Source organism: Mesorhizobium sp. M8A.F.Ca.ET.165.01.1.1 (genome assembly GCF_004792065.1).
In the GTDB taxonomy this organism is placed as follows: domain Bacteria; phylum Pseudomonadota; class Alphaproteobacteria; order Rhizobiales; family Rhizobiaceae; genus Mesorhizobium.
The window spans coordinates 114,487-225,996 of sequence record NZ_SRTH01000002.1; the positions used below are offsets into that span (position 1 = coordinate 114,487).

General features: G+C 63.1%; 116 protein-coding genes and 1 tRNA gene (2 of these 117 cut by a window edge). 61 read left to right on the plus strand and 56 right to left on the minus strand.

Annotation, left to right across the window (positions count from 1 at the left end):
* The 3 genes from EN808_RS05060 to EN808_RS05065 all read right to left on the minus strand — a co-directional run.
* Positions 1–5, minus strand: partial view of a hypothetical protein gene (locus tag EN808_RS05060; RefSeq protein ID WP_127871363.1) — the start only. 190 nt of this gene lie to the left of the window's left edge; only the first 5 of its 195 coding nucleotides appear in the window; its start codon is at positions 3–5; the stop codon falls past the left edge of the window.
* Between the two features lie 39 nt (positions 6–44).
* The gene (locus tag EN808_RS36205; RefSeq protein ID WP_167531191.1) at positions 45–200 is read right to left on the minus strand and encodes a hypothetical protein; all 156 of its coding nucleotides are present in this window, start codon (positions 198–200) and stop codon (positions 45–47) included.
* A gap of 211 nt (positions 201–411) precedes the next feature.
* Entirely contained in the window at positions 412–753 is a 342-nt protein-coding gene (locus EN808_RS05065; protein WP_135915306.1) for a DUF2147 domain-containing protein, read from the minus strand.
* Between the two features lie 438 nt (positions 754–1,191).
* Between EN808_RS05065 and EN808_RS05070 the strand changes: the two genes are divergently transcribed.
* Both EN808_RS05070 and EN808_RS05075 read left to right on the plus strand, forming a co-directional pair.
* Positions 1,192–1,458, plus strand: a complete 267-nt coding sequence (locus EN808_RS05070; protein WP_010915070.1) for a sel1 repeat family protein — start codon at positions 1,192–1,194, stop codon at positions 1,456–1,458.
* Between the two features lie 432 nt (positions 1,459–1,890).
* The gene (locus EN808_RS05075; RefSeq protein WP_127281159.1) at positions 1,891–3,012 is read left to right on the plus strand and encodes a branched-chain amino acid ABC transporter substrate-binding protein; all 1,122 of its coding nucleotides are present in this window, start codon (positions 1,891–1,893) and stop codon (positions 3,010–3,012) included.
* A 183-nt stretch (positions 3,013–3,195) separates the two neighbouring features.
* Here the strand turns inward: EN808_RS05075 and EN808_RS05080 are convergent, their stop codons facing one another.
* From EN808_RS05080 to EN808_RS05110, 7 genes are all read right to left on the minus strand, one after another.
* Positions 3,196–5,178, minus strand: coding sequence for an acetyl/propionyl/methylcrotonyl-CoA carboxylase subunit alpha (locus EN808_RS05080; protein WP_135915307.1), 1,983 nt, complete (start codon positions 5,176–5,178; stop codon positions 3,196–3,198).
* A gap of 174 nt (positions 5,179–5,352) precedes the next feature.
* Positions 5,353–5,817, minus strand: a complete 465-nt coding sequence (locus EN808_RS05085) for a hypothetical protein (protein ID WP_135883370.1) — start codon at positions 5,815–5,817, stop codon at positions 5,353–5,355.
* 120 nt (positions 5,818–5,937) lie between these two features.
* Positions 5,938–6,468, minus strand: a complete 531-nt coding sequence (locus EN808_RS05090; protein WP_135915308.1) for an O-acetyl-ADP-ribose deacetylase — start codon at positions 6,466–6,468, stop codon at positions 5,938–5,940.
* 2 nt (positions 6,469–6,470) lie between these two features.
* Positions 6,471–8,078 carry a carboxyl transferase domain-containing protein gene (locus tag EN808_RS05095; RefSeq protein WP_135915309.1) on the minus strand — a complete coding sequence of 536 codons (1,608 nt, stop codon included), beginning with the start codon at positions 8,076–8,078 and terminating at the stop codon, positions 6,471–6,473.
* Position 8,079: 1 nt separating this feature from the next.
* Positions 8,080–9,243: an isovaleryl-CoA dehydrogenase gene (locus EN808_RS05100; protein WP_135883368.1), complete on the minus strand. Its 1,164-nt coding sequence runs from the start codon at positions 9,241–9,243 to the stop codon at positions 8,080–8,082.
* A complete protein-coding gene (locus EN808_RS05105) occupies positions 9,212–9,865 on the minus strand; it encodes a TetR/AcrR family transcriptional regulator (RefSeq protein ID WP_135915310.1) in 654 nt (217 codons plus the stop codon). Before EN808_RS05105 ends, EN808_RS05100 begins: the two co-directional genes overlap by 32 nt.
* A 66-nt stretch (positions 9,866–9,931) precedes the next feature.
* Positions 9,932–10,216, minus strand: a complete 285-nt coding sequence (locus EN808_RS05110) for an acylphosphatase (RefSeq protein ID WP_127278538.1) — start codon at positions 10,214–10,216, stop codon at positions 9,932–9,934.
* Between the two features lie 182 nt (positions 10,217–10,398).
* On the opposite strand from EN808_RS05110, the gene EN808_RS05115 reads away from it, so the two are divergent.
* A complete protein-coding gene (locus tag EN808_RS05115) occupies positions 10,399–10,926 on the plus strand; it encodes a MarR family winged helix-turn-helix transcriptional regulator (RefSeq protein WP_135915311.1) in 528 nt (175 codons plus the stop codon).
* Here EN808_RS05115 and EN808_RS05120 read toward each other — a convergent pair.
* A complete protein-coding gene (locus EN808_RS05120) occupies positions 10,923–12,035 on the minus strand; it encodes a pyridoxal phosphate-dependent aminotransferase (RefSeq protein ID WP_135915312.1) in 1,113 nt (370 codons plus the stop codon). The two genes, EN808_RS05115 and EN808_RS05120, sit on opposite strands and share 4 nt — an antisense overlap.
* Before the next feature lie 331 nt (positions 12,036–12,366).
* Here EN808_RS05120 and EN808_RS05125 point away from each other — a divergent pair.
* Positions 12,367–12,457, plus strand: a tRNA-Ser gene (locus tag EN808_RS05125).
* Positions 12,458–12,487: 30 nt separating this feature from the next.
* Here EN808_RS05125 and EN808_RS05130 read toward each other — a convergent pair.
* Together EN808_RS05130 and EN808_RS05135 are read right to left on the minus strand one after the other, a co-directional pair.
* Positions 12,488–13,387 carry an alpha/beta hydrolase gene (locus tag EN808_RS05130; protein WP_135915313.1) on the minus strand — a complete coding sequence of 300 codons (900 nt, stop codon included), beginning with the start codon at positions 13,385–13,387 and terminating at the stop codon, positions 12,488–12,490.
* A gap of 108 nt (positions 13,388–13,495) precedes the next feature.
* Positions 13,496–15,526: a lytic transglycosylase domain-containing protein gene (locus tag EN808_RS05135; protein ID WP_135915314.1), complete on the minus strand. Its 2,031-nt coding sequence runs from the start codon at positions 15,524–15,526 to the stop codon at positions 13,496–13,498.
* Between the two features lie 293 nt (positions 15,527–15,819).
* Between EN808_RS05135 and dapA the strand changes: the two genes are divergently transcribed.
* From dapA to EN808_RS05150, 3 genes are all read left to right on the plus strand, one after another.
* Entirely contained in the window at positions 15,820–16,701 is an 882-nt protein-coding gene (dapA, locus tag EN808_RS05140) for a 4-hydroxy-tetrahydrodipicolinate synthase (protein WP_127871507.1), read from the plus strand.
* 25 nt (positions 16,702–16,726) lie between these two features.
* Positions 16,727–17,206 (plus strand): SsrA-binding protein SmpB, encoded by a 480-nt coding sequence (gene smpB / locus EN808_RS05145; protein WP_027144197.1) that lies wholly within the window; start codon positions 16,727–16,729, stop codon positions 17,204–17,206.
* 76 nt (positions 17,207–17,282) lie between these two features.
* Positions 17,283–17,993 carry a GH25 family lysozyme gene (locus EN808_RS05150; protein ID WP_135863724.1) on the plus strand — a complete coding sequence of 237 codons (711 nt, stop codon included), beginning with the start codon at positions 17,283–17,285 and terminating at the stop codon, positions 17,991–17,993.
* A 15-nt stretch (positions 17,994–18,008) separates the two neighbouring features.
* Here EN808_RS05150 and EN808_RS05155 read toward each other — a convergent pair whose 3' ends face one another.
* Positions 18,009–18,932 (minus strand): DMT family transporter, encoded by a 924-nt coding sequence (locus EN808_RS05155; RefSeq protein ID WP_135863726.1) that lies wholly within the window; start codon positions 18,930–18,932, stop codon positions 18,009–18,011.
* Between the two features lie 142 nt (positions 18,933–19,074).
* On the opposite strand from EN808_RS05155, the gene EN808_RS05160 reads away from it, so the two are divergent.
* On the plus strand, positions 19,075–19,548 hold the full coding sequence (locus EN808_RS05160) for an Lrp/AsnC ligand binding domain-containing protein (protein ID WP_127871508.1): 474 nt from the start codon (positions 19,075–19,077) through the stop codon (positions 19,546–19,548).
* Between the two features lie 33 nt (positions 19,549–19,581).
* Here the strand turns inward: EN808_RS05160 and EN808_RS05165 are convergent, their stop codons facing one another.
* Positions 19,582–20,238: a uracil-DNA glycosylase gene (locus tag EN808_RS05165; RefSeq protein ID WP_135863728.1), complete on the minus strand. Its 657-nt coding sequence runs from the start codon at positions 20,236–20,238 to the stop codon at positions 19,582–19,584.
* A gap of 11 nt (positions 20,239–20,249) precedes the next feature.
* A complete protein-coding gene (locus EN808_RS05170; protein ID WP_127276201.1) occupies positions 20,250–20,831 on the minus strand; it encodes an NYN domain-containing protein in 582 nt (193 codons plus the stop codon).
* A 319-nt stretch (positions 20,832–21,150) separates the two neighbouring features.
* On the opposite strand from EN808_RS05170, the gene rpoZ reads away from it, so the two are divergent.
* The 19 genes from rpoZ (at position 21,151) to EN808_RS05265 (ending at position 40,133) form a co-directional block, all read left to right on the plus strand.
* Positions 21,151–21,552 carry a DNA-directed RNA polymerase subunit omega gene (rpoZ, locus tag EN808_RS05175; protein ID WP_127276203.1) on the plus strand — a complete coding sequence of 134 codons (402 nt, stop codon included), beginning with the start codon at positions 21,151–21,153 and terminating at the stop codon, positions 21,550–21,552.
* Between the two features lie 212 nt (positions 21,553–21,764).
* Positions 21,765–23,993 (plus strand): bifunctional (p)ppGpp synthetase/guanosine-3',5'-bis(diphosphate) 3'-pyrophosphohydrolase, encoded by a 2,229-nt coding sequence (locus EN808_RS05180; RefSeq protein WP_127276205.1) that lies wholly within the window; start codon positions 21,765–21,767, stop codon positions 23,991–23,993.
* A gap of 25 nt (positions 23,994–24,018) precedes the next feature.
* A complete protein-coding gene (gene pyrE / locus EN808_RS05185; RefSeq protein WP_127276208.1) occupies positions 24,019–24,597 on the plus strand; it encodes an orotate phosphoribosyltransferase in 579 nt (192 codons plus the stop codon).
* A 13-nt stretch (positions 24,598–24,610) separates the two neighbouring features.
* Complete coding sequence (locus EN808_RS05190; RefSeq protein ID WP_167531192.1) at positions 24,611–24,991, plus strand: VOC family protein; 381 nt, start codon at positions 24,611–24,613, stop codon at positions 24,989–24,991.
* Positions 24,992–25,254: 263 nt separating this feature from the next.
* Entirely contained in the window at positions 25,255–25,854 is a 600-nt protein-coding gene (locus EN808_RS05195) for a DUF2062 domain-containing protein (protein ID WP_127276212.1), read from the plus strand.
* The gene (gene acpS, locus EN808_RS05200) at positions 25,851–26,264 is read left to right on the plus strand and encodes a holo-ACP synthase (RefSeq protein WP_135915315.1); all 414 of its coding nucleotides are present in this window, start codon (positions 25,851–25,853) and stop codon (positions 26,262–26,264) included. Before EN808_RS05195 ends, acpS begins: the two co-directional genes overlap by 4 nt.
* Before the next feature lie 78 nt (positions 26,265–26,342).
* Positions 26,343–27,092: a signal peptidase I gene (gene lepB / locus EN808_RS05205; RefSeq protein ID WP_027144187.1), complete on the plus strand. Its 750-nt coding sequence runs from the start codon at positions 26,343–26,345 to the stop codon at positions 27,090–27,092.
* Positions 27,093–27,096: 4 nt separating this feature from the next.
* A complete protein-coding gene (rnc, locus tag EN808_RS05210) occupies positions 27,097–27,822 on the plus strand; it encodes a ribonuclease III (protein WP_127276216.1) in 726 nt (241 codons plus the stop codon).
* A complete protein-coding gene (gene era, locus EN808_RS05215; RefSeq protein ID WP_127276219.1) occupies positions 27,819–28,739 on the plus strand; it encodes a GTPase Era in 921 nt (306 codons plus the stop codon). The genes rnc and era overlap by 4 nt, the downstream gene beginning before the upstream one ends.
* A 41-nt stretch (positions 28,740–28,780) precedes the next feature.
* Positions 28,781–29,671: an aminoglycoside phosphotransferase family protein gene (locus EN808_RS05220; RefSeq protein WP_189524061.1), complete on the plus strand. Its 891-nt coding sequence runs from the start codon at positions 28,781–28,783 to the stop codon at positions 29,669–29,671.
* A 519-nt stretch (positions 29,672–30,190) separates the two neighbouring features.
* A complete protein-coding gene (locus tag EN808_RS05225) occupies positions 30,191–31,354 on the plus strand; it encodes a porin (protein WP_135915317.1) in 1,164 nt (387 codons plus the stop codon).
* 134 nt (positions 31,355–31,488) lie between these two features.
* A complete protein-coding gene (gene recO, locus EN808_RS05230; RefSeq protein WP_127871383.1) occupies positions 31,489–32,265 on the plus strand; it encodes a DNA repair protein RecO in 777 nt (258 codons plus the stop codon).
* Positions 32,262–32,780 carry a PaaI family thioesterase gene (locus tag EN808_RS05235; RefSeq protein ID WP_127871384.1) on the plus strand — a complete coding sequence of 173 codons (519 nt, stop codon included), beginning with the start codon at positions 32,262–32,264 and terminating at the stop codon, positions 32,778–32,780. Before recO ends, EN808_RS05235 begins: the two co-directional genes overlap by 4 nt.
* An 82-nt stretch (positions 32,781–32,862) precedes the next feature.
* Positions 32,863–35,610: a DUF2339 domain-containing protein gene (locus tag EN808_RS05240; RefSeq protein ID WP_135915318.1), complete on the plus strand. Its 2,748-nt coding sequence runs from the start codon at positions 32,863–32,865 to the stop codon at positions 35,608–35,610.
* Positions 35,611–35,783: 173 nt separating this feature from the next.
* On the plus strand, positions 35,784–36,302 hold the full coding sequence (locus EN808_RS05245; RefSeq protein ID WP_127276227.1) for an RNA polymerase sigma factor: 519 nt from the start codon (positions 35,784–35,786) through the stop codon (positions 36,300–36,302).
* Positions 36,299–37,090, plus strand: coding sequence for an anti-sigma factor (locus EN808_RS05250; RefSeq protein ID WP_135915319.1), 792 nt, complete (start codon positions 36,299–36,301; stop codon positions 37,088–37,090). The genes EN808_RS05245 and EN808_RS05250 overlap by 4 nt, the downstream gene beginning before the upstream one ends.
* 193 nt (positions 37,091–37,283) lie before the next feature.
* The gene (locus tag EN808_RS05255) at positions 37,284–38,381 is read left to right on the plus strand and encodes a peptidase C39 family protein (protein ID WP_127871387.1); all 1,098 of its coding nucleotides are present in this window, start codon (positions 37,284–37,286) and stop codon (positions 38,379–38,381) included.
* Complete coding sequence (locus tag EN808_RS05260) at positions 38,381–39,844, plus strand: RimK family protein (RefSeq protein WP_127280355.1); 1,464 nt, start codon at positions 38,381–38,383, stop codon at positions 39,842–39,844. Before EN808_RS05255 ends, EN808_RS05260 begins: the two co-directional genes overlap by 1 nt.
* Positions 39,845–39,860: 16 nt before the next feature.
* Complete coding sequence (locus tag EN808_RS05265) at positions 39,861–40,133, plus strand: DUF3303 family protein (protein ID WP_127871388.1); 273 nt, start codon at positions 39,861–39,863, stop codon at positions 40,131–40,133.
* 16 nt (positions 40,134–40,149) lie between these two features.
* Here the strand turns inward: EN808_RS05265 and EN808_RS05270 are convergent, their stop codons facing one another.
* A complete protein-coding gene (locus EN808_RS05270; RefSeq protein ID WP_135863744.1) occupies positions 40,150–41,067 on the minus strand; it encodes a LysR substrate-binding domain-containing protein in 918 nt (305 codons plus the stop codon).
* 112 nt (positions 41,068–41,179) lie between these two features.
* On the opposite strand from EN808_RS05270, the gene EN808_RS05275 reads away from it, so the two are divergent.
* On the plus strand, positions 41,180–42,070 hold the full coding sequence (locus EN808_RS05275; protein ID WP_135915320.1) for a fatty acid desaturase family protein: 891 nt from the start codon (positions 41,180–41,182) through the stop codon (positions 42,068–42,070).
* 15 nt (positions 42,071–42,085) lie between these two features.
* Here the strand turns inward: EN808_RS05275 and EN808_RS05280 are convergent, their stop codons facing one another.
* The 3 genes from EN808_RS05280 to EN808_RS05290 form a co-directional block, all read right to left on the minus strand.
* Positions 42,086–44,227 carry an EAL domain-containing protein gene (locus tag EN808_RS05280; RefSeq protein ID WP_135915321.1) on the minus strand — a complete coding sequence of 714 codons (2,142 nt, stop codon included), beginning with the start codon at positions 44,225–44,227 and terminating at the stop codon, positions 42,086–42,088.
* Positions 44,228–44,292: 65 nt separating this feature from the next.
* Positions 44,293–44,928 carry an HD family hydrolase gene (locus tag EN808_RS05285; RefSeq protein ID WP_127871392.1) on the minus strand — a complete coding sequence of 212 codons (636 nt, stop codon included), beginning with the start codon at positions 44,926–44,928 and terminating at the stop codon, positions 44,293–44,295.
* The gene (locus tag EN808_RS05290) at positions 44,928–45,788 is read right to left on the minus strand and encodes a folate-binding protein YgfZ (protein WP_127278320.1); all 861 of its coding nucleotides are present in this window, start codon (positions 45,786–45,788) and stop codon (positions 44,928–44,930) included. The genes EN808_RS05285 and EN808_RS05290 overlap by 1 nt, the downstream gene beginning before the upstream one ends.
* 75 nt (positions 45,789–45,863) lie before the next feature.
* Here EN808_RS05290 and EN808_RS05295 point away from each other — a divergent pair, with 75 nt between their 5' ends.
* The 3 genes from EN808_RS05295 (at position 45,864) to EN808_RS05305 (ending at position 48,294) form a co-directional block, all read left to right on the plus strand.
* Positions 45,864–47,195: a dihydroorotase gene (locus EN808_RS05295; RefSeq protein WP_189524076.1), complete on the plus strand. Its 1,332-nt coding sequence runs from the start codon at positions 45,864–45,866 to the stop codon at positions 47,193–47,195.
* Positions 47,196–47,279: 84 nt separating this feature from the next.
* A complete protein-coding gene (locus EN808_RS05300; protein ID WP_245511629.1) occupies positions 47,280–47,486 on the plus strand; it encodes a hypothetical protein in 207 nt (68 codons plus the stop codon).
* A gap of 70 nt (positions 47,487–47,556) precedes the next feature.
* A complete protein-coding gene (locus EN808_RS05305; protein ID WP_127278317.1) occupies positions 47,557–48,294 on the plus strand; it encodes a nucleotidyl transferase AbiEii/AbiGii toxin family protein in 738 nt (245 codons plus the stop codon).
* 51 nt (positions 48,295–48,345) lie between these two features.
* Here the strand turns inward: EN808_RS05305 and EN808_RS05310 are convergent, their stop codons facing one another.
* From EN808_RS05310 to EN808_RS05325, 4 genes are all read right to left on the minus strand, one after another.
* Positions 48,346–49,134, minus strand: a complete 789-nt coding sequence (locus EN808_RS05310) for a hypothetical protein (RefSeq protein ID WP_189524062.1) — start codon at positions 49,132–49,134, stop codon at positions 48,346–48,348.
* 69 nt (positions 49,135–49,203) lie between these two features.
* Positions 49,204–49,461: a hypothetical protein gene (locus EN808_RS05315; protein ID WP_015318556.1), complete on the minus strand. Its 258-nt coding sequence runs from the start codon at positions 49,459–49,461 to the stop codon at positions 49,204–49,206.
* 352 nt (positions 49,462–49,813) lie between these two features.
* Positions 49,814–50,191 (minus strand): TIGR02301 family protein, encoded by a 378-nt coding sequence (locus tag EN808_RS05320; protein WP_127278315.1) that lies wholly within the window; start codon positions 50,189–50,191, stop codon positions 49,814–49,816.
* Positions 50,192–50,320: 129 nt separating this feature from the next.
* Positions 50,321–50,743 (minus strand): NUDIX hydrolase, encoded by a 423-nt coding sequence (locus tag EN808_RS05325; protein WP_127278314.1) that lies wholly within the window; start codon positions 50,741–50,743, stop codon positions 50,321–50,323.
* A gap of 119 nt (positions 50,744–50,862) precedes the next feature.
* On the opposite strand from EN808_RS05325, the gene EN808_RS05330 reads away from it, so the two are divergent.
* Complete coding sequence (locus EN808_RS05330; RefSeq protein ID WP_127278313.1) at positions 50,863–51,624, plus strand: SOS response-associated peptidase; 762 nt, start codon at positions 50,863–50,865, stop codon at positions 51,622–51,624.
* Between the two features lie 68 nt (positions 51,625–51,692).
* On the opposite strand, the gene EN808_RS05335 is transcribed toward EN808_RS05330, so the two are convergent.
* Positions 51,693–51,848 carry a hypothetical protein gene (locus EN808_RS05335; protein WP_127278312.1) on the minus strand — a complete coding sequence of 52 codons (156 nt, stop codon included), beginning with the start codon at positions 51,846–51,848 and terminating at the stop codon, positions 51,693–51,695.
* Between the two features lie 418 nt (positions 51,849–52,266).
* Between EN808_RS05335 and cysS the strand changes: the two genes are divergently transcribed.
* From cysS to rarD, 8 genes are all read left to right on the plus strand, one after another.
* A complete protein-coding gene (cysS, locus tag EN808_RS05340) occupies positions 52,267–53,718 on the plus strand; it encodes a cysteine--tRNA ligase (protein ID WP_135915323.1) in 1,452 nt (483 codons plus the stop codon).
* A 32-nt stretch (positions 53,719–53,750) separates the two neighbouring features.
* Positions 53,751–53,939 (plus strand): hypothetical protein, encoded by a 189-nt coding sequence (locus tag EN808_RS05345; RefSeq protein ID WP_127280637.1) that lies wholly within the window; start codon positions 53,751–53,753, stop codon positions 53,937–53,939.
* Positions 53,936–54,340 (plus strand): VOC family protein, encoded by a 405-nt coding sequence (locus EN808_RS05350; RefSeq protein ID WP_127280638.1) that lies wholly within the window; start codon positions 53,936–53,938, stop codon positions 54,338–54,340. Before EN808_RS05345 ends, EN808_RS05350 begins: the two co-directional genes overlap by 4 nt.
* Positions 54,341–54,346: 6 nt before the next feature.
* Positions 54,347–54,838, plus strand: a complete 492-nt coding sequence (locus EN808_RS05355; RefSeq protein ID WP_127280639.1) for a GFA family protein — start codon at positions 54,347–54,349, stop codon at positions 54,836–54,838.
* Positions 54,835–55,311 (plus strand): GFA family protein, encoded by a 477-nt coding sequence (locus EN808_RS05360; RefSeq protein WP_127280640.1) that lies wholly within the window; start codon positions 54,835–54,837, stop codon positions 55,309–55,311. The genes EN808_RS05355 and EN808_RS05360 overlap by 4 nt, the downstream gene beginning before the upstream one ends.
* Positions 55,308–56,258: a prolyl aminopeptidase gene (gene pip / locus EN808_RS05365; protein ID WP_127280641.1), complete on the plus strand. Its 951-nt coding sequence runs from the start codon at positions 55,308–55,310 to the stop codon at positions 56,256–56,258. Before EN808_RS05360 ends, pip begins: the two co-directional genes overlap by 4 nt.
* 37 nt (positions 56,259–56,295) lie before the next feature.
* Positions 56,296–57,918, plus strand: coding sequence for a citramalate synthase (cimA, locus tag EN808_RS05370; RefSeq protein WP_189524063.1), 1,623 nt, complete (start codon positions 56,296–56,298; stop codon positions 57,916–57,918).
* A gap of 82 nt (positions 57,919–58,000) precedes the next feature.
* Positions 58,001–58,927, plus strand: coding sequence for an EamA family transporter RarD (gene rarD / locus EN808_RS05375; protein ID WP_127871405.1), 927 nt, complete (start codon positions 58,001–58,003; stop codon positions 58,925–58,927).
* Here the strand turns inward: rarD and EN808_RS05380 are convergent.
* The 3 genes from EN808_RS05380 to EN808_RS05390 all read right to left on the minus strand — a co-directional run bounded on the left by EN808_RS05380 (position 58,905) and on the right by EN808_RS05390 (position 61,245).
* Positions 58,905–59,903: a transporter gene (locus EN808_RS05380; RefSeq protein ID WP_127281220.1), complete on the minus strand. Its 999-nt coding sequence runs from the start codon at positions 59,901–59,903 to the stop codon at positions 58,905–58,907. The genes rarD and EN808_RS05380 overlap by 23 nt on opposite strands.
* Positions 59,904–60,012: 109 nt before the next feature.
* The gene (locus EN808_RS05385) at positions 60,013–60,795 is read right to left on the minus strand and encodes a glucose 1-dehydrogenase (protein ID WP_127871406.1); all 783 of its coding nucleotides are present in this window, start codon (positions 60,793–60,795) and stop codon (positions 60,013–60,015) included.
* Positions 60,796–60,954: 159 nt separating this feature from the next.
* Positions 60,955–61,245, minus strand: a complete 291-nt coding sequence (locus tag EN808_RS05390) for a muconolactone Delta-isomerase family protein (protein WP_127281229.1) — start codon at positions 61,243–61,245, stop codon at positions 60,955–60,957.
* Between the two features lie 118 nt (positions 61,246–61,363).
* On the opposite strand from EN808_RS05390, the gene EN808_RS05395 reads away from it, so the two are divergent.
* The gene (locus EN808_RS05395; RefSeq protein WP_135863768.1) at positions 61,364–62,263 is read left to right on the plus strand and encodes a LysR substrate-binding domain-containing protein; all 900 of its coding nucleotides are present in this window, start codon (positions 61,364–61,366) and stop codon (positions 62,261–62,263) included.
* A gap of 46 nt (positions 62,264–62,309) precedes the next feature.
* Here the strand turns inward: EN808_RS05395 and EN808_RS05400 are convergent, their stop codons facing one another.
* Entirely contained in the window at positions 62,310–62,921 is a 612-nt protein-coding gene (locus EN808_RS05400) for a TIGR00730 family Rossman fold protein (RefSeq protein WP_127281002.1), read from the minus strand.
* A gap of 125 nt (positions 62,922–63,046) precedes the next feature.
* On the opposite strand from EN808_RS05400, the gene EN808_RS05405 reads away from it, so the two are divergent.
* From EN808_RS05405 to EN808_RS05420, 4 genes are all read left to right on the plus strand, one after another.
* The gene (locus EN808_RS05405; RefSeq protein ID WP_135863770.1) at positions 63,047–64,555 is read left to right on the plus strand and encodes a LysM peptidoglycan-binding domain-containing protein; all 1,509 of its coding nucleotides are present in this window, start codon (positions 63,047–63,049) and stop codon (positions 64,553–64,555) included.
* Between the two features lie 133 nt (positions 64,556–64,688).
* The gene (locus tag EN808_RS05410) at positions 64,689–64,982 is read left to right on the plus strand and encodes a metalloregulator ArsR/SmtB family transcription factor (RefSeq protein ID WP_135883434.1); all 294 of its coding nucleotides are present in this window, start codon (positions 64,689–64,691) and stop codon (positions 64,980–64,982) included.
* Between the two features lie 25 nt (positions 64,983–65,007).
* Positions 65,008–66,891, plus strand: a complete 1,884-nt coding sequence (locus EN808_RS05415; RefSeq protein ID WP_135915325.1) for an ABC transporter ATP-binding protein/permease — start codon at positions 65,008–65,010, stop codon at positions 66,889–66,891.
* A gap of 218 nt (positions 66,892–67,109) precedes the next feature.
* Complete coding sequence (locus EN808_RS05420) at positions 67,110–67,457, plus strand: antibiotic biosynthesis monooxygenase (RefSeq protein WP_135915326.1); 348 nt, start codon at positions 67,110–67,112, stop codon at positions 67,455–67,457.
* Here EN808_RS05420 and EN808_RS05425 read toward each other — a convergent pair.
* Positions 67,454–68,326, minus strand: coding sequence for an SMP-30/gluconolactonase/LRE family protein (locus EN808_RS05425; RefSeq protein ID WP_135915327.1), 873 nt, complete (start codon positions 68,324–68,326; stop codon positions 67,454–67,456). The two genes, EN808_RS05420 and EN808_RS05425, sit on opposite strands and share 4 nt — an antisense overlap.
* Before the next feature lie 337 nt (positions 68,327–68,663).
* Between EN808_RS05425 and EN808_RS05430 the strand changes: the two genes are divergently transcribed.
* The 3 genes from EN808_RS05430 (at position 68,664) to pssA (ending at position 71,590) form a co-directional block, all read left to right on the plus strand.
* Positions 68,664–69,830, plus strand: coding sequence for a DUF4375 domain-containing protein (locus EN808_RS05430; protein ID WP_245520722.1), 1,167 nt, complete (start codon positions 68,664–68,666; stop codon positions 69,828–69,830).
* Positions 69,831–70,069: 239 nt separating this feature from the next.
* Positions 70,070–70,768, plus strand: a complete 699-nt coding sequence (locus EN808_RS05435) for a phosphatidylserine decarboxylase (RefSeq protein WP_127278715.1) — start codon at positions 70,070–70,072, stop codon at positions 70,766–70,768.
* A 75-nt stretch (positions 70,769–70,843) separates the two neighbouring features.
* A complete protein-coding gene (gene pssA / locus EN808_RS05440) occupies positions 70,844–71,590 on the plus strand; it encodes a CDP-diacylglycerol--serine O-phosphatidyltransferase (RefSeq protein ID WP_245464392.1) in 747 nt (248 codons plus the stop codon).
* On the opposite strand, the gene EN808_RS05445 is transcribed toward pssA, so the two are convergent.
* From EN808_RS05445 to EN808_RS05460, 4 genes are all read right to left on the minus strand, one after another.
* On the minus strand, positions 71,587–72,180 hold the full coding sequence (locus EN808_RS05445; RefSeq protein WP_127278713.1) for a TetR/AcrR family transcriptional regulator: 594 nt from the start codon (positions 72,178–72,180) through the stop codon (positions 71,587–71,589). The genes pssA and EN808_RS05445 overlap by 4 nt on opposite strands.
* Before the next feature lie 79 nt (positions 72,181–72,259).
* The gene (locus EN808_RS05450; RefSeq protein ID WP_127278712.1) at positions 72,260–73,072 is read right to left on the minus strand and encodes an NAD(P)H-binding protein; all 813 of its coding nucleotides are present in this window, start codon (positions 73,070–73,072) and stop codon (positions 72,260–72,262) included.
* Between the two features lie 185 nt (positions 73,073–73,257).
* Entirely contained in the window at positions 73,258–75,480 is a 2,223-nt protein-coding gene (locus EN808_RS05455) for an AMP-binding protein (RefSeq protein WP_135915329.1), read from the minus strand.
* 103 nt (positions 75,481–75,583) lie between these two features.
* A complete protein-coding gene (locus EN808_RS05460; protein WP_127278710.1) occupies positions 75,584–75,991 on the minus strand; it encodes a 4-oxalocrotonate tautomerase family protein in 408 nt (135 codons plus the stop codon).
* A 113-nt stretch (positions 75,992–76,104) separates the two neighbouring features.
* Here EN808_RS05460 and EN808_RS05465 point away from each other — a divergent pair, with 113 nt between their 5' ends.
* Positions 76,105–76,959, plus strand: a complete 855-nt coding sequence (locus EN808_RS05465) for a LysR substrate-binding domain-containing protein (protein ID WP_135915330.1) — start codon at positions 76,105–76,107, stop codon at positions 76,957–76,959.
* 167 nt (positions 76,960–77,126) lie between these two features.
* Here the strand turns inward: EN808_RS05465 and EN808_RS05470 are convergent, their stop codons facing one another.
* Both EN808_RS05470 and EN808_RS05475 read right to left on the minus strand, forming a co-directional pair.
* Positions 77,127–78,035 (minus strand): DMT family transporter, encoded by a 909-nt coding sequence (locus EN808_RS05470; RefSeq protein WP_127871416.1) that lies wholly within the window; start codon positions 78,033–78,035, stop codon positions 77,127–77,129.
* Positions 78,036–78,089: 54 nt separating this feature from the next.
* On the minus strand, positions 78,090–78,977 hold the full coding sequence (locus tag EN808_RS05475) for a DMT family transporter (protein ID WP_135915331.1): 888 nt from the start codon (positions 78,975–78,977) through the stop codon (positions 78,090–78,092).
* Between the two features lie 334 nt (positions 78,978–79,311).
* On the opposite strand from EN808_RS05475, the gene EN808_RS05480 reads away from it, so the two are divergent.
* From EN808_RS05480 to EN808_RS05490, 3 genes are all read left to right on the plus strand, one after another.
* Positions 79,312–79,893 carry a VOC family protein gene (locus EN808_RS05480; RefSeq protein WP_127280777.1) on the plus strand — a complete coding sequence of 194 codons (582 nt, stop codon included), beginning with the start codon at positions 79,312–79,314 and terminating at the stop codon, positions 79,891–79,893.
* 38 nt (positions 79,894–79,931) lie between these two features.
* The gene (locus EN808_RS05485; RefSeq protein ID WP_245525034.1) at positions 79,932–80,768 is read left to right on the plus strand and encodes a glutathione S-transferase family protein; all 837 of its coding nucleotides are present in this window, start codon (positions 79,932–79,934) and stop codon (positions 80,766–80,768) included.
* A 165-nt stretch (positions 80,769–80,933) separates the two neighbouring features.
* The gene (locus EN808_RS05490; protein ID WP_245525035.1) at positions 80,934–81,641 is read left to right on the plus strand and encodes a LuxR C-terminal-related transcriptional regulator; all 708 of its coding nucleotides are present in this window, start codon (positions 80,934–80,936) and stop codon (positions 81,639–81,641) included.
* A 19-nt stretch (positions 81,642–81,660) separates the two neighbouring features.
* On the opposite strand, the gene EN808_RS05495 is transcribed toward EN808_RS05490, so the two are convergent.
* The 3 genes from EN808_RS05495 to EN808_RS05505 all read right to left on the minus strand — a co-directional run bounded on the left by EN808_RS05495 (position 81,661) and on the right by EN808_RS05505 (position 85,643).
* The gene (locus EN808_RS05495; RefSeq protein WP_135915334.1) at positions 81,661–82,764 is read right to left on the minus strand and encodes a polyamine ABC transporter substrate-binding protein; all 1,104 of its coding nucleotides are present in this window, start codon (positions 82,762–82,764) and stop codon (positions 81,661–81,663) included.
* A gap of 71 nt (positions 82,765–82,835) precedes the next feature.
* Positions 82,836–83,942, minus strand: coding sequence for an agmatine deiminase (gene aguA / locus EN808_RS05500; RefSeq protein WP_135915335.1), 1,107 nt, complete (start codon positions 83,940–83,942; stop codon positions 82,836–82,838).
* A 183-nt stretch (positions 83,943–84,125) separates the two neighbouring features.
* Positions 84,126–85,643 (minus strand): peptidase S10, encoded by a 1,518-nt coding sequence (locus EN808_RS05505; RefSeq protein WP_135915336.1) that lies wholly within the window; start codon positions 85,641–85,643, stop codon positions 84,126–84,128.
* A 189-nt stretch (positions 85,644–85,832) separates the two neighbouring features.
* On the opposite strand from EN808_RS05505, the gene EN808_RS05510 reads away from it, so the two are divergent.
* Positions 85,833–86,339: an OsmC family protein gene (locus EN808_RS05510; RefSeq protein ID WP_127278755.1), complete on the plus strand. Its 507-nt coding sequence runs from the start codon at positions 85,833–85,835 to the stop codon at positions 86,337–86,339.
* A 167-nt stretch (positions 86,340–86,506) separates the two neighbouring features.
* On the opposite strand, the gene EN808_RS05515 is transcribed toward EN808_RS05510, so the two are convergent.
* The 13 genes from EN808_RS05515 to rpsF form a co-directional block, all read right to left on the minus strand.
* On the minus strand, positions 86,507–86,725 hold the full coding sequence (locus EN808_RS05515) for a hypothetical protein (RefSeq protein WP_127278756.1): 219 nt from the start codon (positions 86,723–86,725) through the stop codon (positions 86,507–86,509).
* A 169-nt stretch (positions 86,726–86,894) separates the two neighbouring features.
* Positions 86,895–87,533: a hypothetical protein gene (locus EN808_RS05520; protein WP_135863792.1), complete on the minus strand. Its 639-nt coding sequence runs from the start codon at positions 87,531–87,533 to the stop codon at positions 86,895–86,897.
* Positions 87,534–87,611: 78 nt separating this feature from the next.
* Positions 87,612–88,352 carry an SDR family NAD(P)-dependent oxidoreductase gene (locus tag EN808_RS05525; protein WP_127278758.1) on the minus strand — a complete coding sequence of 247 codons (741 nt, stop codon included), beginning with the start codon at positions 88,350–88,352 and terminating at the stop codon, positions 87,612–87,614.
* Between the two features lie 148 nt (positions 88,353–88,500).
* Entirely contained in the window at positions 88,501–89,970 is a 1,470-nt protein-coding gene (purF, locus tag EN808_RS05530; RefSeq protein ID WP_127278759.1) for an amidophosphoribosyltransferase, read from the minus strand.
* 104 nt (positions 89,971–90,074) lie between these two features.
* Positions 90,075–90,734, minus strand: a complete 660-nt coding sequence (locus EN808_RS05535; RefSeq protein ID WP_127278760.1) for a CvpA family protein — start codon at positions 90,732–90,734, stop codon at positions 90,075–90,077.
* Positions 90,735–90,778: 44 nt separating this feature from the next.
* The gene (gene radA, locus EN808_RS05540) at positions 90,779–92,182 is read right to left on the minus strand and encodes a DNA repair protein RadA (protein WP_135915337.1); all 1,404 of its coding nucleotides are present in this window, start codon (positions 92,180–92,182) and stop codon (positions 90,779–90,781) included.
* 125 nt (positions 92,183–92,307) lie between these two features.
* The gene (locus EN808_RS05545) at positions 92,308–93,798 is read right to left on the minus strand and encodes a replicative DNA helicase (RefSeq protein WP_127871426.1); all 1,491 of its coding nucleotides are present in this window, start codon (positions 93,796–93,798) and stop codon (positions 92,308–92,310) included.
* A gap of 238 nt (positions 93,799–94,036) precedes the next feature.
* Entirely contained in the window at positions 94,037–95,008 is a 972-nt protein-coding gene (locus EN808_RS05550) for a small ribosomal subunit Rsm22 family protein (RefSeq protein WP_135863796.1), read from the minus strand.
* 1 nt (position 95,009) lies between these two features.
* Complete coding sequence (locus tag EN808_RS05555; RefSeq protein WP_127280224.1) at positions 95,010–95,333, minus strand: YnfA family protein; 324 nt, start codon at positions 95,331–95,333, stop codon at positions 95,010–95,012.
* Between the two features lie 89 nt (positions 95,334–95,422).
* Complete coding sequence (locus EN808_RS05560; protein WP_135883323.1) at positions 95,423–96,715, minus strand: cyclopropane-fatty-acyl-phospholipid synthase family protein; 1,293 nt, start codon at positions 96,713–96,715, stop codon at positions 95,423–95,425.
* A 152-nt stretch (positions 96,716–96,867) separates the two neighbouring features.
* The gene (gene rplI / locus EN808_RS05565) at positions 96,868–97,452 is read right to left on the minus strand and encodes a 50S ribosomal protein L9 (RefSeq protein WP_127871428.1); all 585 of its coding nucleotides are present in this window, start codon (positions 97,450–97,452) and stop codon (positions 96,868–96,870) included.
* 215 nt (positions 97,453–97,667) lie between these two features.
* Positions 97,668–97,916, minus strand: coding sequence for a 30S ribosomal protein S18 (gene rpsR / locus EN808_RS05570; RefSeq protein ID WP_006203718.1), 249 nt, complete (start codon positions 97,914–97,916; stop codon positions 97,668–97,670).
* On the minus strand, positions 97,916–98,404 hold the full coding sequence (rpsF, locus tag EN808_RS05575) for a 30S ribosomal protein S6 (protein ID WP_027144123.1): 489 nt from the start codon (positions 98,402–98,404) through the stop codon (positions 97,916–97,918). Before rpsF ends, rpsR begins: the two co-directional genes overlap by 1 nt.
* A gap of 464 nt (positions 98,405–98,868) precedes the next feature.
* On the opposite strand from rpsF, the gene EN808_RS05580 reads away from it, so the two are divergent.
* Positions 98,869–100,509, plus strand: a complete 1,641-nt coding sequence (locus EN808_RS05580) for a pilus assembly protein (RefSeq protein WP_127280759.1) — start codon at positions 98,869–98,871, stop codon at positions 100,507–100,509.
* Positions 100,510–100,555: 46 nt separating this feature from the next.
* Here EN808_RS05580 and EN808_RS05585 read toward each other — a convergent pair whose 3' ends face one another.
* The gene (locus EN808_RS05585) at positions 100,556–102,517 is read right to left on the minus strand and encodes an LTA synthase family protein (protein WP_127871431.1); all 1,962 of its coding nucleotides are present in this window, start codon (positions 102,515–102,517) and stop codon (positions 100,556–100,558) included.
* Between the two features lie 244 nt (positions 102,518–102,761).
* Here EN808_RS05585 and fabD point away from each other — a divergent pair, with 244 nt between their 5' ends.
* From fabD to gmk, 7 genes are all read left to right on the plus strand, one after another.
* Entirely contained in the window at positions 102,762–103,703 is a 942-nt protein-coding gene (fabD, locus tag EN808_RS05590) for an ACP S-malonyltransferase (RefSeq protein ID WP_135915338.1), read from the plus strand.
* A 57-nt stretch (positions 103,704–103,760) separates the two neighbouring features.
* Entirely contained in the window at positions 103,761–104,498 is a 738-nt protein-coding gene (gene fabG / locus EN808_RS05595; protein ID WP_135915339.1) for a 3-oxoacyl-[acyl-carrier-protein] reductase, read from the plus strand.
* Between the two features lie 212 nt (positions 104,499–104,710).
* Entirely contained in the window at positions 104,711–104,947 is a 237-nt protein-coding gene (locus EN808_RS05600; protein WP_006203723.1) for an acyl carrier protein, read from the plus strand.
* A 34-nt stretch (positions 104,948–104,981) separates the two neighbouring features.
* Positions 104,982–106,244, plus strand: coding sequence for a beta-ketoacyl-ACP synthase II (gene fabF, locus EN808_RS05605; protein WP_127871434.1), 1,263 nt, complete (start codon positions 104,982–104,984; stop codon positions 106,242–106,244).
* A gap of 99 nt (positions 106,245–106,343) precedes the next feature.
* Complete coding sequence (gene mltG, locus EN808_RS05610) at positions 106,344–107,612, plus strand: endolytic transglycosylase MltG (protein WP_127871435.1); 1,269 nt, start codon at positions 106,344–106,346, stop codon at positions 107,610–107,612.
* Positions 107,613–107,767: 155 nt separating this feature from the next.
* On the plus strand, positions 107,768–108,658 hold the full coding sequence (locus tag EN808_RS05615) for a YicC/YloC family endoribonuclease (RefSeq protein WP_127276073.1): 891 nt from the start codon (positions 107,768–107,770) through the stop codon (positions 108,656–108,658).
* Between the two features lie 21 nt (positions 108,659–108,679).
* A complete protein-coding gene (gene gmk / locus EN808_RS05620) occupies positions 108,680–109,336 on the plus strand; it encodes a guanylate kinase (protein WP_027053294.1) in 657 nt (218 codons plus the stop codon).
* A gap of 136 nt (positions 109,337–109,472) precedes the next feature.
* Here gmk and rsmA read toward each other — a convergent pair whose 3' ends face one another.
* The 3 genes in view from rsmA to EN808_RS05635 are tightly spaced (at most 25 nt apart) and all read right to left on the minus strand, a layout consistent with a single transcriptional unit that may run on beyond the window.
* Positions 109,473–110,306: a 16S rRNA (adenine(1518)-N(6)/adenine(1519)-N(6))-dimethyltransferase RsmA gene (gene rsmA, locus EN808_RS05625; protein WP_127276074.1), complete on the minus strand. Its 834-nt coding sequence runs from the start codon at positions 110,304–110,306 to the stop codon at positions 109,473–109,475.
* A gap of 25 nt (positions 110,307–110,331) precedes the next feature.
* A complete protein-coding gene (gene pdxA / locus EN808_RS05630) occupies positions 110,332–111,348 on the minus strand; it encodes a 4-hydroxythreonine-4-phosphate dehydrogenase PdxA (protein WP_189524064.1) in 1,017 nt (338 codons plus the stop codon).
* Between the two features lie 13 nt (positions 111,349–111,361).
* Positions 111,362–111,510 carry the final stretch of a peptidylprolyl isomerase gene (locus EN808_RS05635; RefSeq protein WP_189524065.1) on the minus strand. It continues 784 nt past the right edge of the window, so the window shows 149 of its 933 coding nt (coding positions 785–933); its start codon lies beyond the right edge, outside the window — the gene reads right to left on this strand; its stop codon occupies positions 111,362–111,364.

A 111,510-nucleotide genomic window follows, 5' to 3' on the forward strand; every position in this document is an offset into this window, starting at 1 on the left:
TTCATGATGTCTGTGCTTTTCTTTTTGAGGTCTGGTTCTCTGTTTCAGTGGCGAAGGTTGGTCGGGCAGGCGAGGTGGCACATTCTGGCGGCTTCCTCCCAGGAGCGGGGGGACCGGGCCGCTTCGGCGACGAGGATGGCGAAGAACATCCCAAACAGGCTCATCAGCAGGCAGACGATGGTGAAGCGGCGAGCAAGCATTGGTCCGTGTCTCCTTCAACACGCAGGAGAATGCCCTGACGCCTCTGAACCGGCTCTGAGGCCGGCGTTCATCTGCGGTTCAAATTGATTGACGGGACATTGGCTGGGTCGCCGCCGGCCCGAACGGCCATCGAAGGTCACGGTCAGCGCGTCGACAAAACGAAAACGGGGCCCGCCGGGCCCCGTTTTGAGATCGCAAGGAGATGGACGATCAGAGCTTGTGCCAAGTCTGGCTCTTGCAGATCAGTCCGCCTAGCACGCAACCGCTCATCTTGAGCGAGGTGCCAGCCAATGTCGCCTTGCCGGAATAGGTCTTGTCGTTTGCCGGATCGGTGATGTTGCCGGCATATTTGTTGTCGCCGGCCGCCTTGAGCGATCCGATGGTCTTGCCGGCATATTTACCGGACTTGAGCGTAATGGAAAATGAATCGCCGCCTGAAATGGCCGCGGTGTCGCCTGCCTGCGTTTTCCAGTTGCCCTCGATCGGATCGGCCCATGCCGCGCCGCTCAGCATCAAAGTGGCCGCCAGGGCCAGGCTCACTTTTCGAAACATGTCTTCCTCCGTTTGGATAGCCGGCCGGATGCTCCGCCTCGCCGGTCTGCCGCTTACGCAAACGTAAGCTAGTCCAGCTTCCGTCAAAACAAAAGCGGTGCCGCAACGGAAGACTTTGGCGTTTTGAAAGCGGCTGAATTCGCTCTGTCGGGACGGAAACGGAAACGATCGCCGCGTCGTGTTTGTTTCCCGTGGTTAGCGGAGTGTTGATCGGGGTCCCGAAAATTTTCGTCAAATTTGGCGAAAACCAGCCGAATTGCTGGTTTCGTATCCTTAACGAATTTCCGTGTTTACCTCTTGTTTTAGCTTTGTTTTCCTCAAATTAAGCACGCCATTTAACGACGGATTCAAGCCTGCGCGGCATTCTCGAAAGCATCGAAAGAGCGCCCCGGACAAGACAAACGGAGGCAGCTCTCGGGAGCCAGACAGGGGACTAAAATGGCACGTTTTGAAATGCTTGAAGCAGGCTTCGGCGCCATGGGGGCAACTGCCCAGGCCGACATTCTTTTCGAACTGGGCATGATGTATGCGACCGGTCGCGATTGCGAGACCGATGTCGTTGCCGCCCACAAATGGTTCAACATCGCCGCCATCAAGGGTTCGGCCCGCGCCGCGGAACTGCGCTCGGAACTCTCGGCGGCCATGTCGAAGGTCGAGATCGCCAAGGCGCTGCGCGAAGCCCGCGAATGGATGACGATGCACTGAGTCCCGCCAGACGGGGACGCTCCGGCCAAGACCGCTAAAAGACGGTCGGGCCAACAGGGACAAGGCTGCGCAGACAGCCAGGCCACGGACCAACAACAAAAAGAATGCGGCAGGCCGACAGGTCCAAGCCGCGCGACGGACCATGATCCCGAAAGTGGAATCGGGGCTTCGGCAAGATCATGGCCAACAGGAAGACAGGGAAGGTGGGTTGGGTTCACAGCGCGGGGGGCGCCGGGGAAACAGCCTGACAGGCAAAAAGCCACGACCAGCCGGAACAAGGCTGGCGTGGCTTTTTGCGTGGATGAGACCGCGCAGGCCCAATCGAGCGGCGCCAATGCGCCTAGACAGGCCCGGTGAAGGATGAAATTGTCCCGCCTCTCTGGAAGAAGCGCGGCCGGGGCGGCCGCGCGTGAGTGGAGGAGTTCTATTGTCATGAAAAAAATGAGTATTTTGAGCGCGGCCATTTTCGGCCTGATGATGAGCGCGCCTGTCGCATTCGCCGACGACATCACCGTATCGGTGGTCGGCCCGATGACCGGACAACTCGCGACCATCGGCGATCAGTTCAAGCAGGGCGCACAGGCCGCGGCCGATGCCATCAACGCCGCGGGCGGCGTCAACGGCTCGATGATCAAGCTCGACATCGAGGACGACCAGTGCGACCCCAAGCAGGCCGTTTCGGTCGCCAACCGCATCATCGCCAACGGCGTCAAGTTCATCGACGGTCATGCCTGCTCGGGTTCGAGCATTCCGGCCTCGGCCGTCTATGCCGAAGCCGGTGCGCTGATGATGAGCCCGGCCTCTTCGAACCCGGTGCTGACCGACGCCGCGGCCAAGTCCGGCTGGCCGACGATCATGCGTCTTTATACGCGTGACGACGCACAGGGCGCCTTCATCGGCCCGTGGATCGCCAAGAAGTATGCCGGCAAGAATGTGGTCATCCTGCACGACAAGAGCGCCTACGGTCAGGGCGTGGCTGACGCCGTCAGGGCAACCATGAATACCGGTGGCCTCAAGGAAGTCTACTATGACGCCATCAACCCCGGCGAGAAGGACTATTCGGCGCTTGTCACCAAGCTGAAGGATCTCAAGGCCGATGTCGTCTATTTCGGTGGCTACCATCCTGAGGCTGGCCTGATCCTGCGTCAGTCGGCCGAACAGAACCTGAAGTTCCAGCTGATCATGCCGGACTCGATCGCCTCGCCGGAGTTCTGGCAGGTTGCCGGCCCGGCCGGCGAGGGCACCATGTTCGTGTTCCCGTCGGATCCGCAGGCAAAGCCGGAAGCCAAGGCGGCCGTCGAGAAGATCAAGGCCGGCGGCTTCGTGCCGGAAGGCTTCACGCTGTTCTCCTACGCCGTGGTCCAGGCTTTCGCCGAAGGCATCAAGCGTGCCGGCAGCGACGATCCGGCCAAGGTTGCCGAAGCGTTGAAGAACGGCACGCCGATCAGCACCGTTGTCGGCGACGTCACCTTCGACGAGAAGGGCGACCTCAAAAATGCCAGCTATGACATCAACCAGTGGCATGACGGCAAGTACGCGCCGATCGCGCAGTAATCGCTCCGACGATCGGCTAGAGCAATTCTAGGAAAAGTGTGTAGCGGTTTTCCGTCCAGAATTGCGTAAAAACAAGAAGTTAGAGCGGGTCAGAGATTCTATCAAACTCTGAACCGCTCTAGTCCAAGGAAATGGCCGGGTTCTTCCCGGCCATTTCTGTTTGCGGTCCGCGATGCGCTCCGGCTATCGGCCGGTGGCGGCGGTCGACGCGTTCCGGTCCTCGATGAACCCCACCAGCACCGCCCCGTCGGTGACCTGTGACCCTTCCCCGGCGATCTCGGCGATCACCCCGTCATGCGGGGCGGCGATGGTGTGCTCCATCTTCATCGCTTCGAGGATCAGCAGAATTTGTCCCTTGATCACGGCGTCGCCTTTCGCCACGCGCACAAGCTTGACGAGACCCGGCATCGGCGCGCGCAGGCTGCCGGAGGCGGCAGCGGCTTCATCGCTCCTGGCCAGGGGATCCGGCACGGTGAAAGTATAGGCGACAGCGCCTTCGAACACGGTGATGTGGCCAGGCCAGCGGGCGAGGCGGGGAACGGCCCGAAGGTCATGCGAATTGGTGCTGTCATACGGCGCATCGAGCGCCACCTGAAAGCGCCCGTCCGGCCGCATTGAAACCTTGGCCAGGATGGCCTCGTCGCCGAACTTCAGCCGCGTGCGCCGCGCAACGCCGTGGAAATGCGCATAGCCGGCAAGCGACGACCAGGGGTCGTCCGACGGCAATGCTCCGGCACCCGAGGCCGCCAGCGCGGCAGCCGAGATGATTTCGCCGGTCGGCGGCGCGACCGCCGTCAGCATCTCCTGGTGTCTGCCGATCAGGCCGGTATCGACGTCGCCCGCCGCAAAATCCGGATCGGCGGCAAGAGCGGCAAGAAAAGCGGCGTTGACGGTGGAGCCGGCAATCTCGATTTGCGCGAGCGCGGTGCGGAGCGCCTCCAGCGCCGCCTGCCTGTCCCCGGAATGGACGACCAGCTTCGCGATCATGGGGTCGTAATAGGGCGAGATGGCATCGCCAGCCCGCACGCCGGTCTCGATGCGCATCGCGGCACCCTCGGGGGCAACGCCCGGAAATTTCAGGTGGTGCAGCGTGCCCGTCGCCGGCAGAAACCCCTTGGCCGCGTCCTCTGCATAGATGCGCGCCTCGAAGGCATGGCCGCAAAGCGCGATCTCGCTTTGTGTCTTCGGCAGTTTTTCGCCGCTGGCGACGCGCAACTGCCACTCGACGAGATCGGTGCCGGTGACCATCTCGGTGACCGGATGCTCGACCTGCAGGCGGGTGTTCATTTCCATGAACCAGAAGCGGTCGGCCTTAAGGCCTTGCGAGGCGTCGACGATGAACTCGATGGTGCCGGCGCCGGAATAGTTGATCGCCTTGGCGGCCTTCACCGCCGCCTCCGTCATCGCCTTGCGCAAGGCCGGCGTCATGCCGGGGGCGGGGGTCTCCTCGATCACCTTCTGGTGGCGGCGTTGCGCCGAGCAGTCGCGTTCGTAGAGATGCACGGCATTGCCGAAATTGTCGCCGAACACCTGCACTTCGATATGCCGTGGCTTGTCGACGTATTTTTCGACCAGCACGCGGTCGTCGCCGAAGGCGGCCTTGGCTTCGCGCCGGGCGCTGGACAGCGCCTCGGAAAAATCATCGGGATGCTCGACGCGCCGCATGCCCTTGCCGCCGCCGCCGGCACGCGCCTTGATCAGCACGGGATAGCCGATCTCGCGGGCTTTCGAGGCAAGCAGCACGATCTCCTGCGCCTCGCCATGATAGCCCGGCACGACCGGAACGCCGGCTTTCTCCATCAGCCGCTTGGCGGCGTCCTTGAGCCCCATGGCGCGGATCGAAGCGGCCGATGGGCCAATGAAGGTGAGCCCTGCGGCTGTGACCTGATCGACGAAGTCAGGGTTTTCCGAGAGGAAGCCATAGCCCGGATGGATCGCTTCGGCACCCGTCGCAAGTGCTGCCGCGACGATCCTGTCGCCGCGCAGATAGCTCTCGCCTACGGGCGAGGGGCCGATATAGACCGCCTCGTCGGCCAATTCGACATGCAGGGATCTCGCGTCGGCATCCGAATAGACGGCGACGGTGTGCACGCCGAGCTTGCGGGCGGTGCGGATGACGCGGCAAGCGATCTCGCCCCGATTGGCGATCAGGATCTTGCTAAACATGGAGCCTCCAGCGGCGAATTTGCTTTGAGCGACGCCGGCCTTGCTTCGCGCTCGCCTCAGTCCTGCCGGACATATCCCCCACGAGAGGCACGCTGTCCCGCCGACCTATGCTGGCAGACGTTCCCTCGACCTCTCCCTTACCAAGGGAGTGCTCCAGCTGGCGTTCGGCCCTGCCTACTTCGACGCCGAGATGGCGCAGCCGCCGCTCGCGGTCTTGAGCTTCCACCGTGTCAAGCCGGCCTGGCAGTTGCGCAGCGCCATTTCTTCCGCGGCCTTCTGGGACGGCGCGTTGAGCTTCGTCCCGCAGATGATGTAGAGGTCGACAACGCGCGAATAAAAGGTCGTGGCGTAGGCCGAATGACCGCCCGCCGCGATATAGGCTTTGTACGCCACGTTGCATTCGCTCTTCGGATCCGAGCCCATGGTCGGTGGAAAATGCACGTCTCCCTTGCTTCCCGCCAGTGAACCCGCCGTCGCGGCGGCGACTGTCGTTACGACAAGCAGTCCGGTCAGCACCGGGAAACGAACGTGGTCTTTCCTGCCTGCAAGCGATTTGGCCATGCTCATGCCGGTCGCCGAGAACATTAGTAACCCTGCAAGTATCGACGCTGCCGACTTGCGACAATATTTCCGAACCATTTTCACCCCAGCCCAATAGCCCAACCCAGTGTGAGCAATAGCGAACATTCGGTGCCGCCGCCAGTTCGCCGGTAGAAATTTTCACTTGGCTATGATGATGAATCGATTGGTCCATACAGTTCAACTTTCCCCCAGAGCAGCAATGGCTCTTCGGTATAGTTCTGAAGTCGGCTCATCGAAGCAGCAGAAAGTAACGGTTTCCGGCGATGTGTTCCGTGCAAGGAAGCTGCCGACCGTTCGGACCGCGATCGCAGTCGCTTCAGCCTTCGGATACCGGTAGACACCAGTCGAGATTGCTGGAAAGGCAATTGTCCGGCAGTCATTGGCAAAAGCGATTTCGAGCGAGCGCTGGTAGCAGGAGGCGAGCAGTTCTGCCTCACCCTTGCCGCCACCCTGCCAAACCGGCCCGACCGTATGGATGATATGGCGGGCCGGCAGCCGATAACCCTTGGTCAGCTTTGCATCGCCGGTCTTGCAGCCATTGAGCATGCGACATTCGAATTCGAGTTCCGGCCCGGCGGCGCGGTGAATGGCTCCGTCGACCCCGCCGCCACCGAGCAGCGAGGAGTTGGCGGCGTTGACGATGGCATCGACCGCCAGCTTGGTGATGTCGCCGGTGTGAACGCTGATCCGGTCGCCCGTGGCGCTCATCATCACATCCTGAACACACCGAAGCGTGTCTCCTCGATCTCGGCGTTGAGCGCGGCCGACAGGCTGAGCGCCAGCACCTCGCGCGTCCGGGCCGGATCGATGATGCCGTCATCCCAGAGCCTTGCCGAGGAATAGAGCGGGTGGCCTTCATGCTCGTACTTCATCAGGATCGGCTTCTTGAATTTCGCCTCCTCCTCGGCGGTCCATTCCCCGCCCTTGCGCTCGATGCCTTCGCGCTTGACCATGGCTAGCACCGTCGCCGCCTGCTCGCCGCCCATCACCGAGATGCGGGCGTTGGGCCACATCCACAGGAAGCGAGGTGAGTAGGCGCGGCCGCACATGCCGTAATTGCCGGCCCCGAACGAACCGCCGACGATGACGGTCACCTTGGGCACCCTGGCGGTCGCAACCGCCATCACCAGCTTGGCGCCGTCCTTGGCGATGCCGCCCGCCTCGTATTTCCTGCCGACCATGAAGCCGGTGATGTTCTGCAGGAAAACCAGTGGGATCTTGCGCTGGCAGCACAATTCGATGAAGTGCGCGCCCTTCAGCGCGCTCTCGGAAAACAGCACGCCATTGTTGGCGATGATGCCGACCGGCATGCCGTGGAGATGGGCAAAGCCGGTGATCAGCGTCGTGCCGTAGTTCTGCTTGAACTCATCGAATTCGGAGCCGTCGACGACGCGCGCGATCACCTCGCGCACGTCATAGGGCTGGCGCAGATCGGTCGGGACGATGCCGTAAAGCTCATCCGCCGGATGAAGCGGCGGAATCGCTTTGTGTAACTTCAGGCTTACAGCTTTGTTCCGATTCAGGTTCTTGATGATGCGCCGGCAAATGGCGAGCGCGTGGTCGTCGTCCAGTGCATAGTGATCGGCGACACCGGAAAGCCGGGTGTGCACATCAGCGCCGCCCAGATCCTCGGCGCTGACATCCTCGCCGGTGGCCGCCTTCACCAGCGGCGGTCCGCCGAGGAAGATGGTCGCCTGGTTGCGCACCATGATCGTCTCGTCCGACATCGCCGGCACGTAGGCGCCGCCAGCCGTGCAGGAACCCATGACGCAGGCGATCTGCGGGATGCCGGCCGCCGACATGTTGGCCTGGTTGTAGAAGATGCGGCCGAAATGCTCGCGGTCGGGAAACACCTCGTCCTGGTTGGGCAGATTGGCGCCGCCGCTGTCGACCAGATAGATGCAAGGCAGGTTGTTTTGCAGCGCGATCTCCTGCGCCCGCAGATGCTTCTTCACCGTCAGCGGATAATAGGTGCCGCCCTTCACGGTGGCGTCGTTGACGACGACCATCACCTCGGTGCCCTCGACACGGCCGATGCCGGCGATCAGGCCGGCCGACGAAATCTCCTCGCCATACATCGACCAGGCCGCGAACTGGCCGATCTCGAGGAAAGGCGAACCGGTGTCCAGCAATTGCGCCAGGCGTTCGCGCGGCAACAGCTTGCCACGGCCGACATGGCGCTCGCGTGCCTCGTCCGAGCCGCCCCGCTCGACGGCCGTGGCCTTTTCGGCGATGTCGGCAACCAGAGCCCTCATGCGCTCGGCATTGGCACGGAAGGTCTCGGAGGAAGGAGAAATCTGGGTTTGCAGCGTGGCCATGCTACGCTCCCTCCGCCATGATTTCGCGGCCGATCAGCCAGCGGCGGATTTCGCTGGTGCCGGCCCCGATCTCGTAGAGCTTGGCGTCGCGCAGCAGCCGGCCGGTCGGATAGTCGTTGATATAGCCGTTGCCGCCAAGCAGCTGGATGGCGTCGAGCGCCATCTGCGTCGCTTTCTCGGCGGCAAACAGCACGCAGCCGGCGGCATCCTTACGGCTGGTCTGGCCGCGGTCGCAGGCGGCGGCGACGGCGTAGACGTAGGCGCGCGCTGCGTTCATCGCCGTATACATGTCGGCAAGCTTGCCTTGCACGAGCTGGAATTCCCCGATCGGCTGGCCGAACTGCTTGCGCTCGTGAACATAGGGGATCGCCACGTCGAGGCACGCCGCCATCAGGCCGATCGGCCCGCCGGCAAGCACGGTGCGCTCATAGTCGAGGCCAGACATCAGCACCTCGACGCCGCGTCCTTCCTCGTGCAGCACATTGTCGAACGGTACCTCGACATCCGAAAAGACCAGTTCGCCGGTGTTGGAGCCTCGCATGCCGAGCTTGTCGAGCTTCTGCGCCACCGAAAACCCCGGCATCGCCTTTTCGACGATGAAGGCAGTGATGCCGCGCGATTGCCGTTCCGGGTCGGTCTTGGCGTAGACGACCAGCGTTTCGGCGTCCGGACCGTTGGTGATCCACATCTTGGTGCCGTTGAGCACATAACGGTCATTGCGCTTATCGGCGCGCAGCTTGAGCGACACCACGTCGGAGCCGGCGCCGGGCTCCGACATGGCGAGCGCCCCGACATGCTCGCCCGAACACAGCGGCGGCAGGTATTTTTCCTTCTGTGCCGGTGTTGCCCAACGGTTGATCTGGTTGACGCAGAGATTGGAGTGGGCGCCATAGGAGAGGCCGACCGATGCCGAGGCGCGCGAAATCTCCTCGACCGCGATCACGTGGGCGAGATAGCCCATGCCGCTGCCGCCGAAATCGGGATCGGCGGTTATGCCGAGCAGGCCGAGCGCGCCGAGTTCGTGCCACAGATGCGCGGGGAATTCGTTCTCCCGGTCGATGTCGGCTGCGAGCGGAGCGATCCTGTCCTGCGCGAAGCGCCGGACCAGGTCGCGCAGCGCCTCGATGTCCTCGTCATGCCCGAAGCTGAGCGTGTTCGTGTACATGCCGTTCCTCCTGCCGCATGACCCCATCGATCTTCGCGCCGACCAGGCGCATTGTCATCGAAAGATATGTTGCCGTGACTTCAGCGATCGACAATCGCTCGCCCGGCCGGAACCAGACAATGACGCCGGTCATCATCTGGATCAGCGCCATGGCCGTCAGGCCGGTGTCCTCGACGCTGAAAATACCCGCCTCGGCGCCATCGCGCAGGATCGAACGCAGTTCCTTTTCGTAGGCCGTGCGCATGCGCAGGGTTTGCGTCAGCCTGTCGGGCGACAGGCTCCGCAATTCCATGTTCGACACATGCGTGGCGTGGCGGCGTTCGATATGAAAGGCGATGTGGTTGCGCACATAGGCGGCAAGCTGCCGCGCCGGATCCGCGCCGGCCGGCCTGGAGTGCTCCCAGGCTTCGCGAAGTCCTTGCATATGCTCGCGCATCAGTGTGAACAGCAGCTCTTCCTTGGTCGGGAAATAGCGATAGAGCGCGGCTGCCTGGACGCCGACCTCGGCGGCCAACTGGCGCATCGACATCGCTTGATAGCCGTAGCGCGCTATCAGATTGACCGCCGCTTCGCGGATTGCCGCCTCGGTTCGCCCGCCGTCTGATCCTGTGGTGCGTGCCATCATCGCCTCGCTGACGGCGGTAGTAATAAAACGAACGTTCAATTAATTCAAGAGAGCGAAATGCTCCTACGCAATGATCCTGAAATCTCCAGGCGTGGTCCAACTCTCCAGCTCTTCCACATCGATCCGCGAGACCGCCGCTCCCAGCGGGCCCTGCCGTAGCCGCTCGATCATGTCCGCAACCGCCGCGTCGGCGCCGGTAAGCCATGCCGTCACCGAGCCGTCTCTCTCGTTGCGCACCCAGCCCAGCAGCCCGAACCTTGTCGCTTCGCCTCGCGCCCAGATCCTGTAGCCGACACCTTGAACCTTGCCGTATATGCGCGCCTGAACCGCCCTTTTCCGGTCTTTCATGGCTCACTCCCTTGCATAGAGTCTGGCGCGGCACCGAACGAAGGCAACTGGCTTGAGGTACTATCCAATCGAAGAGTTCGGAATTTTACGGAAAATGGGTGACTTGATCCAGTAAATGGTTGACTGGGTCAATTTTCTGGCGATCATCCCTATAGTCTGGAAATTTCCCGGAGGCTTCTGGCATGAGCGATCGCAATGCCTTGGTCGGCGATATCCGCCGCTTCAACCGGTTCTATACCGGGCTGATAGGGTTGCTCGACGAGACGTTGATGCACAGTGCCTATACGCTGACCGAGGCGCGGGTGCTGTTCGAGCTCGGTCATCACCCCCGCGATTGCCCCACCAATCCTGGCGGCAAGACAGGCTTTCTGGCCCGAGCGCTTCGGCTCGATCTCGGACCGTTGGCCTCCGCAATCGCTCGGGGCCTTCAGGTGGATCCTGCCTATGTCACTAGAATCCTTCGCAAATTCTCTGCCGCCGGCCTGACTGAAATGTGCACCGGTCCCGCGCCGCTACGATCGCGCGTTCTTTCGCTTTCCGCGCGCGGCCAGGCCGCGCTTGCCGCACTTCATGCGGCTACGGATCGTGATCTCGCCCGCCTGACCGCGAGCCTGAATGACAAGGAAGCCGCGGAACTGTCGGATGTGCTGACGCGTGCCAGGCATCTGCTCGGCGTAGCGATGGCTCCTGAGCGCCCGGAAGTGCCCTAGTTTCCCCGCGCCGCCGCCAATGCGCCCGGCAATTCCTCGGCGAAGATATTCAATTCGTGGTCGAGACCGACACTGACGCGGATGCAGCGGTCTAGTCCTGGCGCCACTGGCTTGCGGATGAAGACGTCGCGCGACAACAGTCCCTGCAGCACTTTCAGGGCGAAAGCACCGTCATGGCCGCAGTCGATGGTGACGAAATTGGTCGCCGAGGCGAGCGGCTTCAACCCGTTCTGTTCGGCGATATCAGCGATGCGCCGCCGTCCGGCGGCCACCCGGGCCACCACCGCCTCGAGATAGGCCTGATCGGCGAGCGCCTCGACGCCGGCGATCTGCGCCATGCGGCTGACGCCATAGTGGTTGCGGATCTTCTCGAAGTCGCTAATCACCAGCCTCTCGGCCAACGCATAGCCGCACCGTATGCCGGCAAGTCCGTAGGCCTTCGAAAAGGTTCGCATGCGGATAACGTTTGGCCGCGAAATATCGATCGGCGGCAGGGCCGAGGCCGGTCCCAGCTCGCCATAGGCCTCGTCGAGCACCAGCATGGTGGTTTCCGGCAGGGCTTGTATGAAGCCGATGATCTCGTCGGCCTCCCACCAACTGCCCATCGGATTGTCCGGGTTGGACAGATAGACCAGCGGCGCCTTTTCCCTGACGACCGCCGCGAGCAGACCGTCCAGGCTTTCGCGATCGTTCTCGTATGGGACGCTCACCAGCCGACCGCCGACACCGGCAATGTGGAAGTTGAAGGTAGGATAGGCGCCGAGCGAGGTGACGACCGCATCGCCAGGCGCCACATACATGCGCGCCACCAGGCTGAGCAGGCCGTCGATGCCTTCGCCGACAACGACGTTCTCGACAGCCACATTGTGATGCGCGGCCGCCGCAACTTTAAGGTCGTAATTGTCCGGGTCGCAATACATCCACTGGTCGCGCGCGACACTCTCCATGCGGGCGATCACGCGCGGCGAGGGGCCAAAGCTGCTCTCATTGGCGCCGATGCGGGCACGGAAAGCGCGCCCGCGTTCACGCTCCTGCGCTTCGGGGCCGACAAACGGCACGGTCGACGGAAGCGCGGCGATGAGTGGTGAGAGGGCAGGGCGCTGAAGCATGTCGAAAGCTCGCTTGGAAGGGAGCCTTCTTGCTAACGTGCCGCTTGGGACGGTGCAAGGTCAGGATCGGCCGATCCGGTGGCCTTACTGGATTCTGCCGGCGGTATTTGCCAGCGAGGCAGGATGAACACACGATTGCCCCCCATCTAGTCCAGGCAATTCAACGCTCGATCTGCACCAAAGCGCAACCCGCGGCCAGTTCTACCAGCCAGGAATTGCCCCAGAATCCCCGCATCGCGCAAAGCCGCGGTCCGGTACGCTCTTATTTTTCCATATTAGTGACGCGGGCTTGTTGATTGTGCCGCCGCTTTTCTTTATCCACCGGCGCAACGGAGAGGTGGCCGAGTGGTCGAAGGCGCTCCCCTGCTAAGGGAGTAGAGGTCAAAAGCTTCTCGTGGGTTCGAATCCCATCCTCTCCGCCATGACCCCAAGACCTTGGTTGCTCTCGGGGCTTACCCCGGATTTTTCTGCGCCTCTGCTTGATCCAGAAAGAGCGCGATCTCATTGGGCAGGTTACCGGTCTCCAGGAAGGGTGCGTGGCCCTGATCCGGTACGGTGATTGTCCTGGTGCCGGGATGACGCTTTCGCATCTCCTCCAGCGTTTCCTGGGACAATAGCCTTGAATTGGCGCCGCGTATGACGAGCAGCGGAATGGCCGCCAACGCATCGAATTGCTGCCAAAGAGGCGGCAATGGCTGTGACAGGTCGAGATTGGCAACCGTGTCGACCAGCTTCGAATCGAAATCGGGCAGCAGCCCTTGATTCGTCTCGCGATAGAGCGCGCGCACCATTCGCTCCCAGTCGCCCTCAGCAAGCGCTGGAAAGTCCTTGCTATGAACATTGCGCTGGGCATCCACCGCCTCGGTGAAGGTTTTCGGCTTTGGCGTGCGTTCGAGATAGGACTGGATGTGAGCGAGGCCGGCGGCTTCGATCACTGGCCCTATGTCGTTGAGCACGATGGCTTTCAGTACCGCCGGCTGCATCGTGCCAAGGACATGGATCACCAGCCCGCCGCGCGAGGTGCCGATGAAGGCCGCCTGTCCGATACCGAGTGCGGCCAGCCCGGCAAGGACGTCGCCGGCTTCGATGCCGACATTGTAGTGACTGACATCGGGATCGTTGGCCGACTGCCCGCGTCCGCGGTAGTCGAAAGCGACAACCTTGCGCGCAAGGGCGGATCGCGTTGAGAGATAGAGCGCAAGCTCGTGAAAATCCCGCGCGTTGCGCGTCAGGCCAGGCAGACAGACGACCGGCCAATGGGCGGAACTCGCTTCGCCATAGACACGCGCGCGAAGCCTCAGCCCATCTGGCGCGGCATAGAAGAAGTCGGAGAAATCTGGATTGCTCGACATGGAACGGACGCCTTAGCCGCGAGATCGTCCACGACTGCTATAGACGGAGCGCTGGAGGGTCAAACGGGAAAGGCTCCTCCTTCTCCTCGCACGGGGAGAGCAAGAGCCTCAGCTGCGCCCATTCACGAGATCGCCTACAATGTCGTACTTGCCGGAAATACGCATCTTGTAGACCTCGTAATTCTCCATCACGCGCTGCACGTAACTTCTTGTTTCCGTGTAGGGAATCCGCTCGACCCAGTCCACCACCGCATCGATGTCCTTGCCGCGCGGGTCGCCGTATTTCGCCACCCACTGGCTGGCCCGGGCGGGCCCCGCATTGTAGCCCGCGAAGGTCAATACGTACGAGCCGTTGAAGCGATCGAGCTGTTCGCCAAGGAACGCCGAACCAAGCGTTGCATTGTAGCCGGCGTCGCTTGTCAGCCTGGTCTGCGAAAACTGCAATCCGGCCTTCTTCGCCAATTGCTTGGCGGTTCCCGGCATCAGCTGCAGCAGGCCGCGCGCGCCGGCACTGGATACGGCACCGACGTTGAATTCGCTTTCCTGGCGGGCGATCGCATAGGCCAGCGCCTTGCCCGAACCGGAAATATTGGCCGAATCGGGGATGACGCCGAGCGGATGCGACAACGCACCGACATCGATGCCGCGCGCCCCGGCGATCTTGCCAACTTTCAGCGCCATGAAATGGTTGTTCTGCTTTTCCGCAAGGACAGCGAGCAGCGCCAGTTCACCCGGGCTGGTCAACTGCCCGGCAAGGTCGCGATAGAGCGTTTCGGCATAACGGTCGTAGCCTGCCTCCTGCAGGCGCTTGATGGCGGAGACGGCCTCGCGGCCGGCAAAGTTCTGCCGGTCGGCGGCACTTGGCTGGGGATAGACGATGTTGAGCGCCTGCCGGCCGACGCGTTCGGCGGCTAGCTGGCCGTAGAACGTCGTTCCGTAGGTCGCCGCACGTCCAAAATAATCCTTGGCATTGCCGGGGCCGCCGACTTCCGCCGAGCGGCCGAGCCAGTAATAGGCGCGCGACAGGGTCATCGGCCCCTGAGCTAGCTCGGCGATGCGCGCGAAGTGCGTCGCCGCGAGCTTGGGATCGCTCAGGCCGCGCAGCGCATACCAGCCGGCATGGAACTCGGCTTCCGCTGCATTGGCCGCGCTTTCGGCTGCATGCATGGCGACTATCTTGTATGCGGTCTTCATGTCGCCCTGGTCGACCAGTTCGCGCGACAGCACCCGGCGTTCGACCCACCAGGCGTCCGGATCGACCAGGGTTTCACGGTCTGCCGGCGCTTTCATGACAACCGCCGCTGCGCCCGCAAAATCCTCCTGCTTGCGCAGATATTCGGCCTGCGCGAAGAAATAGCCGGCCGAACGCTGCGCCACCGGCACCGCCTTCAGCAGTTTGGCCGCATTCTTGTCGCCTCTGTCGGCCGCCACCCAGGCGTCGGCAAGCTGCTGGGCGCCGGCGAGGCCGGCGACACGCAAGGCGGAATTCACCCGGTCGGCATAGAACATGCGTTCCATGCGAAAACGGTGATCGGCGGCGGGAACAAGGCCGCCGAACTCCTTGATCAGAGCCGCCTCGTCCTTGGCGTCCAGGATCGCGGTGCGCCAGAACGGCGACAACGCCGATCGCGCCGCTTTGGCGTTGCCGGACGACACATAGGCGCGCGCGAGAACCATCACGCCTTCGAATGTCTGCGGCTGGCTGCCGTCGAAGGCCTTGATGACGATGTCCGCCGCCGGGTTCTCGCGATAGAGCGCGCGCTCGCTGTTCTTGCGCAATGCAACGGTGCCTGGCCAATTGGGCAGCATCTTCGCGGCCGCCGCGATATCGCCACTCGGAACCTTGTCGCCCCCGTAGAGCGCGATCGCCCAGGCCAATATGTGCTGGTCGAGCGATTGTGCGGGGAGGGCATCGCGCACACCGCGCGCGCCGGGAATATCGCCAGCTGCCAGCGCATCCAGGCCGCTTTTCAAGAGCGCGACGCCGGGGGTGGGGGCCTGTTGCGCCTTGTCCTGTACGCCAGGCATCGGAATGGCCGAAGTGACCCGCACATCGGCGCTGCCACAGATCGCCACGCCGGGCATCAGCGCGGCGATGGCGCCAAGAAGCGCGAACAGGCGGGGCCGACCGGTCGGCATGATCCTTCGTGTCTTTCCTTAGTCCAGCATTTTACCAGCAGGCGAAGAAGCCTCGAAGCCTAGACTTAGGTCGTGAAGGGCTCGTAAACAAAGGGTTATCGAGGCCGTTCGAATAACGCTTGCTGGCACCATGGCAATGCTTGCCGCGCAACAATGTCGAGACTATGGTGCGCGGCTTCGCTTTCGGTTAGAAGGCGCGCACGACAAAACACCGATGCATGTCGCCCAAAACCGGCAACCGCTTTTGGGACGACGACATGCATGAACCTGGAAGTCCCAAGGAGTTGGACGACATGCTGAGAGGCTCGCTTACTGCGCTCGTGACACCGTTCGAAAAGAGCGGGCGTTTCGACGAGAAAGCCTTTCGCGCGTTCGTCGAATGGCAGCTTGGGGAAGGCACCACGGGCCTCGTCCCGGTAGGCACCACCGGCGAGTCGCCGACGCTGTCGCATGACGAGCACCGCCACGTCGTCAAGGTCTGCATCGAGGTGGCCAGGGGCAGGGCGCCTGTCGTCGCCGGCGCCGGTTCCAACAACACCGAGGAAGCTGTTGGGCTTGTACAGTATGCCGAAAAGGCGGGTGCCGATGCGGCCCTGGTCGTCACGCCCTACTACAACAAGCCGACACAGCGCGGTCTCTACGAGCATTTCGCCGCCGTCGCCCGGGCGACCAAGCTGCCGATCATCATCTACAATATCCCGCCGCGCTCGGTGATCGACATGACGCCGGAGACGATGGGCCGGCTGGTGCATGACTTCAAGAACATCGTCGGCGTCAAGGACGCGACCGGCAAGGTCGAGCGGGTGTCCGAGCAGCGCATGACCTGCGGCAAGGATTTCATCCAGCTTTCCGGCGAGGATGCCTCGGCACTCGGCTTCAACGCGCATGGCGGCGTCGGCTGTATTTCGGTGACCTCGAATGTCGCGCCGAGGCTGTGCGCCGAATTCCAGGAAGCAACGTTGTCCGGCGACAGCGCCAAGGCGCTCGAACTGCAGGACCGCCTCTTGCCGCTGCACAAGGCGATCTTCATAGAGCCCGGCGTCTCCGGCGCCAAATACGCGCTGTCGAAGCTGGGCAAGGTCGAGAACGTGCTGCGTTCGCCGCTGGTCACCATCGAGCAGTCGACGGCCGAAAAGATCGATGCGGCCATGAAGCACGCCGGCTTGATTAATTGAGGATGAGGCGCCACCTCTCCACATCATGAATCAAGTCAGAAAAGCCGATCCCAACAACAAGACCGTTGCGGAAAACCGCAAGGCGCGGTTTTCCTATGAGGTGCTCGACACGATCGAGACCGGCTTGGTGCTGACTGGCACCGAGGTCAAATCGTTGCGCCAGGGCCAGGCCAACATCCAGGACAGTTATGCCTCGGTAGAAGGCGGCGAGATCTGGCTGATCAATTCCTATCTGCCTGAATACCTGCAGGCCAACCGCTTCAACCACGAACCGCGCCGGCGCCGCAAGCTGCTGCTCAACAAGCGCGAGATGGCAAAACTGTCGCAGAGCGTCGACCGTGAAGGGATGACGCTGGTGCCGCTAAAAATCTATTTCAACGATCAGGGGCGCGCCAAGCTGCTGCTTGCCGTTGGCCGCGGCAAGAAGCTGCATGACAAGCGCGAGACCGAGAAGCAACGCGACTGGTCGCGCGAAAAGGGCCGGCTGCTCAAGGAACGCGGGTGATCAGGTGACAGCCTGAAAAAAGCCAACAGCCGGGGCTTCAAGGTCTAACAATCGGCAAGCCCAACAGGGGATGGTCTTGAAGAAGCGGATTGTTCTCTGGGGCCTCGCCAGTCTTGCCCTGGCATCTATCGTTGCGGCGGGGGCCTTGGTCTATTTCCACACCTATTCTCCCGACCGCGGCAGATATCCGGTCAGGGGCATCGACGTCTCCCATCATCAGGGCAAGATCGACTGGCGGCGCGTTGCCGCCGATGATGTGGCTTTCGCCGTCATCAAGGCGACTGAGGGCGGCGACCATGTCGACGAAGCCTTCGCCGGCAACCTGCGCGAGGCCCGCGCCGCCGGGCTCGCCGTCGGCGCCTATCATTTCTTCACCTTCTGCCGTCCGGGCGCCGACCAGGCCAGGAATTTTATCTCGGTGGTGCCGCGCGATCAGCCGTTGCTGCCGCCGGTCGTCGACATCGAGTTCGGCGGCAACTGTCCGCAGCGCCCGTCGCCCGAGCAACTGAACGCCGAACTGCAGGCTTTCCTTGGACCCGTCGAGGCGGCCTTCGGCAAGCCAGCGATCGTCTATCTGACGGATGAAGCCGAAGCTGCCTATGCCGGGCAAATCAGCGCTCGCCCACTCTGGCTGCGCTCTCTGCTCATGGAGCCGGACCGCCGTGACTGGATCTACTGGCAGTACCACAACCGGGGACGCGTGGACGGCATTGAGGGGGACGTCGACCTGAACGTTTTGCAGGGCGGGCCGCAGAAGTTGGCGGCGCTGCTTGCCCCCATACCTTGATGCCACTGAAACCATTTACGATCCAGCTGGTGCCGGAACAGCCAGATTTTCCCTGGTGCTGCGTCGACCCATCGCCGAATAACCCATCCCGGCGGCCATGATGGCGATGGCCACGCATTGGATCGCCAGCGGGGTCTCGCCAAGCACGACCATGCCGACCATCACGGTGGCGATCGGCACACCCGGCAGGAACAGCGATGCAGCCTGCGAGCCCAATTGGTCGACAATGTAAGTGTAAAGGAACATTGCGACAGCGCCGGCGAGAAGACCTTGAATGACGATCTGGCTGGCGATTTCGGCGCCTGCGGCGGCATGGAGGCCGCTTGGCGCAAAGACATAGAGAAGTGGCAGCGGCAGGCAGGACAAAAGCACGACGCTCGCGGTCGCCGTCACCGGCTCGACACGCCACCGCTGCACAAGAACGGCATATGTGGAAAACATCGCGCCCGATCCGACAAACAGCAGATCCCCGAACAAGACATCACCGGCGCCGGTGCGCGCCGGCGCTATGAACAGCAACAAGCCGGCGATGATCGTGGCGACGCCAACGATCCGCCGGCGCGACGCGCTTTCCCTGAACAGCGACAATAGGAACGAGAAGAAGACGATCGAGGCGGGGCAGAGCGCCGCGGCATGGGCGGCGGGCGCATGAGTGAGGCCCCAGTTGATGATCAGCGGATAGGGCAATCCGGCCAGCGCCGCCAACGTCAATCCACGCCGCCAGCCCAGCGCCGTCATGGTCGCCAGGCCGCGCCTCCAGACGATCGGCAGGAACACCGCGCCGGCACCGGCAAAGCGCAAGCCGGCCATGTCGGTGGCCGTCAGATGCTCCCTGAGGCTGAAGCGGGCGGCCACGAACTGCGCGGCATAGATGGCGATCATGGCGAGGCCGGCGATCACCGCAAGCCTTGTGTTTCCCGTGTCTCGGACGTCCGCCATGTTCTGCCACCATATTCATGCCGCCAGGAGGAGACAGCCCCGACCTTGCGATGAAGCGCAGCCTATTGTCGAAATGGCCGCGACTAAATACGCTGTTTTTCGAAAATTGACGTGTAGTTCACGCAAATGAGGTGGCTTGAACGTGAATCCTGAATCGGGCGACCTCGACGCCGTCGATCGCAGTCTTTTGCGGCTGCTGCAGGAAGATGGACGCCGCACCACGCTTGATCTGGCAGCGCGCGTCGGCCTGTCGCCGACCGGCACCAGCCAGCGCGTGAAGCGCCTGTTTCGCGACGGGTTCATCACCGCCGTCAGGGCGGTGCTCAATCCGGTAAAGATTGGCCGAGGCATGCTTGTCTTCATCGAGGTGCGGCTCGATCACACGGCCCCGCATATTTTTGATCGTTTCGCCGAGGCGGTCGCAAAGGCGCCCGAGGTTCTGGAATGCCATATGGTCGTCGGTGGCTTCGACTATCTTGTGAAGGCGCGCATTGCCGAGATGGCCGACTATCAGGACTTTCTCAAACGCGTCATCCTGCCGCTGCCGGGCGTGAAGGAAACACATACCTATGCCTCGATCGGCGACGTGAAACCGGATGCCCTGTTGCCGGTGTAGGCAGGCACCGAAGACCGTACGACGTCCGATACTTCAGGTCTCCAGGAATGCCGCGATGTCGCCAAACACCCTGACGAACATGTCTTCGGTCAACACCCCGGTATTGGTGTTGTAGCGCGAGCAATGATAGCTCGAAAACAGCGTAATGCCGCCGGCGGGCAATTGCCCGCCATGTTTGAACGGATAGGCGGCGACGCGCCCGCCCAGTGCCCGCACGGTCGACTGGTGCGCGATCGATCCCAGGGCCAGCACGGCGCGCAAGTTTGGAAAGCGAGCGATCGTCGGCACCAAAAATGTCCGGCAGGTGGTGATCTCGGCGCCCACCGGCTTGTTCTCCGGCGGCACGCAGCGCACCGCGTTGGTGATGGCCGTGCCGACGAGTTCCAGCCCGTCATCGAGCCGCGCCTTGAACTCGCCGCGTGCAAAACCGTGGGCAATCAGTGTCGAATAGAGCAGGTCACCGGCATAGTCACCGGTGAACGGGCGCCCGGTGCGGTTGGCGCCGCGCAAGCCAGGCGCCAGACCGACGATCAGAAGCCGGACGGTGTCTTCGCCGCCCGGTGGCAGGAAGGTCGGCACTGGCGCATTGAACCAGGACGGCTCGCGCTGCCGCCATTCGGCGATGAAGTCATGCAACCGCGGGCAAAGTGGGCAGTCGCGGCTGGGTTCGGAAGCGGAGAGGACGGTCAAGTCGACCGGCCTCAGTAGTCGTCCTCCTCGACTTCGGCCGGTTCGGGCCGCCTTACGGGCCGCTCGGAGGGATCGCGGCCGACTTCGTTCTTCAGCGTCGCCAGGTCGATGAAATGGTCGGCCTGGCGGCGCAGGTCATCCGAGATCATCGGCGGCTGCGAGGCCATGGTCGAGACGATCGACACCTTGCGGCCACGCCGTTGCAGCGCCTCGACCAGCGTGCGGAAATCGCCATCTCCGGAGAATATGACATAGTGGTCGACGACGTCGGCGAGTTCCAGCGCATCGACAGTGAGCTCGATGTCCATGTTGCCCTTGATCTTGCGGCGGCCGGTCGAGTCGGTGAATTCCTTGGCCGGCTTGGTCACCACCTTGAAGCCGTTATAGTCGAGCCAGTCGATCAGCGGCCGGATCGAGGAATACTCCTGGTCCTCCACCAGCGCGGTATAATAATAGGCGCGCAACAGGTAACCACGCTTGTGGAAGCTCGCCAAAAGCTTGCGATAGTCGATGTCGAACCCGAGTGCGCGCGAGGTGGCGTAGAGATTGGCGCCGTCGATGAACAGGGCGATTTTTTCACGAGGGTCGAACATGGAAATAATCCTTTTCGAAATAAGCGCCGTCTAAACGAAATGCGGTATCGACTATTGGTCAGGCTCATAAAAACCGGCCGACCTTGGACCAACCGAGATAACGCCAGTTTGGTGGCAATCCAAGGGCGTCTGGCGCACTGCAAGCAATTGTGATCGTAGAACCGAACCGTGGACGCGGCCGGTTTTGCCAAATCCGGAGTTTGATGGAGGGATTGAGTGCCCCGTGGGCCTGCATCGCCATGATGCTTGTATTTTGGCGCCGTTCGGGTTATGGACCGCGCCTGTTTTCCGTCACATCCAGGCATGAAAGGGGCAATCCATGGCCCGCGTAACCGTTGAAGATTGCATCGACAAGGTCGACAACCGCTTCGAGCTGGTGCTTCTGGCCGGCCACCGCGCCCGTCAGATCAGCCAGGGCGCGCAGATCACCGTCCCGCGCGACAACGACAAAAACCCGGTCATTGCGCTGCGCGAGATTGCCGACGAGACGCTGTCGCCCGACGATCTCAAGGAAGATCTGATCCATTCGCTGCAGAAGCATGTCGAGGTCGACGAGCCCGAAGCCGATGGCGAAGTGATCGCCGACCAGACTGGCGGTGCCGTCGCCGCCGCCGACACCGACGACGCCGAGGACAACGTCACCTTCGATCGCATGACCGAGGAAGACCTGCTGGCCGGCATCGAAGGTCTGGTCCCGCCGGAAAAGAGCGACGACTACTGAGACAGCTCTCCGGAAGCGCCTGGAACAATCTTCCGGCCCTTCCGTCCCGGCAGTTTTCGTGGCTATCGAGTACCAACTGTCGCAAATACCAGATGCAGTTTTGGCCGCACTTGGCATAATGTATGAATCTGGTATTTGCGACAGTTGGTACCGGACATGCGCCGTACGACAGTGCGGCGCATGATTCATTTCATCGCCGAGAGATTTAGCCCATGATGCGTCAGTATGAGCTTGTCGAGCGCGTCCAGCGCTACAAGCCTGACGTCAACGAGGCGTTGCTCAACAAGGCCTATGTCTACGCCATGCAGAAGCATGGCCACCAGAAGCGCGCTTCCGGCGATCCCTATTTCTCGCACCCGCTCGAGGTCGCGGCCATCCTCACCGAGATGCACATGGACGAGGCGACCATCGCCGTCGCCCTGCTGCACGACACCATCGAGGACACAACGGCGACGCGAGCCGAGATCGACGATCTGTTCGGCCCCGAAATGGGCAAGCTGGTCGAGGGCCTGACCAAGCTTAAGAAGCTCGATCTCGTCTCCAAGAAGGCCGAGCAGGCGGAGAACCTGCGCAAGCTTCTGCTGGCGATCTCGGAAGATGTGCGCGTGCTGCTGGTCAAGCTCGCCGACCGTTTGCACAACATGCGCACCCTTGATCACATGCCCGAGGCCAAGCGCCTGCGCATTGCCGAGGAGACGATGGACATCTACGCGCCGCTGGCCGGGCGCATGGGCATGCAAGGCATGCGCGAGGAGTTGGAAGAGATCGCCTTCCGCTTCATCAATCCGGAAGCCTACCGTGCCGTCACCGCCCGCCTCGCCGAGATCTTCGAGCGCAACAAGGGCGTACTGACCGACATTGAAAAGGCGCTGTCGGCACTGTTTGAGAAGCATGCCATCAACGCCGGCGTGAAGAGCCGGCAGAAGAAGCCGTGGTCGGTGTTCCGCAAGATGGAGGCCAAGGCTCTGTCCTTCGAGCAACTGTCCGACATTTTCGGCTTCCGCGTCGTCGTCGACACCGTCGAGGACTGCTATCGCGCGCTGGGCGCCATCCACACCACCTGGTCGATGGTACCCGGCCGTTTCAAGGACTACATCTCGACGCCGAAGCAGAACGACTACCGTTCGATCCACACCACCATCGTCGGCCCTTCGCGCCAGCGCGTCGAACTGCAAATCCGCACCCGCGAGATGAACAAGATCGCCGAATACGGCGTCGCCGCTCATTCCATCTATAAGGACACCGGTGGCAAGACGAACGGCGCCGGCCATGCGATCTCGAAGGAGACCAATGCCTATGCCTGGCTGCGGCGCACCATCGAGCAACTGGCCGAAGGCGACAATCCGGAAGATTTTCTCGAAAACACCAAGCTGGAGCTGTTCCAGGACCAGGTGTTCTGCTTCACGCCGAAGGGCATGCTGATTGCCTTGCCGCGCGGCGCCACGCCGATCGATTTCGCCTATGCCGTCCACACCGATGTCGGCGACACCTGCGTCGGCGCCAAGGTCAATGGCCGCATCATGCCGCTGATGACGGAACTGAAGAATGGCGACGAGGTCGAGATCATCCGCTCCAAGGCGCAGGTGCCGCCAGCCGCGTGGGAATCGGTCGTCGTCACCGGCAAGGCGCGCGCCGCCATCCGCCGCGCCACCAAGAATGCCATCCGCAAGCAGTATTCGGGTCTCGGCGCGCGTATCCTTGAGCGTGCCTTCGAACGAGCCGGCAAGACCTTCACCAAGGAAAGCCTGAAGCCCGTCCTGCACCGGTTGGCTCGCAAGGACATCGAGGATGTGCTGGCGTCCGTCGGTCGCGGAGAACTGGCTTCCACCGATGTCATGAAGGCGGTCTTCCCTGACTACAAGGACGAGCGCGTCACCCCTGCGGCTCCCAAGCAGCGCGAGGAGGGCTGGTCGAAGATCCGCAACGCCGCCGGCATGCTGTTCCAGATACCTGGCCGGGCCGCGCGCAAGGACAAGGACCAGCCAGGCGCCGGCGCCGTGCCGATCCGCGGCGTGCGCGGCGACCTGCCGGTGCGCTTCGCGCCGGAAGGCGCGGTCCCTGGCGACCGTATCGTCGGCATCGTCCAGCCGGGCACCGGCATCACCATCTACCCGATCCAGTCGCCGGCGCTGCAGGCTTTCGACGACCAGCCGGAGCGCTGGATCGACGTGCGTTGGGACATCGACGAACGCACCAAGGAACGGTTTCCCGCGCGCGTCTCGGTCACCGCCATCAACGCGCCGGGCTCGCTCGCCGACATCGCCCAGGTCGTTGCCTCAAACGACGCCAACATCCATACGCTGTCGATGGTGCGCACCGCGCCCGATTTCACCGAAATGCTGATCGATCTCGAAGTCTGGGACCTCAAGCATCTCAACCGGCTGCTCTCGCAGCTCAAGGACAATTCGAGCGTCAGCGATGCGCGGCGCGTCAATGGCTAGCGATAGCCGATCCATGGGGGACGAGATGAATACCGACGAAGTGCTGGGCATATTCCGCGAGGCTGGCGCTGTTCTGGAGGGTCATTTCATCCTGACGTCGGGTCTGCGCAGTCCGGTCTTCCTGCAGAAGGCACGGGTGTTCATGCATGCCGACAAGACCGAGCGGCTGTGCAAGGCGCTGGCCGAGAAGATCCGCGCCGCGGTGCCGGGCAAGATCGACTATGTCGTCGGGCCGGCGATCGGCGGGCTGATCCCGGCTTACGAAACCTCGCGCCACCTTGGCGTGCCGGCGATCTGGGTGGAGCGGGAAGGGGGCGAGTTTCGCCTGCGGCGCTTCGAGATTGACCAAGGCGCCCGCGTCGTCATCGTCGAGGACATCGTCACCACCGGATTGTCGATCCGCGAAACCATCGATTGCTTGCGCCAACTCGGCGCAGAGGTGGTCGCGGCTGCCTGCATCATCGATCGTTCGGCCGGCAAGACCCATGTCGGCGTGCCGCTGATTGCGCTTGCCGAATACGAGGTTCCAGCCTATCCGCCGGACAGGTTGCCGCCGGAGCTTGCCGCCATCCCGGCCATCAAGCCCGGCAGCCGCAACATCTGAGGAGGAGGTCGCATTGATCGTTGGCATCGATCATTTCGTGCTGACGGTGGCGTCGCTCGACGCAACCTGCGCCTTTTATCAACGCGTGCTGGGCTTCGAACGCGTCGATACGCCGGGCCGGCCGACAGCACTTGCCTTCGGCAACCAGAAGATCAATGTCCACGAGGTCAGCCGCACCTTCGAGCCGAAAGCCCAGTCGCCGACGCCAGGATCCGGGGACTTCTGCCTGATCACCGAGCGGCCGCTCGATGAATTCCTTGCCGGTCTCGAAGCCAATCTCGTGACGGTGGAGCTCGGGCCGGTGGAACGCCTCGGCGCGCGGGGCCCGATGATGTCGGTCTATTTCCGCGACCCGGATGGCAACCTGGTCGAAGTCAGCCAGTATCTGCGGTAGCGTATCGATCATTTGGCTGCGACAATTAGCCGAAAACCGCTTCTCAAATTCGCCGCGATTGTCCGATGTTGGAGGAGACGGACCTTACCAAAATCTGGCGGTGCGGCCACCGCGCGGACGGCCTCCGGTTGTTGTCGGGGTTGCGGATGGCTATATCAAAGTCGCGATTGCCTTCTGGCGACCGTAAAGCGCAAGATATGGTGGTCGAAGCCCGGCTGGAACAGCCGGCGTGTAGGCTGTGAATTGTCGGGAATAGGAAGACAGTGCTTTTTCGTCGCCGCAAGCCTGATGGCCTTTTCGAGCGGGTGCGCACCTATTTGTGGCCGCGCCGTTCGTTTTCGCGCTCGCTTCAATATTTCTCCAAGCGCATTCTGCGGCTGAAGGCCACCCCGCACGCGGTGGCGGCGGGCGTCGCCGCAGGTGTCTTTGCTTCGTTCTTCCCCGTCGGTTTCCACTTCATCATTGCCGCCGTTCTGTGTTGGGTGATCGCCGGCAATCTGGTGGCAGCTGCTCTCGGAGCTGTTTTCTTCGGCAATCCGCTGACCTTTCCGCTCTTGTGGGGCGCATCCTGGGAAACCGGCAAGCTCATCCTGCACGATCGCCTGCCGGCGCATGGCCCGCCGGCGCATCTGGGCGAGATGATGCACACGCTTTCGTTCGCCAAACTATGGCATCCCGTCCTGGAGCCGATGCTGATCGGGGCGGTGCCGCTCGGGCTGGTGTTCGGCCTGGTGTTCTACGGCATCACGCGCTGGGGCATGAATGTCTTCCGCGAACAGAGGCGCAAGCGGCTGGCTGAGCGCGCGAGACGCCGTGAGCATTCGCATCATCCCGGCGGAAGCGTCGGTTCCGCTGCCCAATGATCATCGGCATCGGCAGCGACCTGATCGACATCAGACGCATCGAGAAGTCGCTTGAGCGCCACGGCCAGCGCTTCATCCAGAGGATCTACACCGAGGTGGAGCAGGCGCGTTCGGAGAACCGGCGCGCTCGCGCGGCTTCCTACGCCAAGCGCTTTGCCGCCAAGGAGGCTTGCGCCAAGGCACTGGGCACCGGTCTGGCACAAGGGGTCTTCTGGCGTGACATGGGGGTCGTCAACCTGCCCAGCGGTGCGCCGACCATCGCGCTCACCGGCGGGGCGCTGGCGCGGCTGGAAAAGATGCTGCCCCAAGGCCATCAGGCTGCCATCCACCTCACCATCACGGATGATTTTCCGCTCGCTCAAGCCTTTGTGATCATCGAGGCGGTGCCCGTCGAAGAAGCGCCACATTGATTGCATCTGACGACCGGCATTGACGTTGCCCAGCGCGCGCCGAGACTCTATACCATCCAACGCACAATCGAGGACGACATGAGCGTGGCTGAAAAATCCCAGAAGAAATCCGGCGGGCTTGGCGAAACCGTCAGCGTCATCGTCCAGGCGCTTTTGCTCGCCCTGGTCATTCGCACGCTGCTGTTCCAGCCGTTCTCGATCCCGTCGGGCTCGATGCGGCCGACGCTTCTGGAAGGCGACTATCTGTTCGTCACCAAGTGGTCCTACGGTTATTCACGCTATTCGCTGCCTTTTGGGCCGGACATTTTCTCGGGCCGCATCTGGGGCTCAGAGCCCAAGCGTGGCGACGTGGTGGTATTCAAGTTCCCGCCGGATCCGTCCGTCGACTACATCAAGCGCGTCATTGGCCTGCCCGGCGACAAGATCCAGATGAAGGATGGCCAAGTGTTCATCAACGGCGTCGGCGTGCCGCGCGTCAAGACCGGCCAGATCGACAATCCCGACATCACGGAAAAGGATTATCCCATCGACGTCTATCGCGAGACGCTGCCCGATGGCGTCAGCTACGACACGCTGGACCTGTCGCCGAACTCGATCGGCGACAACACCCGCGAATTCGACGTGCCGCCGGGGCACTATTTCATGATGGGCGACAACAGGGACAATTCCGCCGACAGCCGCTTCACCGTCGGTTATGTTCCGGCCGAGAACCTGGTCGGCCGCGCCAACCTTGTCTTCTTCTCGATCGCCGGCAAGGCAAGCCCGCTCGAAATCTGGAAATGGCCGTCGCTGATGCGCGCTTCGCGCCTGTTCCATTTCGTCAACTAGGGCCATGGCGGCGCCAAAACGGTTGACCGCCGATGCGCTCGCCGAAGCGCTTGCGGAACGCACGGGCCATGCCTTCGCCGACCGCCAGCGCCTGCAGCGTGCGCTTACCCATGCCAGTGCGCGCGGTGCCAATGCGGGCGCCGATTATGAACGGTTCGAATTTCTCGGCGACCGGGTTCTTGGCCTTGTAGTCGCCGATATGCTGTTGGCTGCCTTTCCCGATGCCGCGGAAGGGGAGTTGTCGCTGCGGCTCAATGCGTTGGTCAATGCCGAGGCGCTGTCTGATATCGCCGAGCATATCGGGTTGCCGGACCTGATCCACGCCGGATCGGACGTGCGCGGGCTCGAGGGACGCAAGCGCGTCAACCTGCGCGCCGATGCGTTGGAATCATTGATCGCCGTGCTCTATCTCGACGGTGGTCTGGAAGCGGCCCGCGTGTTCATTCACAAATACTGGCAGCCGCGTTCGCAGGCCTCGGGCGCGGCACGCCGCGACGCCAAGACCGAATTGCAGGAATGGGCGCATCAGGCGGCGGGTGCTGTTCCCGCCTATCAGGTCGACGGCCGGGAAGGCCCCGATCACGATCCGCTGTTTACCGTCAGCGTCAAGGTCGGCGCGTTTCAGCCGGCAACCGGCAGCGGCCGCTCCAAGCGCGAGGCCGAACAGGCCGCCGCCACCGCCCTTCTGGTTCGCGAGGGCGTCTGGGTTCATGAAGGGAGTGCGGCATGACCGCCGAAGACACTGCAGCCGCTCCTGTCACGCATTCCGGCTTCGTCGCGCTGATCGGCGCGCCCAATGCCGGCAAGTCGACGCTGGTCAACCAACTTGTCGGCGCCAAGGTCTCGATCGTCACCCATAAGGTGCAGACGACACGCGCCATCGTGCGCGGTATCGCCACGCACGACAACGCGCAGATCGTCTTTGTCGACACACCGGGCATCTTCAAGCCCAAGCGGCGGCTGGATACGGCAATGGTGACCACCGCCTGGGGCGGCGCCAAGGACGCCGATATCGTGTTGCTGCTGATCGATGCGGAACGCGGCATCAGGGGCGACGCCGATGCCATCCTCGAACGGCTGAAGGACGTGCGCCAGCCGATGGCGCTGATCCTCAACAAGGTCGACCGCGTCAAGCCGGAGGCGCTTCTGGCCCTCTCAGCGGCAGCGAACGAGAAAGTGCCGTTCCAGCGCACCTTCATGGTCTCGGCGTTGACCGGCTCCGGCTGCAAGGACCTGCTCGACTATCTGGCCCAGGCGCTGCCGGCCGGCCCGTGGTACTATCCGGAAGACCAGATTTCCGACCTGCCGATGCGCCAACTCGCGGCCGAGATCACCCGCGAAAAGCTCTATCTCAGGCTGCATCAGGAACTGCCCTATTCCTCGCACATCGAGACCGAGAAATGGGAAGAGAAGAAAGACGGCTCGGTGCGTATCGACCAGACCATCTTTGTCGAGCGCGACAGCCAGAAGAAGATCGTGCTCGGCCACAAGGGCGAGACCATCCGCGCCATCGGGCAGGCCGCGCGGATGGAAATATCAGGCATATTGGAGCAGAAGGTGCACCTGTTCCTGTTCGTAAAGGTGCGCGAGAACTGGGGCGATGATCCCGAGCGCTATCGCGAGATGGGGTTGGAGTTTCCTCATTAGGGCATGATCCCGAACAAAAGGGTCTGTTTTCGGGAAAGATCATGCTTGAGGTCACGATCGATGTCGCCTTGGTGCGCCGGCTGATTGCCGCGCAATTCCCGCATTGGAAGAATCTTGCGGTCAGGCCGGTTGATTTTGGCGGCTGGGACAACAGGACCTTTCATCTCGGCGACGAGATGACCGTGCGGTTGCCGAGCGCCGCCGCTTATTCCCTGCAAGTGGAAAAGGAACATCGCTGGCTGCCGAGGTTGGCGCCGCAGTTACCACTGTCCATCCCCGTACCGCTGGCGATGGGCGTTCCGGCCGAGGGCTATCCCTGGCACTGGTCCGTTTATGGCTGGATCGAGGGCGAGACCGCGAAACGGGAACGTATCGCGGATCTGTCGGAATTCGCGGCGGACCTGGCTCGGTTCCTGGTTGCGTTGAGATACGCGGACGCGACCGATGGGCCAGCGCCTGGGCAGCACAATTTCTTTCGCGGCGGACCGCTGACCGTCTATGACGGCGAGACAAGGCAAGCGATCTCGGCGCTCGGCAACCGCATCGATACCGGCGCCGCCACCGCCGTCTGGGAGATAGCCCTTGCCGCGGCCTGGGAAGGTCCTTCCGTGTGGTTCCATGGCGACGTCAGCCGGGGCAACCTCCTGGTCGAAAAGGGCAGGCTAGGCGCGGTGATCGATTTTGGCACCTGCGGTGTCGGTGATCCCTCCTGCGATCTGGCAATTGCCTGGACGCTTTTCGAAGGCGAGAGCCGGGACACTTTTCGCGCCTGCCTCGCGGCAGATGAGGCGACCTGGGCGCGCGGGCGTGGCTGGGCGCTGTGGAAGGCGCTGATCATCGCCGCCGGCCACATAGACGTCGCCCGGGCCGAGATCGAAGAATCTTGGCGGGTGATCGATGCGGTGCTGATCAATCGCGAGTGTCAGGCGTGAGGGGAAGCGCGTGACGCGCCGACATCGGACGGCGTTGAGTTTCCGATGGATTAAAAAAAAGTCACTGCGGCGGGCAACTTCACATGGCCCTTCTGACGTCGGCGGAGCCCGAGGGATTGGTCAGATTTGATTCAGGGATCTGACGTCGAAAAATAAGTTATTCAATGGTTTTGTTAGAAGTAATTTTTAATTACATGAAAATAGTAGAATAAATTACAGCATCAGATGAATAAATCAAAAAAATACCCAATTATTACATAAAAATGACAATGTACCATTTGTGCCGATTTGAAAATTGGTCATGGTGGGTTAGTGTTATTTGTGCAACACAGATTTAATCTGTGGTCTGAATCCGGCATATTTGTGGAATTGTCATTGAAGGCGGAAGATTGGTGGGTATGTTCGCCGCGAAAAGGGGACGCGGTGCGAGCCCTTTTTCATTGTCGGGTGAAGCGGGACAACATATCCGCCAGCCACAATTCAGAAGCCATCTTATTAACTTGACTGGAGAGGTCAGAAATGAACATCAAGAGCCTCCTTCTCGGCTCAGCCGCGGCACTGATCGCGGTGTCCGGCGCGCGCGCCGCGGACGCGGTCGTCGTCGCCGAACCGGAACCGGCCGAATACGTCAAGATCTGTGACGTCTACGGCGCCGGTTACTTCTATATCCCGGGCACCGAGACCTGCCTGCGCATCGGCGGCTATGTCCGCTATGATATCGGCGTCGGCGATTCCGGCTCGTTCGATGGCGTCAACCATGTCCAGGACCATCAGAACGCCAACGACGATCACTCGACCTACTACAAGAACACCCGCTTCACGCTGAAGACCTGGACCGGTCAGGAAACCGAGCTCGGTACCCTGAAGACCTACACCGAGACCCGCTTCAACTACGGCAACTCCTCGGGCGACTATGAAGATTCGGCCAGCACCGATTGGACGAGCCGTAACAAGTCGCTCTCGCTGCGTTTCGCCTGGATCCAACTCGGTGGTCTGCGCGTCGGTAAGGACGATACGGCTTTCGACACGTTCATCGGCTATGCCGGCAACGTCATCCAGGATACGCTGGTGCCCTACGGCGGGCAGGAGAGCAACGTCGTCCAATACTACTTCGACGCAGGCAACGGTTTCTCGGGCATGGTCTCCCTCGAAGAAGGCGCCGGCGTCGTGGGCACCATCGACAGCTATGTTCCGCATGTCGTCGGCGGCTTGAAGTACAAGGGCGACTGGGGTGCGATCACCGGCGTCGTGGCCTATGACAGCAACTACGAAGAAGTCGCTGGCAAGGTTCGCCTCGACGTCAAGGCAACCAACGAATTGTCGCTGTTCATCATGGCTGGCTACGGCACCGACGACAATCTCACCGACGATGCGAACAACGCCATCGATGCACACGGTCGCGGCTTCTACAAACAGTGGGGCGGCAACTGGGCAATCTGGGGTGGCGGCACCTACAAGTTCAACGACAAGACCTCGTTCAACGCCCAGATCTCCTATGACGACTGGAAGAATCTCGGCATCGCCGCGAACGTTGCCTATACCGTTGTGCCCGGCTTTACGGTCACGGCTGAAGTCGATTACCTCAATGCAGGAAAATTCGACGACGTCGACTTCAACAACTGGACCAAGGCCAACAAGAAGAGCAGCGTCGGCGGCATTCTCCGCTTCCAGCGCTCGTTCTAACGGATCGACTGACCTTACCAGACCGCCCGCAGCGTATCGCTGTGGGCGGTTTTTTGCGCGCTGTCCCGGAGCCAGCCGTCTGAGCACCAGCGCCTCATCTTGATTTCGCCATCCAACGGGTGAAAAGCTCGGGCATGGAATGGCGCGACGAGGGAATCATTCTCGGCACCCGCAAGCATGGCGAAACCAGCGCCATTCTCGAGGTGATGACGCGTGCGCATGGCCGCCATCTCGGCCTCGTGCGCGGCGGCCGCTCGCGCAAGCAGCAGCCCGTTCTCCAGCCCGGCAATCGCGTCGATCTCTTGTGGCGCGCGCGCCTCGACGAGCATCTGGGCACCTTCCAGGCCGAAGCGATCGAAATGAATGCCGCCCGGCTGATGGACAGTGCCATCGCCGTCTACGGCCTTCAGACCATGGCGGCGCATCTGCGCCTGCTGCCCGAGCGTGACGCCCATGGCGGCCTCTACGAGGCGCTTTCGGTGATGATCGTCCACCTGGACGATGCCGATGCCGCCGGCGAGCTGGTGGCGCGTTTCGAACTTCTGATCCTTGATGAACTCGGCTTCGGCCTCGATCTCAGCCAATGCGCCGCCACCGGTACAAGGCAGGATCTTGCCTATGTCTCGCCGAAGTCGGGACGCGCGGTGTCGCGTGAAGCCGGCGCGCCGTGGCACGACAAGATGCTGGTGCTGCCTGCATTTCTGCAGCGCGGCTCCGGCATGCGCGCGAACCATGCGGCGATCGCGGACGCCTTCCGCTTGACCGGTTTCTTCTTCACCCGCCATGTTTACGAGCCGCGCGGCATCGATCAGCCTGACGCGCGCGCCGGCTTTCTTGCAGCGCTGCGCAAGCACCACGCGACGCACAAGCCCATCGCCGGAGAGAACGCGGCCGGGGAAATCATCAGATGAGCGAAGTCGAACTCTATCCGGGCCGGGTCTCGCCACTCGGCCTCGGCACCATTCCTCATGCCGACATCCTGAAATACACCGGCCTGGAATTGCTTCAGCGAATCATCGACGGCAAATATCCGGCACCGCCGATCTCCTTCCAGCTCAGCTTCGCCTTGACCGAAGTGTCGGAAGGCCGCGCCGTATTTCGCGGCGTGCCGAGCGAACGCCATCTCAACCCGCTGGGCAGCGTGCATGGCGGTTGGGCGGCGACGCTGCTCGATTCGGCGTTGGGCTGCGCCGTTCAGACGCTGCTCGAAAAGGGTGAGGCCTACACGACGGCCGAGTTCAAGGTGAACCTGACGCGGCCGATCACGCCCAGGACCGGCGAGGTGGTTTGTGAAGGCAAGGTGGTTCACAAGGGCCGCACGCTTGCCGTTTCCGAGGCGACGCTGAAGGACGCCGGCGGCAAGCTGCTGGCTTTCGGTACCGAGACATGTTCGATATTTCCGGCCGCCAATCTGGCGGCACGTTGAGTTTTCAGCCGTTTGGCCGCCGCATTTGAATGTCAGTGAGACGAAATGTCAGTGAAAACTGGCCTGGTTTGGGGGAACCGCCATGTTTGAAAGCCTGATCGGCCTTGTCGCCATCATCGCCTTGTTCGTCATCATTTCGCGCCAGCAGAGCCGGATCGGTCTGATCGAGCGCGAGCTTGGCGCGCTGCGCAGTCTCGTGCTTTCGGGCGTCGTGCCGCCCGTGGTCAGGATGTCGGACCAGGAGGCGGCCGAGGGCAAGGCGCACACGTCATCGGTGGCCGCGCCCGCGGCCGACATCGCCCCGGCAGCAATCAGCGATCCGGCACCCGCGATGGTACAGGCCATGGAGGTGGAAATCCCGGCCGGCGAGAGTGTGCCCGGTCCCTGGAGCGCGCCCGAGGCAGCACCGGAAACGCCGGAGGTCGTGCCGGCCGCGGCCGCCCAGGCCGCCCAGGCCGCCCGGCAGTCCGATGTCGAAACCGCGCTCGGCACGCGTTGGGCGGTCTGGGTCGGCGGCATCGCGCTTGCTCTCGGCGGCTTGTTCCTGATCCGCTACACCATCGAGGCCGGCATTTTCGGACCCGGCGTGCGGCTCACCATGGCGGCCGTGCTCGGGTTGGTGCTGGTCGCCGGCGGCGAGTTCATTCGCCGCACCGGCTTCAAGGTGCCGGTGCAAGGTGTTGCCGGCGCCTATATTCCGGCGATTCTGACGGCGGCCGGTGCCTTCATCCTGTTCGGCACCGTCTATGCCGCCCATGGCGTTTACGGCTTCATCGGACCGGCTCTTGCCTTCACGCTGCTCGGTGCGATCGGTATTGCGACCATCGCCGCCGCGCTCGTCCATGGCCAGGCGCTGGCTGGCATCGGTCTTGTCGGCGCTATGGTGACCCCGGTGCTGATCGCTTCGCAGGCGCCCAATCCCTGGGCATTGTTCGGCTATCTCGCCATCGTACTCGCGGCCACCGGCGTCATCGCCCGCATGCGCGACTGGCAAGCGCTGATGGCGGCCGCCTTTTTCGGCACCGGCATCTGGACCATCCTCTACATGACCGACGCGCCGGGCGCGGACCTCTCCGCCATCCTGTTCATCGACGCCGTCACGCTGGCCGTGCTGGCTCTTGTCTGGCTGAGCGGTCGGGGCAGCGAAGCGGAAAGCGGCTTCGACTGGCCATCGATCGTGCCGGGGGCTTTCATCGCGTTTTCGGCGCTCGGCCTGTCGGTCGACGCGACATTTGTCGCGGCAGGCTATGCCTTGCCAGGCGCCTTGGTTCTCGTCGCCCTTGTCGCCACCGCATTCTTCCGGCCGCGCGCGGTGCCGCTGCTGCACGCAGCCGGGCTGGTGACGGTGATGATCCATCTAGGCATCATTCCGCCCGCCACCATTGGCTCCGATTTGTCCCAGGGCAATCTGGGCTTTGACGGCTTGCCGGTGGCGGCCGGAAATGCCTTGACGCTGCGTATCGGTATTGGCCTCGGCCTTGTCTTCCTTGCCGCCGGCTTGTGGGCCGCGCGCCGCTTTGCCGCCTTGGCACGGATCCGAGCGGCCTCTTGGGCAGTATGGGGCGTCATCGCGCCTCTGGTCATCCTGCTGGCGCTCTGGCTCACCTTCGGCAATCTCGACCGTGATTTTGCATACGCTGCGGTCGCGGCCCTGCTGGTCGTGATCCTCGCCGCCGGCGGCGAGTGGATCGCGCGGGCCGAGGAACCACCGCTCGAGGGCGGTGCCGCAGTGTCCTTTGCCCTGGGCGGCGCAGCAGTCGCCGGCCTCCTGATGCTGCATATGGCTTTTGGTTCCGGCTGGACCACCATCCTGCTCGGCGCCGCGGCGATCATGCCGGCGCTCGCCACGCGCCGGCGCTCTTATCCTGTGCTCGGCTGGATTTCAGTTGCCGCCGTCATCGCGGTGCTTGGCCGCGTCGCCTTCGACCCGACGATTGTCGGCGCCGGGTTCTTGTCAACGACACCGGTCTTCAACTGGTTGCTTCCGGGCTATGGCGTGCCGGCGCTCGCCTTCGGCTTCGCGGCCTGGCAACTCGCCCACACCACCAATGGCCGACCGAGCCTCGCCATGGAGGCCGCGGCGGCGCTGTTTACGCTGCTCACGCTCGCCATGCTGGTGCGCCACGCCATGCATGGCGGCGTCATCAACAGCGATGCGCCGACGCTTGCCGAACAGGCGATCTACACGCTGATCGCCATCGGCGCTGGTGCCATCCTGATCGCCATCGACCGGCGCTCGCCAAGCTCGGTGCTGCGCTATGGTTCGATGGCGGTGGGCGTGGTCTCAGTCGCCTTCGTCGTCATCCAGCATTTCCTGGTGCTCAATCCGTTGTTCACCGACGAATCGACCGGTCGGATCCCGGTTTTCAATCTTTTGTTCCTGGCCTATCTCCTGCCGGCCGTCGCCGCTGGCGGCCTGGCGCTCTATAGCAGGGGTAAACGGCCGAAATGGTATTCGGCCATGCTGGCGCTGGTGGCGGCGCTGCTTGCCTTCGCCTATGCCACGCTCTCGGTGAGGCGCCTGTTCAAGGGCGAGTTCATTGGCTTGTGGAGCGGCCTTGGCCAGTTGGAGACCTATACCTATTCGGCACTCTGGCTGGTGATCGGCGTGGCGCTGCTCACGGCTGGCGTCTGGCTGAAATCGCAGGTGCTGCGCATTGCTTCGGCCGGGCTGATCGCGGTTGCCGTGCTGAAGGTCTTTCTCTTCGACATGTCCGAACTGGAAGGCGTGCTCAGGGCGCTGTCCTTCATTGGCCTGGGCGCGGTGCTGATCGGCATCGGCCTGTTCTATCAGCGGCTTTTGACGCGGGCGGCGAAGGAAAAAGGATAATCGCCTGCGAATCATTGGGTTTTCTTGCCGGTCGGGAATAAACCGGCAGCAGCCAGCGTTATCTCGTTGCTTGGGTGACCGGAGCGGCGGACCGCTTCGCGCTGGCCGCTTGCGCCGTGCCGGGAAGGCGCGTTCAATCGGAAGCAACAAGGGCGACCTCAGAACCAGCGGTCATGGACGAAAAGAAGGCAGCAATCCTTGGCGAAATACCGCGCCTGCGCCGCTACGCACGCTCGCTTCTGCGCGACCGTGATTCTGCCGACGACCTCGTTCAGGACTGCCTCGAGCGCGCACTGTTGCGGCTCGACAACTGGCAGACAGGAGAAAGCCCCAGGAGGTGGCTGTTTACGATCATGCATCATTTGTTCATCGACCAGATGCGCAAGGTGAACCGCCGCGGCGAAGCGGCGATGCTGCCGCTGGAGGCGGGCGAGGCGGTTGCCCAGCCGCCCGAACAGTTGGAGGGCATTGCTTCGCGCGAGATCATCAACGCATTGCAGGCGATCAGCCCCGATCGCCGCGCGGCCCTGGTGATGGTCGCCATCGAGGGATTTTCCTATGCCGAAGCCGCCAACATTCTGGGTGTGCCCGCGGGCACGCTGATGTCGCGCATCGCGCGTGGGCGTGAGGAACTGCGCGGGTTGCTGGACGACACAGCGCGCCGCCGCGCCATAAGGATCGTCGAGAAATGATCCGCCGCGATTTTTCCGAACGGGACATTCACATGGCGCTCGACGGCGAACTGCCGGCCGATGAGCGTGCCGCCTATGATGCCTGGCTCGATGCCAATCCGGAGATGAAGGCGAGGAGCGTCCGCTTCACCGCCGACCGCGAGGCATTGCGTGCCGCCTTTGCCGGCGTGCTGGATGAGCCTGTTCCCGCGCGCTTGCGCAAGGTGGTGCTCGGCGAAGCGCCTGTTAAGGCAGCGGTGCCACGCTCGCGCTGGTGGCTTGCCGCCGCCGCGGCGGTGTTTCTGACCACGGGCGGATTTGGCGGCTACTTTGCCGGCATCGGCGGACTCGGGCAGGAGGATCCGGCGGAGGATCGGCTCGCCGAACAGGCGATCGCCGCCCATGTCATCTATGCCGCCGAGAAGCTGCATGCGGTGGAAGTGCCGGCCAGCGACAAGGATCATTTGCAGACCTGGCTGTCCAACCGGGTCGGCCTGAAGCTGGTGGCGCCGGATCTGAGCGCGAACGGGTTCCAATTGGTTGGTGGCCGGTTGCTGCCGGCCGGTGAAAGCAAGGCGGCAATGCTGCTCTACGAAGACGACAAGGGCGAGCGCATATCCCTCTTCGTGACGGCGGAATCGACGGAGAATGCCAAGGGTACCTACGCTTCGGCTCAGGACGGTCCGCAGGCCGTCTATTGGCTGGACAAGGGCTATGGCTGTGCCGTCGTCGGTTCGCTGCCGCGCGAGCAATTGGCGGCCGTGGCCAAGAGTGCGTATGGGCAGCTTCTGGCCGGTCTCGCCAGTTGAGCCGGCGGCGATCTCGGCTTGAAACAGCGATTCCGTTCAAAGCTTGTCAGCTTCCCTGCCGCCGCGGAAACTGTCACAATTCGGCCCTAATCAAGGAGCGATAGCGCTTGATGAATACCGGCGCTTCGGCCGGTGTTTGCGACGCTTTGACTGGGGCCGTTTCCGCAACGCAATCGAGGTTTTCTCAAGCCGCATGCCTGCCGAGATCCGCACGGCCCGCGCGTCTGACGTCGATGACCTCGCCGCCATCGAGAAAGCTGTCTTCTCGAGCGACCGCATTTCCCGCCGCTCCTTCCGCCAGTTCATCGAGCGCGAGACCGCCGAGACGCTGGTCGCCGAAATCGATGGCCGCGTCGGCGGTTACGCGATCGTGCTTTTTCGCAAGGGCAGCGGCGTGGCACGGCTCTATTCCATAGCCGTCGGACCGTTTTTCGGCGGGCTCGGTATAGGCCGCCAATTGCTGTCCGCGGCCGAAGAGGCAGCCTTCGAACACGGCCGCATGATGCTGCGTCTCGAAGTGCGCGAAGACAATGGCCGTGCCATCCGCATCTACGAGCAGGGCGGATACCGCAAGATTGGCCGGGAGCCGGGTTACTACGAGGACGGCGCGACGGCGCTGCGCTATGAAAAGACCCTGCGCGGCGACCTTCCGGTCGCCACCAGGGTGCCATTCTATCAGCAGACCTGTGAGTTCACCTGCGGTCCATGCTGCCTGATGATGGCCATGGCCAATTTCGATCGTGGCTTCGTACCCGACCCGGTGATGGAAATCCGACTCTGGCGCGAGGCGACGACCGTCTTCATGATGTCCGGGCCGGGCGGCTGCGAACCATTCGGTCTGGCTGTCTCGGGGTATGAAAGCGGGCTCGCGGCGGAAATCTTTGTTTCCTTCTACGGCGCGTTGTTCCTGCAATCGGTGCGTAGCGAGGACAAGCGCCGGATCATGGAATTGGCCCAGGTCGACTTTCGCCGCCGAGCGGAACTTTACGGTATCCCGGTGAATTACCGTCCGTTCACCATCGACGATATCAGGGCGGCTCTCGCCGGGGGCAAACTCGTGCTGGTGCTGATCAGCGGCTTCCTGATGTTCGGCAAGAAGGTGCCGCATTGGGTGCTGGCCATCGGCGATGATGGCGACCATATTCTGATCCACGATCCGTGGGTCGAGGATGAAAGGCAGGAAACCATCCTTGATGCCGCCAACATTCCCGTGCCTTACGGCATCTTCATGAACATGGCGCAGTTCGGCCGCGACGGACTGCGTGCCGCCATCACTTTGGGAAAGAGATAATGACCTGGGTCATTCTTACCGGCAGGCAAAGCGATCTCGACCAGGTGGCGACACCGCACAAGATCATCACCAATCGCGACTATCTCGCGCATCCCTCGCTGTTCCGCGGCCAGCGGCCGAAGGTCATCAACCTGTCGAACAATTACGGCTACCAGAGCCGCGGCTATTACGCGTCGCTGCTGGCGAGTTCGCGCGGCCACAAGGTCATCCCGACCGTCGAGACGATGATCGACCTGTCGGAGCGCAAGCTCTACGAGCACGCCTTGCCGGAACTGGAACTGGCGCTCAACAAATGCCGCAAGGACCTCGGCGGCGTATTTCCGGCGAAGGTCTGCATCTTCTTCGGCATCGGCCCGTCCAAGGTCTGGGACCGTTTTGCCAAGCTGTTGTTCGACTGGTTCCGGGCGCCGGCGCTCGAAGTCCACATCAAGGACAGCGCCGAATGGGCCTCGATCCGCAAGATCGGCTTCCACCCGCTGGCGCGGATGACCGAGGACGAGGAAAAAAGCTTCATCCAGTGCCTGGAGACCTACACCAACCGAGAGTGGCGCGACACCAAGGGCCGGACGCCGGCGCGCTACACCTTCGCCACGCTGGTCGATCCGCATGAGGAATTGCCGCCGTCGGAAATCTCCTCGCTGCGCTACTGGGCCAAGATCGCCGAAAAGATGGGGGTCGAAATCGAGCCCATCACCAGGAAGGATCTCGCCAAGCTCGCGAATTACGACGCGCTGTTCATCCGCGAGACCACCTCGATTTCCAATCACACCTATCGTTTCGCCCGCCGCGCCCAGCAGGAAGGCATGCCTGTCATCGACGACCCGCTGTCGATGATCCGCTGCACCAACAAGGTCTATCTCAACGAACTGATGGCCTACAACAAAGTGCCGGTGCCGCCCACGGTGATGATCGCCGGCGCCTCTGATCTCGAACTCGCGGCGCAGACGCTGGGTTTTCCCCTGGTGTTGAAGATCCCGGATTCGTCGTTCTCGCGCGGTGTCAAGAAATGCGCCAATTTCGAGGAACTGAAGACGCTTGCCACCGAATGGCTCGAGGATTCCGATCTTTTGATCGCGCAGAAATTCATCCCGACCGAATATGACTGGCGCGTCGGCGTGCTCGGCGGCCAGCCGCTGTTTGCCGTGCACTATCTGATGGCCAAGAAGCATTGGCAGATCGTCAACCACAAGGCCAATGGCAAGCCCGACCAGGGCGGCATCAAGACCTTCACGCTGAAGGAGACGCCGTCTCATGTCGTCGAGACGGCGGTGAAGGCGGCGCGCTGCATCGGCGACGGCCTCTACGGTGTCGACCTCAAGGAGACCAAGGACGGCGTCTTCGTCATCGAGGTCAACGACAACCCCAACCTCGACCATGGCTGGGAGGATTCCGGCGAGAAGGACGAAGTCTGGGTGCGGTTGACGCAGTGGTTCCTGGAGCGGCTGGACAGGCCGGGGCGGTAATCAACCGAGGGAAGAGATGCTGTTCATCGTCATCGAGGATTTCACCGGCTGCGACCGCAAGGAAATCTATCGCCGGTTCCGCGACCGGGGCCGCCTGAAGCCGGAGGAGCTTGTCGTGCATCATAGCTGGATCGCGGCCGATATGAGCCGCTGTTTCCTGCTGGTGGAGGCCGATGATGTCACGCTCCTGCAGCGATGGGTCATCGAATGGGCTGATCTGGTCGAGTTCGAGATCGTGCCCGTGGCGACCAACAAGGACATGGTGGTGGCCTTGAGCGGGCACCTCTGACCATCGCCCTCCTGGGTCAGCGCAGCGCCGGGGAGTCCACGGCGCGCCGGCATTCATCGATCAGCCAAGCGCGGAACGCGGCCACGACATCGCGCCTTGCGCTTCGCTCCGGGACAGTCAGGCAGTAGGGCTGTCGCAGGGCGATTGCGCTCGCGGCGGGCCGCACCAGCCTGCCGTCCTCCACCGCCTCGGCACAGTAAATCCCTTGCGCCAGCGCCACGCCCAACCCCGAAATCGCGAGGTCGAGGGCCGCGCGCGACGAATTGGCCGACAGGCCGCGCCGCAATGCCCGGCCAGATTGGGCATTCGTCGCCTCGAACCAGTTGCGCCAGGACGGAAACGAAGCGCCGGTCGGTCCCCAATCCGTGTGGATCAGCGGCAGCCCGGCGAGCGGCTCGCCGCCTGCCTTGATCATGCCGGCAAGCTTTGGCGCGCAGACCGGATAGACCGCGTCCCTGGCAATGTCCTCGGTCGGATGTTCGCGATAGTGCGGACCGTAGGAGAGCCTGATGTCGATCAGTTCGCGGTCGAACGGCACCGGGTCGTCATCGCCCCGCACCGATATGTCGGCGGCGCCATGGCTTGCGACGAAGCCGGCCAGACGCTGCGAAAGCCAGCCCATGGCCATGGATGGCGGCACCGATACGACCAGACGCGGGCGGAATGCATCGCCGCCCAGTTCGCGCGAGACGCTGCCGATCTCCTGGAAAGCCACGGTCAGCCGCGGCAACATTTCCACGCCCGCCTCGGTGAGGACAACGCGCCGGTTGATCCGCTGAAACAGCTTGCGGCCCATCTGCTCCTCCAAGGTGCGGATAAGCTGGCTGACGGCGGCAGCCGAGACCGAAAGTTCTTCCGCCGCCGCGGCAAAGCTGCCCGTACGTGCGGCGGCTTCGAAAGCCTGGAGCCCTTTCAGGGATGGGGATGTGACCATGATCGCCAGATAGATAAGCTTAGCTTATCCAAATCGCAGGAATCGTCGTTTTTGGAAAGCTTTTTCGCCGACTAGAGTGGTCTTCATCAATCTCCAGCCTGGATCGAGGCCGATGGACCATCGCGACATCATCGCGTCGCTGACGACAGAAGAGCGCAATCGCCTGACGGCCAAATCCGATGTCGCGGGCCTGTTCCAGTTCGGCGCTCACTTGGGTGCGATTGTCATCATTGGATCGCTGATCGCGGCCAAGGTGCCGTTCTGGCCATTGCTGATGCTGCCGCAAGGCATCCTGATCGTGTTCCTGTTCACGCTGCTGCATGAGTCGGTTCACCGCACGGCTTTCAATACGCAGCGGCTGAACGACGGCGTGGCGCGGCTGTGCAGCCTGGCCATCGGGCTGCCCGCCGACTGGTTCCGCTACTTCCACTTCGCTCACCACCGGTACACGCAGGATCCGGAAAACGATCCCGAGCTTGCCTTCCCGAAGCCTGAGACCTTGCGGCAATACATTGTCCACGTCTCGGGCCTGCCGGTGTGGTGGGGGCATTTCAAGACGCTGTACACCAATGCGCGTGGGGACTGCCACGATAGCTATGTGCCGCCAAAGGGCCTGCCCAAAGTGCGCGCCGAGGCACGTGCGATGATCGGGTTCTATGTCGTGGTCCTGGCGCTTGCCATCTGGTTCGAGGCAACGGTGCTGTTCTATGTCTGGATCTTGCCGGCTCTGCTCGGACAGCCATTCCTGCGGCTTTATCTGCTGGCCGAGCACGGCCGCTGCCCGTTCGTCGCGAACATGCTGGAAAACACCAGGACGACGCTGACCAATTGGGCGGTGCGCAAGCTGGCCTGGAACATGCCGTTCCATGCCGAGCATCATGCCTATCCCGGCGTGCCGTTTCACCAATTGCCGCGGTTTCACGCGCTGATCGAGCGGCACCTGAAGGTGGTCGAGCCCGGCTATGTCAGCTTCCACGAGAAATACCTGGAGACGCTGCGCTGACCTTGCGCCGATGCGTTAGCCGGTCTGGCTGCGCGGCGCACGCGCTTTCAACAGATGCTGGATGTCAGCCGCCTTCGACGGCACGCCGATCAGATAGCCTTGCGCCTCGACACAACCGTTGTCGCGCAGCATGTCGAGTTGCCTCTCGGTTTCGACGCCCTCGGCGGTGACGACGATGCCAAGTTCGGTGCCGAGACCGATGATGGAGCGAACGATCGCCGCCGTGTCGCGATTGCCCATGTCGCGAATGAATGATCGGTCGATCTTGATCTTGTCGACCGGAAAACGCCTGAGGTAGCCGAGCGAGGAATAGCCGGTCCCGAAATCGTCCAGCGCGATGCGGATACCGAGCTCACGCAACTGGCGCAGCGTTTTCAGCACGGCCTTGCTCTCGTCCATCAGTACGGTTTCGGTGATTTCCAGTTCCAACTGTCCGGCCGGGACGCCGGAAAAAGCCAGCGCCGAGATGACGGCGCGGGCAAACCCGCTGCTTTTGAGCTGCACCGCCGAGACATTGACCGCAATGCGCAAACCCGGCGGCCAGCTAGCCGCCGTCGCGCAGGCTTTCCTCAGCGCCCACTCGCCAAGCGGCACGATCAGCCCTGTCTCTTCGGCGACGGGAATGAAGTCGTCCGGCACCACCTTGCCGCGCGCCGGCGAATGCCAGCGCATCAAGGCCTCCGCGCCGATGATCTCGCCCGAGGCGATGTTCATGATGGGCTGGAAATCGAGATCGAACTCCTGGCGCGGCAGCGCGGTCTCCAGGTCGACTTCAAGCGCCCGCCGGGCCTGCACGGCGGCGTCCATTCCAGGTTCGAAGAAGCGATAGAGGTTTCGCCCTTCGCTCTTCGCCCGATAGAGCGCCGTGTCGGCGTTCTTCAGCAGCGTGTCGGCGTCACGGCCATCGGCGGGGAAAACGGCGATGCCCAGGCTGACGCCGACATGCATCTCGCGGCTCTTGTCGCGAAATGGTTTTGCGATTGCCTCGACGATGTGCTTCGCCAGTTTCTCGGCATCGGCAATGCCCACGGAGTTGGATTGGATGACGACGAACTCATCGCCGCCGAAACGGGCGATCATGTCCGCATCGTCGCGCAGGCAACGCTGCAGTCTTTCGGCCACTCTCTTCAACAGCCAGTCACCGGCAGGGTGTCCCCAGGTGTCGTTCACAGCCTTGAAACGGTCGAGGTCGAGCGAGAAGATCGCGAGCGGCGTAGCGGCCACATCCTCCAGCGCATGGTCGAGCCGTTCGCGAAACATCGATCGGTTGGGCAGCCCAGTCAGCGTGTCGTGATGCGCAAGATGGATCATGCGCTCTTCGGCCAAACGGCGTTCCGTGACGTCGTCGAACGTCGCCACCCAACCGCCGCCACTCATCGGCTGGCGCACGACCAGAATCGTCCTGCCGTCGGCGAGATGGCGATACGTCGAATGCATTTTTCCCGCCCGCCGGCAGGCTTCGGTCTTGGCGACTTCGCTGTCGACGTCGATCTTCGTGTAGATGCCGAGTTCCAGCAATCGTTCGAGGGCGTCGCGGTGCGTCGTTCCAAGCGGGAAGTCGGCCGCCGTGACATTGTACAGTTCCAGAAAACGCCCGTTGCGCACGATCATCTTGCCGTCGGCGTCGTACATCAGCAGGCCTTGCGACATGTTGGCGAGCGCGGCGTCGAAGCGGCGATGCTGCTCCTTGAGATCCTGCTCGGCGCGCCGCTGTTCGGTGATGTCCTCGTAGATCGAGACCCAGCCGCCCGAAGCCAGCGGCCGGTGCGAGATAAGGATGATGCGGCCGTCCGCCAGGATTTCTTCGTAGGCCGAAGGTTTCGCCTGGTCGATATAGGGCTTGCGGATGGCGTAGAGCTCGTCGGCGCTTTGCGAGGCGACGCCGAGGTCGACGCTATGCCGCAGGATGTCGATGAAGCGGATGCCCGGCCGCATCACCTTGGCGTCGAGGTGGAAGATGTCGATGTAGTTGCGGTTGCAGATGATCATGCGTTCATCGGCGTCGAACATGCACAGGCCATGCGACATGTTTTCGACAGCGGCTGAAAAGCGTTCGTTCTGCTCGCGCAGCTCATCTTGCATGCGGCGAGAGTGTTCCACGCCTCCGGCCGCCCGTTCCGGGACGACCGAACCATCCTTGACATCCACGACGGGCATGAGGCGCCCCTGCGGTGCTTGATCGAACACCACACTGTTGACGCTTCCGGTTAATTTAGCGTTTTCTACCCTAGCGCGGATGTCGCAACGTGATGTCTTGACGTCTCGATCGCCGAAAACCGCTTCAGGAAGGCATTCTGCGCCGAGGTCACCGAGCGTGGCGCGAAGTCGAAGCGCTCCGCGGAAAAACCGCGCGGGCGGCCGAAGAACTCCGTCGCCTCGGCGCTCGAAAAGCCGGCGAGCAGCGTTGCCTCGAAATAGGCGGCGATCTGGTCGGCGCGCTTGATCTCCTTGCGCAGGACGGCGGCCGGTTCGGGAGGCAGCGAGAAACGCAGATGGATGGCGCGCTGCAGGCGCAATTCGCAATCCTTGTAGCTGCCGCCCATCACCGACTTGAATGGCGAGATCATGTCGCCGATGACATATTCGGGGGCGTCGTGCAGCAGCGCCGCCAACTGGTCGTCGGCCGAAGCCTGGGGCACCAGTTCGTTGAACAGCGCCTCGACTAGCAGCGAATGCTGGGCGACGGAAAAGGCGTGCTCGCCGCGGGTCTGGCCATTCCAGCGGGCAACGCGGGCAAGCCCATGCGCAATGTCCGAGATCTCGATGTCGAGCGGCGAGGGGTCGAGCAGGTCGAGCCTGCGGCCTGACAGCATGCGCTGCCAGGCGCGTGGTGGCGCGCCGGCGCGGTCCGCCGCCATCAGGTTTCCTCCGTGCCGGCGGCATCCTGCGGGAAACTGAATTTGGCCCAGGCAGGAATGGTGAGCGTCACCGGAGCATCGGCCGCCAGAATCGGTTGGCCAACGTCCAACGCCGCCTTGACCCTGTCTATGCGGGCAATGGCGAGCCCTGATGTGCCGGCACTTGAGCCGAGCGTGCCGACCGACCGCCCCTCGACAGTCAGTTCGGTGCCGACGGGGGGCAAGGGAAGCCCGGCCTCGACAATCAGCACGCGCCGCCTGGCCGTGCCCCGATGCTGCATGCGCGAGACCACCTCCTGGCCGACATAGCAGCCCTTCTTGAAGCCGACACCGCCCATCTCGTCGAGCAGCACGTCATGCGGGAACGCATCGCCGAGTGCATAGTCGGGTCCGCTCTCGGCAATGCCGTGGGCGATGCGAAAGGCCTGCCACGCGGCGATGTCGCCGGTATCCGCGGTGCCGGCATAGAAGCGCGTGACGCCTTCGTCGCCAAAGCGCCTGTCGGCGACCGCGGTTGAATCACTTTCTGAGGCGATTGATTCCTTTCCCCACGCGACGGTGACAAGCGTTTGTTCCGACTTGGCAATCTCGACCTTGGCGCGAAGCTTGTAGAGCATCAGCCGGCGAATGAAATCGTCTGAAACGTCGGCACGGCATTCGATGCGGAAGGCGTTTTCGCCGGCCCGCGAGATCAGGAAGTCGAACAGGATCTTGCCTTGCGGCGTCAACAGCGCGCCCGGCTTGGCCTCACCATTGCCAAGCGCATCGAGATCCGTGGTCAGGATGTTTTGCAGAAAGTGTTCGGCATCCGGGCCGGAGACGATGATGAGCGCGCGGTCTTTCAGCAGGGCAAAGGGCATGGGGCGGATAAAAGCCTGATCTTGCAAAACGGTTGGCCATTACGTAAGCCGCTGACACTCCCCCCGCAAGAGAGCATCACCATGACCTACGACCTCATCCTGACAGGCGGCACAGTGGTCAATCATGACGGCGAGGGGCTGCGCGACGTCGGCGTGACGGGCGGGCGCATCGCCGCGATCGGCGATCTGCGCCAGGCCTCGGCTGGCGAGACGATCGACTGCCGGGGCCTGCATATCCTGCCGGGCGTCGTCGACAGCCAGGTGCATTTCCGCGAGCCGGGACTGGAGCACAAGGAAGACCTGGAAACGGGTTCGCGCGCGGCGGTGCTGGGCGGTGTCACCGCCGTGTTCGAAATGCCCAACACCAACCCGCTGACCACCAGCGAGGCAACGCTTGCCGACAAGGTCCGGCGTGGCAGCGGCCGCATGCATTGCGATTTTGCTTTCTGGGTTGGCGGTACCCGCGACAACGCCAGGGAGGTCGGCGACCTCGAACGTTTGCCGGGCGCGGCAGGAATAAAGGTCTTCATGGGCTCGTCCACCGGCGACCTGCTGGTCGAGGACGATGAAGGCGTCGCCTCGATCCTGCGAAACACCCGCCGCCGCGCCGCTTTTCATTCGGAGGATGAGTTCCGGCTGCGCGAGCGCCTGGGCAAGCGCATCGAGGGCGACCCGTCATCGCATCCGGTCTGGCGTGACGAGATCGCCGCCTTGCGCTGCACCGAAAGGCTGGTCCGCATCGCGCGCGACGTCCGCGCCCGCATCCACGTCCTGCACATCTCGACCGCCGAGGAAATACTGTTCCTCGAACAGCACAAGGATGTCGCGACCTGCGAGGCGACACCGCACCATCTGACGCTGAGCGCCGACGACTATGCGCGCCTCGGCACGCTGATCCAGATGAACCCGCCGGTGCGCGACAAGCGCCACCGCGACGGCGTCTGGCGTGGCATTGCGCAGGGCATTGTCGACGTGCTCGGCTCCGACCACGCGCCGCACACATTGGCCGAGAAGGCAAAATCCTATCCGGCTTCACCCTCGGGCATGACCGGCGTGCAGACGCTGGTGCCGATCATGCTCGACCACATCAATGCCGGCCGGCTGACCCTGCAGCGCTTTGTCGATCTCTCCAGTCATGGCCCGCAGCGCATCTTCGGCATGGCCCGGAAAGGCCGCATCGCCGCCGGCTACGACGCCGACTTCACCATTGTCGACATGAAGCGGCGCGAGACCATCGCCAATGCGCAGGCCGGCTCGAAAGCCGGCTGGACACCCTATGACGGCAAGCAGGTGACCGGCTGGCCGGTCGGCACCGTCATCCGCGGTCAGCGCGTCATGTGGGAAGGCGAAATCGCCACGCCGGGCCAGGGCAGGGCGGTGGAGTTCTCCGAGGCGCTGCCTGGTTAGGCAACCAGTGGCTGTGCGTCACGTCTTTGATTTTTAAGCGTTCCACACTATGTTCAAGGCATTATGCAGGCACATAGCGCGCCTATGATTGACCCCGCCGAGTTTCCAGAGCTGCAAGCGCTCTTGTGGAATCGCGATGCCGCGCGACTGATCCCGGCCAACGAAGCATTTGCGTTGTACGAGCGCAATTGGCGCTTTGTCGATCAGACACGGCTTACGACGCGCGAGAAATTGCTTATCCAGAATCTCGCCAGCGAATTCGGTCACGGTATCCTTCTGACTGCCGGCTGAATTGTCCTCCTGTGCTGGTTTTCGCCTCGCATTTGCAACCTCAAAACCGGACATTTCGCGAGCGGAAGCCATGAAGGAATTCAGAAAGCCGGAACACAGGATTATCGCTGAAGCCCTCGCGCTTATGGACCGCGATTTCCTGACCGCAGCCCAATGCTGGTTCGGTGGCGGGACGGCGATTGTGTTGAAATTGGGCGAGTATAGGCGGTCGTTGGACGTCGATTTTCTGTGCGCGGACGTCGACGGCTATCGCCAATTGCGAATGTCAGCAGTCGAACGCGGTGTAAGGGCATTCTTTCCTGAACCAGTCGAAGCTGTACGGGATTTTCGGATTGATCAGTATGGCCTGAGGACCGTGGTAAAGTTGAGGGGGCAATTGATCAAGTTTGAAATCGTTCGTGAAGCCCGCATCCCATTGCAAGGTCGTTTCGACGACGATCTAAATGTACCTTCTTTGACCCCCTCGGACATGTTCGCCGAGAAGTTATTGGCGAATGCCGATCGATGCCAAGACCGTGCTGTCGGCTATCGCGATGCTATTGATCTGGGGATGTTGATCAGCGCCTACCGGGAGATCCCGAGCGACGCTGTAGCCAAGGCCCAGGCTGCATATGGACAGGATATCCAGCGCAAGGTTGTTTGGGTGGTTAACAAGCTTCGGGATGCGGAAGAGTTGAATTACGCAGCCGAGATCCTACAGATGGAGGCTGACATGGCTTGCGGCGCCATTTCGGCTCTTCGAAATGAGAGCATTCGCATTTGGCCTGATGCTGACATCAGCGAAGAACCTGCCAGCCCGCTCAAATAGCAACATCGTCTACGATGCTTGCATCCTGGCGCAACCAGGCAGGCGATGGCTTCAATCGCCGGCCACGAAGAAGGTCCATTGTCCGGCGGGTGTGATGCCGACGCGATAGAAGATGTAGGCGCCGAACTGTTTCATGTCGTCGAAATCGCCGGCCGTGACGATCTTGAACAGCTCGACCCGCTGCTTGGCGTCGAGTTTGTCGAGCGGCAGCGCGAAGAAATACGGCCAGACATAGAGTTCCTGTGGCGTGCCCGCATCGACACGGACGTAGCCGGCGGAGAGCACCTCCTCCAGAATAGCCAGGATCTCCTGGCCGTCAGGGTCGCCCGACAGCCCTTTGAGGAAGGCGATGGCGTCGCCATCGATATCGGCAAGCGACAGTTGGGTCATGCTGTCGCCCTTGCCGATCAAGGGCCTGAGCTTCTCGATGTCGCCGCTCTTGCAGGCTTCGATGATCAGGTCATGCATGCGCCGCACCGGCTCGGGCAGCTTGCCGAGGTCGTAGACGACTTCCGGCAGGGGCGCCTCGGGATCGACACGCGGCCTGTTGCTGCCGCCATCCGATGGAGTGTCAGGCTCCGCGGCGTCGGGAGCGGCCGGTTGGCTGCTCGAAGGCGATGTCCCCACCGGGTCAGGCATCGGAACTGTGCTTCCGGGCGTTGAACTATCGCCATCCGTCGACGGTGTGACCGGCGAGGGGAGTTCTTCGTTTTTGATCTCGCTCAGTGCATAGGCAGGGCTGCTGGCCAGGCACGTCGCCAAGGCAATCGCGCCACAGCAAGCAGCGAGGCGGATGTAGAGGACAAGGCCCTCCGGCCTGCCTGACATCGGAAAATTCACTGCCCGTATCTCCCTGCTCCGGGCATGGTGCCCGATCGGCATCCAATCGTCAAAGAACCTGATATCGGTTCAGTGCCGCAGCCGCTCGGGTTCGAAGGCGCCAGCAATCACTTTTTCACGCATACGGTCCAGCAGGGCAAGGGCCGAGGTCTCGCCATTGGCGCGCAGCATTTCGCCGAATGCCGTTTCGAGTGCCGCCTCGGCAATGATCTCGGGCTCGATGCCGGCCGAAAGACCTTCCGCCCAGGCTTCGCTGTGGCTCTCAACCGCCGTCAGGCGCTTCTCTTCCCTGACCAGCGCGTCGATGTCGTTGGCAGCATGTTCCATAAGCGATGTCCACCCTTTCAAGCGGCAACCCATCAGTGTGGATCAGGCTTGATCTGTTCCATTCATAGGCAGCTCCAAGTAAGTATCTGTAAATACGACATTTTTTAGATCGTCTGTTACAGGGGCCGACTGTGTTTGGCGAAGCTGCGTTTCAACCCGGATCAAACTTAGCCGATTAGGCCGGCCTGCGGGGCGAAAACCTTCAGTTTGAGTTAATTCCGCATTCGCGTGGTAACGTTTGATTAACGCTGTTGCAGAAGTGCAACATCAGGATTGCACCAAGACTTAGACAGGCACAAGCCGGATATGGCGATCATCGGTCGCGACGGGCCTGATATCTGTTGATGGATGCTCAGTTGCCATAACGCGAGGCGATGTCGCGCGACAGCGTCTCACCTTCCTTCATATAACGGCTGATGGCTTCAGTGGCCGAAGCGGTGCACTGGGTGTAGGTGCCGCCGAAGGAACGATAGCCGCGGTTGAAGCTGGCGATGAAGCGGGCGCGGCGTTCCGGGTCAGGGTTTTCCGAATCGAGCAGTTTTTCCATCTCGTCCCGCCACTGGTCGCCTTTCTCCCCGCACAGATTGCGCAGGAAATGCAGTGACCCCAGAACTTCCGCCAGCCGCATCAGCCCCGGCTCGAACGGCGACTCGGCACTGAAGGCAGGCCGCGCCGGGACAGCCGCGCTGACAGCAAGGCAAATGGCGAGAAGTATTGACGGACGGTTCATAAATCTTCTCTGACCGACGGCTTAGGCCGTTATCGTCTGTCGAACGGCTTAGGCCGTCATGGCTGGCGAGACAACAGAAGCCTTGTGACGAAACAATTTGTCGCCTGCAAGGCGATTTTCAGTGCCGCCTCAGTGGGTCTGAAGGGGACCGAGGAGTTCCTCTGCGACCGCGAATACCGAGCCGACAAGCGGCAGCAGGGTCATCTCCTTGAGTGTATAGAAGGCCGCTGTCTCGGCGTCGTCACTGGCCACGGCCTCGCCACCGGCATAGGCGGCGCCGAAGACCGTGAGCAGATAGTCGACTGGGTGGCTGTCGTCCCTGCCGTCGATGTGGATTTCCCGAAGAGGCCGCAAGCCGGTGGCGCGCAAGCCGGTCTCTTCCACCAGTTCACGCCGTGCCGCATCCTCCAGCGTCTCGTCGCCTTCGACCTTGCCGCCGGGAAAGGCGTAGAGCCCTTGCGAAGGCGGCCTTGCCCGTTTCACGAGGAGTATGCTGTCCCCCCGCACGACGGCGACCGAGACGGCGGGAAGTGTCTTTCGTGCTTCGTTCATGATCAGGTTCATTCGCGGGCCGGTCTGTTGTGGACCGCCCGGTAAGAGGAAGCATTACCGGTTGCGCAACACCGGTTCCATAGCCACTTTCGGAGCCGAACCATTCGAAAGGCTCCATCATGTGCGGACGTTTTGCCTTGACCGCCACGCCGGACCGGACCGCCGCCTTCCTGGGCCTTGCCGAGCTCGAGGATTTCCCGGCCCGCTACAACATCGCGCCGACGCAGCCGGTCCTGATGGCGACTGCTGGCGTGCCGCGGGCTGCAGGTTCCAACCTGCCGGATCGGCAGCCGATGCTGGTGCGCTGGGGGCTCCTTCCTGCCTGGGTCAAGGACACCAGGGAGTTTCCGCTGCTGTTCAACGCGCGCTCGGAAGGCGCAGTCGAAAAGGCCTCGTTCAAGGCCGCCATGCGCCATCGCCGTGCGCTGGTGCCGGCATCCGGCTTTTACGAGTGGCGGCAGACCGGAGGCAGGAAGGGGCAACCCTATTGGATCCGGCCGCGGCATGGCGGATTGGTCGCCTTTGCCGGCCTGATCGAAACCTATGCCGAGCCGGGCGGCTCGGAGATGGACACCGGCGCCATCCTGACCGTCAACGCCAACGCCGACATCGCCCATATCCATGACCGCATGCCGGTGGTGATCGATGTCTCCGACTTTGCCCGCTGGCTGGATTGCCGCACGCTCGAACCGCGCGATGTCGCCCATCTGCTGCGGCCGGCACAGCCCGATTTCTTCGAGGCGATCCCTGTCTCCGGCCTTGTCAACAAGGTCGCCAACACCGGACCGGAGATTCAAGAGAGGGGCGAGGTTGGGCCGGAACCCGAGAAAGTCAGGCGCCAGAAACCCGGCGCGGACGACAGTCAGATGACGCTGTTCTAGCGAAGCCAGTCGGGGTCTTTATGTTCAGGGCGCTTGTTCGCACCCTCGGTGTCGGCCGGGGCGCCGCTTCAGGCGGCGCGGGGCGATACGATCTTCTGCGCCGGCTTCTTCTTCTTGGCGGTGTGAAGAAGGGCGGCGACGATGGCTGCCGGACCGATCGCACGATAGTGGTTGGCCAGCGCCGGTTGCTTGGCGCGATTGGCTTCCTGCTTGCTTCGAGACATGTTTCTCTTCCCAGATAACGTTTTCGTGTATGCGACTTGGTCGCCGAATCCGACCAAATCGTGACGCTTGCTGATCTAGCCGGCGAATGTTTCATGACTGTGCCGACATGTTTAATAAAATGTTTCATTGGCTGATTCCGTGTAATCGGGCGATGCGTTTGCCAGCCCTCGCGATGTTTTTCCCGGGATCAGCGACTTGACGGCAACACTGGTCGGGGCGATAAAGCCGCCCATGAAAACGTCTTTCGCCATTTGTGGCATATGCATTATTGGCTAGCCTCGCGCTGGTCCGGACGTTTTCGCCTCATCTTCCCCAGATTGGACAAACGCCCCGGCCAGCAGGCTGGAGTCTGATTTGCGCCTCGGCGCGGGGCTGGCTCCATCCAGACAAGAAGTTCTGAAACCGGGAAGGCTTGGAATGTCTGACGCATCGCAGGGCCTGCGCCTCTACAACACGCTGACGCGCGCGAAAGAGGACTTCGTGCCGATCGATCCGCGAAATGTGCGCATGTATGTCTGCGGCCCGACCGTCTACGACTTCGCCCATATCGGCAACGCCAGGCCGGTCATCGTCTTCGACGTGCTGTTCCGTCTGCTGCGCCATCTCTATGGCGAGACGCACGTCACCTATGTGCGCAACATCACCGACGTCGACGACAAGATCAACGCGCGCGCGTTGCGTGATTTCGGCGGCGAGATATCAGCCGGCACACTGTCGCTTAACGAAGCGATCCGGCGGGTTACCGAAAAAACCGCCGACCAGTTCCACAGGGACGTCGCCACGCTTGGCTGCCTGGAGCCGACGGTCGAGCCGCGCGCCACCGAATTCGTCGAGCCCCGCGCCGACGGTAAGGCTGACATGATCACCTTGATTCTAAGCCTGATCGGGCGCGGCCACGCCTATGTCGCGGCGGGCGAAGTTCTGTTCGATACTGCATCGATGCCGGACTATGGGCAATTGTCGAAACGCAATCTCGACGAGCAGCAGGCCGGCGCCCGCATCGCCGTCGACGCCCACAAGAAAAACCCCGGCGATTTCGTGCTGTGGAAACTGTCTTCGGCCGAAGAGCCGGGCTGGCAAAGTCCGTGGGGCAGGGGCCGGCCCGGCTGGCATATCGAATGCTCGGCCATGTCGGCTGCCTATCTCGGCGAGGTCTTCGACATCCATGGCGGCGGCCTCGATCTGATCTTCCCGCACCATGAGAACGAGATCGCCCAGTCGCGCTGCGCCCACGGCACGTCGGTCATGGCCAATGTGTGGATGCACAACGGCTTCCTGCAGGTCGAGGGCCAGAAGATGTCGAAGAGCCTCGGTAATTTCTACTCGATCCACGAATTGCTGGAGACCGACACTTTTGGTGGTCGCAAATGGCCGGGCGACGTGCTGCGGCTGGCGATGCTGATGACGCATTATCGCGAACCGATCGACTTTTCCGTGCGCAAGCTGGAGGAGGCGGAAAACACGCTGCGCAAATGGAAACGCGCGGCGGATCTGGCGCCGGCCGCGGGAAGTCGGTTGCCGGTGGAGGTGGTGGAGGCGCTGTCGGATGACCTCGCGACCTACGCGGCCTTCCAGCAACTGACCCAGCTTGCAGGCGAGGCGACCGAATTCAACGGCGTTGGCGAAAATGGCGCTGCGGCTTCCTTGAAAACCTCGCTCGCATTCCTCGGTTTCGACGTCGGCGCGGCTAAGGTCGACGAGGTCGCGATCGCTCAGGCCATCGCCAGGCGCCTGCAGTTCATCGCCGCGAAGAACTGGGCCGAGGCCGACCGCATCCGCGATGAACTGCTGGCCAAGGGAGTGCAGCTGAAGGACGGCAAGGACCCGGTCACCGGCGAGCGCATGACGACTTGGGAGATCAAGCGGTGAGAGTGGTTGCTGTTATGGCCGGAGTGGAGAGGTTGGCGGGCCGTAGAGAGCTGATCTCGACAGTCCAAGGTGCCGGCAGCCCGCCAAGGCTGCTGCGCTTCTGGAACGACGACGTGATCCGCGATATCGACAATGTCTGCCAGCACATCGTCATCGAGGCCGCGCTGGCCAATGCCGAAATGCCGGCGAGCGAACCGACAACGGAGGAACTCGTTCCATGATCGACCATCTCGGCATCACCGTGTCTGATTTCGACAATTCAAAAGCCTTCTACGACAAGGCGATGGCGCCGCTCGGTGCCTCGCTGCTTTACATGGTGCCGCAGGAATACACCGGTGGCGCCAAGGTCGGCGGTTATGGCCGCGACCGGCCAGTGTTCTGGCTGAGCGCGGCCAGCGAAAAGCCCCGAGATCACCAGCACGTCGCCTTCACCGCGCGCAGCCGCGCCGAGGTCGACGCCTTCCATGCCGCCGCCCTTGCAGCCGGCGGCAAGGACAATGGCGGGCCGGGCCTGCGCCCGCACTATCACCCCAACTACTACGGCGCCTTCGTCTTCGATCCCGACGGCAACAATGTCGAGGCGGTCTGCCATGATCCGGAGGGAGCCCATGGATCGGAGTGAAAGTCGATGAGCCTCGACAATCGGCCGGTCTATACGGGCGGCTGCCAGTGCGGCGCGGTGCGCTTTCGCGTCGAAGGCGCGCTTGGCGACGCCTCGGTCTGCCACTGCCGCATGTGCCAGAAGGCGAGCGGCAATTTCTACCTGCCGCTGGTCTCGGTGCGCGGCGCCAAGGTCGATTGGACGCGCGGCGAGCCCAAGCGGTTCCGGTCCTCCAATGCGGCCTGGCGTGGCTTCTGCGCCGAATGCGGCACGCCGTTGACCTTCGAGGCGCCCGACGGCATGGCGCTGGCGATCGCCGCCTTCGACGATCCGGCTGGTATCGCGCCGACCATCCAATGGGGCACGGAGGCGAAACTGCCCTACGTGGATTCCATTCCGCGATTGCCGGGCGAGGACACGATGGCGGATATGGGCTCGGCCCCCTATCTCGCCGAGCTCGTCTCCTATCAGCATCCCGACCACGACACCGACCAATGGCCGCCGGAGGAAAGACCATGACCGAGACAGTCCGAACCGGCGGCTGCCAATGCGGCGCCGTGCGCTTCCGCATCAAGGGCGCGCTGGGACGCCCATCCATCTGCCATTGCCGGATGTGCCAGAAACAGTTCGGTTCCTTCTTCGGCGCGCTGGTGACGGTGCCCAAGGATGGTGTCGAATGGACCCGTGAGGAGCCCAGCTATTTCCAGTCGTCGGTCAACATCGATCGCGGCTTCTGCGCCCGGTGCGGCACGCCGCTGACCTACCGGCAGCCCGGCGGGCTCGAGATCGCCATCGGCGCCTTCGACGACCGCTCCGATCTGGCGCCGCGGATCCAGGTCAACTATGCGGCACGGCTGCCTTGGGTGGAGACGATCTTCGAGCAACCCGTCCACCAGGATCCCGACTATTACGCGCGACAGGAGCAGATCATCTCCTTCCAACATCCCGATCACGAAACGGCCAATTGGCCGCAACAGGGCCTGAAACTATGAGCTTGCGCACCCTCTATCCGGAAATCGAACCGTTCGACTCGGGCATGCTCGACGTCGGTGATGGCCATCAGGTCTATTGGGAGCGTTCGGGCACCAAGGGCGCCAAGCCGGCGGTGTTCCTGCATGGCGGGCCGGGCGGCACCATCTCGCCAAAACACCGGCGGCTGTTCGACCCCAAGCTTTACGATGTCATCCTGTTCGATCAGCGCGGCTGCGGCAAGTCGACGCCGAATGCCTCGCTGGAGGCCAACACGACCTGGCATCTCGTTGCCGACATCGAACGCCTGCGCGAAATGGCCGGCTTCGATAGATGGCTCGTGTTCGGCGGTTCCTGGGGCTCGACACTGGCGCTCGCCTACGCCGAGACACACCCTGATCGCGTCAGCGAACTGGTGGTGCGCGGCATCTATACGCTGACCCGCGCTGAGCTTGAATGGTATTATCAGTTCGGCGTCTCAGAGATGTTCCCCGACAAGTGGGAACGTTTCCTGGCGCCGATTCCCGAGGTCGAGCGCGGCGACATGATGGGCGCCTACCGCAAGCGGCTGGTCGGCTCCGACCGCAAGATGCGGATCGAGGCCGCCCGCGCCTGGAGCCTCTGGGAAGGCGAGACGATCACCCTGCTGCCGGAGCCTGAAACCAGCGGTCCCTTTGGCGAGGACGACTACGCCGTCGCCTTTGCCCGCATCGAGAACCACTATTTCGTCCACGCCGGGTGGCTGGAGGAGGGGCAGTTGCTGCGCGATGCCGGAAAGCTCAAGGACATTCCGGGCACCATCGTCCATGGCCGCTACGACATGCCGTGCCCGGCGCGCTACGCCTGGGCGCTGCACAAGGCCTGGCCCAAGGCGGACTTTCATCTGATCGAGGGTGCCGGCCATGCCTATTCGGAGCCGGGCATCCTCGATCAGCTGATCCGCGCGACGGACAAATATGCAGGTAAATGACAGTGCCTGACTGCGCTCTGCTACGACTTTTCGAGCTATGGCCATGACAAAACAACGCCTCTATCTCTTCGACACCACACTGCGCGATGGCCAGCAGACGCCGGGCATCGACTTTTCGGTCGAGGACAAGATCGCGATTGCCAAACTGCTCGACGGGTTCGGCTTCGACTATGTCGAAGGTGGCTATCCCGGCGCCAACCCGACCGATACCGCCTTCTTTCAGCAAAAGCGCACGGCACGCGCCAAATTCGTCGCTTTCGGCATGACCAAGCGGGCTGGGGTCTCCGCCTCCAACGATCCGGGACTGGCGGCACTCGTCCAGTCGAAATCGGACGCCATCTGCTTCGTCGCCAAGAGCTGGGATTACCATGTTCGCGTCGCGCTCGGTTGCACCAACGAGGAGAACCTCGAGTGCATAAAGGTGTCCGTCGAGACATCAGTCGCTTCGGACAAGGAAGCAATGGTCGATTGCGAGCATTTCTTCGACGGCTTCAAGGCCAACCCGGACTATGCGCTTGCCTGCGCGAAGACAGCTTATGATGCCGGCGCGCGCTGGGTGGTGCTTTGCGACACCAATGGCGGCACGCAGCCCTCCGAAGTGCGGGCAATCGTTGAAAAGGTCATCGCCGCGGGCATCCCGGGCCAGCATCTCGGCATCCACGCCCATGACGACACCGGCCAGGCGGTGGCCAATTCCCTTGCCGCCGTCGAAGCCGGCGTGCGTCAGATCCAGGGCACGCTGAACGGCATTGGCGAGCGCTGCGGCAACGCCAATCTGATCTCCATCGTGCCGACGCTGGCGCTGAAGCCGGCTTTCGCCGACCGCTTCGAGACTGGAATTTCAGCCGAATCGCTGACCGGCATCTCAAGGCTGTCCCGCGCCTTCGACGAATTGTTGAACCGTGCCCCGGAAGCGCAGGCCCCCTATGTCGGCTCGTCCGCCTTTGCCACCAAGGCCGGCATTCATGCTTCCGCGCTTGCCAAGGAGCCGGCGACTTATGAGCACGTGCCGCCGGAATCCGTGGGCAACCGTCGCCGCGTCATGGTCTCTGACCAGGGCGGCAAGGCCAATTTCCTCGCCGAGTTGAAGCGGCGCGGCATCGATGTGCCGAAGGACGATCACCGGCTCGACGCCCTGATATCCGTGGTCAAGGAGCGTGAGGCGTCGGGCTATGCCTATGAGGGCGCCGACGCCTCCTTCGAACTCCTGGCGCGCAAGATGCTGCATGGCCTGCCCGAGTTCTTCCACGTCACCTCGTTCCGCTGCATGATCGAGCGCCGCTTCGATGCCAACGGACAGTTGAAGACGGTATCGGAAGCGGTGGTCAAGGTGCTGGTCGAGGGCGAGGAGAAGATGTCGGTGGCCGAGGGCCATGGCCCGGTCAACGCGCTCGACATCGCGCTCCGCAAGGATCTCGGCAGATACCAGAACGAGATCGCCGATCTCGAACTCGCCGACTTCAAGGTGCGTATCCTCAATGGCGGCACCGAGGCCATCACCCGCGTGCTCATCGAATCGCATGACGGCACCGGCGCCCGCTGGTGGACGGTCGGTGTCTCCGAAAACATTATTGACGCATCGTTCCAGGCGCTGATGGATTCAATCATCTACAAGCTGATGAAGAACCGCGAGATGGCGGGGCTGGTGGCTGCGGAGTAAGTTGAACCATCAGCGAAAGTCCATTGATCCATCAGAACTTTGCGATGGTCTTGCCAAGGTTACTGGGCCATAGCGTTGGGCCATGGCCGCTGAAGCAATTGCCTCCGATACAGATTCAAAAGCCCGCCGCGGCTTCTTGCTGGCGCTGGGCGCTTATCTCTTGTGGGGGTTGCTGCCCTTCTACATGAAGGCGGTGGCGCATCTGCCGCTTGCCGAGGTCATTGCACATCGCATCGTCTGGTCGCTGCCGATTGCCGCGGCGGTCCTGGTCTGGGCCGGCCGCACGGCCGATTTCAAGGCGGCGATCCGCTCGCCCCGTACCATCGCCATGGCGGCGCTGACGGCGGCGTTGATTTCGGTAAACTGGGGCATTTACGTCTGGGCGATCGCCGTCGACCGCACCGTCGAGACAGCCCTCGGCTATTACATCAACCCGCTGGTCAACGTCGTGGTCGGCGCGCTGCTGCTTGGCGAACGGCTCGACCGGCTGCAGATCGCGGCGGTGGCGCTTGCCGCGGTTGCCGTCGCCGTACTGACGATCGATGGCGGCAAGCTGCCCTGGGTGTCGCTGGCGTTGGCGTTTTCCTTCGCCGCCTACGGCTTCTTCCGCAAGACGCTGCCGATCGGCCCCAGCCAGGGTTTCCTGCTCGAAGTGCTTTTGCTGTCGGTGCCGGCGCTGGGCTACATCGTCTTCCTGATCGCCACCGGACAGGACCATTTCGTCTCCAGCAATGGCACCGACACCGCGCTGCTCATCGGCTGCGGGCCGGTGACCGCCGTGCCGCTGCTGCTGTTCGCCTTCGGCGCCAAGCTGCTGCGCCTCTCGACCATCGGCATCATGCAGTACATAGCGCCGACCATGGTGTTTCTGATTGCCGTGCTGATCTTCGACGAGCCGTTCGGCACAACGCAGGCTATCGCCTTTGCCCTGATCTGGGCGGCGCTTGCGATCTATTCCTGGTCCATGCTGGCGACGGCGCGCCGGGCTACATCTGTCCGAGCCGTCTGACGAAAAGATAGGTCGCGCCCGCGATCAGCAGCGATACGGCGGTGACCACCCAGAAGCCCAATGGGGTGTTGACCAGCGGCAGGCCGCCGACATTCATGCCAAACAGGCCCGAGATGATGGTCATCGGCAACAGCACCGCCGTCATCACCGAGAGCACATAGAGCAGCCGGTTCGACTGCGTCGTCAGCTTGGCCATCAGCTCGTCCTGCAGCAACCGCGTGCGCGCCTGCAATTGCTCGCCGTCATAGTGCAGCGTCTGGGCGCGGTGCGAAAGCCGCGCTGCCATGTCGTTGATCGAATCCGGCAGGTCGTTGCGGTGCGAATGGTCGAGGTGGCGAAACAGATTTGTCAGCGTCGCCATCTGCCGGTGGATGACCACCAGGTGCCGGCGCGCATCGACCAGCGCCTGCCGCTCATTGTGCCATGCGTCGCAGACGATACGGTCCTCGATGCCGTCGAGACTGTCGCTGAGTGACGCCAGTTCCGTCGCCATGCCGTCGAACGACTGCCCGACGACAGCCTCGATCAGCTCGGCCGGCGAGCGGAACTTGCGCGATCCGTTCTCGATCGCCTTGCGGATGTTGTCGACCGATTGCAGCGGTTGCTTGCGGGCGCCGACCAGCATCGTGTCGTTGAGGGCGAAGCGGAAATGACCAAGCCCGCCGGCTTCCGCCGAATAATCATGGCGCAGGTCCGGCAGATCGCCGTAGAGCCAGTCATCCTCGAGGTCGATATGGCAGCCATGGCTGGCGCCCAGGAAGGCTTCGCGCACCGGCGCCGGCAAGGCCTTATCGGCGCCGATCTCGTGGCGGGCGCGCATGTCGGAAAGCTGGTAGCTGCGCCATGTCCAGTGCGCGGCGGCGGCATCCCTGGTGCGCGCGCCCTCGGCGGTAAAGTGGTAGATGAAGAACAGCCCGTGCTCATCTGGCAGGTAAGGCGACAGGTCGGTGCCTTCGGCGGGGAGGGCGATATTCATGGCGGCTTCGCCGGTCTCTGATGCGGTCGGGGTCGCGGGGGGCGGCCAGGTCCGATTTCTAGCATGGCATCCCCGATTTAGTGTGACTGTTTCGTGACGGCGCGCGTTCCTACAGGACGCTGGTGATCCCGCCATCCACCAGCAGTGTCTGTCCGCTCACGAAACTGGCGGCGTCGGAAGCCAGGAACACGGCGGCTCCAGCAAGCTCCTGCACCTCGCCCCAGCGCCGCATCGGCGTGCGGCCCGTCAGCCAGGCGGAGAATTTCTCGTCGGCGACCAGCGCGGCGTTGAGCTCGGTCCTGAAATAGCCCGGCGCGATTGCGTTGACGCGCACGCCGTGCTGGCCCCATTCGCCGGCCATCGACCTGGTCAGCATGGTGATGGCGCCCTTGCTCGCCGCGTAAGGCGCGATCGAAGGGCGCGCGAGCACGCTCTGCACCGAGGAGACGTTGATGATCGCTCCCCTTTGGCGAGCGATCATGCCCTTTACGACGGCCCGGCTCACCTTGAACACGCCGTCCAGGTTGGTGGCCATCAGCGCGTCCCAGTCGGCGTCGCTAAAGCTTTCCAGCGGCGCCCGGCGCTGGATGCCCGCATTGTTGACCAGGATGTCGATCGGTCCGGTGCCCGTTTCCGCTGCCGCGACCGCCTTGTCGACCGACTGTGTGTCGGTCACGTCGATGACCGCTTCCGCGATCGAATGGCCCGCGGCGCGCAGCCTGTCTGCGGCCACTTTCAGATCGTCGGCCTTGCGGCCGCCGATCGTGACGCGAGCGCCGGCGCTCGCAAGCGCTTCCGCGAAGGCCAGGCCCAGGCCGCGGCTGGCGCCGGTTATGAAGGCATGCTTGCCTTCGAGGCCGAACAGGCGGCCGAGATAGTCAGTCGAATGCAATTTGCACCTTTATCGGTCGCGATCTGTCGCCCGCCAGCGCGAAGGCCCGTCTGGCCTCGGCAAGCGGCAGCACCAGCGTGCCGCGTGACTTGATGACATGCAAGGCGCTTTGTCGCCTTGGCGCCCGGCTGGCGGCCTCGGTTGTCGCGGCCGTCAGCCTCAGCGCTTCGGCCCGAACCCCGGATAGGGGTTGAGCGGCACGATCGCGGCAATATCCATCATGCCGGCCTTGACCAGCGGCAGAGTGGCGAGATGGCCGCGCACATCGGCGTCGCTGCCGGCTTCGAACATCATGCCGCTGCCGGGAATGTCGCCGCGATTCCAGATCTGGCGCACGGAGCCTTCCGCATAGAGGGTGCGGCGCTGTTCGGCCTCGTCAGGCAGAACGGGTGCGAAATCCGCGTCGGTGAACTTTTCCGTGTTGCGGGTGAGAAGGGCAAGGAATTGCATTTCGATCTCCTGTTGTCAGTGGTTGATGGCAGGAGATATCGCGCCGCATGGTCAGACTGTCCAAGACTGATTAGGCTAAAGTTGAGACCTGAGAGGACTTGGGTTTCGAGGAGCAAAAATGTTCGACCTGCGCCAGATCAGATATTTCGTCACCGTCGCCGAAACCGGCAATGTCGGTCGAGCCGCCGAATTGCTGCATATCTCGCAATCGCCGCTCAGCCGGCAGATCATGCAGCTGGAGCAACAGCTTGGCGTCGCCCTGTTCGAGCGGGCAAAGCAGCGCGTTCATCTCAATGCCGAGGGCCGCGCCTTCCTGACCGAGGCCCGTGCCTTGTTGTCGAATGCGAGCCGGTTGGAGGAGCTTGGCCGCAACCTGGCCAGCGGTTCCACCGGGCGCCTTGCCATCGGCTATGTCGAGGGTGCGGTTCATGCCGGGCTTGTCGCCGGCATGCTGCGCCAGTTCCGCCGCGACCGGCCGGATTTTCACCTGCAGCTGAGAAGCCTGCGCTCGGCGGCGCAGATGGAGGGGCTTCGGCAGCGCTCGCTCGATCTTGGTCTGGTGTATTCTCCCGCGGCTGCCGACGATCCCGATATCGCCAGCACGCCGCTGCGCCACGAGCCGCTGGTGCTGGCCATTCCCGAAGACGATCCGCTGGCCGATGTGGCTGATATCCAGCCGCACCATCTCGACGGCCGCGTCTGGATCACCGTGGTGCGCCAGCCCGACGACACCAATCGTGGCCAGTTCCTCGCCGCTTGCGCCGAGGCTGGCTTCGTACCCGATATCGCTTATGAAACGGCCGACCCGCTGACCTCGCTCGGCCTTGTCAGCGCTGGCCTTGGTCTCGCCACCGTGCAGGCAAGCCTGCGCACTGCCGCGCCGCCCTCGATCCTGTTCCGCGACATGCCGTGGTTCGGGCGCATGGTTTCCATTCATCTCGCCTGGCGACGGCAGGACCGGCGCGCGGTTATCGCCGATCTGCGGGAGGCTGCTCGGAGGGAGGGGAGTAGGGAGTAGGGGAAAAGCGTGCGCTCGGGCAATGCAAACGTACTGCCCCCTAGCTCTACATCTTGTCGATCACCGACTGGACGCCTTCCGTCGGCGCGTCGACCGACGACCCGGCCACCATGATGGCGGCGACGATGGCCTCGGGGTCGTTGACGACCAGCGGCTTCACACGCTGAGCGGTGTGAATGAAGCCTTCCCCAGCCATGTGATCAAGCAACGCCGTCATCGGGTCCCAGAATCCGTTGACATTGCCGAAGACGATCGGCTTGCGGTGATGGCCGAGCTGCGCCCAGGTCATGATCTCGACGATTTCCTCGACTGTGCCTATGCCGCCGGGCAGCGCCACAAAGGCGTCGGATTTCTCGAACATCTTATGTTTGCGCTCGTGCATGTTGTCGGTGATCAACAACTCGTCGAGCCGGTCAAGCGCGGTTTCGGTGGCTTCCCTGTTGATGAGGAAGCGCGGAATGATGCCGGTCACCTTGCCGCCGGCCTTGAGCGCGCCTTCGGCGACGGCGCCCATGATGCCTTTGGTGCCGCCGCCATAGACCAGCCGCAGCCCTGCCTTGGCAATCGAGCGTCCAAGCAGATGGCCGGCCTTGACATAGATTTCATCGCGGCCCGGAGACGAGCCGCAATAGACGCAGACGGATCGAATCGTGTTCATACGGATGATTGGTGATTGGGTCTGGAAGCCTGGTCAAGCCCAAAGGCTGACAAGGGCGGGCTTTTTCTTGTCGGCTTTGGCAAAACACGCTAGACCGGCGTTAGGTGGCTAAGGGGTAGGGAAATATGGCAATTAATCCATTGAAGGCGTTCCTGTTCGCGGCGGGTGGGACCGTCGCGGCGGCGGGAACCGCCTATGTATCGGGCGCGCTCGACCCGTATCTTCATCCCGCGCCGCCGGCGCAAGTGGCGGCCTTGACGCCGCCCGCGGCGCCGAAACCCGCCGACCCCGGCACGGAAGGGCGGCTGCCGGCTCCGGCGGTGCCGGCCGCTCCGGCCGCGGCACCCCAGGCGACAGCCCCGGCAGCACCCGCAACCGATGCGGCGGCGCCTGCGGCGCCCGCGACGGCGGGTCCGATCGCGCCGACTTTCGACGTCGTGCGCGTCGAGAGCAACGGCTCGATCGTCGTTGCCGGCAAGGCGGTGCCCAACTCGAAGGTCGAAATCCTCAACGGCTCAACGGTGATCGGCTCGACGGTGGCTGGTCCCGATGGCGCCTTTGTCATCGTGCTCGACGATCCGCTGAAGCCCGGCGACTATACGATCGCGCTGCGTTCGACCGTCGGCACGGTCGTGACCGCCTCGGCGCAGACTGCCGTGGTCTCGGTGCCCGCGAATGCGGCTGGCCAGGTGCTGGCCATGGTCGAGGAGCCGGGCAAGCCGGCCGAACTGTTGACGGTTCCGACACCCGAGACAAAGCCGGCGCCGGCAACCGGCGACCAAGCTGCTGAAGCGCCCGCGACGGTCGCTCCAGCGCCCGCCGCGCCGGCGCCGACCGCGCCAGCCGTGGTTGAGGCACAACCCGCTCCGGCGGCACCGGCCGCGCCGGCTGTGGCTGAACCCAAGATCGTCGTCGAGGCGGTCGAAATCGACGGCAACAAGATTTTTGTCGCCGGCCTCGCCGATCCGGGCCGCAAGGTGCGCGCCTATGCCAACGACATTCTGCTCGGCGACGCACAGACGTCGCCGGACGGCCATTTTCTGGTCGAGGCGACGCGCGACATTCCGGTCGGCAGCTATACCATCCATGTCGACGGCCTCGATGCCGACGGCGTGAAGGTGGTGGCTCGCGCCGCCGTACCCTTCGAGCGCGAGCCGGGCGAGGCGGTCGCCGCCGTTGCCCCAGCCGGGACCAAGCCGGCCGAGACCAAGCCGGCAGAGACCAAGCCCGCTGCGCCTGCTGCCGCGGAGGCACCAGCCGCTGCGGCGCCTGCTGTTGCCGCTGCTGCTCCGGCGGAGTCCGCACCAGCCGCAGAGGCCCCGGCACCGGCCGTTGTCGCGGCAGCCACGCCGCCAAGCGACGTGCCCGAAGTCGTGTCGCCCAAGCTCGAACATGCCGACGGCGCGGTCGTCATTCGGCGCAACGATACGCTGTGGCGGATTTCAAGGCGCGTCTATGGTCACGGCGTGCGCTACTCCACCATATACCTCGCCAACCAGGACCAGATCAGGAATCCGAACCGCATCTGGCCGGGGCAGGTATTCAAAGTCCCGGAAAAGTCGAAGGAAGGTGAAGCCGCCGACCTCAAGGCGATGGGCGAGCAGGCGACCACTGCACCGGCGAAGACGCAATAGCGAGAGATCGGCAATTCCGGCGATCTACCCATCGGCCTAGCTTGCCCTGTCATCGCTCATCGTCTATCGCCGATGAACGATGACAGAATACATCCCCGTATCAGACCACGCCGCCTCGGCGGCGCCTGGCTGCATGCCGGACAGCCGCCTTGTCGCGGCGCGGTTCGCAGCGCTTTCGCATCCGGCCCGAATCGAGATACTGAGGCATCTGTCCGCCAGCAATTCCTGCTGCTGCCGTGAGGTTGTCGACCATTTCGATCTGGCGCAGTCGACCATCTCCCAGCATCTGAAAATATTGGTCGAGGCCGGCCTTGTCCGCTTCGAGCCCGATCGTCAACGATCGCGCTATGCCGTCGATCGCGCGGCACTTGCCGACGTATCGGCGTCGCTCGGCGCGCTCATCAATTCCTGCTGCTCCGGCCGCTGATCCTCTCACCCAAAAGGCAAGAAAAGTGGCCGAAAAAACCGTCTCCGCCGACACCTCGACACTCACGACATTGCGTAACCTCTGGCCCTATATGTGGCCTGCCGATCGCGCCGACCTAAGGGCACGGGTGACCTGGGCGACGCTGCTGCTGGTCATGGCCAAGGTGACGCTGGTCGCCGGTCCCTATTTCTTCAAATGGGCAACCGATGCGCTGGCGGGAGGCTTCAAATCGCCCCCGCCGCTGCCGTCGTTCATGCTTGCCCCGGTGATGCTGGTCATTGCCTATAATGTGCTGAGGCTCGTCCAGCTCGGCTTCAACCAGCTGCGCGACGCTCTCTTTGCCCGGGTCGGCCAGCATGCGGTGCGTCAGCTTGCCTTCCGCACCTTCGTGCACATGCATCAGCTGTCGCTGCGTTTTCACCTGGAGCGCCGCACCGGCGGCCTGTCGCGCATCATCGAGCGGGGCACCAAGGGCATCGAGACGATCGTGCGCTTCATCATGCTGAACACGGCGCCGACGATCCTCGAATTCGCGCTGACCGCCGGCATATTCGGTTTCACCTATGGCTGGAAATACGTGGCCGTGGTGGCGATCACCGTCTGCCTCTACGTCTGGTTCACGGTCAAGGCGAGCGACTGGCGCATCTCGATCCGCCGCGACATGAACGACAGCGACACCGACGCCAACACCAAGGCGATCGACTCGCTGCTCAATTTCGAGACGGTCAAGTATTTCACCAATGAGCGCATGGAGGCCGAGCGCTTCGACCGCTCGATGGCGCGTTACGAGATCGCCGCCACCAAGACCTGGACCTCGCTCGGCTGGCTGAACTTCGGCCAGGGCTTCATCTTCGGCGTCGGCACGGTCGTCGTCATGTGCATGTCGGCGCTGGAGGTGCAGGCCGGCACCCAGAGCGTCGGCGATTTCGTTTTCATCAATGCCATGCTGGTGCAGCTTTCCGTGCCGCTCAACTTCATCGGCTTCATCTATCGCGAGATCCGGCAAGGGTTGACCGACATCGAGCACATGTTCGATCTGCTCGACGTGCCGCAGGAGATCGTCGACAAGCCCAACGCCAAGCCGCTGGCCGTGAGCGCCGGCAAGGTCGAGTTCCGCGACGTCCACTTCTCCTACGATCCGAACCGCAAGATCCTGAAGGGCGTCTCCTTCGAGGTGCCGGCCGGCAAGACCGTTGCCATTGTCGGGCCGTCGGGGGCGGGCAAGTCGACCATCTCGCGGCTGCTGTTCCGCTTCTACGACGTGCAGGGTGGCCAGGTGCTGATCGATGGCCAGGATGTGAGGGATGTGACGCAGGACAGCCTGCGCGCGGTGCTCGGCATGGTGCCGCAGGACACGGTGCTGTTCAACGACACCATCGCCTACAATATCCGCTACGGCCGTGTCAGCGCCGGCGAGGAGGAGGTGCGCAAGGCCGCCGAACTCGCCCAGATCGGACCGTTCATCGAGAAGCTGCCCGACGGCTACAAGTCGATGGTCGGCGAGCGCGGGCTGAAACTTTCCGGTGGCGAGAAGCAACGCGTGGCGATCGCGCGCACCATCCTGAAGGCGCCGCCCATCCTGATGCTCGACGAAGCCACTTCGGCGCTCGACAGCCACACCGAACAGGAGATCCAGGCCGCGCTCGACCTGGTCAGCAAAGGCCGCACCACCATCGTCATCGCCCACCGCCTGTCGACGGTGATTTCGGCCGACGAGATCATCGTGCTCAAGGATGGCCAGATCGCCGAGCGCGGCACCCATGTCGAGCTGATGCGAAAGCACGGCCTCTACGCCTCGATGTGGGACCGCCAGCGCAAGGCGACCGAGGCCGAGGAGCGGCTGCGCATTGCCCGCGAAAGCGACGAACTGGGTGTCGTCGTGCGCAGGCGCACGTCGGAAGTGTCGTAGTCGGTGGAGTGCCAATCTCCCCCCTTGTGGGGGAGATGCCCGGCAAGGCAGAGGGGGGTTGTCCCGCGGTCATCTCCGGTTTCTTTCGGAGCAGGCGCCGCTATCTGGGCCTTTCCACAAATCAATCGAGAATCCTGCTTGACCTCAACTTAAGTTGAGATTGTAGACCGTCGCTCGAGAGCCGCGAAACAGCATCCTCGAGGACGAGACAAATGGATATGAGCGTTACGAATCAGAACGTTAACGGCGGCAGCGTGTTCAGGGTCGACAAGTTCGTGGTACCCGCCGACGCACGCGAGGAGATCCTTAGCAAGGTCAGGACGACACACGAATTGCTGCGTCAGCAGCAGGGTTTCGTGCAGGATTTCCTGCTCGAGCAATTTTCGGGGCCAGGTGAATTCAATCTGGTGACGATCGTCGAATGGGAAAGCCAGGCGGCCGTCGACAAGGTCGTGCCGATCGTCAAGGCGGCGCAAGAACGCGTTGCCTTCAACCCGCAGGAGACGCTCGCCCGGCTCGGCGTCAGGGCCGACATCGCCAACTATCAGCGGGTTCCTGGGCTCTAGCCCGGCCAGCCGACACCGGGTGCCGGCGCTTCAATGCCGAGCACCTGGCCGGTGCGGGCATCGCTGACCATGTGCTCGAAGCCGCGCCATTCGGCAACAGTGATGAACAGCGTTTTCCTGTCCGCACCGCCCAGCATGCAGGCAAAGCAGCCGCGATCGGCGGTGACGGTCTGCAAGACGTCGCCGCCTTCGCGCACCCGCACGCAGTGTTTGTTGGGCACGTCGGCGTACCAGGCCGCCCCTTCGGCATCGAGGCAGATGCCATCGGGATATCCGTCTAGCGCGGCCCAGACGCGCCGATTGGACAAAGTGCCGTCGGCGGCGATGTCGAAACCGGTCAGCCGGCTGGCATGGGATTCGGCGATGATCAGCGTCTTGTTGTCCGGCGTCACCGCCATGCCGTTGGCGAAGGCGATGCTGTCCGCCACTTGGCCGATCGCGCCATCCGGTGTGACCAGCACGATGGTGCCGGGACCGAAATGCTCGCCGGCAGCCGGCGCCGGCCCGCCGCCATTGACATAGATGTTGCCGCGTCCATCGACGACGATCTCGTTCCATGGGCTTTTGGAGAGGGCTCGCAGATCGGCATGGGTGACAAGCGAGCCATCGGCTTCCTGCCGCAACAGCAGGCCTTCACGGCCCGAGATCACCAGCAGCCGGCCATCCGGCAGCCAGTCGATGGAGTAGGGCAGCACGGCCGGGATGGTGAGCATGACCTCGCTCTTGCCGCCTTCGTCCACAGCGATGATCTCGCCGGTGCCCCAGTTGCAGACCCACAGGCGTCCGTCATGCCAGCGCGGCGATTCGCCGAAAGCGAGACCGGTGGCAATGAGACGCTGGGGAAGCGGGTGAAGAGCGTGGTTCTGCATAGCGAGGAACTCCTTGTTGGACGACGGCTTGCAAGACGGCGTCGTCTCATCAAGGACGGGCGGGGGATGGGTGTCCCGACTTCAGCGTCAGCATTTTCGTTGGCCGGAACGCTGCCCCTCACTTTGAGGTCCCGATAGCTCAGGTTTGAATTCCTATATCCCATTGTGCTGCCGATATTGTTTCGTCACAATAACCCGTGGGAAGTTTTTCCTAGCACTTAGGGATTTTTGAATGTTTGGCTTTTTCTCCAGAATATCCAAGAGAATCGCCCAGGCTTCGTCTGGTGTCCAGTCTCCAGCAGCGAGGCATGCATCGAGACCCCGGTTCTTGTTGCCGGTGATCGTGCCCCGGTCGATCGTAGATGAGGCGAACGAAGAACCTTTCGAAGTCGTCTTCGCTGTTGAGAAGTTCATCCACAGCATGGTTTCCGAGGGGCTTTACCGTAAATGGGAGATTAACCCGAAGGCGATGCAGGTCTCCCATGCTGATTTGTATTCGGCGGAGGTAAAGAACGGTGGCCATAGTCAATTCATCCATAATGCCGGCGAGGAGTTCGACGCTATGGTTGCAAACGCCCGCGCGGCTCTGACGGCCATTGGCGCAAAAGGGCAATTGGCGGCTCTCGAAAAGATGTCCACCTGGGTCGCCGATCACCCTGACGAGGCCGAAGAACAGACTGGCTTCGAGGGCGGCCGCGACGATTTTCTCGATACACTTGACCATGCGTTCTACGACGCCGACGAAGCTTCACCAATGATCGAGCTGTTGGCGCGCTGGATCGTGTCCTGGCCTGACCTGCGAGTTGTCGAAGACGAGACCTTCGATGAGGCCATACTTCAGTTGGCAATGGCCAATCCTCGTCGTGAACCTCGGCTCCTCCATCAATCGATCGCCGAGCTGGTCGGTCAGATGATCAGCGCTCGGAACGTGGGAGTCAGTCTCGCTTGCGCCAATGCAACGCCGCCGGAGGTCAGATTGTTGCTGGGCATGGCCAGGATGCTGGATGTCGATGGCGAGAAGCAATTGGTTTTTCAACTCCGGACCAATTCGAATGAGCCTCGCCTGTGCGTTGCAACGGGCAGCCACGCAGCATTTTATGAGTGCATACCTCCAGAGGCACCAGCGATTATTCGCCCCGGTGAAAACCTATTCACAGCCGGCGCGCCGCGCGTTGGCCGCAGGCTCGGGTACGCGGACGGGCAAATGGTAGCAAAAGTGATTGAGCTAGCGGAGGAGTATCATGCGCCGGTTGCCGTCGATCTTCTGTTGCGAAAGATTGGGGTCGATCCGACCAAGGCTATCGTTTCGGCGAATTCGGTCGTTCAGCGTGCGGAGGGGCCGGTTGTGAATTGGGTGGTGATGGCTGGTGGTCACGCTTTTCTCTTCCAGTCGTACCCGGATCGTGGCGTGCTGCTCCGCGGCGACCACGAAGAAAGTCTTGCGGAGGTTCATCGAAATGAGCTTCAGGAGTATTTTGACCTCACCGCCGCAGCTGGCGAATAAATTGTTCGTGGTGGATCCGAGCAGGCCCTTCAGCTGCCATTGCTTACTCGAGAAGAACACTTCATCGGCGTGGCGGCGCTGAGCGATGCCACTTGCCGGTGCCGCTCTGCTCGACGACCAGCACGGGTCGCCATCGCGGCGAAAGCTGGCGACAAACTCGCGCCGCCGATTGTCGCGTTGCGGGCAGGGGGTGTTTCCGCTATTGAGGCCGGACCTGAAACAGGGACCGCCCCCAGCCCATGAGCCTTGTCGACACGGTCAAGAACGCGTTCGTACCGATCCATCGCGAAGGCTATCCCTTCATCGCGGCCTTTGGCGCGGCGACGCTGTTCCTCGGCTATTTCTCCTCGATCCTGTTCTGGGTCGGCCTGATCCTGACCGCCTGGTGCGTCTATTTCTTCCGCGATCCCGAGCGCGTCACGCCTGTCGACGATCGCCTGGTGGTAAGCCCCGCCGACGGCATCATTTCGGCGGTGGGGCCTGCCGTGCCACCGCGCGAGCTTGGCCTCGGCAATGTCGAGATGACCCGCATCTCCGTGTTCATGAACGTCTTTTCCTGCCACGTGAACCGCTCTCCGGTGCGCGGCCGCATCGCCAAGATCGAGCATCGCCCTGGAAAGTTCCTCAATGCCGAACTGGATAAAGCGAGCACCGAAAACGAGCGCAATGGGCTGGTCATCGAGAGCCCCAACGGTACGGTGGCGGCAGTCCAGATCGCCGGCCTGGTGGCGCGCCGCATTGTCTGCTGGACCGAGGCCGGCGCTTCGATCGGCACCGGCGAGCGTTTCGGCCTGATCCGTTTCGGCTCGCGTGTCGACGTGTTCCTGCCTTTGACCGCCACGCCGCGCGTTGCCGTCGGCCAGACGGCCGTCGGCGGCGAAACGGTGCTGGCCGAATTCGGCGGCATCGCCGGCACGCCCCTCGTACGGATTTCCTGACCGGTGGGCACGCAGTATAAAAAATTCGAGGCCCATGCCAGCGGCGGTCCCCGCATCCGCGAGATCCCGATGCGCATGGTGCTGCCCAACCTCGTCACCGTGCTTGCCATCTGCGCCGGCCTGTCCGGCATCCGCTTTGCCTTCGAAAACCGCTTTGAAACCGCCGTTGTCATGGTGCTGCTTGCCGCCTTCCTCGACGGCATCGACGGTCGCCTGGCGCGAATGCTGAAAGCCACCTCCAAATTCGGCGCGCAGATGGATTCGTTGGCCGACATCGTCAATTTCGGTGTCGCGCCAGCGCTGGTGCTTTATGCCTTCCTGCTCGACCGTGCCGGCTCGCCGGGCTGGATCGCGGCACTTTTGTTCGCGATCGCCTGTGGTTTGCGGTTGGCGCGCTTCAACGTGCTCGACGACGAGAAGGCCGAGCGCCCGATATGGCAGAGTGAATATTTCGTCGGTGTGCCGGCGCCTGCTGGCGCGGTGCTGGTGATGCTGCCGCTCTATCTCTATTTCCTGCGCCTTGGGGCGGAGCCCAGCCGGCCGGCCGCCTTCGTCGCCACCGGCTTCACCATCCTGGTCGCCTTCCTGCTGGTCAGCCGGTTGCCGGTCTATTCCGGCAAGAGCGTCAAGATCCCTGGCGACAGGGTGCTGCCGGTCATCCTCGCCGTCGTGCTCTATATCCTCCTGCTGATGACCTATCCCTGGTACACGCTGACGGCATCGGTCGCGGGCTATCTGATCTTCCTGCCGTTTTCCGTGCGTGCCTACTCCAAGCGCGCCAGGCTGGAAGGCGAGAAGGTGCCGCCTTCGGATATAGGTTAGGGTCGCAGACCGCGGACCAACAAATCGGTCCAGGCGGACGCGAAGCGTTCGTCGCTGACCTCGATCGAGCGCTCGGCCCAGATCGCTTCGAAGACGCGGAACATGGCGACGCTGCCGACGATGACGGCGGAGACCGCGTCGCTGTCATGGGGACGCAGTTCGCCCTGGCGCTGGCGCTCCCGCAACCATTCGGCGACTGCGTGGTACGTGCTCTGCATGATCTCGCCACGCGCCGAGGCTTTCAATTCCGGAAAGGGCTCAAGATCGCGCCACAGGATTCTGAGCACGTCGCGATTCGCGCCGAGTTTTTCCAGCATGCTCTCCACGATCCGCCGCGCCCCCTGATCGACAGGAAGCACCTGTTCGCCAAGCTCGGCGCGTCCTTCCCGCGCCGTTCCAACAAACCGGTCGATTGCCGCGGCAAGCAGCGCCTCCTTTGAGGGAAAGTGCTTGTAGAGCGCACCCGAGCCACGCGACAGGCCGGCGGCTTCCTGAATTTCGGGAACGCTGGTCCGGTCATATCCGCGCTCGGCGAACAGGCGAATGGCTTCGCGTAAAATGCGCTCGCGTCCGGCGGATGGCGGCTTCATGGCTATTCCTGTCACTCGATCCTGGTGGTGGAGATTCGGCGCCCGACAGTACCATTCTCGCGCGAAATCGTAGGATCGCTCACGGCGCGCATCCACCCTGCTCGGAAAGCCATGCCTTCCATGTTCTTTCTCCCAGCCGTTCGCTGGTTTCGACCAGGCCCAAGGCAAGGCTTATCTTTCGACTCACCGGAAACGGCAGAATGAGGCGCCGGAGCCCGAGCACATCCCGGTATTGTCGAGCGAATGTCGAGAACGGCATCACCTCGGGTCCGCCGATCTGCGGGCGGACACCGCGTTCCCCGTCGCTGACAGCCTGGGCCAGATATCTGGCGACATCGCGTGTATCGACAGGATTTGAGGGCGAAGTCGGCAGCAGCCAGACCGGCAGCCATCTCAGCCCGGCCAGCATCTGCGCCAGAAGGTAAAAGAATGGCGTCGCGCGGATGACCGACCAGGAAAGTGGCGACTCTCGCACAAGCTGCTCGCCCGCCAGCTTCACGCGGCTATAGGGCAGGGTGCTGAAGTCGAGGCCGACGATCGACACGAAGATGAAATGCGAGACATTGGCGCGCTGCGATGCGGCAAGCAGCCGCCGCGTGCCTTCGACGTCGACATCCGACGGACTGGAGAAGAAATCGATCGGCCGCATACCGCGCCTGGCGATCGGCGACAACGTTGCGGCATGGATGACCGTATCGACGCCGCCAAGGGCTTCATCAATGCCTTCGCCCGTTGCGAGGTCGCCAAGCGCCCATTCGACCGCCCATTCGACGGCGCGGTCCAGCCTCGCTTCCCTGGCCAGCAACCTGACAGTGTGCCCGGACGCGGTCAGTGCCGGCACGAGATCGTGTCCGAGATGCCCGGTGCCGCCGGTGACGAGGATCTTTGCCATGCTGGATCTCCTCGCCGTGCAAAGGAGGTGTCATGTCGCGCTGGCAGAAATATGCATGCTCAGCCTGCCTTAGTGAGTGAATACTCTCTCACCTTAGATTTGTCCATCTGAATCGCTGCGGCAGGATGGCGCGGTCCTTGGTCATGCGAAGACGACAGCGGGCCTCGAAAGGGGCGTAGGTGGCACTAAGCCGCCACGCCAAGCCCCAGCCGGTCGATCGCCAGTTTCCTGGTCGATACATAGTCGGTCTTGCCCGAACCGAGCACCGGGATTTCCTCGACCTTGACGATGTCGTTGGGCACCATCAGTTCGGCCGCACCGGCCTTTTTGCCGAACTGTCGCAACTCTTCGGCGCTTGCTTCGTCTGCGGTGGTGACCAGCACGATGCGCTCGCCCCGCCTCTTGTCCGGCACCGCCACCGCCGCATGGTGTTCTTCCGGCCACAGCGACTGCACCAGCATCTCCACAGCGCCCAGCGACACCATCTCGCCGGCGATCTTGGCGAAGCGCTTGGCGCGGCCACGAATGGTGATGAAGCCTTCGCGGTCAACGGCGACGATGTCGCCCGTGTCGTGCCAGCCGGTCAGCGGCTGCAGTTCGCCGGGGCGGTCCGCGGTCATGTAGCCCATCATCATGTTCGGCCCGTCGAGCCACAACTGGCCGGCATCATTGATGCCTTCGACCGGCTCCAGCTTCATGCGGATGGCCGGCAGCAACCGCCCGACCGTGCCGTCGCGGCCGTGGATCGCGGTGTTGACGGCAACCACGGGCGCTGCCTCGGTCAGCCCGAAGCCCTCGATGATCTCGGCCTGGAAGCGTTCACGATAGGTGCGGCGGGTGTCCGGCTTCACCGCCTCGGCGCCGGCAACGACGAAGCGCAGGCTGGAAAAATCCCCGTCCTTGGCAGTGCGCGCATAGTTGGCGAGAAACGTGTCGGTGCCGAACATGATGGTCGGTTTCACCTTGCGCGCGATCTCGGGGATGATCTTGTAGTGGAGAGGCGAGGGATAGAGGAACAGTTTTACCCCGGTGACCAGCGGCAGGATGGTGCCACCCGTCAGGCCGAAGGAATGGAACACCGGCAGCACGTTGAGCAGGATGTCCGCCGGCGAAATGGTGATCCGCGCCTCGGCCTGCATGGCATTGGCGAGAAGGTTCTTTTGCGACAGAACGACCGCCTTCGGCGTGCCTTCCGAACCCGAGGTGAAGAGGGTCACGCCCGGCCTGGCCGCGTCCTGCCGTTGCAGCGGCAGGCGCCACAGCAAGGCGGCGGCAAGCTTGTCCAGCGTGGTGACGCTGGTCCGCACATCTTCCAGCCACAGCAGCCGGGCGCCGCCCGTTTCGGCCGCGGCGACGATATCGGCGAGATCGGCCTTCTCGACAAAGGCACGCGAAGAGACAACGGTGCGGATGACGGCCGTCCGTATCGCTGCGGTGACGCTTGCCGGCCCGGCCGTGTAGTTGATCATTGCCGCCACCCGGCCCGCCGAGAGAAGGCCGACGAGCGACAGCACGACGCCATTGGCGTTGGGCAGCATCACCCCCACCGCTTCGCCCGGCGCCGTCACCGCCTCGAAGCGCCTGCCCAGCACCCGTGCGCCGATGAACATCTTGCGGTAGCTCAAGGGCCCCGAGATGACATCTTCGATGATGGTGTGCGAGGCGCCGACGCGGTCGGCGGCGTCGCGCATGGCCAGGAACAGGCCGCGGTCGAGGTCGGTGCCGAAAAGCCGGGCCTCGGCGACACGGTCGAACAGCGCATTGGTGTTCGAGGCCTGGTCCGGGTTGCGCGCCACCAGTTCGGCGACCGTCATTGGCTCCAGGACACTGATCGCCAGCCGTGGAAACCAGTGACGCGGTGCCTTGTCCGCCGGCGTCAGCGAGACCGGCAGGCTGCGTGCACCGGCGACAAAGATCGGCACGATGCGGGCATCGGCCTGCATGGCGATGCGGGTGACGGCGCGAAACAGCCGAAACGTCTTGACGTCGGGCTCGACCGCATCGGGCAGATAGACGGCCAGCCGGCCCTTGCCCTTCAGCACGCGCACCAGCCGGCGGCTGACGAAGACATGTTCGGCGTTGAAAGCAATGGTGCGGCCGAGTTCGCGCCAGGGCTCGAGCCATGGCGAGCGCGCCGAGACCTCGTCGAGTATATGCAGCGTGTCGTCCGGCAGCAGCGAAAGCATCAGTGCCGGCTCGAAGCGCGACTGGTGCGAGATGACATAGATGACCGGCACCTGCGCCTTGCGGGCGACCCTGATGCGATTGTCGCTGATCCGGTAGGCGAGTTTGAACGGCACGTAGAGCAGCGCCTGCGTGAAACGCAGGTCGAGGCGGAATTTCTCCACCGCCCCGATCAGCAGCCATGCCACGACCAGGCCCGCAAGCAGCGCCAGTGTCAGGATCATGCCGCGTCTCTCCCAACGGTTCTGTCATCGCGGCTCTTGTGAGGCCGCTTCGAGGGCAGAGCCTAGCGGAAGTCGAGGCAAGGTCAATGCGGAAGGGGCCGCCTCACGCCGCCTTCAGCCGCCCACTGATGAAACGGAACTCCTGCGTCTTGCCGCCATAGCCATAGGCGGCTGCCGGGACCTCGTGCACGAAAGCATAGCTTTCCTGGTGCACGCCGCCAAGCAGGCGACCAAAGGCTTCGAAGATCGCCTTGAGATAGGCTTCCAGTTCGAGCTTGGTGTTGGTGCCGTCGACCACCTTGATGTCGAGCCAGAACGTGTTGGTGCCGTGCTCGGCGAGCGACTTGCCGCCGGCGAACCAGTGCTGCGGATCGAGATAGGACACGGCCACCGCGGTGATAGTCGGATCCTTGCGCAGATGCGTGGCGGTGATCTCGGTTACTTCCCTGGCGATGCTGGCGGACAGGGTGGCATCTGGCTTGCCGGTGACGCTGACATTGATGATGGGCATTTTTCTTCTCCTTGGTTTCTAGCGGCGTCGGTCGCCGTTGGAGAGACCATGCCATCATCTTGGAATCAAAAAAATCGAATTGTTTTCAATCAAAGATTCGATAATATCGAATTATGGAAACGCTCGATCCCGACCTGCTCAGAACCTTCCTTGCCTTCGTCGACAGCGGTTCGCTGGCGCAGGCAGCCGCTAATGTCGGCCGGTCGCCGTCGGCGGTGACGGCCCAGATGCAGCGGCTGGAGGAGATCGTCGGCGAGCCGCTTCTGGCGCCTCAGGGCAGGGGGCGCGGCCTGACGCCGGCAGGCGAGGACCTCGTCGGCCATGCCAGGCGCATTCTTGCCGTGCATCGCGAGGCGTGGCTGGCGCTGAAAGGCGCACGCGCTGCCGGGCGCGTCGCCATAGGCACGACACAGGATTTCGCCGATAGCGGCCTGCCGGACCTGCTGCGAGCCTTCGCTTCCAGCCATCCGCGCGTCAGGATCGAACTGCGGGTCGGCCGCTCCGCCGAACTGGCGCAGGCGCTGCAGGCCGGCAGCCTCGATCTGGCGATCGTCATGCGCCAGACCGCGGTGCCGGATGAAGTCGGCGTGCTGCGCGAGCCGATGATATGGCTGTGTTCGAGCAAGGGGCTGGCCTCGCGGCAGGAAGAATTGCCGTTGGCGCTACTTGATCCCTATTGCGGGTTCCGCGAAGCGGCACTCGCCGCGCTCGATGCCGCAGGCCGCCGCTATCGCATCGCCGCCGGCAGCGCCAGCCTTGCCGGACTGCGCACTGCGGTGAATGCCGGCGTGGCGCTGACCTTGCGAACCCCCCGCTTTGCCCATTCCGGCATTGTCGAAGCACCGCGCGAGCTTGGCCTGCCGCAGGTGCCGATGGCTGAGTTCGCGATCCGGCTGCGCGCCGGCGCCGATGCGTCCGCGGGCGATCTGGCGGCGCTGCTGGGTGACAACCTGGCTCTCTCCGGTTGATTTCTAAAAGGCCGCATTCCGTCACAGCCTTTTGGCAAAGAAAAAGCCGACCTTGCGGTCGGCTTGGGAGTGGGACGGGCCGAGGGGTTTGGGGGGACTTGGGGGGTGGCCCGTCGCACCAATAATGTCTGAGCACGGCGATGGTTCCGTGACTTTGAAATTTTTTTTTAGGAAATATTTGATGCCGGGCGTTGCGAACGTGCCATCAGCCAGTCGCGGCCGGCGTGGGCAAAGACGGCACAGAGCACGATCGCGCCGCCGACCAAGCTCGCCACCGGGGGTATTTCGGCCAGGAACAGAAATGCAAACAGGATCGCGAACGGCACTTCCGCCGAGCCGAGCAGGCCGGATTCAGGCGCCGGGATGAGCCGCGAGCCTTCTGTCCACAGGATCGAAGCCAGCGCGAAGGATGCGCCGAACGTGGCAAGCAGAACCGCGTCCCTTGCCGAGACCGCCAGGGGATCGGTGACGAACCAGCCGAGTATGAACAACAGGAAGGCGGAGACCGCGCCGGCCCACACCGCCGGCGTGTCGCGGAACGCGCGCACCATGATCATGTAGAGCGCGCTGCCGGCCGTCATCAGCAGCGCCAGTCCGTCGCCGAACAGATTGCCGGTACCGAAACCCGACCACACCATGATGGCAACCCCGCACAGCGACACGGCCGCCGCCACCATGGTCTGCAGGCGGAACGGCTCGCGCACCAGCATCCAGGCCAGCACGGCGGCAATGAAGGGCGAGGTCGCGTAGATCACCGCGACATTGGCGACGAAAGTGAACTTGAACGCCGAAATGAAGGCGATGCTGGCCAGCGCGCCTTCCACCGCCAGCAGCCAGCCGCGCCAGCCAAGCCGCAGCGGTTCGCGGTTGCCGGCACGGTGGCGGCGCCACAGCACGTAAAGGCTGATCAGGATCGCGCCGACAAAGCCGCGCCAGCAGGTGATCGTCAGCGGATCGGCATGGATCGACTTGGTCAGCACACCGGTCAGCCCGAATACAGCCGCCGAGGATGACACGAGGATGATGCCCAGCGTGCGCTCGGCGATAGTGTCGGTGGTGGCTGTCACATCAGTCATGCCGCGAGACTACGCCACTCCATCCTGACATCGTAGCGTCAGCAACATTGACCATCAGAGCCTCTTGCGAAAATGCTCGCCGCCGACGATCAGCAGGCCGGCGGCGACGATAAGGGCAGCACCCAGAAAAACCTCGCGGCGTGGCACGTCGCCCCAGATCGCGAAGCCGAGCGCGAACGCCCACATCAGGGAGGTGTATTCGAGGGGCGCCAGGATCGATGCCGGCGTCCGCTTCATGCCTTCGAAGAGAAGATATTGCGCCAGGCCGCCGAGTGCGCCGACGCTGGCAAGAAGCAGCAATTGTGTCGGGTCCGGCGTATGCCACCACAACAAAGCCGGCACCGCCGAAAACACCAGGAAGTTGAAATTGTTGAGGAGGAGCTGGATCATCGAGCGCTCGGCAAGGGCCGTCTTGCGCAGCAGCACGATGGCGATGCCCCACAGGAAGGCCGCCGTCAGCACCAGCAACACGGGTACCGAAAGGCCGAGATGGCCGGGATCGCAGGCGACAAAGACACCGGCAAAGCCGATCAGAACCGCCAGCCAGCGCAAAACAGGCACCTTTTCGCCGAGCAGGACCACCGAAAGCACGGTGACGATGATCGGGGCCGCGTAATAGACGGTGGTCAGTTCGGCGAGCTGCAGGCTGCGGGCGGCATTGTAATAGCAAAGCCAGGCGGCAAGCGTGAAGGCGCTGCGCACCAGCATTGGCAACACAATCGGCGAGCGCACGGTATCGGTAAACAGCCGCCGCCCGCCGATGGCCGCGCAGGCACCAAGAATTGTGATGCTGCGAAAGAACATGATCTGCCAGACGCTCATGCCGGCAACCAGCAGCTTGATCGAGGCATCCTGCGTCGAAAACAGCAAGTAGGCGGCGCCGGTCAAAAAGATGCCGGCGAGAACTCTTTCGCGTGTATCGAGAATGGCGATATCGGCCATAAGGCATGCGCCTGCTTGTGTGAGGGCGGCTCCGGCCCCTGTCGGCTCCGCTCTGCCAGCTATACGGGCGAAATCCGGCACGACGCTGCTCCAGCACCGCGCTTGCCTTTGGGGCAGGGGGCGGCGGCGCGAAATACAGCCTGTCCCGGATGCGGCTTCTGGCGCGGCCCGGCTGATTGGTTTAGCATCGTCGCATAAAGCCTGAGAAGGGCGGCGCGCGGAACGCCGGGGAACGGACAGCGAATTGGCGCTCAGCTCATGCCAGATGTAGCATGCGCAGGCGCGGCCTGACGGGCCGCCTATGTCAGAGCGGATATTTCGGGGGAGAAGGCCGATGCGGAAACTGCAGTCGCAAGGCGTCCATCACATCACGCTGGTCGGTGCCGGCCGTCAGACCTCGATCGATTTCTGGGAAGGTGTGCTGGGCATGCCTTTCATCTTCGAGCAGCCCAACCTCGACAAGCCGACCGAAAGCCATCTGTATTTCGACCCGGGCGACGGCCGGCTGATCACCATCTTCACCGACGAGACCCGCACGGCCGTGAAGCGCCGCACCCCAACCGACCCGGGCTGCGTTCATCACATCGCCTTTTCGGTGTCGCGGGTCACCTTCCTGCAGGCGGTCGCCCGGCTCGACGAGCGCGCCATCAAGCACAGCGGCGTCAAGGATCGCGGCTTCATGGATTCGATCTATTTCGAGGACCCGCTCGGCCTGCTGATCGAGCTTGCCTCCTATCGTTTCGAGCCGCCTGCGGGCTTCACCCATGCCGACGTGCTGATGGAGGCGCACAGGCTTCGCGTCGCGCGTGGCGACTACAACATCGCCGAAGTGCATCTGGCTGACGCCATCCAGGCTCTGGTGGAACGCGCGCGCGCGACATTGTCGGCCGACCGGGCACCCAAAAATCCATATTGAGCGCTGAACAGGCAAGGGAGGAATATGTGGCAAAGGCAATGACGAAGAGCGCAAGCAAGCAGGTGGGCAAACCAGCGTCAAAACCGGCGGCAAAAGCCGCCGCCAAACCAGCGGCCAAGACGGCGTCAAGGGCAGCCGCCGGCAAGACGGTGGCCAAGGCCAAGGCGAAACCGGCAAAGAAACCGGCGCTGACCATCAGCATGCTGAAGCCGAGCGTCAACAACATGACCGTTCGCGTCTTTGCCCGCGCCGCCGGGCTCGACCATGCGGAGACCGATGCGTGGGGGCTCACGCGCTCGCCGGAATACATGGCGCGCAATCCGGCCCATCTGACGCCGATGATCGAGGACAAGGGCCTGCCGCGCGGCGTGCTTTGGGAGAGCTGTGCCATCATGCAATATCTTTCCAACAAGCATGGGTTGGAGAAATTCTACCCCAAGGCGCCAGCCAAGCGGGCAATGATAGACAGCGCCATGTTCTATCTGATCGGCACGCTCTATCCCTATGTGGCGCGCGCCACCTATCCCGCGCTCGGCTTCCCGCAATATGCCGGCGAGGTCGGTCACAGCGACGCCCATCCGGACAGGAAATCGGAGGCACAGAAGGCGGCGGTCGCCGCCATTGCCGAACCGCTCGAGGTCTTCCATTCCTTCTTCCGCGACGGCAAGCCGTTCATCGGTGGCAAGAACCCGTCGATCGCCGACATCCGCCTGGCGGCGACCCTCGAATTCCTCGCCGTCATCGACTACGCCCTGCCCAAATGGGCGAAGGAATACATGGCGGCGATGGAGAAGAAGCTCGGCAAGGCCTATGCCGGCCCTGCCGGCGACGTGCGCGGCTACATCGCCCATGTGAGGTCGCAGGCCAAGGCGTGATTCCAAGCCGTCGATGGGGCGGTGAGCTGCGGAAGCAGCCACCGACTGATTTCACCGGTGGCGTCACGGTTCCCTGCCAGCTTGAAGTTGGCGGGGCTTGCGTTAGTCTGGGCGCGGATGCAGTCGAATTTTTCTCTCGACCGGCTTGAACGCTGGAGCGGTGGCGTGGCCGCCGCGGCCCTGGCGGCAACGCCCGAAGACTTGTCGGCGCGCTTCAGCGCGGCGGCAGGCGTGCTGCTTGGCTCGGATCGTGTCTATGTTGGCTTCTATCGTCGCGATATAACGTCCCTGACCATCGACGATGCCGGACCCGATCGCTGGAACCGCGACTATGATGCGCGCATCTATCGCCAGGATCCCTTCTTTCAGAGGTTCGCCAGCACCAGACAGGATTTCCTGCTGCCCTTGTCGGCTCTCAGCCACGGCGATTTCCAGCGCACGCCCTATTATCGCGAATTCTACCGGCCCTCCGGCAGCTTCGATGAAATAACGGGCGTCTTCAATCTCGACGGACTGACGGCCGGCTATGTGACCTTTCTGCGCCGCAACGGCGCACCGCGTTTTGGCGAGCATGATCTGGCCGTGGCCGGCGCGGCGAGCAGCGCGACGAAGCTCATTCTGCAAAGGCTGCTTCATTTGTGCCGCCTTCGGGACAAGGGGTCCGCACTCGAAGCCGCGGGGTCGCAACTCAGCGCCCGGGAAAGGCAGATCGCGCGGCTGCTGATCGAGGGCGGCAGCGCCAAGACGATCGCGCGAAACCTGTCGATTTCACCCGGCACCGTGCGCAACCACATCAAGCAGGTCTACCGCAAGCTCGGTGTGCACTCCCAGGTCGAGTTGCTGGCCGCCGGCTGGGAGGCTCCGCGCACCTGACGGTGTCGTTTTGCCAGCTTCACTGTCCCGTCACGACGCGTGTCCACATGCGGTTCTGCAGGCGCAGCAGCTTTGCATCGTTGTTCTCGACCACGAACAGCTTGGCCTTTACGTCATCGGGTGGGAAAACGCCGGGATCCTTGGCGACGGCCTGATCCATCAGCGGCAGGGATTCCGGGATCGCATTGGCATAGGAAACATAGCTGGAATTGGCCGCCGCTATGTCGGGCCGCAAGTTGAAATCGATCCAGGCCTGGGCATTCTCCGGATGCGGCGCATCCTTCGGCACCGCCATCGTATCGAAGTTTATCAGCGTGCCTTCCCTGGGAATGGAATAGGCAATCTCCAGCTTCTTCGCGGATTCCGCCGCGCGGGTCTTCGCCTGCAATATGTCGCCCGACCAGCCCAGCACGACACAGATGTCGCCATTCGCCAGGTCGTTGATGTATTTCGACGAGTGGAAGTAACGGATATAAGGCCGCACCGTGCCCATCAGTTCTTCAACCTTGGCGAGGTCGTCCGGACTGGTCGACCTGGGGTCGATATGGAGATAGTTCATGGCCATCGGAATGATCTCCGCCGGGGCATCGATCATGGCGACGCCGCAATCGGAGAATTTCTTGACGACGTCGACGTCGAAGACCATGGCGAACGAATCTGTCGGCGCGTCCGGCATCCGTTGCTTGATGGCAGCGACATTGTAGCCGATGCCGTCCGTGACGGCCATGTAAGGCACTGCGTGCAGGTTCTGCGGATCCGCGCCCGCGATCAGCGACAAGGCTTGCGGATCGATTTTCGAGTGGTTTGAAAGCTTCGATCCGTCGAGTGGCAGGAAAGCGCCCGCCTTCACCTGGTTCTTCAGAAACGGAAAGGCCGAGGGATACACCACGTCATACCCCGAGCCGCCGGTGAGCAGTTTCGTCTCAAGGACCTCGTTGCCGTCATAGACATCGTAGCGGACCTTGATACCTGTCTCCTTCTCGAACTTCTCAGCCGTGTCCGGCGCGATATAGTCGGACCAGTTGTAGACGTTGACGACCTTCTCGTCGTCCGCCCGGGCGCCGCCGAAGCAGATGCCGCAGGCAAGCGCGGCGCTCAGGATTGGGATGAGCAGGGAGCGCATGGGTGTCCTCCTTTCGCGGGTGCGGCCGATGCGGCGCACCGTTCCAATTTCACTTTCGGCACGCTTGCCGCTCAACGCCGCTGCGGCGCATAAACGGGTAAGGTGATACAGGCGACATTGCCGCCGCCGAGCAGAATTTCGCGGGAGTTCTCGATGCCGACGATCTTGTGGTCGGGGAACAGCGTGGCCAGCTGTTGCTTTGCCTTCCGGTCGAGATCGCAGCCGAACTCCGGCACCACCACGACGCTGTTGCCCGGATAGTAGTTGATGTAACTCGCCGCGATCCGGTTGCCCGTTGGCCGCGCCCAGGTCGAATCGACCCGGTCCAAGCCCTCGCTTTCCTCGGCCGTCATTTCGATCGGCAGGGGATGGTGCAGCCGATGAACCTCCAGGCTGCGGCCACGCGCGTCACGGGCCGAACGCAGCACCTCTTCGGCTTCGCGCACGATCTCATATTGCGGGTCGCTCCGCTCGTCGGTCCAGCTCAGCGCCACGACGCCCGGACGAACGAAGCAACAGAGATCGTCGACATGACCATCCGTCTCGTCGAAAGCAAAGCCACGCGGCAGCCAGATGATGTCGTCGACGCGGAGATAGTCGCCAAGCCGGCTCTCCACCTCGGCTTTGCCGAGTTGGGCGTTGCGATTTCGATTGAGCAGGCATTGCTCGGTCGTCACCAGCGTTCCCTGGCCATCGCATTGCAGGCCGCCGCCCTCCGCGATCAGCGGCGCGCGGTAGCGGTCCATCCTCTCGATCTCGAGCACTTTTTGTGCGGCAAGGTCATCGAGATCCCAAGGCGAGTAGAGGCCGCCGTCAAACCCGCCATAGGCGTTGAAGATCCAATCGACGCCGCGCACGCCGCCTTGGTCGTTGACGACGAAATTGGGGCCGCTGTCGCGCAGCCAGGAATCGTTGGTGGACATCTCCACGACGCGCACCTCGGCGGGCAAGCGCGCTCTGGCGTTCCGCCATTGGCGGCTGGATGCCGCCACGGTCACGGGTTCGCTTTGCGCGATCGCGGCGGCGACGTCGGCGAACAGCTTCTGGGCGGGCTTGGCGCCCTGGCGCCAGGTGTCCGGCCGCTCCGGCCAGATCAGCCAGCAGCCTGATTTGGGTTCGAATTCGCCAGGAGCGCGAAACCCATCCTGTCTCGGTGTGGTCGAGAGCGTATGTGACATTGTGGGACTGCCGGAAAATGGAACGACGAAACTTTCCCGGATCAGAAGGTTTTGGGGCCTTGTTCGTCAATGTCCCATTTGGGATAGCTTGATCACTGCGCCAGTCCCCTGGCCTGCGTTCGGCTGGGGCCAGCACCATTGGCCCCGGGCCTAGGTTGCCCGAAATTGCGGGGTCTCTATTGTTTAGTGCGTCGCCTGGTAAAGTTCCGAAGCGGCCTCTTTCAGCGCGCGTCGGCCGTCCGGCTTGAAATACATCATGTGTCCACCTTCAACGACGTCGAGGCGGATCGGCCTGGCGCCGGCGAGCGACGGAATCTGGCTGACCAGATAACGCGACGCCAGGTAGGGAGTGACGAGATCGGTGTAGCCGTTGACGATGACGACGCCCAGCGCGGGATTCAAGGAGCGTGCCCGCTGCAAATCGTCCATCACGCCAGCATAGCCTTGGCGCGAGGCGCTCGTCCCATAGTCCCAGTTGTGGCTGATATCGTCGTTCAGTAAGCGGTAGCTAACATCGGTGCGAAAGTTCAGCTCGTCGCGAGCGTAGCCGACAAAGGCCGAGGTCAGCGCCGGCACACTGCGGTCCAGCACCGGATCGGGACCGGCGATCCGGGCGCTCTGAGGCGCTATGTCCGCCGTCGCGATCATACCGTCATAGGGGCTGAGCACCTTGCCCGTGGCACGGCCAAACTCCCTTGCGAAGAGCGAGGTCGGGACGCGGGCGAAGTTGCGGTGAACGAGGTCGAGTGGCAGACCGGTGATCTCCGCTACGCGATCGCTGGCCAGCCGCCCGCCTTGCTCCAGCCCACTGGCGAGCGCGGTGAGGTACTCGCCAAGTGCATAATGCTCGATATCGGCGAGCTTTTCCCGCAGTGCATCGCCGTTGAAACCTTCACTACGCAGGCGAACCGCGGCGAGGGAGGGTAGTTCGAGAGCCCAATGCAGCGGCTCGAATTCGTCGGGCTGAACCAGGGTGAATTCCAGCGCCGGCGAGATCAGCACGATGCCGCTTGGGCTGATGCCGATATCTTCCTGCAGCGTCCTGGCAAGCAGTGCCGCCCGGAACCCGCCATAGCTCTCACCGGCGAGGAACAGCGGGGATCCCATGCGGCTGTTTTGGGCAAGATAGAGCCGGATAAACGCACCGATAGAACTGGCGTCCTGCCTGACGCCCCAGAAGTCGTGCGTATCCTGGCCAGGCGCCTCGCGACTGTAGCCGGTTCCCACCGGATCAACGAAGACGAGGTCGGTCATGTCGAGCCAGCTGTCGGGATTGTCGATGAGCTTCTGCGGCGAGGGGAGGAATTCCCCGTCGGCTCCGGTCGCCACGATGCGCGGTCCAAGCGCGCCGAGATGCAGATAGGCTGAAGCGGCGCCCGGGCCGCCATTGAACGCGAAGGTGATTGGCCGCGGTGCTTCCGTCGCCGTGCCCTCACGCGGTTTCAGCGTATAGGCAACATAGAAAATCTCCGCCGTGACCTCGCCCTTGCCGGAGAGCAGCGGAAGCGTGCCGGCCTTTGCCTGGTACCGCAGACTGTGCCCGGCAATGGTGATCGAATGGTCGCTGATCTCGGGTGAGGGCAGCAGCGACAGCACACCACCCTCGGGCGCTGGCCGCTCTGGCGTTTCAGCCAAGAGGGGCCGCGCGAAGCCGGCAAGCATGACGAGGACAAGGGAGACGAGTTTCAGCTTGGAACGCATGAGGCCTCCGCGGGAACGACTCCCGCATAGGTATGGCCGAGGCGAATGAAGTCAAAGGGAATAGACGAAGGCGAGCCCACTGCTATCCCCTCGACACCGGTTCCTGACAGCTTGGATCGTCGCTCGGATTGGCTCACACTTCCGTACGACCGTGCTATCAAGACAGAAAGCCGTTCGAAAGGAACGAAAATGGACGCGACCGAACTCAAGGCCATGCAGGCGCCGCTGAAGCAGGCCTACCGTAACGACGCCGCGCAAGCACTGATCACGCTGAGAGCGAAGGGTTCGATCGACGAACAGTCGGTCGCCTGCAAGGTCGACACCGGCAGGGCGATTGCCGTCGCTGGCCTTCATCCGGCGACAGGCGGCTCGGGGCTCGAGCTGTGCTCCGGCGACATGCTCCTCGAGGCGCTGGTGGCCTGCGCCGGGGTGACGCTGAAGGCGGTGGCGACGGCGCTCGAGTTCAAGCTCGGCGCCGCGACCGTTGAAGCCGAAGGCGACCTTGATTTTCGTGGCACACTCGGTGTCGCCAAGGATGCGCCGGTCGGTTTTCGCGCCATCCGGCTCAGTTTCGATCTCGACACGGACGAGCCGCAGGAGCGGATCGATTCGCTGCTGAAGCTGACCGAGCGCTATTGCGTGGTGTTCCAGACCATCAACCAGAAGCCGGAGCTGACGGTGAGCGCGCGGAGATGAATCACAAGGCCCGCGGCAGCGGGCCTAGAGCGGTTCAGAGTTTGATAGAATCTCTGACCCGCTCTAACTTCTTGTTTTTACGCAATTCCCAAGGGGAAGCGCTACGCGCTTCTTCCGGGAAAACCGCTGCACACTTTTCCTGGAATTGCTCTAGTGATACCTGATGCTTACTGAGCTGCCGGCTCTTCGGCGTCGCCTTCGTCGGTGAAGGGCGAGGCGCTCGGCACGCACTGCACGGACCAGCCCGCGGGTGTCGGCTGCTTCTGATACTCGGTGATGGCGGCGGCGCACTGTTCGCGCTTGTCGAAGGTGCTGGGCAGCACAACCATGCCGCCCTGTGGGCCGGCGATTACCAGATACCAGACCAATGCTGCGGTCGTAGCCATGGAGTTTTCCTTGTTCTGCCCCAGCAGGGCGCTTGGTGTGGGAGTCTTCCGATCCTAACAACTCCTCCGAAATGACGAAAGCATGACCGCCGCGCGCCCTTCTCCCTTAGATCACAGCCGCGTGATCATCCGGCGGATTTTCGGACTGGCCTGTTGCCGACGCCACGGTTCAGTCGGTCGCAAAACAATAGAACAGGCCGTCGCCACCTGTGCCTTTCAGCGCCTCCTGGCTGCAGCCGCCACGAGAGGCGTGCGAGGAATTCCATGACTTTGCCGCCGCCGAATCGTCGAGACCGGTGCGGTCGTGATGGCCCATCATGGCCGCCCCTTCGGCGCCGCTCATCGTCCAGTCGCCGCAGGTCTGGTCGGCGATCCGGGTGCCGTCAGGCTTGGATCCCGTCAGCATATCGTGCCGGTTGGGAGTATCGCCGCGACCGTTGACCGTCTCGCCCTTCTCATTCAGCGCGGTCTGCTTGGTGATGCCGTTGGCGTCGCTGTGCAGGGAGGCGACATCATCGGCGATCTTGGCGCCCTTGGCGTTGAACCAAGGCCCCTTGCCGATGCGGTCGCGCGCATCCTCGGCGCTGGTCGAGAGATAAGCGTGCCAGCTCTTGCCGGTGACGCCGGCGGCTTCGGCAAGCGATGCGCAATGGGCGTCCGCGCCCTTCAGGCCACCGAGATCGGCGCCCTTGCCGGAGCCGACACTGGTGACGAAGAAGCTCATTTTGGTATCTTGGGAAACAGCCACACCGACTGTAGCCCCAAGGGCGGCGGTGAGAGCGGCGGCAACGATAACGAATCTGCGCATGTCGGTCCTCCGGTTTCGAATGTCCTACGTCAGGAGAACGTAGCCGAAGGCTCTTTTAATCCGTTTCGAACCCGAGTTTTATTCCGGTTGCCGATAGGTGACGAAGCGGTTGTGCTTGGCCTGGAAGATCAGGCCGGTCTCTTTGAGGTCCGGGCTGGCCAGCGGCACGATGCGTTTGGCGATCTCGGAGGGGTGCGGCAGCGTCTCGGGATCCTCACCGGGTACGGCTTGCGCGCGCATCGCGGTGCGCGTGGCGCCGGGGTCGGCGGCGTTGACGCGCAGCGGCAGGCTTTGCGTCTCATGCGCCCAGGAACGCATCATTGTTTCGACCGCCGCCTTCGATGCCGCGTAAGGCGCCCAGAACGCGCGCGCCGAATGCGCGGCATTGGAAGACAGGATAATCGCCCGGCCGGCATCCGAAAGCCGCAGCAGCGGGTCGACGGAGCGGATCAGCCGCCAGGTCGAGGTGACGTTGATGGTCATCACCTTTTCGAAGGTCTTGGCCTCGACATGGCCGATCGGCGAGATGACGCCAAGCACGCCGGCATTGGCGACGAGAATGTCGAGCTTGCCCCAGCGCTCGTTGATGGCGCCCCCCAACCGGTCGATGCCGGCCATGTCGGCGAGATCGAGCGGGACCAGCGTCGCCTGGCCGCCGGCCGCCTTGATCTGGTCGTCGAGTTCTTCCAGCCCGCCGACAGTGCGGGCAACCGCGATGACATGGGCGCCGGCGGCCGCCAATTCCCTGGCGATGAAATAGCCGATGCCGCGCGAGGCGCCGGTGACGACCGCAACGCGGCCGGTAAGGTCGAGGGTCATGCGATGCTTCCGGAACTCTGGCTAGAGCAATTCCAGGAAAAGTGTGTAACGGTTTTCCGTCCGGAATTGCGTAAAAACAAAGAGTTAGAGCGGTTCGGCGATTCTATCAAACGCTAAACCGCTCTAAGCTGGTGACGGTCCGGCATTCCTACGCCCCGCTTGTCGCCAGCAGCGACAGCGTGCGCACATTGTCGTGGCCTTCGAAGTCGAGCAGGCGGGTCGGGTACTGGCCGGTGAAGCACGCATCGCAGAACTGTGGCTGTTCGTCGTTGCGGCTGGCCTCGCCGACGGCGCGGTAGAGCCCGTTGATCGAGAGGAAGCCGAGTGAATCGACGCGGATGAATTCGGCCATCTCTTCCACCGACATGCGCGAAGCGAGCAGCTTCGACTTCTCCGGCGTGTCGACACCGTAGAAGCACGACGCGCTGGTCGGCGGCGAGGCGATCCGCATGTGCACTTCCCTGGCGCCGGCGTCACGCACCATCTGCACGATCTTCTGGCTGGTGGTGCCGCGCACGATGGAATCGTCGACCAGCACCACGCGCTTGCCCTCGATCATGCGGCGGTTGGCGTTGTGCTTGAGCTTGACGCCCATGTGGCGGATCGAATCGCCGGGCTGAATGAAGGTGCGGCCGACATAATGGTTGCGGATGATGCCAAGCTCAAAGGGAATGCCTGCCGCCTGGCTGAAGCCGATCGCCGCCGGCGTGCCCGAGTCCGGCACCGGCACGACGATGTCGGCCTCGACCGGGTTTTCCTGCGCCAGTTCGGCGCCGATGCGCTTGCGCACCTCATAGACATTGCGGCCCTCGACCGAAGAGTCGGGCCGGGCGAAATAGACATATTCGAAAATGCAGAAGCGGGTCTTCTGCGGTTCGAACGGGAACAGGCTCTCGATGCCCTTCGAGGTGACGACGACCATCTCGCCGGGCTTCAGATCACGCACGAAACGGGCGCCGATGATGTCGAGCGCGCAGGTCTCGGAGGCCAGGATCCAGGCGCCGTCGAGATCGCCGAGCACCAGCGGGCGGATGCCGAGCGGATCGCGGCAACCGATCATCTTCTTGGCCGTCATCGCCACCAGCGAGAAGGCGCCCTCTACCTGGCGCACCGCGTCGATGAAGCGCGAGTTGAGATCGCGCTCCTTGCTGGTCGCGACCAGATGCAAAAGCGTCTCGGTGTCGGAGGTGGAGGAGAAGATCGCGCCCTGCTTCTGCAGCGCGCGCTGCACGGTCATGGCGTTGGTGAGGTTGCCGTTATGGGCGACGGCGAAGCCGCCATCGGCCAACTCGGCGAAGAAGGGCTGGATGTTGCGCATGCCGGCGCCGCCTGTCGTGGCGTAGCGCGTGTGGCCAATGGCGCGGTTACCCTGCAGGCTGTCGATGACGCGCTGCTTGGTGAAGGTGTCGCCGATCAGTCCGACATGGCGTTCGACATGGAATTGGGTGCCGTCGTAGGAAACGATGCCGGCCGCTTCCTGGCCACGATGCTGCAGCGCATGCAGGCCGAGCGTGACGATGGCCGCCGCATCCTGCCGGCCAAAGATGCCGAAGACGCCGCATTCGTCATGGAAATGATCGTCAGCCTCGGCGGAAAGCACGTCGTCTGCGTCTGCCATCTTAAGCTCCGCTAAAATCGCCATATAAGGCGGTCGCGCGTCGAAAGCAACGCACTGCATGCGATCGTTCACATGGATCGATCGCCAGACGTCCCGTTCGGACCTCAGTTCGCCGGCGCTGGCGCCGGCTTGGCCGTGTTGTCGGCGGGACCGGCGTCGTTGTCGTCGGGCGCTGGCGCATTGGCGTCGTCGCCGCCGGCTGGGGCATCCGCCGCCGGTGCGTCGGGCGCGGCGGGCGTCTCGGCGGCCGGCTGATTCGGATTGAGCTTCTTGAGGATGGCGTTTTCCGGATCCTCCGGCAGCAGGCTTTCCAGCTTGGCGCCGATCTGTTCCAGCAGCGGCCGCGACTTGGCTTCCGTGACCCAGGCCGGGGCCTTGGCGCCGGCCAGCCAGTTGAAGAACAGCAGCGCCACCGCGACGACCAGGACGCCGCGCGCGGCGCCGTAGAGGAAGCCGAGCGTGCGGTCGAGCGCGCCGATGCGCGAATCGATGATCCAGTCGGCGAGCTTCATGGTGATGACCGAGACCACGATCAGCGCGATGATGAAGACGACGCCGGCGGCAGCGGCCATGGCGATCTTCTCATTGTCGATATAGGGCTTCAGGTAGGGCAGGACCGGCTTGTAGAAGAAGAAGGCGGCCGCCGCCGCCGCCGCCCAGGACACCACCGAGAGCACTTCGCGCGAAAAACCGCGAACCATGGCGAGCATCGCCGAGACCAGGGTGAAGCCGACGAGAATTCCGTCAAGCAGCGTAATCGGCATGTCTTTCGCCCCACTCTGTCTTGCTCACCACCGGATGAGCCGCGTCACTCTTCATCGTCGGCACGGCTTCGCCGTGAGCCGGCTATACGCGCCACGAGGTCGGCAAGCTCGGTGGGTTGGAAAGCGCCGGCCCCGATCCCTCCAGCAAGTTCCTCGCTGCCCAAGGGCAGAACCGCGCTACCAAAACCCAGTTTTTCGGCTTCCTTGAGGCGCTGCTGCGCATGCGCAACCGGCCTCACCGCGCCCGAAAGGCTGATTTCGCCGAAATAGACGCAATCGGCGGGAAGGGCAAGACCGGTGAGCGAGGAAACCAGTGCCGCGGCGACCGCAAGATCGGCCGCCGGCTCGCTGATGCGGTAGCCGCCGGCGACGTTGAGATAGACGTCATGCTGGCCGAAACGGACACCGCAATGCGCCTCCAGCACCGCCAGCACCATCGACAACCGAGCCCCGTCCCAGCCGACCACCGCCCGGCGCGGCGTGCCGAGCGAGGAGGGCGCGACCAGCGCCTGGATCTCGACCAGGACGGGCCTGGTGCCTTCCATGCCGGCGAAAACCGCCGCTCCCGGCGATTTCGCGTGCCGTTCGCCGAGAAAAAGTTCGGACGGGTTGGAGACCTCGCGCAGACCCTTGTCCGACATTTCGAAGACGCCGATCTCATCGGTCGGTCCGAAGCGGTTCTTCACCGCGCGCAGGATGCGGAAATGGTGGCCGCCTTCGCCCTCGAAATAGAGCACGCCGTCGACCATGTGCTCGACCACGCGCGGACCGGCGATCTGGCCTTCCTTGGTGACATGGCCGACCAGCACGATCGCGGCACCCGTGGATTTGGCGTAGCGGATCATTGCCTGGGCGGCGGCGCGCACCTGGGTGACCGTGCCCGGCGCCGAGTCGGCTAGGTCGGTCCACAGCGTCTGGATCGAATCGAGGATGACCAGATCCGGCCGCTTGCCGTCGGCGATCGTGGCGAGGATATCCTCGACATTGGTCTCGGCCGCCAGTTCCACGGGCGCCGACGCGACGCCGAGCCTCTGCGCGCGCAGCCTGATCTGGGCAACCGCCTCTTCGCCCGAAACATAGACGATGCGGTGGCCCTTGGAGGCAAGAGCGGCCGCGGCCTGGGTGAGCAGCGTCGATTTGCCGATACCGGGATCGCCGCCGACCAGCAGTGCAGAGCCCCGGACGAAACCGCCACCGGTGGCGCGGTCGAGTTCGCCGATGCCTGATATGATGCGCGGCGCGTCCTCGATGTCACCGGAAAGCGTGGTCAGCACCACCGCGCGGCCCTTGCGGGCATTGCGCGTGTTGGCAGGCCCCGAGCCGATGCCGCCCGACGTGCCTTCCTCGACCAGCGTGTTCCACTCCCCGCAGGCATCGCATTTGCCCGCCCAGCGCTGATGCACCGAACCGCAATTCTGGCAGATGAACTGGACGCGGGATTTGGCCACGCTTTTACCTTCCCGCCCGGTTGCGGGCGCGGCGATCCTTCGCGCGCTCCTCTGTCCGGCAAGGCAGAAGGGGGCGCCGTAGAACGCCTTGCTTCCGCATTTCTGTTGCGACCGCTGGCAAGAGGCTACTCGAACCTCTCCGCGATGTGGTGCTCTTCGGCCAAATCAGAGAAGCGGGTGAATTCGCCGTGGAAGGCGAGCGTGACCGTGCCGGTCGGCCCGTGGCGCTGCTTGGCCACGATCACCTCGGCCTTGCCGCGCATCTCGTTCATCTCGTTTTCCCATTTGACGTATTCCTCGGTGCCGAGCTTCGGCTCGCGGTTCTTGAGGTAATATTCTTCGCGGTAGACGAAGATGACGACGTCGGCGTCCTGCTCGATCGAACCGGATTCGCGCAGGTCGGAGAGCTGCGGGCGCTTGTCGTCGCGGCTTTCGACCTGACGCGAGAGCTGCGACAGCGCGATGATCGGCACGGTCAGTTCCTTGGCCAGCGCTTTCAGGCCCGTGGTGATCTCGGTGATTTCCTGCACGCGGTTCTGCGAGGATTTGGCGGATGAGCCCTGCATCAGCTGGATATAGTCGATGACGATCAGGTCGAGGCCACGCTGGCGCTTCAGGCGGCGCGCGCGGGCAGACAACTGAGCAATGGAAATACCACCGGTCTGGTCGATGAACAGCGGGATCTTCTGCATGGTCTGCGAACAGGCGACCAGCTTTTCGAAATCCATTTCGCTGATTTCGCCGCGGCGGATCTTCGAGGAAGAGATTTCCGTCTGTTCGGAAATGATACGGGTCGCGAGCTGTTCGGACGACATTTCGAGCGAGAAGAACCCGACGACACCGCCATTGGCCGCCTTGAACGAGCCGTCGGCCTGTTGTGCCGGCACATAGGCCTCGGCGACGTTGAAGGCGATGTTGGTGGCGAGCGATGTCTTGCCCATGCCCGGACGGCCGGCAAGCACGATCAGGTCGGAGGGCTGCAGGCCGCCCATGCGGCGGTCGAGATCGCGCATGCCGGTGGCGAGGCCCGACAGACCGCCGTCGCGCATATAGGCGGCGTTGGCCATGTCGACCGCGGTCTTGACCGCGTCGGTGAAGCTCTCGAAGCCGCCGTCATAGCGCCCGGTTTCAGCCAGTTCGAACAGGCGGCGCTCGGCGTCCTCGATCTGTTCGGAAGGCGACATGTCGACAGGTGCGTCATAGGCGATGTTGACCATGTCCTCGCCGACCGTGATCAGCGCCCGGCGCGTCGCCAGGTCATAGATGGCGCGGCCGTAATCGGTGGCGTTGACGACGGTGACGGCTTCCACCGCCAGCCGCACGACATATTGCGCCACCGTCATGTCGCCGACCTTTTCGTCGGCCGGCAGGAAGGTCTTCAGCGTGATCGGCGTCGCCGCCTTGCCCATGCGGATCAATTCGGCCGCGACGTCGAAGATCTTGCGGTGCAGGGGTTCATGGAAATGACCGGACTTCAGGAAATCGGACACCCGGTAGAAGGCATCGTTGTTGACCAGGATGGCGCCAAGCAGCGCCTGCTCGGCCTCGATGTTGTTGGGCGATTCGCGATAGAGCGGTTGCTCCGCCACGCCGAATTTTCGCGCTGCCTCTGCCATGATGTCCCCAATTTCGATCCCGCCCTTTCGATATCAGAACTGGACAAGTCGGTGCTGACTTATCTGCAACAGCCCGTGTCGAAGCGGCTTTGATACTCGCGATTCACAGCCAAAATTTTTCCGTGGAAAGAATCGCAATTGACTCGAATCGAGAGTTGCGAGTTTAGCGTTTCTCGAAGGAGAACAAAACAGGAAAGTGGAGCGATTGGCACCGGATTGCGGAGCCGTCGCGTTCGTTTCATCCTCGTGCCAGCGCATCGCCCCAGTCCAGCCGCCGCGCCACCTTGAAGGCGTCGCCGTCGCGTTTGGTGAAGAGCTTTTCGCCGGCGCTGCCGTCTGCTTCGCAGAGTTTCAGCGACACCTTGCCGGACCCTGACTTCGGCGGCGCGATCACCCGTGCGGCGCGGGAGACAGCCGGCTGGCGCGAAGCGGCGACATAGATGAATTTCTCGTCCTCCCATGGCACATCGGCGTCCTTGGCCAGCCGGTGCAGGCGCGAGCGGGCGACGCGGCGGGAAAAATGGCACCAGTCGGGCGGGTTGAGCGGGCAGGGCGCTTCGTGCGGACAAGGCGCCAGCACATGCGCGCCGGCGGCGATCAATTGCTGGCGCACCGCCAGAATTCGCTGCCAGCCCGCCGGCGTGCCCGGCTCGATAATCAGCAGCGTGTCGGTCGTGAGGTGCCATAGCCGGTCGATCATTTTGGCCAGGGATGCTGACACGATCTCGTCCAGCACATAGGCGCATGTGACGAGGTCCGCGGGCTGGAGGTCGGCAAGGTCTGTCGTGACATCGCCGGCCTGCCAGATGGTCCGGGCCGCGATCGCATCGGCGGCAAGTGTCTCGCCGATTTTGCGCACCGCGGCACTCGCCTCCAGCAACGTGGCCAGTTCCAGTTCAGGCCAGAGGTCGCTGGTGGCCCAAAGCACCGTACCAGGGCCGGCGCCGACATCGAGCAAGGTTTTCGGCGTGAAATCCGGCCGGGCTTCGGCGAGCGCATCGAGGCTGGCGCGGACCGCGGCATAGGTCGCCGGCAGCCGCGTCGCCAGATAGGCCCTGACCGCCATGTCCTGCGCCATGTGCAGGCGGCCGTCGCGCAGTTCGGCGCGGTAACGGTCGGAGAGCGTCTTTGCCGCCTGCTTCAGGTCCGGCAACGGCACCTTTTCCAAAATGCGATCGACAGCCTGTCGAAGAGGGGCCGGCAACTCCACGCTATGCTCCTCGCGGCACGAGTAGGATGATCGAGGCACCTGCCACGCAGAGTGCCGCACCGCCAAGATCCCAGCGGTCGGGCCGCACGCCTTCAACCAGCCAGAGCCAGGCCAGCGAGGCTACGATGTAGATGCCGCCGTAAGCGGCATAGGCTCGCCCTGCTGCATTGGTGTCGACCAGTGCCAGGAGCCAGGCGAAGACAAGCAGCGAGACAAAGCCCGGCGCCAGCCACAAAGGCGATTTTTCCAGCCGCCACCAGGCCCATACCGAAAAACAGCCGGCGATCTCGGCCAGCGCTGCGGCGGCATAGAGGAGATAGGTCATGAAAAAGGCCTCGCGACGATTCACGAGGCCTTTTTCGGGGCAGGAGCCTGCAATGGCAAGCGCCAATAATGCGTCCTGCAGCGCCGTTCCTATTCCGCCACCTTGCGGCGCCGGGCCGGCTTGACGGGCTTCTCGACTGGAGCCGCCTCGCGGCGACCCATGTCGCGCATTTCCAGTGCCTTTTCGCATTTGGTCATGTAGTCGCGCGTCATCGGCAACGTGTCGTTCTTCTTGGTGATCTGGAACTGGAAAATCACCAGGTCCTGCCAACGGAAGGCAGCCTCCGAGGCGGCCAGATAGAACTCCCACATGCGGCAGAAGCGTTCGTCATAGATCGCCTTGGCCTTGTCGCGGTTGGCGGCGAAGCGCTGGCCCCAGTGCTTCAGCGTGTCGGCATAGTGGAGCCGCAGGATTTCGACGTCGGTGACCACGAGGCCGGACTTTTCGATCGCCGGCAGCACCTCGGACATCGCCGGAATATAGCCACCCGGGAAAATATACTTGCGGATGAAGGCGCTGGTCGCCCACGGCACGCCGGAGCGGCCGATCGTGTGCAGAAGCATGACACCATCAGGCTTCAGCAATGTTGCCGCCTTGTCGAAGAAGGTTCGGTAATGGTTGACGCCGACATGCTCGAACATGCCGACCGAGACGATGCGGTCGAAGCGTTCGTTGAGCTCGCGATAATCCTTCAGTTCGAAATGGACGTGGTTTTCCAGCCCTTGCGCATGCGCCCGGTCCGTGGCGACGCCATGCTGTTCGGTCGACAGCGTCACACCCTGCACGTCGACGTCGAAAGCCTTGGCGAGATAGAGGCCGAGCCCGCCCCAGCCGGAGCCGATGTCGAGCACCGTCTGCCCCGCCTTCAGCCGGAGCTTGGCGGCGATATGGCGCTTCTTGGCTGCCTGCGCCTCTTCCAGCGTCATGTCCGGTTGCTCGAAATAGGCGCAGGAATACTGCATGTCCTCATCGAGGAAGAGCCGGTAGAGTTCACCTGACAGGTCGTAGTGCCGCTGCACGTTGCGGCGCGAGCGCGAGGCGGTGTTGATCTGTTGCAGGCGGCGGAAGGCGTGGCGCAGGCCCTCGATGGCTTTCGACCAGGTCGCGTCGATGCCGCCGCTGCCCATGTTCTGGAAGGCAATGCGCATCAGCCCAAGCACGCCGCCTTCAAGAATGTCCAACTCGCCGTCCATATAGGATTCAGGCACCGCCAGCATCGGATCGAAGGAGATGGCGCGCTCGGCATGGCGGGTCTTGATGTGCATATGCACCGGCTCGCCGCTGCCGTCGCCGAAGATGAATGTCGAACCCTTCGGCCCGGTTACCTTCAGATTGCCCGTGCGCACCAGGCGGTCGAGAACGCGCTTCAACAGAATATTCATGTCCAATGTCCCCTCACGGTCAGACAGGCTGTCCTACTCTGCATCAATATATAGGGTTTCGAAAAGTTCCTTTTGGCACAAAAATGCCCGGGCGAGAGGCCCGGGCATTGGTCCAGAATGGCTGGAGAGCGGTGGTCCGAGGACCTGTGCGATCAGGCGTTGTCTTCGCCGCCTTCGAACTCGGCATTCGGATCGAAGAAGTTTTCCGGCCGCGCATTGTCGTTGATGTCGTCGCCGTAAATGGCTTCGGCGGTGGTCAGCGTCTCGCCCTTGGCCTGGCGTTCGGCCTCGTCGGCCGTGCGGGCGATGTTGAGCGTGATGGTGACTTCGACTTCCGGATGCAGCGCGATCGCCACATTGGTGAGGCCGATGGTCTTGATCGGCTGGTTGAGCTGGATCTGGTTGCGGTTGACCGTGAAGCCCTCCGCGGTCAGCAGGTCGGCGATGTCGCGGGTCGACACCGAACCGTAGAGCTGGCCGGTCTCGCCGGCCGAACGCACCGCGATGAAGCTCTTGCCGTCAAGCTTTTCGGCGACCTGGGCCGCTTCCGACTTGCGTTCAAGGTTGCGGGCTTCGAGTTGGGCGCGCTGGCCCTCGAACTTCTTCTTGTTGGCTTCGTTGGCGCGCAGCGCCTTGCCCTGCGGCAGCAGGAAATTGCGGGCAAAACCGTCCTTGACCTTGACGGTATCGCCCATCTGGCCGAGGCGGGAAACGCGTTCGAGAAGAATGACGTCCATGGCTATGTTCCTTTTGGTTGGGCGTCCGTCCACGAGGCCGACGCCGAATTCTCTGGAACAGGTCAGGAAGCAAAAGGGCGTTGCCGCCGGTGTCGCTGTCCTGCCTGTCGCGGCAGTTAGAGGTTATTGACCTCAACTCGGGATTTGATGGCTATCCGGTCATGCCCGTCATGGCCGGCGACAGGAACGGGCGGCGAACCGCCCGTTCGGAAGAATTAGCGAACCACGTAGGGCAGCAGGCCGAGGAAACGGGCACGCTTGATCGCCTTGGCGAGCTCGCGCTGCTTCTTCTGGCTGACGGCGGTGATGCGCGACGGCACGATCTTGCCGCGCTCGGAAATGTAGCGCTGCAGCAGGCGCACGTCCTTGTAGTCGATCTTCGGTGCGTTGGCGCCGGAGAACGGGCAGGTCTTGCGGCGGCGATGGAAAGGGCGCCGGGTCGGGATCTGATTGATGTCGACCATTATTCTGCACCCCCTTCAAAACCTTCGCGCGGACGGCGCGGACCACGGTCGCCGCCTTCGCGATCGCCGAACGAACGCGGGCCACGATCGCCGCGGTCGCCGAAGCTGCGCGCCGGACGATCGCCACGGTCGCGATCGCCGAAGCCACCGCGCTCGGAGCGCTCTTCGCGCTTCTGCATCATGGCCGATGGGCCTTCCTCATGCGCCTCGACCTTGATGGTCAGGAAACGCAGCACGTCCTCGGACAGACCCATCTGGCGCTCCATCTCGTTGAGCGCTGCCGGCGGGCAGGTGAGGTCCATCAGCGTGTAGTATGCCTTCCGGTTCTTGTTGACCCGGTAGGTGAGGGACTTCAGTCCCCAGTTCTCGACCCGGCCGACGGACCCGCCATTTGCTGCGATGACGCCCTTGTACTGTTCGACAAGCGCATCGACCTGCTGCTGCGAGAGGTCCTGCCGGGCAAGAAACACATGTTCGTAAAGAGCCATTATGGTTCAGTGCCTTTCTTCGTTTCTCTCCCGGTTCCCGGCGGCAAAAGCCTCTGCAACTTCTCTGACCCGCATGTGCCTCGAAAGGCGCGGGAAGAAAGGAGCATGACGAGACGGTCGAGAGCGGAGACACGGGAGGCGGAAGCGCTTCTGGCTTCACACGAAGGTTCTCGAAAAAACCTCCGGCCCTCCGTTCAGCCCCCAGCTGGGACCGGCAGATTGGCGGCGTCTATATAGCAATCCACCGATAAGGCAAGGGCAAGCGGCGTCCCCGATGTCGCAACCACCAGAAAATCAAGCCGCGGCGCCAGCAAGGCCCGGCGATTTTCCCCGGCAACCGGACCTTAACCACAATGTCAGGTTGCGCAGGGTTGCCCTCCGCCGTCAACGGTCGATTCATTATGAAAGGTGCAAAAGCCCGGACAGCCGTGCATGACAAGCGGCAAGCATTTTCGGGGGTAAGGATGCTTCTCAACAGGTTCTGGCGCTCGAAGAGCGGCAATTTCGCGCTTCTCATGGGATTGGGGCTACCCGCCATTCTGTCGGCAGTGGCCTTCGCGACCGATGTCTCGACCATGATGCGGGCGAAGAGCAACCTGCAGAACGCGATCGATGCGGCAAACCTTGCCTCCTCGCATCTTGGCGATCTCGACATGACCCGCACCGATGCTTTCGACCGCTATTTCCAGGCCAACATCGCTGGCCATGGCGAACTCGTCAACGCGCAGGCGACCCTGACCGTCGATAGGGGCGTCAATTTCATCAAGACCAAGGCGGTCGCCTCGGCCGACGTCAATCTGAACTTCGCTTTCCTGTTTGGCCAGAGCAAGCACATCGTGGTCGATGCCTCGGCGGCCGAGTCCAATAACCAGCTCGAAGTCGTGCTGGTTCTGGACAATACCGGCTCGATGGCTGGCGCCCGCATGACGGCTCTGAGGACGGCGACGAAGTCGTTGCTGGATACGCTCGAATCGACAAAGTCGCCGACGCGCCAGGTCCGTGCCTCGCTGGTTCCCTTCGTCACGGCCGTGAACGTCAATGGCGACGGGTTCGATCCGTCCTGGATCGACATGGACGGCAAATCCTCGACCAACGGTATCAATTTCCCCGTCATCGACGGCAAGCGCCCGAACCACATGGCCCTGTTCAGGCAGCTCAAGGACACCGGATGGGCCGAGCCCGGATGGAACGACACGGGATGGAAGGGCTGCGTGGAGGCGCGGGCCGGCGCCTACAACATTTCCGACACGCCGCCCGACCCGGCTAAGCCCGACACGCTGTTCGTTCCCTATTTTGCGCCGGATGATCCGGGAGATGCGCAGATGCCGTCCAGTTCCTATGGCAATGAGGCAAAATACTACAACAATTCCTATCTCAGCGACGCCAGCGACACGGTCAAGCTAGACAAACAGAAAGGCGACAACCGGCTCGGCATCGACTTCAGCGGCCTCGACAGCGATCCCGACAAAGCCACCAAGGAACAGGTTGCCAAATATGTGGCGCCGGCCAAGGAACTTATCACCGAGACAGGAACTCCCGTCACCGTTGGTCCCAACCGTTCCTGCCCGACCCCCGTCGTTCCCCTGACCGACGATTTCGACAAATTGCGTAAGGCGGCGAGCCAGATGACGGAATGGAACGGCTCCGGCACCAACGTCTCGGAGGGGCTGTCCTGGGGCATGCGGGTGCTTTCGCCCGGCGCGCCCTATACCGGCGGCGCGCCATTCAAGACGCCTGGCGTCAGCAAGATCGTACTCCTGCTCACCGACGGTGAGAACGTCGTCTACGGCGCCAGCCAGCAATCGACGAAGTCCGACTACACATCCTACGGCTATCTGGCGGGTGGCCGCTTCGGGTCGGACAATCAGACGACGGCGGCCCGCAATGTCGACGGCTGGACGAAGAGCGTCTGCACGCAGTTGAAGAACCAGGGCGTGCAGATTTACACGATGGTGCTGCAGTCCGACACCGCCGCCAACCGCACGCTTTACAGCGCCTGCGCTTCCGATCCGAGCGATTATTATGCCGTCAACGATCCGGCCAAGCTGCCGAATGTTTTTCAGCAGATCGCCAACAAGTTCTCGAAGCTGCAACTGACGAATTGAGCGCCCGATGCCGAGAGCGCGCGATGCATCCGGGGGGTCCAGACCTTCAACTCGTATGGGCGACAACCTTGTCGACCGTCTCGGGGAAGAAGTCGGGCGCGGCATGGCGCTTGCCGAACATCATGTCGTACTGGATCAGCCGGAAGTCGCGGATCGCCGGGTCGATCTCTTTCTGACGCGACCAGTCGGCCGTGGCCGCGCCGGCCGGCGTGAGCAGCAGGTTGCGGTCGACAACGCGATAGCGCTCCCGCATCTCGCCCAGGAAGCCGGTGTAGTAGGGGTGGGTGATGCCTGCGGCGGTGAGGATATGATAGGGCAGGAACGCAGGACTCACCGTCCCCAGATTCTCGACCGGGCCCGAACGGTTCGACCAGATGATCAGCGGAGTCGCGTGATGTTCGAGAGCGGCCTCCGGCGTCGGTTCCTTGCGGGGCGCGACGTTGTCCTTCAGGAAGCCGGTCTCGACATAGACCGGCCCGAGCGGCGGCAGGTGGTCACCGAAAAAGGCAACAATCGTTGGCCGCTCGCGCGTCTTGGCCCATTCGATCAGCCGCTCGAGGCCGCGGTCCGCGTCGGCTGAACCCTCGGCGTAGGAGAGCAGCGAGTCACGCGCCCACTGGCTGATCGGCGCCTGCACCGAGTGGGTCGGGTTCGAATAACGGTTCGGCTCATACGGGCCATGGTTCTGCAGGCTGACCGCGAAGAAGAAGACGGGGTCGTCGCTGGCGTCGGCTTCGCGGATGATCTCGTCGGTCATCGCAGCGTCGGATGCCAGCGGTCCGCGCTTTTCCATGGGCGGCAGCGTTTCTTCCGATTTGAAGTCGTTGAAGCCGAAATCGGCATAGACGGCGCCGCGATTCCAGAACCAGTTGGTGCCTGGATGGATGGCGCGTGCCCTATAGCCTTCGCTCTTCAGGAAGGTCGCCATCGATGGCGTCGGGGTGCGTACATACTGCTGGTAGGGGATGCTGCCGGCCGGCAGGAAGGCGTTCGAGAACCCGGTCAGCGCTTCGAATTCGATATTGGCGGTCATGCCGCCGAATTCGGGCGAGAACATCGAGCCCGAGCGGAGCGACCGCACATTGGGGATCGGATCGGGCGTGATGGTGACGCCGGGCAGCTTGGTCGAATCCCAGAAGGATTCGCTCATGACGATGATGATGTCCGGCTTCTGGGCCGGCACCGAGGCGCTCACATCGGGCCTGTCGATCGCCGCGATTGCCTTGTCGGAATAGCCCGGCGGGGCAGAGACGTGCGCCATCGGCACGTTGAGCGCGAAGGCGAGCGCAAAGCCGTTGGAGGCGTAGTTTTCCTTCTGGTCCCACATGATCGGGATGATCTGCAGCCGGTCCCTGGTCCACGAGAAGGTGGCGTAGTCCATGATTGAGACGAAGAAGGCGAGCAGCGGCACCGCCAGCGTCAGCCGGGCGAGGCGGCCCTTGTGGCTGAGGGCTGGAACCTTGCGGCGCCAAAGACGCCAGCCGTAGACGAGCAGGGACAGGCCGACCACGATGCCCGCGACCATGGCGAGCGCGGTCATTGGCCGCTCGCGCACCAGCAGCGGCAACAGCGCGAAGATCTGTCGGGCGTAAAGGAAGTCCGTCGGATAGAGCGGGTCGCCGAGATAATGCGACTTCTGGTGGCCGACAAAGGCCAGCGATAGGGTCAGCGGCGCGACGATCATCAGGCTTTGATGACTGCGGCCGAGCACGGCATCGAGGCCGATCAGGACCAGCGCGAACACGACGATGGTGGTCCAGCCCGGCTTGAACGGCTGCAGGAAGAAGGAAACGGTGCCGGCGACATCACCGCGCACGATCAGTTCGATGGCGAACACCATGACGGCCGAGATCGCCAGGCTGATCAGCCCGTAGCGGACGACCGGCCATCTCCGGCCCGGCAGATAGCCGGTGGACGGATCGTCTTCCAGGAATTGCGGCGCGGCGTTGCCGGCACGTTTCGAACTCTTTGCCACTTTAACTTCCCACCCAAAGACAACCCACGTCATTCGATTGTCATATAATTGTCACGCAAAGCTAGCGCCTGTGACGGAAATAAGAAGAGCCAGCAAACGATTCGTGAGCGGTTTTCATCAGGTGTGATCGCCAAAAAGCCCTTTCGGAACAGGCACTCGCTCAAGGATACGGCCTTCGGCATGGGCTGAAGTGGCTTGACTTGGCGGCCTGCCTTGCGTCACAGGCAGGGAAAATTCGTAGTATCACGCAAGCAGAACCAGTCTGGGGAGCCCTCGCATGGCCGTCGCATTTACCTTTCCAGGACAGGGCAGCCAGGCTGTCGGCATGGGCAGGGATCTCGCCGATGCCTTTCCCGAAGCGCGCAGGGTCTTCCAGGAAGTCGATGATGCGCTCGGCGAAAACCTGTCGAAGCTGATCTGGGAAGGTCCCGAAGAGACCTTGACGCTGACGGCCAACGCGCAGCCGGCCCTGATGGCGGTATCGCTGGCGGCGATCAGGGCGCTGGAAGCGCGCGGTTTCTCGCTGAAGGACCAGGTCGCCTATGTCGCCGGCCATTCGCTGGGCGAATATTCGGCACTCGCCGCCGCCGGCTTCGTTTCCGTCGCCGATGCCGCTCGTCTGCTGCGCATTCGCGGTAACGCCATGCAGGCGGCGGTGCCGGCCGGCGAGGGCGCCATGGCGGCGATCATCGGGTTGGAGCAGGCCGATGTCGAAGATGCCTGCGCCGAGGCCGCCAAGGGCTCGATTTGCCAGATCGCCAACGACAATGGCGGCGGCCAGCTGGTCATCTCAGGTGCAAAGGTCGCGGTCGAGCTGGCAGCGAAACTGTGCACCGATAAGGGCGCCAAGCGTGCGCTGATGCTGCAGGTGTCGGCGCCCTTCCATTCGGCGCTGATGGCGCCGGCGGCCAACGTCATGCGCGAGGCGCTTGCCGGCGTGGCAAAGACCGCGCCAGTCGTTCCCGTCGTGTCCAACGTATCGGTGCAGCCGTCGACCGATCCCGACGAGATCGCCGGGCGCTTGGTCGAGCAGGTGACCGGTCGCGTGCGCTGGCGCGAAACGGTGGAATGGTTCGGCGCCAACGGCATCACCACGCTTTACGAGATCGGTGCCGGCAAGGTGCTTTCGGGACTGGCTCGCCGCATCAACCGCGATATCGCCACCGCGTCCGTCGGTTCCTCGGCCGAGGTCGAGGCGGCACTTGGGGCGCTTGCATAAAGCGCCATTTGAGACCATCCCTATAAGGGGCGCCCTCTTCTCAACCTGGAGACAAAAATGTTCGAATTGACCGGCCGCAAGGCGCTTGTCACCGGCGCATCGGGGGGCATCGGCGAGGCGATCGCCAGGGTGCTGCATGCGCAGGGCGCGATCGTCGGCCTGCACGGCACGCGCGTCGAGAAACTGGAAACGCTGGCCTCCGAACTGGGCGATCGGGTCAAGCTGTTCCCGGCCAACCTGTCGAACCGTGACGAGGTCAAGGCACTCGGCCAGAAGGCGGAGGCCGATCTCGAGGGCGTCGATATCCTGGTCAACAATGCCGGCATCACCAAGGACGGCCTGTTCGTGCGCATGTCGGACGCCGACTGGGATACGGTGCTGGAGGTCAATCTCACCGCCGTTTTCCGGCTGACCCGTGAACTGACCCACCCGATGATGCGCCGCCGCCATGGCCGCATCATCAACATCACATCGGTGGTCGGCGTGACCGGCAATCCCGGCCAGGCGAACTACTGCGCCTCCAAGGCCGGCATGATCGGCTTGTCCAAATCGCTGGCGCAGGAAATCGCCACCCGCAACATCACCGTCAACTGCGTCGCTCCGGGCTTCATCGAATCGGCGATGACCGACAAGCTCAACGAGAAGCAGAAAGAGGCGATCATGGCGGCGATCCCGACGAAGCGCATGGGCACCAGTGCCGAAGTGGCGTCCGCCGTTGCTTATCTGGCTTCGAACGAGGCCGCCTACGTAACCGGGCAAACCATCCACGTGAATGGCGGCATGGCGATGATCTGAGCGAGCTCCGGCAGCAACATCGCCGCGCTGTGAAAACCCACCATTTCGGCTTGGACCTCGGCAATTTTTCGTGTAATGCGGCCCGCAACCCGGCGGTTCGGGCAAAAACCGGTCCGTGGCCGTTGCGTTTCCGGCAGGACCATCTTTCAGCTTGATTAGCGGCATTCCGCCCGCTAACGAAGACAGACAAACAAAAGACGAGGATGCCCCAAATGAGTGACACCGCAGAGCGCGTCAAGAAGATCGTCATCGAGCACCTTGGCGTCGATGCCGACAAAGTGACGGAGCAGGCGAGCTTCATCGATGATCTGGGCGCTGACAGCCTCGACACGGTTGAACTCGTCATGGCGTTCGAAGAAGAATTCGGCGTCGAGATCCCCGACGACGCAGCAGAGACCATTCTGACCGTTGGCGATGCGGTGAAGTACATCGACAAGGCTTCGGCCTGACGCTTTCCGCAGTCGTCACCGGGGAGGACCTGCGATGAGGCGTGTCGTCGTCACGGGCCTTGGCCTGGTTTCGCCGTTCGGCATGGGCTTCGAGCACGGCTGGAAGCAACTGCTGACCGGCCGCAGCGCTGCCAAGCGCGTCACCGAGTTCGAAGTGGACGATCTTGCCTGCAAGATCGCCCACGTCATTCCGCGTGGCGACGGCTCCAACGGTACGCTCAATCCCGAAGCCATTCTCGAGCCGAAGGAACTTCGCAAGATCGGCGACTTCATCCTGTACGGGATCGCGGCCGCCGATGAAGCGCTGAAGGATTCCGGCTGGCAGCCTTCCACCGAAGAAGAGCGTTGCGCCACCGGTGTGCTGATCGGCTCCGGCATCGGCGGTCTCGAGGGCATCGCCGAGAACGCGATCATCCTGAAGGAACGCGGCCCGCGCCGCATCAGCCCATTCTTCATTCCCGGAAACATCATCAATCTCGTGTCGGGCCAGGTTTCGATCCGGCACGGATTGAAAGGCCCCAACCACGCTGTCGTCACCGCTTGCTCGACCGGCGCGCACGCCATTGGCGACGCCGCCCGGCTGATCATCTTCGGCGATGCCGACATCATGCTGGCCGGCGGCGCCGAATCGCCGGTGACCCGACTTTCGCTCGCCGGCTTCGCGGCCTGCCGGGCACTCTCGACCGAGCGCAACGACACCCCGCAAACCGCCTCGCGGCCCTACGACCGCGACCGCGACGGCTTCGTCATGGGCGAGGGGGCCGGTGTCGTGGTTCTGGAAGAGCTCGAGCATGCCAAGGCGCGCGGCGCCAAGATCTACGCCGAGGTGACCGGCTACGGTCTGACCGGCGACGCCTATCACATCACCGCGCCGGCCGAAGATGGCGACGGAGCCTTCCGTTGCATGACCGCGGCGCTGAAGCGGGCAAAGCTTACGCCGGCCGATGTCGACTACATCAATGCGCACGGCACCTCGACCATGGCCGATACGATCGAACTCGGCGCTGTCGAGCGGCTGGTCGGCAATGCGGCTTCCAAGATTTCGATGTCGTCGACCAAGTCGTCGATCGGCCATTTGCTGGGCGCGGCCGGTGCCGCCGAAGCGATCTTTTCGATCCTCGCGATCCGTGACAATATCGCACCGGCGACCATCAACCTCGACAATCCCGAGCGCGAAACCGCGATCGACCTGGTGCCGAACAAGCCGCGCCCGCGCCAGATCGACGTGGCACTGTCCAATTCCTTCGGCTTCGGCGGCACCAACGCCTCGCTGGTCTTCCAGCGTTATAATGGCTGACCGAGCTGCCGGGCGGTGCTTTGGCGTGCCGTCAATTTTGCCATATTCGCCCCTACTCTGCCGCAGGGGATTCGTTGAGAGATCGAACGGTAGGGCGAAATGAACACAAATCCGTCAGGCAACGGAGAATTCGGGCAAAGGCCGGCGAATACCGGGCCGATCGTGCCGAAGACGGCAAGCGAGGCGCTGCGGCCGGAGGCTGGAACGCCGCCGCCGAAACGGTCGCGCGCTTCGCGCAGCCAGATCGTCGTGTTCATGAACTTCGTCATCTCCTCGGTGATGCTGATGGTTCTGGCGGCAGGCGTGGCCCTCTATTTCGGCAAGCAGGAGTTTACCGAACCCGGCCCTTCCGCCAATGGCGACACCTTCCTCGTCAAGCCCAACACCGGCGTCCAGGATATCGCCGACCAGCTTGAGCGCCGCGGACTAATCAGCGACGCCCGCGTGTTCCGCCTCGGCGTGCGTGCCTTCGGCAACGATTCCGCGCTCAAGGCCGGTGAATACGAGATCAAGCCCAGGGCGTCCATGCGCGACATCATGGAACTCCTGAAGAGTGGCAAGTCGGTGATGTACTCGCTGACTATTCCCGAAGGGCTGACGGTCGAGCAGGCTTTGCAGCGCATCGCCGACGAACCCGCCCTGAGCGGCGATATGCCGTCGAAGACGCCCCCCGAGGGTAGTCTTGCCACCGACACGCTGCGCTTCACGCGTGGCGCAACGCGCCAGCAGATGGTCGACAAGCTGCTCGCCGATCAGAAGAAACTGGTCGATGAGGTGTGGCAGCGGCGCGCGCCGGATCTGCCCCTGGCCAGCGTCGAGGACTTTGTCACCCTGGCCTCGATCGTCGAGAAGGAAACCGGCAAGGGCGATGAACGCTCACGCGTGGCCGCCGTCTTCCTGAACCGGTTGGCCAAGGGCATGCGCCTGCAGTCCGATCCGACCATCATCTACGGTCTGTTTGGCGGCAAGGGCAAGCCGGCGGACCGTCCGATCTACCAGTCCGACATCCAGAAGCAGACGCCTTACAACACCTATGTGATCAGCGGCTTGCCGCCGACACCCATCGCCAATCCCGGCCGCGCGGCCCTCGAAGCCGTGGCCAATCCGTCGAAGACCGACGATCTCTATTTCGTCGCCGACGGCACGGGCGGCCACGTCTTTGCCGCGACCCTGGACGAGCACAACGAAAACGTCGCCCGCTATCGCGCGCTGCAGAAGAAGCAGGCCGATGACGCAGCCAAGGCCGCCGCTGCCGCCGGTACCAGCGGCAGTGCCGACAAGCCTGCAGCAGACAAGCCAGCCGACGACAGCGATGCCAGCGGCGGCGACAATGGCGATGCCGGCGGTGATGCGGGCGCGGCCCAGTAATGTGAAGAAAGGCGTTGCCTGGAAGGCGGCGGCCTGACATTTGAGAGAACGCCAGGCGTCCGATTTCGACGCGTTCGCGGCGTAGTCATTTTAAGCCGCGCTTGCCCTACCGGAAAACCGGTTTCAGGGTGAGGCGCCAGGGATGTGCGGGCGACATGAATTTGCAGAGTATGACCGGTTTCGCGCGGGCCGTCGCCGAGCACGACGGCACCTCCATTGCCTGGGAAGTCAAATCCGTCAATGGCAAGAGCGTCGAGGTGCGACTGCGGCTGCCCCAAGGATTCGAGCGGCTGGAACCTGTGGTCAGGCAAACGCTGCAGAAGCGTTTCGCCCGCGGCAATTTCCAGGCGACGCTGACCATCGGCCGCGCCGCCGGCACGCAGGCGCAACCTATCGTCAACGAGGCGTTTCTGAAGGATCTTGCCGGCCTGGCCAAGCGGCTGCAGGAGCAGTTCGGCGTCGCGCCCGCGACGGCTGACGGATTGCTGTCGCTGCGTGGTGTGCTCGACGTACCTGAAACCATCGAGACCGAAGAGGCGCGGACCGCACTCGACGCCGCCATCATGGCCGCGCTCGACGTGGCGCTGAACGGCCTGGAACAGGCCAGGCACGGTGAGGGCGCAGCACTGGCCGTGCTTTTGTCCGGCCATGTCGATACTATCGAGACGCTGACCCTGCGCGCGGAAGCTGACCCGTCACGCGATGCGGCGGTGATCCGCGAACGCATCGCCGAGCAGGTCAGGCTGCTGATGGACGCATCCGCCAATCTGGATGCAAGCCGGCTGCACATGGAGGCGGCGTTCCTTGCCACCAAGGCCGATATTCGCGAAGAGATCGACCGGCTGAAAACGCATGTCGCGTCTGGCCGGGCCTTGCTTGAGGGCGGCGGCGCGGTCGGCCGCAAGCTCGATTTTCTGGCACAGGAATTTAACCGCGAATCAAATACGCTGTGCTCCAAGTCGAACGCCGCGACAGTCACAGCGATTGGGCTGGAGTTGAAGGCCGTGGTCGACCAGTTTCGTGAACAGGTCCAGAATCTGGAGTAGCCGATGGTTGCCAAGGAACCGATGGTTCCCAGGGATTTGGGGTCCCGCATCCGCCGCCGGGGGTTGATGCTCGTCCTGTCGTCTCCATCGGGGGCCGGCAAGTCGACGATCGCGCGCAACCTTCTGGAGAGCGATTCAAGCCTTGAACTGTCGGTCTCGGTTACCACAAGGCCGCGCCGGGGTTCGGAAATCGAGGGCGTTCACTACCACTTCCGCACGATGCGCGAATTCGAGCGGCTGCGCGATTCCGACGCGCTCCTCGAATGGGCGGAGGTGCACGGCAATTGCTACGCGACACCGCGCGAGCCGGCCGAACTGGCGCTGGCGCAGGGCCGCGACATGCTGTTCGACATTGACTGGCAGGGCGCTCAGCAGCTCAAGGAGAAGATGCGCGCTGACATCGTCTCGATCTTCATCCTGCCTCCGTCGATGAAAGAATTGAAGGCGCGGCTGAAGCGCCGCGCCGAGGACCAGGAAGCGGTGATCGAGACGCGGCTGAAGAACGCCCGCAACGAGATCGAGCACTGGAAGGAATATGACTTCGTCATAGTCAACGACGATCTCGACCGTGCCTTCGCCGAAGTGCGCGGCATCGTCGTTGCCGAGCGGCTGCGGCGCGACCGCCGGCCGGGTCTCTTCGATTTCGTGTCGGGATTGCTGGACGAGAAAACGGTGTGATCGCCTTTCCTTCTTCCCGTCAACGGGGAGAAGGTGGCCCGAAGGACCGGATGAGGGCAGCGCCATACCTTCGCAACTTCGCACTGCCCTTCATCTGCCTGCCGGCATCGTCTCCCCGTGAACGGAGAGAGCGGAGTTAGACCGCATTGGTCAGCCGCACGAACTCCTCGACGCTGAGTGTTTCCGCCCTGCGCGTCGGGTCGATCCCCGCTCGTTCGAGCAAGGCCTCGCCGCCGAGGCTTTTCACGCTCTGCCGCAGCATCTTCCGGCGTTGGCCGAAGGCGGCTTCCGTGACTCGGCCGAGTTTCTTCACATCGGCGGGCAGGGGTGTCGTGCGCGGCTCCAGGTGCACCACCGAAGAGGTGACCTTGGGTGGCGGCGTGAAGGCCTGAGGCGGGACGTCGAAGGCGATCCTGGCCTGCGTGCGCCAGCCGGCGAGCACGCCCAGCCTGCCATAGGCATCGCTGTCGGGTGCCGCCACGATGCGCTGGGCGACCTCACGCTGGAACATCAGCGTCATCGAGGCGTAGTAGGGCGGCCAGTTTGGGACCGTCAGCCATCGGACCAGCAGTTCCGTGCCGATATTGTAAGGCAGGTTGGCCACGATCCGGACCGGACCGTGGTCGGCCTCCGAGGCGAGTGCCGCGAAGTCGGTCTTCAGCGCGTCGCCCGAAATCACCTCCAGCCGACCGGGGTAATGAGCGGAGACTTCGGCAAGCGCAGCCAGGCAGCGTTCGTCGCGCTCGATGGCAACGACCCGGCGGGCGCCGTTCGATAGCAGCGCCCTTGTCAGCCCTCCAGGCCCGGGCCCGACCTCGATCACCGTGGCATTTGCCAGGTCGCCGGCGCTGCGTGCGATCTTGCCGGTCAAATTGAGATCGAGCAGGAAGTTCTGGCCGAGAGCCTTTTTCGCCTGCAGCCCATGGCGCTCGATGACGTCGCGCAGTGGTGGCAGCCCATCGATGCTCATGCGCGAAGACCGGAAGCGGAAGCACTCATGCGGCGACGGCCTTCGCGTCGATGTCGGCGAGCTTCCTGGCGAGCTTCAGCGCCGCTATCAGGCTGTCCGGCCGCGCCACGCCCTTGCCGGCGATGTCGAAGGCGGTGCCGTGGTCGGGGGAGGTGCGGATGAAGGGCAGGCCCAGCGTGACGTTGACAGCTTCGTCGAAGGCCAGCGTCTTGGCCGGGATCAACGCCTGGTCGTGATACATGCACAGTGCGGCGTCGTAGCCTGCCCGCGCCCGGGCATGGAACAGCGTGTCGGCGGGCAAGGGCCCGAAAGCATCGATGCCTTCAGCGCGCAGGATGTCGACCGCTGGGCGCACGATATGCTCGTCTTCCATGCCCATGGAGCCGCCTTCGCCGGCATGCGGATTGAGGCCGGCAATGGCGAGCCGAGGCCTGGCGATGTCGAAGCGGCCGGCAAGGTCGGCCGCGGTGATGCGTGCGGTCGCGACGATCAATTCGGTGCTCAGGGCCTTCGGCACGTCGGCCAGGGCGATGTGGATGGTTACGGGAACCGTGCGTAAGTCCGGGCCTGCCAGCATCATCACCGGCATCGCCTCGACGCCGCTGTGCCGAGCCGCCAGATGCGCCAGATATTCGGTGTGGCCGGGAAAACGGAAGCCGGCATCATAGAGCGGCTTCTTGGCGATCGGGCAAGTCACCACGGCGGCCGCCTCGCCGGCAAGGCAGGCCTCGACCGCGCGGTCGATCGCTTCGATGGTGCCGGCTGCGTTGGCGGGGTCTGGCCGGCCGGGGCTGTCGATGAAGCGCTCCGTCAGGGGAACGATCGGCAAGGCGCGGCCAAAGACCTCGATCGCCTGCACCGGCGTCACTTCCTGGACAGGCAGCGAAACGCCAAGGTGGCGCGCGCGCGCCGCGACCACGGCCGGGTCGGCCAGAAGGTAGAAGGGGGGCAAGCCGACGGCGTCCCGCGCAAGGAAGGCGGCGATGGCGATTTCAGGGCCGATACCGGACGGATCGCCGACGCTCAACGCCAGCGCGGTCATCGCGCGGCCCACGTCAGCGCTTGACGATGCGGGCTTTAGCCTTCAGCTCGTCAACATATTTCTTGCTGAGATCGTCGGCGGCCTTGTCGTTGGAGCCTTCGCTCTGGAATACCATCTGTGCCGTCTTGTCGTCGGACACTTCGCGCGACGAGCAGATGCCGA

Excerpts from the sequence above, each read along its gene's own strand:
- EN808_RS36205 (WP_167531191.1), bottom strand. The coding sequence starts at position 200 with ATGCTTGCTCGCCGCTTCACCATCGTCTGCCTGCTGATGAGCCTGTTT.
- EN808_RS05065 (WP_135915306.1), bottom strand. The coding sequence starts at position 753 with ATGTTTCGAAAAGTGAGCCTGGCCCTGGCGGCCACTTTGATGCTGAGC.
- EN808_RS05070 (WP_010915070.1), top strand. The coding sequence starts at position 1,192 with ATGGCACGTTTTGAAATGCTTGAAGCAGGCTTCGGCGCCATGGGGGCA.
- EN808_RS05075 (WP_127281159.1), top strand. The coding sequence starts at position 1,891 with ATGAAAAAAATGAGTATTTTGAGCGCGGCCATTTTCGGCCTGATGATG.
- EN808_RS05080 (WP_135915307.1), bottom strand. The coding sequence starts at position 5,178 with ATGTTTAGCAAGATCCTGATCGCCAATCGGGGCGAGATCGCTTGCCGC.
- EN808_RS05085 (WP_135883370.1), bottom strand. The coding sequence starts at position 5,817 with ATGGTTCGGAAATATTGTCGCAAGTCGGCAGCGTCGATACTTGCAGGG.
- EN808_RS05090 (WP_135915308.1), bottom strand. The coding sequence starts at position 6,468 with ATGAGCGCCACGGGCGACCGGATCAGCGTTCACACCGGCGACATCACC.
- EN808_RS05095 (WP_135915309.1), bottom strand. The coding sequence starts at position 8,078 with ATGGCCACGCTGCAAACCCAGATTTCTCCTTCCTCCGAGACCTTCCGT.
- EN808_RS05100 (WP_135883368.1), bottom strand. The coding sequence starts at position 9,243 with ATGTACACGAACACGCTCAGCTTCGGGCATGACGAGGACATCGAGGCG.
- EN808_RS05105 (WP_135915310.1), bottom strand. The coding sequence starts at position 9,865 with ATGGCACGCACCACAGGATCAGACGGCGGGCGAACCGAGGCGGCAATC.
- EN808_RS05110 (WP_127278538.1), bottom strand. The coding sequence starts at position 10,216 with ATGAAAGACCGGAAAAGGGCGGTTCAGGCGCGCATATACGGCAAGGTT.
- EN808_RS05115 (WP_135915311.1), top strand. The coding sequence starts at position 10,399 with ATGAGCGATCGCAATGCCTTGGTCGGCGATATCCGCCGCTTCAACCGG.
- EN808_RS05120 (WP_135915312.1), bottom strand. The coding sequence starts at position 12,035 with ATGCTTCAGCGCCCTGCCCTCTCACCACTCATCGCCGCGCTTCCGTCG.
- EN808_RS05130 (WP_135915313.1), bottom strand. The coding sequence starts at position 13,387 with ATGTCGAGCAATCCAGATTTCTCCGACTTCTTCTATGCCGCGCCAGAT.
- EN808_RS05135 (WP_135915314.1), bottom strand. The coding sequence starts at position 15,526 with ATGCCGACCGGTCGGCCCCGCCTGTTCGCGCTTCTTGGCGCCATCGCC.
- dapA (WP_127871507.1), top strand. The coding sequence starts at position 15,820 with ATGCTGAGAGGCTCGCTTACTGCGCTCGTGACACCGTTCGAAAAGAGC.
- smpB (WP_027144197.1), top strand. The coding sequence starts at position 16,727 with ATGAATCAAGTCAGAAAAGCCGATCCCAACAACAAGACCGTTGCGGAA.
- EN808_RS05155 (WP_135863726.1), bottom strand. The coding sequence starts at position 18,932 with ATGGCGGACGTCCGAGACACGGGAAACACAAGGCTTGCGGTGATCGCC.
- EN808_RS05170 (WP_127276201.1), bottom strand. The coding sequence starts at position 20,831 with ATGTTCGACCCTCGTGAAAAAATCGCCCTGTTCATCGACGGCGCCAAT.
- rpoZ (WP_127276203.1), top strand. The coding sequence starts at position 21,151 with ATGGCCCGCGTAACCGTTGAAGATTGCATCGACAAGGTCGACAACCGC.
- EN808_RS05180 (WP_127276205.1), top strand. The coding sequence starts at position 21,765 with ATGATGCGTCAGTATGAGCTTGTCGAGCGCGTCCAGCGCTACAAGCCT.
- pyrE (WP_127276208.1), top strand. The coding sequence starts at position 24,019 with ATGAATACCGACGAAGTGCTGGGCATATTCCGCGAGGCTGGCGCTGTT.
- acpS (WP_135915315.1), top strand. The coding sequence starts at position 25,851 with ATGATCATCGGCATCGGCAGCGACCTGATCGACATCAGACGCATCGAG.
- lepB (WP_027144187.1), top strand. The coding sequence starts at position 26,343 with ATGAGCGTGGCTGAAAAATCCCAGAAGAAATCCGGCGGGCTTGGCGAA.
- rnc (WP_127276216.1), top strand. The coding sequence starts at position 27,097 with ATGGCGGCGCCAAAACGGTTGACCGCCGATGCGCTCGCCGAAGCGCTT.
- era (WP_127276219.1), top strand. The coding sequence starts at position 27,819 with ATGACCGCCGAAGACACTGCAGCCGCTCCTGTCACGCATTCCGGCTTC.
- EN808_RS05220 (WP_189524061.1), top strand. The coding sequence starts at position 28,781 with ATGCTTGAGGTCACGATCGATGTCGCCTTGGTGCGCCGGCTGATTGCC.
- EN808_RS05225 (WP_135915317.1), top strand. The coding sequence starts at position 30,191 with ATGAACATCAAGAGCCTCCTTCTCGGCTCAGCCGCGGCACTGATCGCG.
- recO (WP_127871383.1), top strand. The coding sequence starts at position 31,489 with ATGGAATGGCGCGACGAGGGAATCATTCTCGGCACCCGCAAGCATGGC.
- EN808_RS05235 (WP_127871384.1), top strand. The coding sequence starts at position 32,262 with ATGAGCGAAGTCGAACTCTATCCGGGCCGGGTCTCGCCACTCGGCCTC.
- EN808_RS05240 (WP_135915318.1), top strand. The coding sequence starts at position 32,863 with ATGTTTGAAAGCCTGATCGGCCTTGTCGCCATCATCGCCTTGTTCGTC.
- EN808_RS05245 (WP_127276227.1), top strand. The coding sequence starts at position 35,784 with ATGGACGAAAAGAAGGCAGCAATCCTTGGCGAAATACCGCGCCTGCGC.
- EN808_RS05250 (WP_135915319.1), top strand. The coding sequence starts at position 36,299 with ATGATCCGCCGCGATTTTTCCGAACGGGACATTCACATGGCGCTCGAC.
- EN808_RS05255 (WP_127871387.1), top strand. The coding sequence starts at position 37,284 with ATGCCTGCCGAGATCCGCACGGCCCGCGCGTCTGACGTCGATGACCTC.
- EN808_RS05260 (WP_127280355.1), top strand. The coding sequence starts at position 38,381 with ATGACCTGGGTCATTCTTACCGGCAGGCAAAGCGATCTCGACCAGGTG.
- EN808_RS05265 (WP_127871388.1), top strand. The coding sequence starts at position 39,861 with ATGCTGTTCATCGTCATCGAGGATTTCACCGGCTGCGACCGCAAGGAA.
- EN808_RS05270 (WP_135863744.1), bottom strand. The coding sequence starts at position 41,067 with ATGGTCACATCCCCATCCCTGAAAGGGCTCCAGGCTTTCGAAGCCGCC.
- EN808_RS05275 (WP_135915320.1), top strand. The coding sequence starts at position 41,180 with ATGGACCATCGCGACATCATCGCGTCGCTGACGACAGAAGAGCGCAAT.
- EN808_RS05280 (WP_135915321.1), bottom strand. The coding sequence starts at position 44,227 with ATGCCCGTCGTGGATGTCAAGGATGGTTCGGTCGTCCCGGAACGGGCG.
- EN808_RS05285 (WP_127871392.1), bottom strand. The coding sequence starts at position 44,928 with ATGGCGGCGGACCGCGCCGGCGCGCCACCACGCGCCTGGCAGCGCATG.
- EN808_RS05290 (WP_127278320.1), bottom strand. The coding sequence starts at position 45,788 with ATGCCCTTTGCCCTGCTGAAAGACCGCGCGCTCATCATCGTCTCCGGC.
- EN808_RS05300 (WP_245511629.1), top strand. The coding sequence starts at position 47,280 with ATGATTGACCCCGCCGAGTTTCCAGAGCTGCAAGCGCTCTTGTGGAAT.
- EN808_RS05305 (WP_127278317.1), top strand. The coding sequence starts at position 47,557 with ATGAAGGAATTCAGAAAGCCGGAACACAGGATTATCGCTGAAGCCCTC.
- EN808_RS05315 (WP_015318556.1), bottom strand. The coding sequence starts at position 49,461 with ATGGAACATGCTGCCAACGACATCGACGCGCTGGTCAGGGAAGAGAAG.
- EN808_RS05320 (WP_127278315.1), bottom strand. The coding sequence starts at position 50,191 with ATGAACCGTCCGTCAATACTTCTCGCCATTTGCCTTGCTGTCAGCGCG.
- EN808_RS05325 (WP_127278314.1), bottom strand. The coding sequence starts at position 50,743 with ATGAACGAAGCACGAAAGACACTTCCCGCCGTCTCGGTCGCCGTCGTG.
- EN808_RS05330 (WP_127278313.1), top strand. The coding sequence starts at position 50,863 with ATGTGCGGACGTTTTGCCTTGACCGCCACGCCGGACCGGACCGCCGCC.
- EN808_RS05335 (WP_127278312.1), bottom strand. The coding sequence starts at position 51,848 with ATGTCTCGAAGCAAGCAGGAAGCCAATCGCGCCAAGCAACCGGCGCTG.
- cysS (WP_135915323.1), top strand. The coding sequence starts at position 52,267 with ATGTCTGACGCATCGCAGGGCCTGCGCCTCTACAACACGCTGACGCGC.
- EN808_RS05350 (WP_127280638.1), top strand. The coding sequence starts at position 53,936 with ATGATCGACCATCTCGGCATCACCGTGTCTGATTTCGACAATTCAAAA.
- EN808_RS05355 (WP_127280639.1), top strand. The coding sequence starts at position 54,347 with ATGAGCCTCGACAATCGGCCGGTCTATACGGGCGGCTGCCAGTGCGGC.
- EN808_RS05360 (WP_127280640.1), top strand. The coding sequence starts at position 54,835 with ATGACCGAGACAGTCCGAACCGGCGGCTGCCAATGCGGCGCCGTGCGC.
- pip (WP_127280641.1), top strand. The coding sequence starts at position 55,308 with ATGAGCTTGCGCACCCTCTATCCGGAAATCGAACCGTTCGACTCGGGC.
- cimA (WP_189524063.1), top strand. The coding sequence starts at position 56,296 with ATGGCCATGACAAAACAACGCCTCTATCTCTTCGACACCACACTGCGC.
- rarD (WP_127871405.1), top strand. The coding sequence starts at position 58,001 with ATGGCCGCTGAAGCAATTGCCTCCGATACAGATTCAAAAGCCCGCCGC.
- EN808_RS05380 (WP_127281220.1), bottom strand. The coding sequence starts at position 59,903 with ATGAATATCGCCCTCCCCGCCGAAGGCACCGACCTGTCGCCTTACCTG.
- EN808_RS05390 (WP_127281229.1), bottom strand. The coding sequence starts at position 61,245 with ATGCAATTCCTTGCCCTTCTCACCCGCAACACGGAAAAGTTCACCGAC.
- EN808_RS05395 (WP_135863768.1), top strand. The coding sequence starts at position 61,364 with ATGTTCGACCTGCGCCAGATCAGATATTTCGTCACCGTCGCCGAAACC.
- EN808_RS05400 (WP_127281002.1), bottom strand. The coding sequence starts at position 62,921 with ATGAACACGATTCGATCCGTCTGCGTCTATTGCGGCTCGTCTCCGGGC.
- EN808_RS05405 (WP_135863770.1), top strand. The coding sequence starts at position 63,047 with ATGGCAATTAATCCATTGAAGGCGTTCCTGTTCGCGGCGGGTGGGACC.
- EN808_RS05410 (WP_135883434.1), top strand. The coding sequence starts at position 64,689 with ATGCCGGACAGCCGCCTTGTCGCGGCGCGGTTCGCAGCGCTTTCGCAT.
- EN808_RS05420 (WP_135915326.1), top strand. The coding sequence starts at position 67,110 with ATGAGCGTTACGAATCAGAACGTTAACGGCGGCAGCGTGTTCAGGGTC.
- EN808_RS05425 (WP_135915327.1), bottom strand. The coding sequence starts at position 68,326 with ATGCAGAACCACGCTCTTCACCCGCTTCCCCAGCGTCTCATTGCCACC.
- EN808_RS05435 (WP_127278715.1), top strand. The coding sequence starts at position 70,070 with ATGAGCCTTGTCGACACGGTCAAGAACGCGTTCGTACCGATCCATCGC.
- pssA (WP_245464392.1), top strand. The coding sequence starts at position 70,844 with ATGGTGCTGCCCAACCTCGTCACCGTGCTTGCCATCTGCGCCGGCCTG.
- EN808_RS05445 (WP_127278713.1), bottom strand. The coding sequence starts at position 72,180 with ATGAAGCCGCCATCCGCCGGACGCGAGCGCATTTTACGCGAAGCCATT.
- EN808_RS05450 (WP_127278712.1), bottom strand. The coding sequence starts at position 73,072 with ATGGCAAAGATCCTCGTCACCGGCGGCACCGGGCATCTCGGACACGAT.
- EN808_RS05455 (WP_135915329.1), bottom strand. The coding sequence starts at position 75,480 with ATGATCCTGACACTGGCGCTGCTTGCGGGCCTGGTCGTGGCATGGCTG.
- EN808_RS05460 (WP_127278710.1), bottom strand. The coding sequence starts at position 75,991 with ATGCCCATCATCAATGTCAGCGTCACCGGCAAGCCAGATGCCACCCTG.
- EN808_RS05465 (WP_135915330.1), top strand. The coding sequence starts at position 76,105 with ATGGAAACGCTCGATCCCGACCTGCTCAGAACCTTCCTTGCCTTCGTC.
- EN808_RS05470 (WP_127871416.1), bottom strand. The coding sequence starts at position 78,035 with ATGACTGATGTGACAGCCACCACCGACACTATCGCCGAGCGCACGCTG.
- EN808_RS05475 (WP_135915331.1), bottom strand. The coding sequence starts at position 78,977 with ATGGCCGATATCGCCATTCTCGATACACGCGAAAGAGTTCTCGCCGGC.
- EN808_RS05480 (WP_127280777.1), top strand. The coding sequence starts at position 79,312 with ATGCGGAAACTGCAGTCGCAAGGCGTCCATCACATCACGCTGGTCGGT.
- EN808_RS05485 (WP_245525034.1), top strand. The coding sequence starts at position 79,932 with ATGACGAAGAGCGCAAGCAAGCAGGTGGGCAAACCAGCGTCAAAACCG.
- EN808_RS05495 (WP_135915334.1), bottom strand. The coding sequence starts at position 82,764 with ATGCGCTCCCTGCTCATCCCAATCCTGAGCGCCGCGCTTGCCTGCGGC.
- aguA (WP_135915335.1), bottom strand. The coding sequence starts at position 83,942 with ATGTCACATACGCTCTCGACCACACCGAGACAGGATGGGTTTCGCGCT.
- EN808_RS05505 (WP_135915336.1), bottom strand. The coding sequence starts at position 85,643 with ATGCGTTCCAAGCTGAAACTCGTCTCCCTTGTCCTCGTCATGCTTGCC.
- EN808_RS05510 (WP_127278755.1), top strand. The coding sequence starts at position 85,833 with ATGGACGCGACCGAACTCAAGGCCATGCAGGCGCCGCTGAAGCAGGCC.
- EN808_RS05515 (WP_127278756.1), bottom strand. The coding sequence starts at position 86,725 with ATGGCTACGACCGCAGCATTGGTCTGGTATCTGGTAATCGCCGGCCCA.
- EN808_RS05520 (WP_135863792.1), bottom strand. The coding sequence starts at position 87,533 with ATGCGCAGATTCGTTATCGTTGCCGCCGCTCTCACCGCCGCCCTTGGG.
- EN808_RS05525 (WP_127278758.1), bottom strand. The coding sequence starts at position 88,352 with ATGACCCTCGACCTTACCGGCCGCGTTGCGGTCGTCACCGGCGCCTCG.
- purF (WP_127278759.1), bottom strand. The coding sequence starts at position 89,970 with ATGGCAGACGCAGACGACGTGCTTTCCGCCGAGGCTGACGATCATTTC.
- EN808_RS05535 (WP_127278760.1), bottom strand. The coding sequence starts at position 90,734 with ATGCCGATTACGCTGCTTGACGGAATTCTCGTCGGCTTCACCCTGGTC.
- EN808_RS05545 (WP_127871426.1), bottom strand. The coding sequence starts at position 93,798 with ATGGCAGAGGCAGCGCGAAAATTCGGCGTGGCGGAGCAACCGCTCTAT.
- EN808_RS05555 (WP_127280224.1), bottom strand. The coding sequence starts at position 95,333 with ATGACCTATCTCCTCTATGCCGCCGCAGCGCTGGCCGAGATCGCCGGC.
- EN808_RS05560 (WP_135883323.1), bottom strand. The coding sequence starts at position 96,715 with ATGAATATTCTGTTGAAGCGCGTTCTCGACCGCCTGGTGCGCACGGGC.
- rplI (WP_127871428.1), bottom strand. The coding sequence starts at position 97,452 with ATGGACGTCATTCTTCTCGAACGCGTTTCCCGCCTCGGCCAGATGGGC.
- rpsR (WP_006203718.1), bottom strand. The coding sequence starts at position 97,916 with ATGGTCGACATCAATCAGATCCCGACCCGGCGCCCTTTCCATCGCCGC.
- rpsF (WP_027144123.1), bottom strand. The coding sequence starts at position 98,404 with ATGGCTCTTTACGAACATGTGTTTCTTGCCCGGCAGGACCTCTCGCAG.
- EN808_RS05580 (WP_127280759.1), top strand. The coding sequence starts at position 98,869 with ATGCTTCTCAACAGGTTCTGGCGCTCGAAGAGCGGCAATTTCGCGCTT.
- EN808_RS05585 (WP_127871431.1), bottom strand. The coding sequence starts at position 102,517 with ATGACGTGGGTTGTCTTTGGGTGGGAAGTTAAAGTGGCAAAGAGTTCG.
- fabD (WP_135915338.1), top strand. The coding sequence starts at position 102,762 with ATGGCCGTCGCATTTACCTTTCCAGGACAGGGCAGCCAGGCTGTCGGC.
- fabG (WP_135915339.1), top strand. The coding sequence starts at position 103,761 with ATGTTCGAATTGACCGGCCGCAAGGCGCTTGTCACCGGCGCATCGGGG.
- EN808_RS05600 (WP_006203723.1), top strand. The coding sequence starts at position 104,711 with ATGAGTGACACCGCAGAGCGCGTCAAGAAGATCGTCATCGAGCACCTT.
- fabF (WP_127871434.1), top strand. The coding sequence starts at position 104,982 with ATGAGGCGTGTCGTCGTCACGGGCCTTGGCCTGGTTTCGCCGTTCGGC.
- mltG (WP_127871435.1), top strand. The coding sequence starts at position 106,344 with ATGAACACAAATCCGTCAGGCAACGGAGAATTCGGGCAAAGGCCGGCG.
- EN808_RS05615 (WP_127276073.1), top strand. The coding sequence starts at position 107,768 with ATGAATTTGCAGAGTATGACCGGTTTCGCGCGGGCCGTCGCCGAGCAC.
- gmk (WP_027053294.1), top strand. The coding sequence starts at position 108,680 with ATGGTTCCCAGGGATTTGGGGTCCCGCATCCGCCGCCGGGGGTTGATG.
- rsmA (WP_127276074.1), bottom strand. The coding sequence starts at position 110,306 with ATGAGCATCGATGGGCTGCCACCACTGCGCGACGTCATCGAGCGCCAT.
- pdxA (WP_189524064.1), bottom strand. The coding sequence starts at position 111,348 with ATGACCGCGCTGGCGTTGAGCGTCGGCGATCCGTCCGGTATCGGCCCT.